This window comes from Subtercola boreus, from assembly GCF_006716115.1.
GTDB classification, from domain to species: Bacteria; Actinomycetota; Actinomycetes; order Actinomycetales; family Microbacteriaceae; genus Subtercola; species Subtercola boreus.
In genome coordinates, this window is sequence record NZ_VFOO01000001.1 from 2283626 (window position 1) to 2398968 (window position 115343).

The 115343-nt window shown below is 68.7% G+C and carries 93 protein-coding genes and 1 pseudogene (2 of these 94 running past the window's edge); 43 read left to right on the forward strand and 51 right to left on the reverse strand.

The window, feature by feature from the left end:
* Positions 1-1093 carry the 5' portion of a sensor histidine kinase gene (locus tag FB464_RS10670; protein WP_116413877.1) on the reverse strand. Its footprint begins 401 nt before the window's first position, so the window shows 1093 of its 1494 coding nt (coding positions 1-1093); its start codon is at positions 1091-1093; the stop codon falls past the left edge of the window.
* A 232-nt stretch (positions 1094-1325) separates the two neighbouring features.
* Between FB464_RS10670 and FB464_RS10675 the strand changes: the two genes are divergently transcribed.
* Entirely contained in the window at positions 1326-1772 is a 447-nt protein-coding gene (locus tag FB464_RS10675; RefSeq protein ID WP_246093018.1) for an Rv3235 family protein, read from the forward strand.
* A gap of 682 nt (positions 1773-2454) precedes the next feature.
* Here the strand turns inward: FB464_RS10675 and secA are convergent.
* The 7 genes from secA to FB464_RS10715 all read right to left on the reverse strand — a co-directional run bounded on the left by secA (position 2455) and on the right by FB464_RS10715 (position 15775).
* Positions 2455-5313, reverse strand: coding sequence for a preprotein translocase subunit SecA (gene secA, locus FB464_RS10685; protein WP_116413875.1), 2859 nt, complete (start codon positions 5311-5313; stop codon positions 2455-2457).
* Positions 5314-5454: 141 nt separating this feature from the next.
* On the reverse strand, positions 5455-6186 hold the full coding sequence (gene hpf / locus FB464_RS10690) for a ribosome hibernation-promoting factor, HPF/YfiA family (RefSeq protein ID WP_116413874.1): 732 nt from the start codon (positions 6184-6186) through the stop codon (positions 5455-5457).
* Between the two features lie 104 nt (positions 6187-6290).
* Positions 6291-7085: a ComF family protein gene (locus tag FB464_RS10695; protein ID WP_116413873.1), complete on the reverse strand. Its 795-nt coding sequence runs from the start codon at positions 7083-7085 to the stop codon at positions 6291-6293.
* Between the two features lie 108 nt (positions 7086-7193).
* Complete coding sequence (locus tag FB464_RS10700; RefSeq protein ID WP_116413872.1) at positions 7194-8870, reverse strand: LpqB family beta-propeller domain-containing protein; 1677 nt, start codon at positions 8868-8870, stop codon at positions 7194-7196.
* A complete protein-coding gene (mtrB, locus tag FB464_RS10705; RefSeq protein ID WP_246093019.1) occupies positions 8867-10516 on the reverse strand; it encodes an MtrAB system histidine kinase MtrB in 1650 nt (549 codons plus the stop codon). The genes FB464_RS10700 and mtrB overlap by 4 nt, the downstream gene beginning before the upstream one ends.
* A 16-nt stretch (positions 10517-10532) precedes the next feature.
* Positions 10533-11219 (reverse strand): MtrAB system response regulator MtrA, encoded by a 687-nt coding sequence (gene mtrA / locus FB464_RS10710; protein ID WP_116413871.1) that lies wholly within the window; start codon positions 11217-11219, stop codon positions 10533-10535.
* A 92-nt stretch (positions 11220-11311) separates the two neighbouring features.
* Positions 11312-15775: a beta strand repeat-containing protein gene (locus FB464_RS10715; RefSeq protein WP_116413870.1), complete on the reverse strand. Its 4464-nt coding sequence runs from the start codon at positions 15773-15775 to the stop codon at positions 11312-11314.
* A 333-nt stretch (positions 15776-16108) separates the two neighbouring features.
* Here FB464_RS10715 and FB464_RS10720 point away from each other — a divergent pair, with 333 nt between their 5' ends.
* From FB464_RS10720 to FB464_RS10740, 5 genes are all read left to right on the forward strand, one after another.
* Positions 16109-17329 (forward strand): hypothetical protein, encoded by a 1221-nt coding sequence (locus FB464_RS10720; RefSeq protein WP_116413869.1) that lies wholly within the window; start codon positions 16109-16111, stop codon positions 17327-17329.
* Positions 17330-17344: 15 nt separating this feature from the next.
* Positions 17345-18013, forward strand: coding sequence for a DUF4129 domain-containing protein (locus FB464_RS10725; protein WP_246093020.1), 669 nt, complete (start codon positions 17345-17347; stop codon positions 18011-18013).
* Positions 18010-19422 (forward strand): DUF4350 domain-containing protein, encoded by a 1413-nt coding sequence (locus tag FB464_RS10730; RefSeq protein WP_116413868.1) that lies wholly within the window; start codon positions 18010-18012, stop codon positions 19420-19422. The genes FB464_RS10725 and FB464_RS10730 overlap by 4 nt, the downstream gene beginning before the upstream one ends.
* Positions 19419-20459, forward strand: coding sequence for an AAA family ATPase (locus FB464_RS10735; RefSeq protein ID WP_211327303.1), 1041 nt, complete (start codon positions 19419-19421; stop codon positions 20457-20459). Before FB464_RS10730 ends, FB464_RS10735 begins: the two co-directional genes overlap by 4 nt.
* A gap of 61 nt (positions 20460-20520) precedes the next feature.
* Positions 20521-21828 (forward strand): DUF58 domain-containing protein, encoded by a 1308-nt coding sequence (locus FB464_RS10740; protein ID WP_116413867.1) that lies wholly within the window; start codon positions 20521-20523, stop codon positions 21826-21828.
* Positions 21829-21847: 19 nt separating this feature from the next.
* Here the strand turns inward: FB464_RS10740 and FB464_RS10745 are convergent, their stop codons facing one another.
* The gene (locus FB464_RS10745; RefSeq protein ID WP_116413866.1) at positions 21848-22843 is read right to left on the reverse strand and encodes a stage II sporulation protein M; all 996 of its coding nucleotides are present in this window, start codon (positions 22841-22843) and stop codon (positions 21848-21850) included.
* Positions 22844-22860: 17 nt separating this feature from the next.
* Here FB464_RS10745 and FB464_RS10750 point away from each other — a divergent pair, with 17 nt between their 5' ends.
* Positions 22861-23724 carry an RDD family protein gene (locus FB464_RS10750; protein ID WP_116413865.1) on the forward strand — a complete coding sequence of 288 codons (864 nt, stop codon included), beginning with the start codon at positions 22861-22863 and terminating at the stop codon, positions 23722-23724.
* Positions 23725-23950: 226 nt separating this feature from the next.
* Positions 23951-25348 (forward strand): NHL repeat-containing protein, encoded by a 1398-nt coding sequence (locus FB464_RS10755; RefSeq protein WP_142206669.1) that lies wholly within the window; start codon positions 23951-23953, stop codon positions 25346-25348.
* A 203-nt stretch (positions 25349-25551) separates the two neighbouring features.
* Here FB464_RS10755 and ahcY read toward each other — a convergent pair whose 3' ends face one another.
* Both ahcY and FB464_RS10765 read right to left on the reverse strand, forming a co-directional pair.
* Complete coding sequence (gene ahcY / locus FB464_RS10760) at positions 25552-27075, reverse strand: adenosylhomocysteinase (protein WP_116413863.1); 1524 nt, start codon at positions 27073-27075, stop codon at positions 25552-25554.
* A gap of 117 nt (positions 27076-27192) precedes the next feature.
* Positions 27193-27405 carry a DUF3499 family protein gene (locus FB464_RS10765; protein WP_116413862.1) on the reverse strand — a complete coding sequence of 71 codons (213 nt, stop codon included), beginning with the start codon at positions 27403-27405 and terminating at the stop codon, positions 27193-27195.
* A 61-nt stretch (positions 27406-27466) separates the two neighbouring features.
* Between FB464_RS10765 and FB464_RS10770 the strand changes: the two genes are divergently transcribed.
* On the forward strand, positions 27467-27907 hold the full coding sequence (locus FB464_RS10770; RefSeq protein ID WP_116413861.1) for a metallopeptidase family protein: 441 nt from the start codon (positions 27467-27469) through the stop codon (positions 27905-27907).
* A gap of 41 nt (positions 27908-27948) precedes the next feature.
* Here the strand turns inward: FB464_RS10770 and FB464_RS10775 are convergent, their stop codons facing one another.
* From FB464_RS10775 to FB464_RS19820, 3 genes are all read right to left on the reverse strand, one after another.
* Complete coding sequence (locus FB464_RS10775; RefSeq protein WP_116413860.1) at positions 27949-29364, reverse strand: DUF5719 family protein; 1416 nt, start codon at positions 29362-29364, stop codon at positions 27949-27951.
* A 7-nt stretch (positions 29365-29371) separates the two neighbouring features.
* Positions 29372-32413 (reverse strand): glycosyltransferase family 2 protein, encoded by a 3042-nt coding sequence (locus tag FB464_RS10780; RefSeq protein ID WP_116413859.1) that lies wholly within the window; start codon positions 32411-32413, stop codon positions 29372-29374.
* A gap of 125 nt (positions 32414-32538) precedes the next feature.
* Positions 32539-32874 (reverse strand): WhiB family transcriptional regulator, encoded by a 336-nt coding sequence (locus FB464_RS19820; RefSeq protein WP_281279803.1) that lies wholly within the window; start codon positions 32872-32874, stop codon positions 32539-32541.
* A gap of 298 nt (positions 32875-33172) precedes the next feature.
* Here FB464_RS19820 and FB464_RS10790 point away from each other — a divergent pair, with 298 nt between their 5' ends.
* Positions 33173-34147, forward strand: coding sequence for a GlxA family transcriptional regulator (locus FB464_RS10790; protein WP_116413857.1), 975 nt, complete (start codon positions 33173-33175; stop codon positions 34145-34147).
* Between the two features lie 28 nt (positions 34148-34175).
* Here FB464_RS10790 and manA read toward each other — a convergent pair whose 3' ends face one another.
* Positions 34176-35435, reverse strand: a complete 1260-nt coding sequence (gene manA, locus FB464_RS10795; protein ID WP_116413856.1) for a mannose-6-phosphate isomerase, class I — start codon at positions 35433-35435, stop codon at positions 34176-34178.
* A gap of 197 nt (positions 35436-35632) precedes the next feature.
* On the opposite strand from manA, the gene FB464_RS10800 reads away from it, so the two are divergent.
* The 3 genes from FB464_RS10800 to FB464_RS10810 all read left to right on the forward strand — a co-directional run bounded on the left by FB464_RS10800 (position 35633) and on the right by FB464_RS10810 (position 39318).
* Entirely contained in the window at positions 35633-36817 is a 1185-nt protein-coding gene (locus FB464_RS10800; RefSeq protein WP_116416455.1) for an acyl-CoA dehydrogenase family protein, read from the forward strand.
* A gap of 78 nt (positions 36818-36895) precedes the next feature.
* Complete coding sequence (locus tag FB464_RS10805; protein WP_116413855.1) at positions 36896-38281, forward strand: O-antigen ligase family protein; 1386 nt, start codon at positions 36896-36898, stop codon at positions 38279-38281.
* 68 nt (positions 38282-38349) lie between these two features.
* Positions 38350-39318 carry an FkbM family methyltransferase gene (locus FB464_RS10810; RefSeq protein WP_170151863.1) on the forward strand — a complete coding sequence of 323 codons (969 nt, stop codon included), beginning with the start codon at positions 38350-38352 and terminating at the stop codon, positions 39316-39318.
* Between the two features lie 79 nt (positions 39319-39397).
* Here FB464_RS10810 and FB464_RS10815 read toward each other — a convergent pair.
* The 8 genes and pseudogenes from FB464_RS10815 to FB464_RS10850 form a co-directional block, all read right to left on the reverse strand.
* Positions 39398-40141, reverse strand: a pseudogene (locus FB464_RS10815) (ABC transporter ATP-binding protein); the annotation flags it as partial.
* Complete coding sequence (locus FB464_RS10820; RefSeq protein WP_116413852.1) at positions 40141-41085, reverse strand: ABC transporter permease; 945 nt, start codon at positions 41083-41085, stop codon at positions 40141-40143. The gene FB464_RS10820 and the pseudogene FB464_RS10815, both read right to left, overlap by 1 nt.
* 67 nt (positions 41086-41152) lie before the next feature.
* Positions 41153-42634 (reverse strand): glycosyltransferase, encoded by a 1482-nt coding sequence (locus tag FB464_RS10825; RefSeq protein ID WP_116413851.1) that lies wholly within the window; start codon positions 42632-42634, stop codon positions 41153-41155.
* Entirely contained in the window at positions 42631-44184 is a 1554-nt protein-coding gene (locus FB464_RS10830) for a glycosyltransferase (protein ID WP_116413850.1), read from the reverse strand. The genes FB464_RS10825 and FB464_RS10830 overlap by 4 nt, the downstream gene beginning before the upstream one ends.
* Positions 44181-44450, reverse strand: coding sequence for a hypothetical protein (locus tag FB464_RS10835; RefSeq protein WP_116413849.1), 270 nt, complete (start codon positions 44448-44450; stop codon positions 44181-44183). The genes FB464_RS10830 and FB464_RS10835 overlap by 4 nt, the downstream gene beginning before the upstream one ends.
* 62 nt (positions 44451-44512) lie before the next feature.
* Complete coding sequence (locus FB464_RS10840; protein ID WP_246093021.1) at positions 44513-45103, reverse strand: GtrA family protein; 591 nt, start codon at positions 45101-45103, stop codon at positions 44513-44515.
* Between the two features lie 10 nt (positions 45104-45113).
* Positions 45114-46880 (reverse strand): DUF4012 domain-containing protein, encoded by a 1767-nt coding sequence (locus FB464_RS10845; protein ID WP_116413848.1) that lies wholly within the window; start codon positions 46878-46880, stop codon positions 45114-45116.
* Between the two features lie 185 nt (positions 46881-47065).
* On the reverse strand, positions 47066-48988 hold the full coding sequence (locus FB464_RS10850) for a glycosyltransferase (protein WP_142206670.1): 1923 nt from the start codon (positions 48986-48988) through the stop codon (positions 47066-47068).
* A 75-nt stretch (positions 48989-49063) separates the two neighbouring features.
* Between FB464_RS10850 and FB464_RS10855 the strand changes: the two genes are divergently transcribed.
* Genes FB464_RS10855 through FB464_RS10885 form a run of 7 tightly spaced genes read left to right on the forward strand, consistent with a single transcriptional unit; the run spans position 49064 to position 57908 of the window.
* Positions 49064-50050 (forward strand): GDP-mannose 4,6-dehydratase, encoded by a 987-nt coding sequence (locus FB464_RS10855; RefSeq protein ID WP_116413846.1) that lies wholly within the window; start codon positions 49064-49066, stop codon positions 50048-50050.
* 6 nt (positions 50051-50056) lie between these two features.
* Positions 50057-51025, forward strand: coding sequence for a GDP-mannose 4,6-dehydratase (locus FB464_RS10860; RefSeq protein ID WP_116413845.1), 969 nt, complete (start codon positions 50057-50059; stop codon positions 51023-51025).
* A 59-nt stretch (positions 51026-51084) separates the two neighbouring features.
* The gene (locus FB464_RS10865; protein ID WP_116413844.1) at positions 51085-52278 is read left to right on the forward strand and encodes a glycosyltransferase family 4 protein; all 1194 of its coding nucleotides are present in this window, start codon (positions 51085-51087) and stop codon (positions 52276-52278) included.
* Entirely contained in the window at positions 52279-53136 is an 858-nt protein-coding gene (locus FB464_RS10870) for a glycosyltransferase family 2 protein (RefSeq protein WP_211327301.1), read from the forward strand.
* Positions 53133-54650, forward strand: coding sequence for a hypothetical protein (locus tag FB464_RS10875; RefSeq protein WP_116413843.1), 1518 nt, complete (start codon positions 53133-53135; stop codon positions 54648-54650). Before FB464_RS10870 ends, FB464_RS10875 begins: the two co-directional genes overlap by 4 nt.
* A gap of 25 nt (positions 54651-54675) precedes the next feature.
* Positions 54676-56451: a glycosyltransferase gene (locus FB464_RS10880; RefSeq protein ID WP_170151862.1), complete on the forward strand. Its 1776-nt coding sequence runs from the start codon at positions 54676-54678 to the stop codon at positions 56449-56451.
* Positions 56448-57908, forward strand: coding sequence for a glycosyltransferase family 4 protein (locus tag FB464_RS10885; RefSeq protein ID WP_116413841.1), 1461 nt, complete (start codon positions 56448-56450; stop codon positions 57906-57908). The genes FB464_RS10880 and FB464_RS10885 overlap by 4 nt, the downstream gene beginning before the upstream one ends.
* A gap of 28 nt (positions 57909-57936) precedes the next feature.
* Here FB464_RS10885 and FB464_RS10890 read toward each other — a convergent pair whose 3' ends face one another.
* The 3 genes from FB464_RS10890 to FB464_RS10905 form a co-directional block, all read right to left on the reverse strand.
* Positions 57937-60081 (reverse strand): carbohydrate binding domain-containing protein, encoded by a 2145-nt coding sequence (locus FB464_RS10890; protein WP_116413840.1) that lies wholly within the window; start codon positions 60079-60081, stop codon positions 57937-57939.
* Positions 60078-60692: a hypothetical protein gene (locus FB464_RS19825; RefSeq protein ID WP_170151861.1), complete on the reverse strand. Its 615-nt coding sequence runs from the start codon at positions 60690-60692 to the stop codon at positions 60078-60080. The genes FB464_RS10890 and FB464_RS19825 overlap by 4 nt, the downstream gene beginning before the upstream one ends.
* A 96-nt stretch (positions 60693-60788) precedes the next feature.
* Positions 60789-62639, reverse strand: coding sequence for a hypothetical protein (locus FB464_RS10905; RefSeq protein ID WP_116413837.1), 1851 nt, complete (start codon positions 62637-62639; stop codon positions 60789-60791).
* Between the two features lie 163 nt (positions 62640-62802).
* Here FB464_RS10905 and FB464_RS10910 point away from each other — a divergent pair, with 163 nt between their 5' ends.
* A complete protein-coding gene (locus tag FB464_RS10910; protein WP_116413836.1) occupies positions 62803-63741 on the forward strand; it encodes an NAD-dependent epimerase/dehydratase family protein in 939 nt (312 codons plus the stop codon).
* A gap of 49 nt (positions 63742-63790) precedes the next feature.
* Positions 63791-64513: a glycosyltransferase family 2 protein gene (locus tag FB464_RS10915; RefSeq protein WP_116413835.1), complete on the forward strand. Its 723-nt coding sequence runs from the start codon at positions 63791-63793 to the stop codon at positions 64511-64513.
* A 26-nt stretch (positions 64514-64539) separates the two neighbouring features.
* Here FB464_RS10915 and rfbA read toward each other — a convergent pair whose 3' ends face one another.
* Positions 64540-65403, reverse strand: a complete 864-nt coding sequence (gene rfbA / locus FB464_RS10920) for a glucose-1-phosphate thymidylyltransferase RfbA (protein ID WP_116413834.1) — start codon at positions 65401-65403, stop codon at positions 64540-64542.
* 1 nt (position 65404) lies between these two features.
* On the reverse strand, positions 65405-66028 hold the full coding sequence (locus FB464_RS10925) for a dTDP-4-dehydrorhamnose 3,5-epimerase family protein (protein ID WP_116413833.1): 624 nt from the start codon (positions 66026-66028) through the stop codon (positions 65405-65407).
* Positions 66029-66067: 39 nt separating this feature from the next.
* On the opposite strand from FB464_RS10925, the gene rfbB reads away from it, so the two are divergent.
* The 3 genes from rfbB (at position 66068) to FB464_RS10940 (ending at position 69220) form a co-directional block, all read left to right on the forward strand.
* Positions 66068-67057: a dTDP-glucose 4,6-dehydratase gene (rfbB, locus tag FB464_RS10930; protein WP_116413832.1), complete on the forward strand. Its 990-nt coding sequence runs from the start codon at positions 66068-66070 to the stop codon at positions 67055-67057.
* 107 nt (positions 67058-67164) lie between these two features.
* A complete protein-coding gene (gene rfbD / locus FB464_RS10935; RefSeq protein ID WP_246093184.1) occupies positions 67165-68106 on the forward strand; it encodes a dTDP-4-dehydrorhamnose reductase in 942 nt (313 codons plus the stop codon).
* Positions 68081-69220: a glycosyltransferase family 4 protein gene (locus tag FB464_RS10940; RefSeq protein ID WP_116413831.1), complete on the forward strand. Its 1140-nt coding sequence runs from the start codon at positions 68081-68083 to the stop codon at positions 69218-69220. The genes rfbD and FB464_RS10940 overlap by 26 nt, the downstream gene beginning before the upstream one ends.
* A 120-nt stretch (positions 69221-69340) precedes the next feature.
* Here FB464_RS10940 and phoA read toward each other — a convergent pair whose 3' ends face one another.
* The 3 genes from phoA to FB464_RS10955 form a co-directional block, all read right to left on the reverse strand.
* A complete protein-coding gene (gene phoA / locus FB464_RS10945) occupies positions 69341-71257 on the reverse strand; it encodes an alkaline phosphatase (protein ID WP_116413830.1) in 1917 nt (638 codons plus the stop codon).
* 169 nt (positions 71258-71426) lie between these two features.
* On the reverse strand, positions 71427-71939 hold the full coding sequence (purE, locus tag FB464_RS10950) for a 5-(carboxyamino)imidazole ribonucleotide mutase (RefSeq protein ID WP_116413829.1): 513 nt from the start codon (positions 71937-71939) through the stop codon (positions 71427-71429).
* 22 nt (positions 71940-71961) lie between these two features.
* Positions 71962-73533: an acyl-CoA carboxylase subunit beta gene (locus tag FB464_RS10955; RefSeq protein ID WP_116413828.1), complete on the reverse strand. Its 1572-nt coding sequence runs from the start codon at positions 73531-73533 to the stop codon at positions 71962-71964.
* A gap of 76 nt (positions 73534-73609) precedes the next feature.
* Here FB464_RS10955 and FB464_RS10960 point away from each other — a divergent pair, with 76 nt between their 5' ends.
* Both FB464_RS10960 and FB464_RS19830 read left to right on the forward strand, forming a co-directional pair.
* Entirely contained in the window at positions 73610-74524 is a 915-nt protein-coding gene (locus FB464_RS10960) for a biotin--[acetyl-CoA-carboxylase] ligase (RefSeq protein ID WP_116413827.1), read from the forward strand.
* Between the two features lie 5 nt (positions 74525-74529).
* Positions 74530-75159, forward strand: coding sequence for a PH domain-containing protein (locus FB464_RS19830; RefSeq protein ID WP_170151860.1), 630 nt, complete (start codon positions 74530-74532; stop codon positions 75157-75159).
* A gap of 68 nt (positions 75160-75227) precedes the next feature.
* Here FB464_RS19830 and FB464_RS10970 read toward each other — a convergent pair whose 3' ends face one another.
* A complete protein-coding gene (locus FB464_RS10970) occupies positions 75228-75740 on the reverse strand; it encodes a GtrA family protein (RefSeq protein ID WP_170151859.1) in 513 nt (170 codons plus the stop codon).
* 163 nt (positions 75741-75903) lie between these two features.
* Between FB464_RS10970 and FB464_RS10975 the strand changes: the two genes are divergently transcribed.
* Positions 75904-77064, forward strand: coding sequence for a 5-(carboxyamino)imidazole ribonucleotide synthase (locus FB464_RS10975; protein ID WP_246093022.1), 1161 nt, complete (start codon positions 75904-75906; stop codon positions 77062-77064).
* The gene (locus FB464_RS10980; RefSeq protein WP_246093023.1) at positions 77061-77306 is read left to right on the forward strand and encodes an acyl-CoA carboxylase subunit epsilon; all 246 of its coding nucleotides are present in this window, start codon (positions 77061-77063) and stop codon (positions 77304-77306) included. Before FB464_RS10975 ends, FB464_RS10980 begins: the two co-directional genes overlap by 4 nt.
* Positions 77307-77629: 323 nt before the next feature.
* Here FB464_RS10980 and FB464_RS10985 read toward each other — a convergent pair whose 3' ends face one another.
* The 4 genes from FB464_RS10985 to FB464_RS11000 all read right to left on the reverse strand — a co-directional run bounded on the left by FB464_RS10985 (position 77630) and on the right by FB464_RS11000 (position 81914).
* A complete protein-coding gene (locus FB464_RS10985; protein ID WP_246093024.1) occupies positions 77630-78658 on the reverse strand; it encodes a hypothetical protein in 1029 nt (342 codons plus the stop codon).
* On the reverse strand, positions 78640-79803 hold the full coding sequence (locus tag FB464_RS10990; protein WP_116413824.1) for a sensor histidine kinase: 1164 nt from the start codon (positions 79801-79803) through the stop codon (positions 78640-78642). The genes FB464_RS10985 and FB464_RS10990 overlap by 19 nt, the downstream gene beginning before the upstream one ends.
* 61 nt (positions 79804-79864) lie before the next feature.
* On the reverse strand, positions 79865-80536 hold the full coding sequence (locus FB464_RS10995) for a response regulator transcription factor (RefSeq protein ID WP_116413823.1): 672 nt from the start codon (positions 80534-80536) through the stop codon (positions 79865-79867).
* 112 nt (positions 80537-80648) lie between these two features.
* Complete coding sequence (locus FB464_RS11000) at positions 80649-81914, reverse strand: class I SAM-dependent RNA methyltransferase (RefSeq protein ID WP_116413822.1); 1266 nt, start codon at positions 81912-81914, stop codon at positions 80649-80651.
* Positions 81915-82040: 126 nt separating this feature from the next.
* On the opposite strand from FB464_RS11000, the gene FB464_RS11005 reads away from it, so the two are divergent.
* The 3 genes from FB464_RS11005 (at position 82041) to FB464_RS11015 (ending at position 88833) form a co-directional block, all read left to right on the forward strand.
* Positions 82041-82763 (forward strand): Maf family protein, encoded by a 723-nt coding sequence (locus tag FB464_RS11005; RefSeq protein WP_116413821.1) that lies wholly within the window; start codon positions 82041-82043, stop codon positions 82761-82763.
* Positions 82764-82842: 79 nt separating this feature from the next.
* Complete coding sequence (locus tag FB464_RS11010) at positions 82843-84633, forward strand: acetyl/propionyl/methylcrotonyl-CoA carboxylase subunit alpha (RefSeq protein WP_116413820.1); 1791 nt, start codon at positions 82843-82845, stop codon at positions 84631-84633.
* 408 nt (positions 84634-85041) lie between these two features.
* Positions 85042-88833, forward strand: coding sequence for a DEAD/DEAH box helicase (locus FB464_RS11015; protein WP_246093025.1), 3792 nt, complete (start codon positions 85042-85044; stop codon positions 88831-88833).
* Positions 88834-88887: 54 nt separating this feature from the next.
* Here FB464_RS11015 and FB464_RS11020 read toward each other — a convergent pair whose 3' ends face one another.
* Entirely contained in the window at positions 88888-90204 is a 1317-nt protein-coding gene (locus FB464_RS11020) for a putative Ig domain-containing protein (protein WP_170151858.1), read from the reverse strand.
* Between the two features lie 93 nt (positions 90205-90297).
* Positions 90298-91731, reverse strand: a complete 1434-nt coding sequence (locus FB464_RS11025) for an NAD(P)H-quinone dehydrogenase (RefSeq protein ID WP_116413818.1) — start codon at positions 91729-91731, stop codon at positions 90298-90300.
* A 95-nt stretch (positions 91732-91826) separates the two neighbouring features.
* Here FB464_RS11025 and FB464_RS11030 point away from each other — a divergent pair, with 95 nt between their 5' ends.
* The 3 genes from FB464_RS11030 to FB464_RS11040 are packed head-to-tail and all read left to right on the forward strand — an operon-like array spanning position 91827 to position 95190.
* The gene (locus tag FB464_RS11030) at positions 91827-92663 is read left to right on the forward strand and encodes a purine-nucleoside phosphorylase (RefSeq protein ID WP_116413817.1); all 837 of its coding nucleotides are present in this window, start codon (positions 91827-91829) and stop codon (positions 92661-92663) included.
* Positions 92660-94390 carry a phospho-sugar mutase gene (locus tag FB464_RS11035; protein WP_116413816.1) on the forward strand — a complete coding sequence of 577 codons (1731 nt, stop codon included), beginning with the start codon at positions 92660-92662 and terminating at the stop codon, positions 94388-94390. The genes FB464_RS11030 and FB464_RS11035 overlap by 4 nt, the downstream gene beginning before the upstream one ends.
* A complete protein-coding gene (locus FB464_RS11040) occupies positions 94387-95190 on the forward strand; it encodes an IclR family transcriptional regulator (RefSeq protein ID WP_116413815.1) in 804 nt (267 codons plus the stop codon). Before FB464_RS11035 ends, FB464_RS11040 begins: the two co-directional genes overlap by 4 nt.
* Before the next feature lie 87 nt (positions 95191-95277).
* Here FB464_RS11040 and FB464_RS11045 read toward each other — a convergent pair whose 3' ends face one another.
* The 5 genes from FB464_RS11045 to FB464_RS11065 form a co-directional block, all read right to left on the reverse strand.
* On the reverse strand, positions 95278-95550 hold the full coding sequence (locus FB464_RS11045) for a PTS sugar transporter subunit IIB (protein WP_116413814.1): 273 nt from the start codon (positions 95548-95550) through the stop codon (positions 95278-95280).
* 11 nt (positions 95551-95561) lie between these two features.
* Positions 95562-96026: a PTS sugar transporter subunit IIA gene (locus tag FB464_RS11050; RefSeq protein ID WP_116413813.1), complete on the reverse strand. Its 465-nt coding sequence runs from the start codon at positions 96024-96026 to the stop codon at positions 95562-95564.
* Between the two features lie 5 nt (positions 96027-96031).
* Positions 96032-97153 carry an adenosine deaminase gene (locus FB464_RS11055; protein WP_116413812.1) on the reverse strand — a complete coding sequence of 374 codons (1122 nt, stop codon included), beginning with the start codon at positions 97151-97153 and terminating at the stop codon, positions 96032-96034.
* A 109-nt stretch (positions 97154-97262) separates the two neighbouring features.
* Entirely contained in the window at positions 97263-97991 is a 729-nt protein-coding gene (locus tag FB464_RS11060) for an IclR family transcriptional regulator (RefSeq protein WP_116413811.1), read from the reverse strand.
* 8 nt (positions 97992-97999) lie between these two features.
* Complete coding sequence (locus tag FB464_RS11065) at positions 98000-99211, reverse strand: adenosylhomocysteinase (protein ID WP_116416447.1); 1212 nt, start codon at positions 99209-99211, stop codon at positions 98000-98002.
* Positions 99212-99287: 76 nt separating this feature from the next.
* Here FB464_RS11065 and uriH point away from each other — a divergent pair, with 76 nt between their 5' ends.
* Both uriH and FB464_RS11075 read left to right on the forward strand, forming a co-directional pair.
* Positions 99288-100235, forward strand: a complete 948-nt coding sequence (gene uriH, locus FB464_RS11070; protein WP_116413810.1) for a uridine-preferring nucleoside hydrolase UriH — start codon at positions 99288-99290, stop codon at positions 100233-100235.
* A 42-nt stretch (positions 100236-100277) separates the two neighbouring features.
* Positions 100278-100754 carry a hypothetical protein gene (locus FB464_RS11075; protein ID WP_142206673.1) on the forward strand — a complete coding sequence of 159 codons (477 nt, stop codon included), beginning with the start codon at positions 100278-100280 and terminating at the stop codon, positions 100752-100754.
* 28 nt (positions 100755-100782) lie between these two features.
* On the opposite strand, the gene FB464_RS11080 is transcribed toward FB464_RS11075, so the two are convergent.
* The 8 genes from FB464_RS11080 to FB464_RS11115 all read right to left on the reverse strand — a co-directional run bounded on the left by FB464_RS11080 (position 100783) and on the right by FB464_RS11115 (position 110516).
* Positions 100783-102081: a thymidine phosphorylase gene (locus FB464_RS11080; protein WP_116413808.1), complete on the reverse strand. Its 1299-nt coding sequence runs from the start codon at positions 102079-102081 to the stop codon at positions 100783-100785.
* A gap of 198 nt (positions 102082-102279) precedes the next feature.
* Positions 102280-102702 (reverse strand): cytidine deaminase, encoded by a 423-nt coding sequence (locus FB464_RS11085; protein ID WP_116413807.1) that lies wholly within the window; start codon positions 102700-102702, stop codon positions 102280-102282.
* Positions 102703-102712: 10 nt separating this feature from the next.
* Complete coding sequence (locus FB464_RS11090) at positions 102713-104059, reverse strand: ABC transporter permease (RefSeq protein WP_116413806.1); 1347 nt, start codon at positions 104057-104059, stop codon at positions 102713-102715.
* Positions 104056-105357, reverse strand: a complete 1302-nt coding sequence (locus FB464_RS11095; protein ID WP_246093026.1) for an ABC transporter permease — start codon at positions 105355-105357, stop codon at positions 104056-104058. Before FB464_RS11095 ends, FB464_RS11090 begins: the two co-directional genes overlap by 4 nt.
* The gene (locus FB464_RS11100; protein WP_116413805.1) at positions 105354-106901 is read right to left on the reverse strand and encodes an ABC transporter ATP-binding protein; all 1548 of its coding nucleotides are present in this window, start codon (positions 106899-106901) and stop codon (positions 105354-105356) included. Before FB464_RS11100 ends, FB464_RS11095 begins: the two co-directional genes overlap by 4 nt.
* A gap of 96 nt (positions 106902-106997) precedes the next feature.
* Entirely contained in the window at positions 106998-108110 is a 1113-nt protein-coding gene (locus FB464_RS11105; protein WP_116413804.1) for a BMP family lipoprotein, read from the reverse strand.
* Between the two features lie 208 nt (positions 108111-108318).
* Positions 108319-109398, reverse strand: a complete 1080-nt coding sequence (locus tag FB464_RS11110; protein ID WP_116413803.1) for a BMP family lipoprotein — start codon at positions 109396-109398, stop codon at positions 108319-108321.
* Positions 109395-110516 carry a mannose-1-phosphate guanylyltransferase gene (locus tag FB464_RS11115; protein WP_116413802.1) on the reverse strand — a complete coding sequence of 374 codons (1122 nt, stop codon included), beginning with the start codon at positions 110514-110516 and terminating at the stop codon, positions 109395-109397. The genes FB464_RS11110 and FB464_RS11115 overlap by 4 nt, the downstream gene beginning before the upstream one ends.
* Positions 110517-110604: 88 nt before the next feature.
* On the opposite strand from FB464_RS11115, the gene FB464_RS11120 reads away from it, so the two are divergent.
* The 6 genes from FB464_RS11120 to FB464_RS11145 all read left to right on the forward strand — a co-directional run.
* Entirely contained in the window at positions 110605-111759 is a 1155-nt protein-coding gene (locus FB464_RS11120; RefSeq protein ID WP_116413801.1) for a glycosyltransferase family 4 protein, read from the forward strand.
* A gap of 101 nt (positions 111760-111860) precedes the next feature.
* Positions 111861-112286, forward strand: a complete 426-nt coding sequence (sdhC, locus tag FB464_RS11125) for a succinate dehydrogenase, cytochrome b556 subunit (protein ID WP_281279764.1) — start codon at positions 111861-111863, stop codon at positions 112284-112286.
* Entirely contained in the window at positions 112286-112735 is a 450-nt protein-coding gene (locus FB464_RS11130; protein WP_116413800.1) for a succinate dehydrogenase hydrophobic membrane anchor subunit, read from the forward strand. Before sdhC ends, FB464_RS11130 begins: the two co-directional genes overlap by 1 nt.
* 21 nt (positions 112736-112756) lie before the next feature.
* Positions 112757-114556: a succinate dehydrogenase flavoprotein subunit gene (gene sdhA, locus FB464_RS11135; RefSeq protein WP_116413799.1), complete on the forward strand. Its 1800-nt coding sequence runs from the start codon at positions 112757-112759 to the stop codon at positions 114554-114556.
* 2 nt (positions 114557-114558) lie between these two features.
* A complete protein-coding gene (locus FB464_RS11140; RefSeq protein ID WP_116413798.1) occupies positions 114559-115317 on the forward strand; it encodes a succinate dehydrogenase iron-sulfur subunit in 759 nt (252 codons plus the stop codon).
* Between the two features lie 23 nt (positions 115318-115340).
* Positions 115341-115343, forward strand: the start of a protein-coding gene (locus FB464_RS11145; RefSeq protein ID WP_116413797.1) for a YihY/virulence factor BrkB family protein. Its footprint extends 1191 nt past the window's final position; only the first 3 of its 1194 coding nucleotides appear in the window; its start codon is at positions 115341-115343; its stop codon lies beyond the right edge, outside the window.

The window sequence follows — 115343 nt, forward strand, 5'->3', positions numbered from 1 at the left end:
ACACCACGTCGAAGTCGACCTTCTGGCTGAGACCCTCGGAGAGCGTGTCGTGCACCACAGCGATGGCGGCAACCCGGCGCATGGCCTGGGACAGAGCATCCTTCGCGTCATCGGAATGGGTGCGGCGGGCCTGGATGCGGAGCAGCGACGCCACGGTCTGGAGGTTGTTCTTCACCCGGTGGTGGATCTCGCGGATCGTCGCGTCCTTGGTGATCAGTTCGCGCTCGTCATGGCGCAGCTCTGAGACGTCGCGGCAGAGCACGATGGCGCCGAATCGCTGCCCACGGGTGCGGAGCGGGATCGCCCTGAGCGACACCGTCACGCCCTTCGCATCGATGTCGGTGCGCCAGGGCGCCCGCCCGGTGACCACCAGCGGGAGGGACTCATCGACGACCAGCGTTCCGTTCAGGAGCTGTGTCGTCACCTCGGCCAGCGACTGGCCCTCGAGCTCTTCGCTGAACCCCATCCGGTTGAAAGCCGACAGTCCGTTCGGGCTCGCGAACGTCACGATGCCGTCGGCGTCGAGCCGGATGAGGCCGTCGGGGGCCCGGGGTGCGCCGCGCCGCGGACCCGTCGGTGCGCCGAGGTCGGGGAAGTCACCCGCCGCGATCATCGCGAACAAATCGTTGGCGCACTCGTTGAAGGTGAGCTCCTGGCGGCTCGGGGTGCGCGCCTCGCTGAGGTTCGTGTGGCGGGTGACCACGGCGATCGGGTGGTCGGTGGTCTTCATGTCGGTCTGCGAGAGGCGGCGGAGCACCGGTACGGCCCGCACGCGGGTCGGGGTCTCCTCGTACCAGTCCGGCGCGGCAGTGTCGACGATCTGGGCGCTCTCGAACGCGTCGGTGACCTGCTTCCGCCACTCGGCCTTGACCGCCTGGCCCACGAAATCGCGGTAGAAGAGGGTGGCCGAGCTGGATGGCCGGGCGTGCGCCACCGCGACGAAGCTGCCGTCCTTCGACGGAACCCACAGCACGATGTCGGCGAAGGCCAGGTCGGCGAGAAGCTGCCAGTCTCCGACGAGGAGATGGAGCCACTCGACGTCGGCTTCGGTGGAATTGCCCTGCGCGAGGACGAGATCGCTCAATGTTGACACGTGCCTAGCCTACGGCTCCCCGGCTGAGCGTCCTGCAGGCACCAATCTTCTCCCCCACAGGCGGGCCCGCCGACGCTTTCTTTCCACAGAGCAAGGGCCGCTCTGGACACCTGTCAGTTCCCCTGCTTTCATGACAACACCCGAACCTGATGAATATTCAGTCGCCGCGGCTTCCCCCAGCACACCCAGCTGTCGTGGGCCGATCGGCCAGATCCCACCGGAGCCTCACACCATGATCCTGTTCCCCTCCGTCGTCGACATCGCCGACCACGACCAGCCGTCACTCGACGCACCGCGCAACGAACCGCACGGCGTGGAGCCCCGCGTGAGTGAGCCACACGACACGGAACCGCAGGGCATCCTCGAGAGCCTGACTCTCAGCGTCCTGGAGGTGCTGGCCGGGGTACGAGACCTCGACCAGATGGCGCGGTGGGTGTCCGAAGACGTCTACCGCCACCTGATGCAGCGCGTTGTGCTGTCGGCGCGTGCCCGCCAGGTGAAGGGTGAACGTTTCATCCGGCCCACGTTTACCATCGGCAGGACGGTGCACAGCGAACCGGCCCCCGGAATCATCGAGGGTGTCGTGATCGTGCACGGCAAGGCACGCACCCGGGCCGTGGCGCTTCGCCTCGAACGGCTCGAGTCGCGGTGGCGCGCGAGCGCGATCAACGTGCTCTGACCGGCTTGGGCGCCCCGCGCCCCGCGCCCGGGCGCCTGCCCCGTAGCCGAGCCGCGGCAAGGTCCGGTCCCCGGCTCGACGGCAGCGCCGCCGCCGGCCCGTGGCCGAGCCGCGCCCCGGGCCCCGTAGACGAGCCGCGGCAGGGTCCGGTCGCCGGCTCGACGGCAGCGCCGCCGCCGGTCCGCGGCCGAGCGGCCCCCCACGGATCACCGGATCGGCGGCCTCAACCCGATCCTCGGCCGATAGCTCGACGGATACGACCAGGGTCGCCCGTTCGTCGAACCCACGGCACAAACACCTGCGCGGCGTTCCGCTGGCCACTTGCCGTTGGCGCCAGACGGAGCTGGCACCCGACGACGGCTCCGCTGGCGGCGGGCGGGCGATTGGGGGCGGGCTGCTGGCGATTGGCGGCGGTCTGCCGGCGGTGGGCGGCGGGCGACCGGCTGCTGGCGGCGAGCGATGGGCGGCGGGCTGCTGGCGGTGGGCTGCACGCTGCGGGCAGGCCGCGGGCGACCTCGGGTCCGCGTACGCCTGAAGCCCCGAGCTCGCGGAGCGCCGAGCTAGCAGAGGGCCGGGCGCCCGGAACGACGGAACCCCGCCGGCGCGGATGACGCGGGCGGGGTTCCGGGTGGGCGACGCGGTTGCGTCGGCCGGGGTTCCGGCTGAGCGGCGCGGGTTGCCGTTACTTCTTCTTGCCCTGGCCGCGGCGTTCGGCGCGGTTCGCCGCGGGCGGACCCCCGACGGGGGTCTTCTGGCCGAACGCACCGGTCGTGGTGGGCTGGCTGCGCGGAGCCTGGCCGCGCTGCGGGTTCTTGCCGGCCGCCGGCGCGGTCGGCGCCCCGCCGGGTGTGAGGGGGTTGGCTTCCGCCTCCTCACGCTGCGCACGCGCAGTTGCGGCCTGTTCGAGCTGGCCGCGCTGGTTTCGCACCTCGACTCCGCCAGAGTCGCTCGGAGCGGTGAAGCTCAGCTGTTCGACAGCGGCGTTGCCGCTCTCGAGGCCCTTCGCCTGCACGGTGGGAGCATCGACGGACCCTGCGGGAGTGTTCACCTCGACCTCGAGGTTGAAGAGGAACCCGACGGCCTCCTCCCGGATCTGGCCCATCATCTGCTGGAAGAGGGCGAAGCCCTCCCGCTGGTACTCGACCAGCGGGTCGCGCTGAGCCATTGCCCGCAGGCCGATGCCGTCTTTCAGGTAGTCCATCTCGTAGAGGTGGTCACGCCAGCGACGGTCGATGACGGTGAGCACCACGCGGCGTTCGAGTTCGCGCATAGCCGCCTCACCGAGTGTCGCCTCGCGGGCCTGGTAGGCGATCTGGGCGTCGGAGAGGATCTCCCGGGCCACGAACTCGCGGCTGATCTTGCCTTTGCTGCCCGCCTCCGCGACGACCTCGTCGATCGAGATCGACACCGGGTAGAGGGTCTTCAGTTCGGTCCACATGGCGTCGAAGTCCCAGTCGTCGCCGTTGCCCTCGCCCGCGTGGGTCTCGAGCACGTCTTCGACCACGTCTTTGAGGAACTTCTGCGCACGTTCGTGCAGGTCGTCACCCTCGAGGATGTGTCGGCGGTCGCCGTAGATGGCTTCGCGCTGGCGGTTCAGCACGTCGTCGTACTTCAGCACGTTCTTGCGGATCTCGGCGTTCCGGCCCTCGACCTGCGACTGCGCGCTCCGGATGGCGCGAGACACGACCTTCGACTCGATCGCCAGGTCGTCGGGCACATTGCCGCGGCCCATCAGGCTCTCAGCGGCACCAGCGTTGAACAGGCGCATGAGGTCGTCGGTCAGGGAGAGGTAGAACCGGCTCTCGCCCGGGTCGCCCTGGCGGCCGCTCCGGCCACGGAGCTGGTTGTCGATGCGGCGGGACTCGTGCCGCTCGGTGCCGAGAACGTAGAGACCGCCGGCCTCGACGACCTTCTCGGCCTCCTCCTCGACGCCCGACTTGACCTCGGCGAACACGTCGTCCCAGGCGGCTTCGTACTCGTCGGGGGTGTCGACCGGGCTGAGGCCGCGGGAGTTCATCTCGGCCACGGCCAGGAACTCGGTGTTGCCGCCGAGCATGATGTCGGTGCCGCGCCCCGCCATGTTGGTCGCGACGGTGACGGCGCCGAGGCGACCGGCCTGTGCGATGATCGCAGCCTCGCGAGCGTGGTTCTTCGCGTTCAGAACCTCGTGGCGCACGCCCTTCTTGGCGAGCAGGCGCGAGAGGTACTCGCTCTTCTCGACGCTCGTCGTTCCGACCAGCACGGGCTGGCCGGTGGCGTGGCGCTCGACGATGTCCTCGACGACCTGCTCGAACTTGGACTGCTCGTTCTTGTAGACGAGGTCGGACTGGTCTTTCCGCTGCATCGGCCGGTTCGTCGGGATGGCGACCACGCCGAGCTTGTAGGTGCTCATGAACTCGGCAGCCTCGGTCTCGGCCGTACCCGTCATGCCGGCGAGCTTGTCGTAGAGCCGGAAGTAGTTCTGCAGCGTCACCGTGGCGAGCGTCTGGTTCTCGGCCTTGACGACCACGCCCTCCTTGGCCTCGATCGCCTGGTGGATGCCTTCGTTGTAGCGACGGCCGGCCAGGATGCGGCCGGTGTGCTCGTCGACGATCAGCACCTCGCCGTTCATCACGACGTAGTCCTTGTCCTTCTTGAACAACGCCGAGGCCTTCAACGAGTTGTTGAGGAAGGAGATCAGCGGGGTGTTCGCGGACTCGTAGAGGTTGTCGATGCCGAGGTAGTCCTCGACCTTCTCGATACCGGGCTCGAGGATGCCCACGGTGCGCTTCTTCTCGTCGACCTCGTAGTCGTCGCCGGACGAGAGACGGGTCGCGATGGAGGCGAACTCGGTGAACCAGCGGTTGGCTTCGCCGGAAGCCGGACCGGAGATGATCAGTGGCGTGCGCGCCTCATCGATCAGGATGCTGTCGACCTCGTCGACGATCGCGAAGTTGTGGCCGCGCTGCACCATGTCGCCCGCCTGCCAGGCCATGTTGTCGCGCAGGTAGTCGAAGCCGAACTCGTTGTTGGTTCCGTAGGTGATGTCGGCGGCGTACTGCTCGCGTCGCTCGGGCGGGGTCTGCCCGGAGAGGATCACCCCGGTGGTCATGCCGAGCGCGCGGAACACGCGGCCCATCAGCTCGCTCTGGTAGTTGGCGAGGTAGTCGTTCACCGTGACGATGTGCACGCCCTTGCCTGCGATCGCGTTCAGGTAGGCCGGGAGCGTGGCGACGAGGGTCTTGCCCTCACCGGTCTTCATCTCGGCGATGTTGCCGAGGTGGAGGGCTGCCCCGCCCATCAGCTGCACGTCGAAGTGACGGAGCCCGAGGGTGCGCCTCGAAGCCTCCCGCACGGCGGCGAAGGCTTCGGGCAGCAGGTGGTCGAGGCTCTCGCCGTCTTCGAAACGCTCCCGGAGCCTCGGCGTCTCGTCTTTCAGCTCCTCATCGGTGAGGTGTGTGAAGTCCTCTTCGAGGGCGTTGATCGCTTTCGCATAGTTCTCGAGGCGTCGAAGCACCCGGCCCTCGCCGACCCGGAGGACCTTTTCCAAAACTGAAGCCACGTTGAATCTCCTACCGAACCAGCCATGATCCAGCCGGTAATCATAGCAATACTAGTTGTCGTACCTGAGGGTCTGTATAACGAACGCTGGGGGCGCAGCGCCGCAGCGCCACACCCCCGGAGTTCTTCGTCTCTTCCGAGTCTACGAGAGAACCCTCTCCGCCTCGCGGGCATCCGCGACGAGCGGCGACGCGCTGTCGTCGAGCCCGATCACTCCGTAGTCCCAGCCCTTCCGGCGGTAGACCACGCTCGGGCGGTTGGTCTCCGAGTCGATGAACAGGTAGAAGTCGTGCCCGACGAGTTCCATCAGGTAGAGCGCATCGTCGACCGTCATCGGGGCTGCCGCGAAGACCTTCTTGCGGATGACCACCGGCGACCAGGCTTCGTCCGCTCCGTCGGCACCCTCTGCTTCCGGCGCGGATGTCGTGTGGTCTCCCCCGGACTCCGGAACCGTCTGCACCGCACCGGTGCTGACCTGGGCGAGAACGTCGGCCTCGGCGGGTTTCAGGTCGGTGAGGTTGAAGTCGGTGATCGACGCCTCCCTGAGGGAGACCGGACGATGTTGCCCGCGGTGCACCTTCTTGCGGTCCTTCGCTCGGCGGATTCGTTCGAGGAGCTTGGCGATGGCGAGGTCGAAGGCCACGTACTTGTCGCTTCCCGCGCTCTCCGCACGCACGATCGGGCCCGGTCCGATGAGGGTCAGTTCCACGCGGTCGTCTCCGCCGGAGGTGTTCGCCGAGCTGTGGCGGCAGACCTTGATCTCGAGGGCGAGTGCGCGATCGGCGAGGTGGGCGACTTTGTCGGCCTTCTCTGTCGCGTAGCTCCGGAACCGGTCGGTGATCCCTAGGTTGCGGCCCGTGATGTTGATCTCCATGGCAATCTCCTGGTCTCAAAAAGACGCGCCGCCCTGGGACCAAAGCGAGTTCTTCCGCGCCTTTTCCCCCACCGTAGTCGCGTCGGACACCCCGTGTCATCCGTTCACCGCAACTGCCCCGCTCGTTCACCCGCAGGTCGCACGGCGGATGCCCCGTGGTGCTTCGGCGTGTGGGCGAGGGTTGCCGCGCCCCACACCGTGGCTCCGGCGGATTCCAGCGCCCTGCGGCATTCCAGGAGCGTCGAACCGGTCGTGACGACGTCATCGATGAGGAGGAAGTTCCGCCCGTCGAGGGCGCCTGTGAGCTTGCTCCGAACTGTGAGGGATCCGCTGAGGTTGACCCGTCGCGCGTCGACGCCCAGCCCGGCCTGGTCGGCGGTGGGCCGCGCCACCCGCAGCGTCTGGGAGAGCCTCAGCCCGCTCCGCGCACGGGTGGCCAGCAGCACGACCGGGTGGTAGCCGCGTCGCCGGAAGGCGACGCGGGACGACGGCGCGACGGTGAGTTCGAGGCCTGTGCCCGGAGGAAGGGATCCGAGCAGGGCACTCCGGGCATCCAGAACCGCCGGCTCGAGCACGCGGGCCAGCGACCGTGTCACATCGGTTCGCCCCGACTCCTTGAAGGCGGAGAGTGCTGTGCTGACGATGCCTCCATAGGGAACGCTCGCCCAGACCCGGAGCGGCCGCTCACCCGGCACCTCGATCACGAGAGCCTCAGTGCGGGAGCCGTCCGCGGCCGGTGGCCCCATGGCCTCACAGCACACCGGGCAGACCGGGTGGTCGCGCGCTCCGCAGCCGACGCACTCGGTCGGCAGCAGCACAGCGAGCGCGCCGCCCAGCGCGGCTACGAGGGCGAGCCGGGCAGCGGCGGCCAGTGACAGAAAGGATGTGGGAAAGGTCATGCCCGCAACTCTCGTCGCCGGCAGAGCCCGCAGGGGATGGTGACCACGATCTGTGCACAGGATGCCTCTCCCCCGGGATGTGGAGGAGAAGACCGCGCCGATCCCGGCTCAGGTCTGGGTCGCCAGCAGCGACACCGCCTTGGCCGTCGTCTGCCAGCCGCTTCCGCGCTGCTGCTGCAGCTCTCCCGTGGAGGTGAGCAGCCAGAGCCCGCTCACATCGTTCGAACCGGAGAGCGAAGCGGCCTTCACCGGGATGCCGAGTGTTGAGCTCATGCCGCCGATCTCCTGCAGCACCACCCGGTCGTCTCCGCCCGCCGTCACCGTCAGCGAGGCCACACTCGACGCGTCGACCCAGGTGGCGTCGAGCGGTGTACCCGAACCCGACGCCAGCGTCACCGGGTCACCCAGCCGCTCCGGCGCACCGGCCGAGTTGCGGATGACCGCCGCGACCATGAGCCGCGGAAGACCGTCGGTCACGGTGAACGCCAGAACCCGGGTGCCGTCCCGCGAGACATCCAGTGACACGATGCTCGACGCACCATCCCAGTCGACGGCCACCGGATGCACGGTGCCGTCGCTCCCGTAGGCCTGGACAGCATTGGGGGCACTCACCGGCACGGTCCAGACATACCCGGACGGGTCAAGCGTAGGTGCCAGCAGCCCCTCGCGACTGTCGACCAGAACCCCCGGATTGTCGCCCGACTGCACGGCGTAGACCCCGGTTGCCGTGCCGACTGCGAGCACGTTCGCCGACGACGTCACCGAGAGCGGCGCGAGGGCCTGCACCTTGTCGCTCAGGCCCGCGAGAGGGACAAGCGCGCTGCTGGTCAGGTAGCCGAAGGCGCCCGCCTGAAGGACGAGCGGTTTCGGGTCGACCCGGGGAGCGAAGATCGGGCTCGCCGCGGCCGGAATCGTGAGCGGGCTCTGGTTGACCGTGATCGCGACGGCCGCGACCGACGCCACGGAGCCGAGCGAGGTGTCGAGCTGCGCCTGCATCCGCTGCTGGGCCTCGGGGGTCTGGGTGAGAACCTGGTTCGAGAGGTCGACGTTGGCCTTACCAGAGGAGACCACGACCGACGACGTCTCCGTGCCGTCCGGGAAGGCGGTGACCACCGCGCCCTGGCCGAGCCACGGTGCCGGCCCCGCGAGGAGCGCCTTCACCACGCGCGTGCCGGTCGTCTCGTCTTTGGGGAACCACCGCACATCCGGAACGAGGTACGTGTACGTCGGGTCGTAGAAGTAGAGGGAGTGCGAGCTGAAGACCTGGCTGAACCGGCTCTGTTCCAGGATGATGCCGGGATCGGCCATGTTGATGCGCCACTGCCCGTCCTCCTGGGTGAACTGGAACGGGATCGTCACGGACGACGTCGAGGTGTTCTCGACGTACTCACCCGTACCGTCGACCTCCGCCTGGGGCGTCACGCTGACGCTCATGGCGGTGTCCGTCTCGCCGGGGTTGAAGGCGAGTTGTCCCGCATCGATCAGAACGCCGGCGTTCGGATCCCACTGCTTCTGGAAGCCCTTCGAGAGGAAACTCCTTGCAACCGCATAGTCGTTCTGCGGGCTCGCCGCAGCCTGGAGGAAGCCGTTCAGGATCTGCGTCTGGTTCGCGTCGGGAACGGGACCCGGCGGCAGCAGGATCACGTCGATGTCCTCGGGCGCTGAGCTCGCCGGCTGGGCGTGCACGCCACCGCTGTCGGGGATGCCCGTGCAGCCCGCCAGCGTGAGAACGGCGGCCACGGCCACAGCCAGCACAGCGGTGGCCCGGAGGCGAGCCGCCCTCACGAGAGTTCCCCGATGGCCTGGCCCGCGTCATCCGGCGGCAGGGGCAGCGGCGATGTGCCCGCGGTGTGGCCGTGGATGCGCGGCAGCGTCAGACGGAAGCAGCTGCCGGCACTGCTCGCCGACCACACCTCGAGCGCGCCCCGGTGGAGGGTCGCGTCTTCGAGCGAGATCGCGAGGCCGAGGCCGGTGCCACCGATGGTGCGCTTCCGCGACGGATCCGCGCGCCAGAAGCGTTCGAACACGCGGTCGGCCTCCTCCGGGCTCATGCCGATGCCGTAGTCGCGCACCGCGACGGCGATGGACGAGATGTTGCTGTCGACCGAGACCACGATGGGCCGCCCTTCGCCGTGTTCGATCGCGTTGCCGAGCAGGTTGGTGAGGATGCGGCGGATCCGGCTCACGTCGAGCTCGACCTCGACGTAGCCGCCGGGCGCGAACACCCGGATCTCGGACCCGGCGCTGGCGGCGAGCGGCTGCATCTGGTCGACCGCGTCCTCGGTCAGCCGCACGAGGTTGGTGGACTCGACGTTCAGGTCGGCGGAACCGGCGTCGAACCGGCTGATCTCGAGCAGGTCGCCGAGCAGCATTTCGAAGCGCACCGTCTGGGTGTGCAGCAGTTCTGCCGTGCGGCCGATCGCGGGTTCGAACGTGTCGCGCTGGTCGTAGAGCATGTCTCCGGCCAGCCGGATCGTCGTGAGCGGCGTGCGGAGTTCGTGCGAGACATCCGAGACGAAACGCTGCTGCAGCTGGGAGAGTTCGGCGAGCTGGGTGATCTGGCCCTGCATACTGTCGGCCATTCCGTTGAACGAGCGGGCGAGGGTCGCGAGGATGTCGTCGCCCTTCTCCGGGATGCGCACCTCCAGCCGGCCCGCGGCGAGCTGCTCACTCGTCTCGGCCGTGATCCGGATCGGCTCGATCACCAGCCGCACGATCACCCAGGCGACCACAGCGATGAGGAGGGTCAGGAGGAGGCCGGCGATCCAGAGCGTCTGCTGCACGAAGCCCAGCGTCTGGTTGGCGTCTGCGAGGTTGTAGCCGAGGTAGAGCTGGTACTCGCCGGCGCTCGGGATGGTGAGGGGCGTTCCGACGATCAGGCCGGGATCCGTGCCCCCGGTGCTGTTCGGCAGCGACACCGACTGCCAGTACTGGTTCTGGCTGCCGGCGCCTGCGGTGACCTCGCCCTTCAGCGCGTCGGAGATGAGGCCCTTCGCGTTCAGCGCAGGGCTCGCGAAGGGCAGGAACGACGTGGTGCCCTGGTCGTTGCCGGGAGCGGTCAGGATGGCGATCAGCCGGGACGACGACGACGACGTGATCTTCGACTGGGCCGAGTTGAGCAGCGTGCTCACCGACGTCTCCGAGGTCGAGTCGGAGGCGTCGAAGATCGTCTGCGCGGCCTGCGCGGCCTGATTCGAGTCGGCCAGCACCTGGTTCAGGCGCGAGTGGAAGAGGTCGTTGCCGATACTGACCGAGGTGTAGATGCCCGCCCCGAGGAGGGCGATCGTGGTCAGGGCGATGGTGATGACGATGGTGCGGAACTGCAACGACTGGCGCCAGGCACCCCGCAACTGCCGGGGCCAGGCGCGCCACTCCCTGGCGAGGAAGGGCCCGATGCGGCTCCGGCCCAGCCGGGCATCCGCACTCGTCACGCCACGCGCTCCACTCTCAGATGACGGCGCCGGCCCGGTAGCCGACACCCCGAACGGTCATGACGATGCGCGGGTTGTCGGGGTCTTCTTCGACCTTCGCCCGCAGGCGCTGCACATGCACGTTCACGAGCCGCGTGTCGGCCTTGTAGTGGTAGCCCCAGACCTGTTCGAGCAGCATCTCCCGCGTGAAGACCTGCTGGGGCTTCGACGACAGGGCGTGCAGCAGGTCGAATTCGAGGGGGGTGAGGTTGATGCGGCCGGCTCCACGTCGCACCTCGTGCCCCTCGATGTCGAGTTCGAGGTCGCCGATGCGGAGGAGCCCGCTGGAGGGCGCGGTGGCGGGCGTCTGCCTCAGCCGGGTGCGGATGCGCGCCACCAGCTCCTTCGGATTGAACGGCTTCACGATGTAGTCGTCGGCGCCCGATTCGAGGCCCTTCACCACGTCCATCGTGTCGGACTTCGCGGTCAGCATGATGATCGGGGTACCGGACTCGGCACGGATCTGCGCGCACACCTCGATGCCGTCGAGCCCCGGGAGCATGAGGTCGAGCAGCACCAGTTCGGGCTTCGCCTCCTGGAAGGCGGCGAGCGCCTCGGAGCCGTCGGCGCAGAAGATCGGGTCGAAACCCTCGGCCCGCAGAACGATGCCGATCATCTCGGCGAGAGCGGGATCGTCATCGACCACCAGTATGCGAGCATCCATAGCACCCAGAGTACTGGAGCGTGCCCGGAGGGGGCTGCGAGCAGGCAGTCCCCTCCGGGCATCCGGTGTCATTCCCGGCCGGCCACGGCGGGCTAAGGGATGACCGTGGCGGTCGGTGCCGAGGTCTTCGTCACACTCTGGTATCCCGACTTGCTGCCCGTCACCGTGACGCTGATCGCATGGCCCGAATCGTTCGTGGTCAGCGAGCGGGTGGAGGCGGTGGAACCGGCGATCGCGACACCGTCGCGGAGCCACTGGTAGGTGAACGTGACGGGCGAGGGGCCCCAGATTCCCGTCTTCGCCGTCAGGGTCGAGCCCACCTTCGCCGTCCCGGCGACCGACGGGGTGCCGGAGGTGACCGGCGCCGCGGCCACGGCCGGGGTGACCGCCGATGTCGATGCCACGGAGGTGTACCCCAGCTTCGTTCCGGTGACGGTGACCTTGATGGTCTTGCCGAGCTGCGCCTGGGTCAGCACGAACGTCGACCCTGTCGCACCGGTGATGTTCGCACCGGATGCCTTCCACTGGTAGGCGAACGTCACGGGTGCCGGACCCCAGCCGCTGAGGTCCACCGACAGCGTCTGTCCGACGGTGGACGTGCCGACGATCACCGGGGTGGTGCTGGTGATCGTGCCGGCGACGACCTTCCCGGTCGCGGCACTGGTCTGGCTGGAAGACGCGTAGCCGGTCTTCGAGCCGATGACCGTCACTGTGATGCTCTTACCCACGAGGGAACCATCGACGATATAGGTCGACTGCGTCGCACCGGAGATCGTCGCGCCGTTCGCGCTCCAGACATACGCGAGGCTCACGGGGCTGGGGCCCCAGGTTCCCGGCGTTGCGGTGAGCGTCTCACCCGTGCGGGCGGTTCCGGCGACGGTGGGCGTCGCCGTCGTGAGCGTGCCCGGGGCGGCCACCGTACCGGCCGAGGTCGCCGAGACAGTGGCGTAACCGGACTTGGATCCGGTGACACGCACGGAGATCGTCTTCCCGGCATCTAACGTGCTGATGGTTCGGGTCACGGCAGTCGCGCCGCTGATCACCGCCCCGTCCCGCAGCCACTGGTAGGTGAAAGTGACGGGGGCGGGACTCCAGGTTCCGGGGACCGCTGTGACCACGGAGCCGACCTTCACCGTGCCGGTGATTGTCGGAGTGCCCGGGGTGAGCTGGGCCGGCGCCACGGCGGCCGTTGCCGCGCTCGTCGTCGTGGCCGAGGAGTAACCATCCTTGGTGCCCGTCACCGAGACGGTCAGGGTGGCACCGATGTCGGCGCTGACCGGGGCGTAGGTCGACGCGGTCGCGCCCGGAATGGCGGCGCCCGCCTTCGACCACTGGTAAGCCAGCGTGACGGGCGCAGGCCCCCAGGTGCCGGCCGAGGCGGTGAGGGTCGAACCGACACCCGCCGTTCCCGAGATGGTCGGGGTGACCGTCGAGAGGGTTCCATAGCCGACGGCCGCGGAGACCGCTGACGTCTGGGAGGCGCTGGCGTAGCCGGGCTTCGCACCGGTGACACTGACCTTGATCGTCTTCCCGCGTTCAGCAGGGCTCAGCACGAGCGTCGATCCCGTAGCGCCGGTGATGTTCGCGCCCGAGGCCTTCCACTGGTAGCTGAAGGTGACAGGAGCCGGTCCCCAGGCACCCGCGTCGACCGACAGGGTCTGCCCGACGGCGAACGTGCCGCTGATCGTGGGTACCGCGGTGGTCAGGATCCCGGGTGCTGCCGCAGCCGTGGGCGCACTCAGCGTCGTAGCGGTCGTGTAGCCCGCCTTCGTTCCGGTCACGCTGACCGTGATGGTCTTGTTCACGTACGCGGGGGCGATCACGTAGGTCGATGCCGTCGCACCCGGGATGGCCGCTCCGGCCGCGCTCCAGGCGTAGGTGAAGTCGACCGGCGCGGGGCTCCAGGTACCGGGAGCGGCCGTGAGGGTCTGGCCCACCTGCACCGTTCCCGAGATGGTCGGCGTCGCCGTGCCGAGGATGCCCGGGGCCACGCTCACGCCGGCCGAAGTCGTCGTGGCGGTGGTGTAGCCGGTCTTGGTGCCCGTCACCGCGACGGTGACCGTCTTGCCGAGGTCAGCCACCGTCAGCGTGTAGGTCGTGCCTGTCGCTCCCGCGATGGCTGTGCCGTTGGCGAGCCACTGGTAGGCGAGGTTCACCGGCGCGGGCCCCCACGCGGCGGCGGTCGCCGTCAGGGTGCTGTCCACCCGGGCGGTGCCGGAGATCGTGGGAGTGGTCGTGGTGAGGTCGCCCAGGGCGACGGCGGCCGTCGGAGTCGACGACTTCGTGATCGTCTTGAAGCCCGTCAGGGACGCGGTCACCTTCACGGTGAGGGTCTGTCCGGCGTCGGCCGGTACGACGAGGTAGGTCGCGGAGGTCGCTCCGGTGATCGACGTGCTGCCGCGGTACCACTGGATCTTCTTCGTGGGCGTGCCCGGGCCGAAGGTGCCGGTGGTGGCGGTGAGGGTGTTGCCGACCTTCGCCGTGCCCGAGATGGTCGGGGTCGGCGCCGGCGTGAGGGCGTGGTCGTTGTCGACTGTGCTCAGCAGGCCGTTGATGCCCGCGGCCGTCGCGGCGCTCCCGACGACGACGGGGTTGGAGTAGCCAACCGTCGGCTTGTCGTTGTACCACTCGCCGAAATAGGTGCCGTCGCCCTGGAAGTAGACGGTGTAGCTGCCGACCGGCACGTTCTCGATGGCGAAGTTGCCCGCTTCATCGGTGTAGGCATAGGTGTAGAGACTCGCTCCCCCGGGTGTGTAGACGTCGACCTCGTGCGAGGTCAGCGGGGCGTTGCCGGCAGCCGAACTGGCGATCTTTCCCGTGATCCTGCCGACGGAGACGACGAGGGTCGCGTTCGCGGTCTTTGTTCCCGCCGAGGTGACGACCACCGGCGTCGCCGACGCAGACGTCGTCTTGTTGCTGTAGTACTGCTCGAAGTGGGTCGCATCGCCGTAGAACCGGATCGTGTACGTGCCGACCGCGATGTCGCTGAACGAATAGTTCCCGGCCCCGTCGGTGTACGTGTACGCGACCAGCGAACCACCGTCGGCCGAGAGCAGGTCCACCTCGGTGCCCGATGTCACGGGATACGCAGCCGACGAACTCGACACCGTGCCGGAGACCACACCGACAGAGACCACCAGGGCCGCATTCGCGGTCGTGCCCCCTGCGGTCGTGACGACCACCGGCGTCGCCGACGCAGACGTCGTCTTGTTGCTGTAGTACTGCTCGAAGTGGGTCGCATCGCCGTAGAACCGGATCGTGTACGTGCCGACCGCGATGTCGCTGAACGAATAGTTCCCGGCCCCGTCGGTGTACGTGTACGCGACCAGCGAACCACCGTCGGCCGAGAGCAGGTCCACCTCGGTGCCCGATGTGACGGGGTAGTCCCCTGAAGCACTGCTCACCGTGCCGGAGACCGTACCGACGGAGGTCTGGAGCACGGCGTTGATTCCTGTGCTCGCCGCTCCGGACGAGACGGTGGCCAGGTCTGCACCGGCTTGGTCGGGCGACGCGTTGTACCACTGGTCGAAATGCGTGCTGTCGCCGAAGAAGTGCAGCTGGTACTGGCCGACCGGAACGTTCGCGAAGCTGTAGTTGCCGTTGAGGTCTGTGGTCGTGTAGGTGACAAGCGAACCGCCGTCGGCCGAGAGGAGGTCGACCTCGGTACCCGAGTCGACCGGGTAGGCGGTCGACGAGCTGGAGACCGTGCCCGAGATCGAACCCACAGAGGCCACCAGGGCCGCGTTCACGTTGGCAGTCGTCGCCGCGCTCGTGACGACGACCGGATCTGCGCCGGCGGCATCCGCAGAGCCGAGGTAGTACTGCTCGAAGTGGGTCCCATCGCCGTAGAAGCGGATCTGGTAGGAACCGATCGGCACGTCTGTGAAGGAGTAGTTGCCGTTCAGATCGGTGGTGGTGTATGTGATGTAGGACGCGCCGTCGCCGGAGAGCAGATCCACTTCGAGCGACGAGTCGACGGGGTAGGCCGCCGTCGCACTCGTGACCTTGCCGGAGATGTTGCCGACCGATTTGGTGAGCAGCACACTCGCGGTCGTCGTGCCGCCGGCCGTCACCGTCACGGTGTTGCCGGTGGCCGCCGACGTCTTGTTGTTGAACCACTGGCCGAAGTGCGTGCCGTCGCCGTTGAACTGCAGCTTGTAGGTGCCGGGGGCGAGTCCGGTGAAGCTGTAGTTGCCGACGGAGTTCGTGGTGGCGTAGGTGAGGTACGAGGCTCCGTCGCCCGAGTACAGGTCCACCTCGATGTTCTGGAGGTTCGGGTGGGTGGCGCCGCCCTCCGAGCCCTTCACGTTGCCGCTGAGGGTTCCGGTGGTCGCGGCGAGCCTGACGTCGTCGAACACGGGAGCTGCGGCGGGCGCGGCAGCGACGGGGCCTCCGGATGCTCGTTCCGCGGCATGGGCGAGAGGGGAGCCGCCCAGCAGCACGAAGAAGGCCACTGCGGCGCCGAGGAGTGCGACCAGAAGCCACCTGGGCCTGCGGGCCGGGCGACCGCCCGCCACGGAGTCGTTCGCTGTCAGGTCTCTGGTGCTCTCTGTCATGGTGTCCCCCTCAGGACCGGCAGTGCTCGCGCGCCTCTGCGCGTCAGATGGTCGAAAGCTAGCAGTTCGCTGAGAATCTGCACATGCCCTTTTCGGGGGGTTCTGTGCACGCTTGTCGCGTCAGGGCACAGTGCGGTTCCCTCGCGGGTAACCGACCCCACCAGCGAGTGTCGGCGGGGTGTGCGAGCATGGTGTCGTGGAGGTGCCGGAAGGCATCGCGGGGTGGGGCACGTCGCACAGAGAACACGTCACAGTACGTATGTATGTCGCATCGCATATGTCGAAGTGGGCCACTCGCTCGAGTCGGTCGACACGGAATGTAAGGAAGCACCGGTGACCGACAACCACGACCGGCAGGGGGCCGGGGTTCCCCCCGTGGAGTCCGTGCAGCCGCCACGGGCGTTCACGCCGCCGCAGTACGGCCAGTACGCGCCGCAGCCGGGGTACGGTGCGAATCCCACGCAGCCGGGGTACGGTGCGAATCCGACGCAGCCGGGGCCCGGGCAGTGGGCGCCGCCGCCGAAGCCCGGGCTCGTGCCGCTCCGGCCGCTCGGCTTCGGAACCCTCCTCGGCGCGCCGTTCCAGGTGCTGCGCCGGAACCCCCGCGCCACGCTCGGCAGCGCCCTGATCATCCAGTTCGTGATCGGTGTGGTCACCGCGCTCATCGTCGGCGGTGCCGTGCTGCTCGCCGTCACGCGGATCGACTCGGCTTCGCAGGAGGACTACGACTCGATCCAGGCCGGCTCGACCGCGATCGTGCTGCTGAGCACCCTCATCCCGCTGGCGGTCGCCCTCGTCACGAGCGCACTGCTGCAGAGCATCCTCGTCATCGAGGTCTCCCGCGAGATCCTCGGCGAGAAACGGCGGATGGGCGAACTCTGGCGTGCTGCCGGCCGGCGCATCTGGCCCCTGGCGCTCTGGACGCTGCTGCAGGTCGTGGTGGCGGTTCTCGTGCTCGCGGCCGTGGTCGGCGTGATCGTGCTGCTGACCCTCCTCGGCACGGTCGGGGCCGTACTGGCGGTGGTGTTCGGCATCGTCGCCTTCCTCGGGATCGCCGTGCTGGCCGCCTGGCTCACCACGAAACTGTCGCTCGTCCCCTGCGTGATCGTGCTCGAGCGGGCCGGCGTGCGGGCGGCGATCGCCCGCTCGTGGCGACTCACCGACCGCTTCTTCTGGCGTACGCTCGGCACGGAATGGCTGGTCGGCGCCATCGTCTCCGTCGCATCCCAGGTGGTGGTGCAGCCGATCAGCCTGATCTTCGGGCTCGGTGTCGGCGTGCTCGCGCCGAACGGCACCGACGAGAGCGGCACCGGCTCCGGGCTCCCCGCCGACCTGCTGCTCATCGGCGGGCTGTACCTCGTCATCGGGATCATCCAGCTGGTGTTCGGCGCGATCAGTTCGGTCGTGCAGGCAGCGACCGTCTCGGTGATCTACGTCGACCTCCGCATCCGCAAGGAGGGTCTCGACCTCGAGCTCATCCGCTTCGTCGAAGCCCGGGAGAGCGGCCGGCTGGCACCCGATGAAGATCCGTTCCGGGTCGCCGGGCGGGTCTGAGGGCAGGGCGTCACCGTGTCCGTCTCCTTCGCCGCGTGGGTGCACTCTGCCGTGCCGGTCGATCCCTCGGCGCCGGATGCCCGCCAGCTCCTCCAGGAGGAACTCGGCAAACCGGAGTACCAGGCCGCGAAGCCCACCTGGCTCGATCTGGCAGCGTCGGCGGTCGAACGCTGGCTGAACAGCCTGGTGCTGCCATCGGGTGGAGACGCCAGCGGGCTCCTTCCCCTGATCGCGGTGATCGTACTGGTCACCCTCATCATCGTTCTGTTCATCGTCTTCGGGCGTCCCCGGCGCAACCGCTCTGCTCCCGTGCAGCTGGGTTCCCTGTTCGGTTCGGATGACCGGCGGAGCTCCGCCGAACTCCGGGCGTCAGCTGCGGACGCCGCACGCTCCGGCGACTTCCGTACGGCGATCGAGGAACTGTACCGGTCGATCGCCCGGCGTCAGGCGGAGCGCACGGTCATCCGCGTCGACCCGGGAACCACCGCCCAGGATGTCGCGTGGCGCGCAGCCGAGTCGTACCCGAGCGAGGCCGGTGGGCTGGCGTCGGCGGCGCGGGTGTTCGACGAGGTGCGGTACCTGGGAGCATCCGGAACCCATGCGTCGTACGAAGAGCTCGCGGGGCTCGAGGCACGCCTGCGCGACGCCGCGCCGGTGCGGCGCGAGCGGATCGGGGCACGGTGACGGGCCGGGCGGGCGCGGTGGTCGCTCCGGGAGGGAAGGCAGCGGGCCTCGGCGGCTCGACAGGCGCGGCCGGCGGGAGCACGCCGCCCGGGCGGAGGACCGCAGCGGGCGCGGAGGCCGCGACGCCGACGATGCGCGTGTTCTTCCGGCGGTGGTCGTTCTGGCTGGGGGCCGGGGTGTTCGTCGTGATCGCGAGCCTGGTGCTGCTGCTGGTGCGCGGCGTCTCGGGAACAGAGGCAGGCTCCGACCTGTCGACGACGAGCGCCGCGCCCACGGGAGCGAAGGCGATCGCGGAGGTGCTGCGGCAGCAGGGGGTCACCGTGTCGACGGCCGACAGCCTCGACGGGGCCCTACGAGCTGTGGCCGACATCCGTGGGAGCGGCGGGGCCGGTTCTGGCGGCAGCAGCGACCCGACCGTGCTCATCTACGACCCGAGCGGGTACCTGCCGATCGATCGCCGGGCCGACCTTCTGGCGCTCGGCAACCGGATCGTGCTCGTACAGCCCGACATCTTCACACTCGACGCCCTCGCGCCCGGCGTCTCGGTCACGGGTGTGGTCGGGGCGAGCGACGTCGTGGAGGCGGGCTGCGGGCTGGCCGTCGCCGAACGGGCCGGCACGATCTCGACCTCGGGGAGCGGCTACCGGCTGGACGCCGACGGCACTGACACTGACGCCGGCGGCGGCACCGGCACCGGCACCGGCACCGAATGCTTCCCGGTGGGCGACGGCGGCTTCTCACTCGTGCAGCAGAACGCCGGCGGATCTGTCGTGACGGTGCTGGGAGCATCCGGAATCCTGACGAACGAACACGCCCTCGAAGCCGGCAACGCGAGCCTCGCGCTCGGGCTGCTCGGGTCTGTCGACCAGCTGGTCTGGTACCTGCCGTCCGCGGCCGACCTCACCGCGACGGGGCCGCCGAGCCTCGCCGCCCTGACGCCCGGCTGGGTCACGCCGCTCGTGGTACTGCTGGTGGCCGTCTTCCTCGCCGCCGCGCTCTGGCGGGGCCGCCGGCTCGGGCCGGTCGTGGTCGAGAACCTGCCGGTGATCGTGCGCGGCTCCGAGACCGTCACCGGGCGGGCCCGGCTCTACACGCGCTCGAACGCGCGAAGCAGGGCACTGGATGCTCTGCGGATCGGCACCGTCACGAGACTGTGCGGACTGCTCGGCCTCCCCCGCACGGCCGCGCTGCCCGAGATCATCGCAGCCGTCGCGGCGAGCACGGCGTCGCCGCCTGCGGAACTGGCCGAGGTGCTGGTGAACCGTCTCCCGCGGTCGGACAGCGAACTGCTCGCCCTCTCCCACCAGCTGTCGGTGATCGAACGGCGCGTGCAGGTCGCCGTCGGGCGCGCGCCCGCCACCCCCACACCCTCTTCCCCGTCCGTCCGTCCCACAGAAAGCCGGTCATGAGCGACATGCCCCAGCCATCCCAGACAGCAGGGCCGAACCAGGCAGCGCCCGACCTACCGCTCTCGGGCCCGGAGCCCCGGGCATCCGACGACGAGCTCCGGCAGGCGCTCTCCCGGGTGCGCACCGAGGTCGGGAAAGCCGTCGTCGGGCAGGACGGCGCGGTCACCGGTCTGCTGATCGCTCTGCTCGCGCGCGGCCACGTGCTGCTCGAGGGCGTTCCCGGGGTCGCGAAGACGCTGCTCGTGCGATCCCTCGCCGCCGCGCTCAGCCTCGACACCAAGCGGGTGCAGTTCACGCCCGACCTGATGCCGGGCGACGTGACGGGCTCGCTCGTGTACGACGCGCGGTCGGGCGAATTCCAGTTCCGGGACGGGCCGGTGTTCACGAACATCCTGCTCGCCGATGAGATCAACCGCACGCCGCCGAAGACGCAGTCCGCCCTGCTGGAGGCGATGGAGGAGCGCCAGGTCAGCGTCGACGGACTCTCGCGGCCGCTGCCCGACCCGTTCCTGGTCGCGGCCACGATGAACCCGATCGAATACGAGGGCACGTACATGCTGCCCGAGGCTCAGCTCGACCGGTTCCTGCTGAAGCTGACCCTCGACATCCCCGAGCGCGACATCGAGATCCAGGTGCTGGCGCGCCATGCCGCCGGCTTCAACCCGCGGGACCTCGTCGCAGCCGGCGTCACTCCCGTGCTCGGGGCGGCGCAACTTCACCAGGCGCAGGCCGCGGCGGGCCGGGTCGGCGCCTCCCCCGACGTGATCGCCTACGCTGTGGACCTCGCACGCGCCACCCGGCAGAGTCCCTCGGTCAAGCTCGGCGTGAGCCCGCGCGGGAGCACGGCGCTGCTCGCCTCCGCGAAGGCGTGGGCGTGGCTGAACGGGTTCGCCTCGATCACGCCCGACCACGTGCAGGCGATGGTGCTGCCGGTGCTGAGGCACCGCATCCAACTGCGGCCGGAAGCGGAACTCGAGGGCGTCTCGGTCGACACGATCCTCCGCGGCGTGCTCTCGCAGGTGCAGGTGCCGATCTGATGAGGGATTCCCGCGCTCTGGATGCCCGGAGCCGCACCTGCATTCGCCGAGGGCAGCGGTAGTGGCCGTCTCGGGGCGGTTCGTTCTGCTGGTCGCGATCGGCGCGGTGCCGATCGTGCTGCTCGGGCAGGCCTACGGCCTCGCGTTCGAAGCGCTCGGCGGGTGGCTGCTGCTCGCGGTTGTGCTCGGCGTCGTCGACCTGGTGCTCGCGGGGTCGCCACGGCGCATCGGTGTCGAACGCGACCTGCCGCTCCGGGTCCGTCTCGGCCAGCCCGCGCAGAGCGACCTCTACCTGACGAACGACGGTCGGCGGATGCTCCGCGGAACGGTGCGCGACGCCTGGCAGCCCTCAGCCGGAGCCGTGTCGACACGCTTCGCGGTGCGGATTCCCGCCGGGGAACGCCGGCTCGTGAGCGCCGAGCTCCGCCCGTTCCGCCGAGGTGAGCGCCGGGTGGAGCAGGTGGGCATCCGTTCCTTCGGACCGCTCGGGCTCTGGGCGCGGCAGGCGAGCATCGTGGCACCCGGGCGCATCCGCGTGCTGCCGCCGTTCCATTCGCGCCGACACCTGCCCTCGCGTCTCGCCCGGCTGCGGGAACTCGACGGACGCACGAGCGTGATGGTGCGCGGGCAGGGAACAGAGTTCGACTCGCTGCGGGAGTACGTTCGGGGCGACGACGTGCGCTCCATCGACTGGCGGGCGACGGCGCGGCGCGACGGGCTGGTCGTGCGCACGTGGCGGCCCGAGCGCGACCGGCGAGTGGTGATCGTGATCGACTCCGGGCGTACGAGCGCGGCGAGGATCGACGACGAACCACGCCTCGACACGGCGTTCGAGGCGGCACTGCTGCTGGCCGCGCTGGCGAGCCGGGCCGGCGACCGCGTCGACGTGATCGCCTGGGATCGCCGCGTGCGGGCCCGCGTTCAGGGTGCGACGGGGCCCGACCTGCTCTCCCGGATGGTCGACGTGCTCGCGCCTGTCGACCCGGAACTGCTCGAGACCGACTGGTCGGCCGTACCCGCCCGGGTGCGCGAGATCACGAACCAGCGCGCGCTGGTCGTGCTGCTGACGTCCCTCGAGACGCCCGGTTCCTCCCGGGGCCTCCTCGCCGTGCTGCCGCAGCTGACCCAGCGGCACACCGTGCTGGTCGCGTCGGTCACCGATCGTTCCACCTTCGACCTCGTCGGCCAGCGCGCCGACCTCGAGCAGATCTACGCGGCGGCGGCCGCCGAGCGGGCACTGCTGGATGTCGCGCGGGTCTCGGCCGCGGCCCGCCAGCAGGGCGCGGAGGTCGTCACAGGCTCGCCCGCCGACCTGCCGCCTGCGGTCGCGGACCGGTACCTCGCGCTGAAGGCGGCCGGCCGGCTCTGACCCAGGGAGCCGACGCGGGTCAGGTCGCGACGAGGCGCTGGGCTCCCCGGTCGAACTCTTCGAGGTCACCGGTCTCGCCCGCGCGGTGGGCCCGCCCGCCGACCCACAGCATGTAGAAGAGGAACGCCCCGAGCGCCACCGCCCCGATGGCCAGCTTCACCGGCCAGGGCAGCGGCGACGGCGTGACGAAGCCCTCGATGATTCCGGAGATGAGCAACACGAAGACGAGCCCCACCGCGACGGTGAACAGCGCGCGGCCGTCCTCTGCGAGAGCCTGGGCGCGGGTGCGGGCGCCCGGCGCGATCCAGGCCCAGAAGATGCGGAGGCCCGCGGCAGCGGCCACGAAGATCGCCGTCAGTTCGAGCATCCCGTGCGGCAGGATGAACTGGAAGAACACGTCTGCATGCCCGAAGTGGAAGAGCACTGCCGCGTTCACCCCGAGATTCAGGGCATTCTGCAGCAACAGGTAGGGAACGTACACACCGACGATGCCGAATGCCACGCACTGGGCCGCGAGCCAGGCGTTGTTCGTCCACACCTGGCCCGTGAACGAGGCGGACGGGTTCTCGGAGTAGTAGCCGACGAAGTCCTGCTCGGCGATCTTCTGCAGGTCGGCGTCGCTGCCGAAGTTCGCGAGCACGCGCGGGTCGTTCAGCGCCCAGATCGCGTAGAGCGAGCTGACGACGACGGTCACGAGGGCGACGGTGAGCACGATCCAGCGCAGCCGGTAGAGCGCCGCGGGCAGCTGCCAGGCGAAGAACGCCGGCACCTGCCGGAGCGCGTTGCCGCTCGATGCGGTGAACCGGAGGCGCGCCCGCGAGAGTGCCACCGAGAGGCGGTCGCCCGCGACCGTGGATCCGGCCGCCGTCTTCAGCGCGGAGAGGTCGGTCGCACCGGACTGGTACCGCTCGATCAACTCGTCGGCGTCGGAGCCCGAGAACGTGCGGCGTCGACCGAGGTCATCGAGGCGATCCCAGTCGGCTCGATGGGCGGCAGTGTAGGCGTCGAGGTCCATCTGCTTAGATGATAGCCATGGCAGCGCCGAACCTCGCCCCCGTGCAGCGGGCGAACTCGCTCGAATACGATGACGAACTGCTCGTCACCGGCGAGGCCGTCGCGCTCGATGTGCGTCCGGCGAGCTTCATCCTGCGGGCGGCGGGCACCATGATCGACGTGCTGTTGTCGGTACTCCTGATCGTGCTGACCGGCGTGCTGACCAGCATCTGGCAGTCGGCGACGGGTGCGGATGATGCGATCTCCCAGGCGATCATCCTGTCGAGCGTGGTCTTCGCTGTCGTGGTGGTGCCGACTGTCGTCGAGACGCTCAGCCGCGGCCGTTCCCTCGGCAAACTGGTGATCGGTGCGCGGGTGGTGCGGGACGACGGCGGATCCACGTCCCTCCGGCACGCCCTCATCCGCTCGCTGACCGGCGTACTGGAGATCTACGGCACGTTCGGCGGGCTCGCCATCCTGGTGTCGCTGCTGAACCCGCGCGCCAAGCGGCTCGGCGACCTGCTGGCCGGCACCTACAGCCAGCACGAGCGGGTGCCGCAGCTGGTGTCGCACGCCCAGCCGCTGCCGCCGGGGCTCACCGCGTGGGCCGCCGTCGCAGATGTCGCACGGATGCCCGATCGGCTCTCTCGGCGCATCGCGCAGTACCTCGCGGAGGCGCCGCGCATGGTTCCGGATGCCCGAGCTCGCCACGCGGCGCAGCTCGCCGCCGAGGCGGCCCCGTTCGTGTCGCCCCTCCCACCGGTGCCGCCCGAGGTGCTGCTGCTCGGGATCGCGGCGCTGCGGCGGGAGCGCGAAGCGCGGGGTCTCGCGCTGGAGGCGTCGCGACTCGCGCGGCTCGCGCCGGCCCTGACGGGCCTGCCGCACGGGTTCCCCGAGCGCTGAACCCCGATTTATTGATGCGACATTTGCTCAACAACTGTCACTTGCGTTATGGTGACACATGCTCACCTCACCGAAGAAGAACGCCGCTACACTGAAGGCCGGACTGGTCCTGTGCGCATTGGCACTGACGGCCGTCCTCCCCTCGAACTCCGCACTCGCGGCAACCACCGCTGTCATCGTTGGCGGCATACCGGTCAGTGTCGCTGTAAACCCGAGCAATCACCGCGTGATCGTAGCGGACAGCCTCCTGACGCTCGTCACGATCTTCGATGGGTCTGAAGCGGCACCCACGCGCATGTCTCTCAACGTCGGAGCGTTCCCCTCCGGAGTGGCCGTCGATCCGGGAACGCAACTGGCGTTCGTCACCCTTCCTGCGAAGGACCAGGTTGCCGTCGTCGACCTCGGGGCCACGACCCCGGTACTCCTGCGCACCATCTCAGTCGGCGCGGCACCCAACTCGGTGGCCGTCGACCCGATCCTGCACACGGTGTATGTGGCGAACAATGGGTCGTCGAGCGTCTCGAAGTTCGTCGGCGACGACATGACGCCCACTGTCTCCACGATCGGCGTCGGTTCGAAGCCCGAAGGCATCGCCGTCGACACGACAAACCACACGGTGTTCGTCGCCAGCCAGAGCACGAGCACCATCGCACGGTTCAGCGGGAGCGATGCGACACCGACCGTCACAACGATCACCGGCGCCACGAATGCCGGCGCTCTTGCTGTCGACAGTGCGAGGGGACAGGCCTACGTCGTAGACGGTGCGGACGACAGGGTCTTCCGTTTCAGCACACTGTCCCTCTCACCGACGCTCACGCCGATCAGCGTGACAGGAACGCCCGCCGGAGTTCTTGTCGATGCTGAATCGGGTCAGCTCTATGTCACGACGCGAAGCACGAACAGTCTTGTTCATTTCGATGCAACCGCGACCGCGACCGGCACACCGACGATGACAACGGAGGCGGTCGGGGGGAACCCGAGTGTCATAGCCATCGACACTTCGCTGGCCAGCCGCACGGTCTACGTCAACAACCGCGGGGGCAGCTCGGTGAGCCGCCTGGACGGAGCGCTCCCCGTCGCCCCTGTCCTGACCTCAGGTGCACCACCCGCCGCAACTGTCGGCACGCCATACAACTTCGTGTTCACTGCGACGGGACGTCCGGCCCCGGTCTTCACGTCATCACTTCCGGTAGGTGGAGACTTCTCAGTCCGCGACGACGGGACCCTGTCGGGAACCCCGACTACGGCTGGCCCGGTCACCTTCGGGCTCACGGTCCTCAACGGCGTGGCACCAATCGTGCTCACCATGGTCACCATTCAGGTGAATGCCGCCCCGACCCCAACGCCTACACCAACACCGACACCGACGACTGGTCCGACCTCGACTCCGACACCGACAGGCACGGGCGGAGCGGGAGCCGGCGGATCGGGCTCTGGCGAGTCAGGCACGGGCGGGGGCGGAATCGGAAACGGAGCAGGTGGTGGCCCGTCGAACGGCGGAGGGCTGGCGCACACCGGGCAGTCGATCGACGCGTCGGCACCGATCGGAGTCGCCGGGCTTGTGCTGGTCGCTGCGGGCGCAGCACTCGCTATGAATCTCCGCGGGAAGGCCAAGCGCCGCTGAACAGCCTCGCCCACCCCGAAGCCTGAAACAGAGAAGAGGACGTGGGCCCCGGTGAGTGCAATTCGCACTCTTCGGGGCCCACGTCCTCGTTCACGTCAGGCCGGAAAGGCCGGTTCCGCAGGACGTAGCTGCCGCGCGATCAGTAGCGGTAGTGGTCGACTTTGTAGGCGCGACGCGCAAGCGTCGCGTGACCCGCCGCGCGATCAGTAGCGGTAGTGGTCGACCTTGTAGGGGCCATCGACGGGCACGCCGATGTAGGCGGCCTGAGAGGGGGTCAGCACGGTGAGCTCCACGCCGAGGGCGTCGAGGTGGAGGCGGGCGACCTTCTCGTCAAGGATCTTCGGCAGCACGTACACGCCGACGGGGTAGTTCTCCGGCGAACCGAACAGCTCGATCTGCGCGAGCACCTGGTTCGTGAACGAGTTGCTCATCACGAAGCTGGGGTGACCAGTGGCGTTGCCGAGGTTCATCAGGCGACCCTCGGAGAGAACGAGCACCGAGCGACCGTTCGGCAGGCGCCACTCGTGCACCTGCGGCTTGATCTCGACCTTCTCCGCACCGGCGACACGCTCGAGCCCGGCGATGTCGATCTCGTCGTCGAAGTGTCCGACGTTCGAGACGATGGCGAGGTTCTTCATGCCGAGGATGTGGTCGACCGTGATCACGTGCTGGTTGCCGGTGGTGGTGACGAAGATGTCGACGGTGTCGAGCACCGACTCGATGCGGGCGACCTGGAAACCGTCCATCGCGGCCTGGAGGGCGTTGATAGGGTCGATCTCGCTGACGATCACGCGGGCGCCCTGGCCTTTGAGCGCTTCGGCAGAACCCTTGCCGACGTCGCCGTAGCCGACGACGAAGACGACCTTGCCGCCGATCAGGACGTCGGTGGCACGGTTGAGGCCGTCGGGCAGCGAGTGCCGGATGCCGTACTTGTTGTCGAACTTCGACTTCGTGACCGAGTCGTTGACGTTGATGGCCGGGAATCGCAATTCGCCGGCGGCCGCGAGCTCGTAGAGGCGGTGCACGCCGGTGGTGGTCTCCTCTGTGACGCCGCGGATGTCGGCCGCGATGGTGGTCCACCGGTCGCCCGACGAAGCCAGCGAGCGACGCAGCAGGTCGAGCACGACCGTGTATTCGTACGTGTCGGTCGGCAGAGCATCCGGAACCGCACCGGCCAACTCGAACTCACGGCCTTTGTGCACCAGCATCGTGGCGTCACCACCGTCGTCGAGGATCATGTTCGGGCCGGTGAAGGTGTCGCCGGCGGCGGCGGCCTCGGCGCTCCAGTCGAAGGCCTGGTTGGTGCACCACCAGTACTCTTCGAGGGTCTCACCCTTCCAGGCGAACACGGGCACGCCGGCGGGAGCGGCGGGTGTTCCCGTGCGGCCGACGACGATCGCGGCGGCCGCTTCGTCCTGCGTCGAGAAGATGTTGCAGCTCACCCAGCGCACCTGGGCACCGAGGTCGACAAGCGTCTCGATGAGAACGGCGGTCTGCACGGTCATGTGGAGCGAGCCCATGATGCGGGCACCCGCGAGCGGCTGAGAGTCGGCGAACTCCGAGCGGAGGGCCATCAGCCCGGGCATCTCGTTCTCGGCGAGGCGGATCTGGTGGCGGCCGGCCTCGGCGAGTGACAGGTCGCGCACCTTGAACGGGAGCGCGGTGACTGCCGGGGAGGCAGCGGCAGGCGAGGCAGCGGCGGGCGCAACAGTGGGAGCAGAAGTCATGCCCCCATTATCGCCTGCAACCCTGTGCGCCGCCCGATCTGCGCAGGGCTTGCGCATTGGATGTCGCAAGGTCACGCCCGAGGTTCTACTGCGCCGCCCGCAGGGCGGGTCCTATATTCAGTACTCGTTGCCCACGGACACGTACCGCACGACCTGCCAGCCGCGTGGCGCGGACATGGATCGCGTGTGCCGCACGCACAGGTCGTAGCTGCCCGGCTCGTGTTCGAGGCTGAGCGGACCGAGCACGGCCATCGAGTCGGCGTAGACGTAGGTCAGCGTCGAGACGGGCTCGCTCTCGCAGGCCACCCGAGAGCAGGTTCTGGTGTTCATCCCTGCCAGAGTAAGCCGCAAGCCGCCACGGGCGTGGGGTGCCGCGCCGTAAGCTGGTGTCATGCCACGTTCACGGCGCTCCGGTTCAGCGAAGACCTCCACGGCCCGATTCCGCAATCGTCACGGCCGTACCCTCCGCTCGTCGGTGACCGGGCCGCACCTTCCTCCGCTCCGCACGCGCATCGACCTGTTCGAGATGACGGTCGCGTCGACGGCCGACTACCTGAAGGGGGTCTGGCCCGAGGAGCTGGCAGATGTGAGGTTCGAGATCGGAGCGATCCCGCTCGGGATGCCGGCCGAGGGCGCACCCGTGGCACGCTGGAGTGTGATCGGGCGGCGCATCATCCTCTTCCGCCTGCCGATCCAGCGCATGTCGAAGCTGCACCGTGACGACGAACTGCACAAGCGGATGGTGATCGAGAGCTGCGTCTTCCGGGCCGTCGCCGAACTGCTTGGGAAAGACCCGTGGGACCTGGCACCCGACAGGTTCCGGCACTTCTAGGCACGCACCGGGCTAGCACCGGCGCGACCGCACCGAGCGGGTCAGCCCCCGGGGTACACCGTGATCGGTGACGCCAGCGGGCTCGCCGGACTGACCGCGTAGGCCGAGATCACCCCGTCGCCGAGGTACCCGACGGCCGCCCCGAGCGGAGCGCTGGTCGTCACCGTGTAGAGAGTCGATGTCGTGAGCGGGATGCTCGAGGCCGAGTTGCCGGCCACCGTCGCAGTCACCGGGGTGCCGTTCGCGGGTGTGAGGGTGACCGCCGCATCCGAATCGCCGGAGTTCGAGAGCATCAGCAGCGGATTCGGCCCGACCGTCGTGGCGAACAGGAACGTCCCGCTGAGGGCGGGGCTGGCCTGGTACCAGGCGAAGTCGGTTCCGCCGCTCACGACCGAGGAACGCGACCCGACGACGACGGGCTGGTCGGAGGTCACGGTGAGGCTGTAGCTGTCGTCGGGCAGCGACGGGAACGGGAAGTCGGTCACGACCCCCGCGAGCGCACTGTAGCTCGCCGAGACGTCGGGCACCCCGAGCGTCTCGCTCTTGAACGTCACGGAGACAGCCGCTCCGGCGGCACCGGGCACGAACACCCGGAGCGCGGCAGGCAGGTCGCTCGACGCCGGGTCGGCGGCGCGTTCGGCGATCGCGCTGGTGCTGACGATCTGCATTCCGGCGATGGTGTGGGTCGTGGCCGGGGCCTCTGTCGGGCCCGCGACATCCACTCCTCCCGGGTCGAGGCTCCGCACGATGCTCTGCTGGAGCGTCGCATAGACCTGCCCGCCGGTGGCGGTGACGTGGATGACCGGCGAGACCGCATCGGGCGCGAGGCCGGCGAGCGTGAGCGACTTCTGCGTGTTCGCGGGCACGACGATGCCGCTCGCCCCGGGTGCGGGCACCGGCCCCGCCTCACTGAAGATCGCGAGGCTGACGGTGGCGGAGACATCCGTGGGGTTGCTGAGCACGATGACGCTCGAGCGACCGGTGGTCGTGGATCCGGCCGCCAGCCAGCTGTCGGCGGTCGGCTCGGCGCAGGCCGAGGTGGCGAGGCCGATCAGGTCGCCCCCGTCGAACGACTGCTCGGACTGGCTTCCGGCGATCAGGATCCCGGCTGCGCCGGACGCGGTGAGCCTCAGCGGCTTCGCGTCACTGCCGGGCGAATCGGGTACCGCGAGGTCGGTTGTCGTCACGTCGGTGCCGTCGGGGCTGCTCCCGGCCACGATGGAGAACGCGCCGCCCACGGACTGCAGGCTCGACGAACCACCACCCGTGTCGGTGGGGACGGTGACGAAGGGTCCGGGGCAGACCCGGGTCTGGTCGGATGCCACGGGGGTCACGGTCACGCTCGGCACGCCGGTGTTCACCGAAGGCCACGGCACGGTCGCTGCAGCCGTCACCGCGGCGATTCCGGCCGCGAGCACGACCACGCTGGTGGCGATCCGGAGGCTGGTGCGGGCCACAGAAGCTCTACTCGCCACGGTTCACCTCCGGGGTCGTCGGGGAAGAGGACGAGGAGGAGGAGGAAGCGGAAGCGGAGGACGAGGATGCCACGAGGTCGCCCGAGCCCTCCGGGTCTTCGGCGAGTTCGCCCTCGGCCTGCTCACGTTCGAGCTGTTCCCGCTCCGCCTGCTCCCGTTCGAGCCGCGCGAGTTCCTCCTCGTCGATGAAGACGGGTTCGGGCACGTCGTCGACGGCCGTGACCGCACGCGGTCCGTGCGCCTCGAGGCGACCGGCGGGCAGGGCGAGCAGCAGCACCAGTCCGAAGACGATCGCCTGCACGATCAGGATGAGGAGGCCGGTCGATGTTCCGGTGTTCGTGGGTTCCGGGGCGGGAAGGGCCGAGAAGCCGGGGGTACCGGTGATCTGCCAGAGTTCGCCGGCGAACGTCTGGCCGATCGGGGTGAGCGAGGCGTTGGCGTCGAAGGAGCTCGCGGCCCGTGCGACGACGGCGGAGGCATCCGCCGTGCCGGCCCCGGTCGCCGGCGAGAGCACAATGAACTCCACGCCCAGGCGGGCGAGTTCGACACTCGCGTCGGTTCCGCTCCGGGAGGCGAGGTTGCCGACGAGGTCGGCGAGCTGCGATTCGGTGTCGCTCAGCCCTGTTCGCGTGGCGTCGAGCGTCGACTGGGAGTCGAGCGTCGCACCGGTGCCGTGCACGACGGCCGCGGCGAGGGCACCGGAGGCCAGCGGCGTGAGCACGAGCGTGCCGACGCGCGGGTTGCCCGCTGCCTCGGCGGTGACGAAGGCGGGCAGCGCGTCGCCGGACGACGCGCGCACCGTGCTGGTGCCGAGCAGCATCGACGTGGCGAGCGGCACCGCCAGCACGGCGATGGCAAGCGTCGCGAGCACCGCCGGGATGCTCGCGAGCCGGGTGAAGGTCGAGAGCCCGGCGACGGCGGCACCGACGATCCCGAGCCAGGCGAGGCTCTGTCCGGGAGCGGGCCAGACCGAGACGGCATCCGGCCCGGTCGAAGCGACCGTGACGAGCGTGCAGCCGAAGGCGGTCGCGAATCCGACGACAGCGATCGCGACTCCAGCGGCCGCGCGGCCCGGCCGGGGAAGGAACAGCGCGGCGAGAGCAATCAGCGCGAGCGGTAGCACGAGGATGGCCGCCACGAGTTCGACCGTCGGGGCATCGATGCCCACGGCGGATCCGATGTCCGACCAGCCACCGACACCGGACTCCGGCAGTCCGATCAGCAGGTCGAGAAGACTCACGGAACCGTGCGCCGCGGGCGTGCCGGGGTCGGCGAAGAACGCGAAGGGTGTGCCACGCAGGAACTGCTCGGCGGCGAGCGGCAGGGCCAGCACGAGGGCAGGGATCGGGATGCCGATGTAACGCGCCACCGCACGCCGCGAGAACAGCACGGCTCCGAGCCAGATCACGAGCAGGGCAGGCCAGAGCGAGGGCGCGGCGGCGACGGTGGCCGCGAACAGCAGCGACGCGATGGCCGAAGCCGACCACGAACGGGCGGCCGAGAGGGCCGCGAGGATGAGCCACGGCAGCAGGAGGTGGGCCAGAATCGCGCCGAGGGCCCCTGCGTCGAGCGAGGCAAGAAAGGGCGGGGCGATGGTCCAGAGGATCGCCGCGAAGACGCGGAGGCCGGCCCGCGTGGTGAGCTTGGCCGCACAGAACCACGCCGCGAGCGCGGCGAGCGGCAGGGCGAGGAGGTAGAGCACGACCAGGCCGATCGACGGCGACCAGAAGGTGATCGAGCCGAAGATCGACAGCAGGTAGGTGAGAGGGTCGGATGCCCCCACGAAGCCGAGGCCGAGATCACGCCAGCCGTAACCGACGTTCGCCCAGAGCCCGCCCGGGCTGCCCGAGAGCGGCAGGAACGATCCACCGACGATCGCCTGCGCGCGGAACAGCGGGAAGAAGAGAACTGCGCTGGCCACCGCGGCCACCACCACGATCGCGGCACCCCCGCCGGAGAAGAACTGCAGTTCCTCGTGCGCACCGCGGGCACCGCGGGCCCGGGAGAGGGCGAGTTCGCGGAGCAGGGCGTTGCGGCGGCGTACTTCGGCGCCAGGCACACGGAGCGGGGTGATGGCCTTCCAGCCGACCTTCTTCGTGGTGCGGATGCGCTTCCGCGCCTCGCCGACCCGGCCGCTGAACGCCGTGCGGAACGCCGCGGCGAACTCTCCTGCGACAGCACCGGGCTGCTTGCGGAGGACCTGGAAGAACGTTCGGACGACCGCGAGCGGTACGAGGCTGAGCCAGTGGAAGAGCACGGCGAAAGCCGGCGCGTAGACGAGGCGCCGGTGCAGCTGCGCCGCGCGTCGGACGGACTGGCGGCGACGCCGCTCACCGCCCTTTGCCGAGGCGCCCGGACCGCTGTACCCGTCCCCGCTCGTGGACACGCGCGCATCGGGCACGGCGATGACGCGGTGGCCGGCGAGCCGCACACGGATGGAGAAGTCGAGCGCGTTGTCGGCGGTCGGCAGGGCGGGGTCGAAGCCGCCGAGCTCGTTCCAGACGGTGTGGCGCACGAGGAGCCCCCCTGCACCGACCCCGAGCACGTCGCTCATGCGGTCATGCTGGGCCTGGTCGAGTTCCCGTTCGACGAGCTGCACGCTGGCACCGAAACGGGTCACGGACTCGCCGAAACCGGCGATGAACGAGGGGTTCTCCCACTCCATCTGCTTGGGGCCCGCCGCGGCGACGGAAGGATTGACCTCGACGGCCGCAAGAAGAGCGGCCAGGGCATCCGGTGCGGGAGCACTGTCGTGCGCGAGCAACCACAGCCATTCGTCTTCGGACTGGGGTGGGCTGACGACGCCCAGTGCATGGGAGACAGCGGTGCCGAACGGGAGCCGGGAGGAGGCCGACAGGAAGCCGTTCGGCTGCATCGCGGTGAGCTGGGCCGCCGAGTCGTCGCTCGAGGCGACATCGACGACCACGAGCGAATCGGGCTGCCGAGTCTGGCCTCTCAGCGCATCAAGGGTGCGCGGAAGCCGGTCGGCCCCGTTGTGGGCGACGAGAATGGCAGTGACTCGGGCTTGCATCCCTTAGACACTAGGTTCGGGGAGGGGTCTTGCCGGTCGCCCGTTCGGCGCGCCACGAAAATGACATTCGAGCCTGTACAGGCCCTGCTGGTTGGCTGTGAGCGACGATCGAGCAGCGCTGGCGCTCAGCCGGCCTGCTTGCGGAGCTTCCGACGTTCACGTTCGGAGAGCCCGCCCCAGATGCCGAACCGCTCGTCGTTCTGGAGGGCGTACTCGAGGCACTGCGACTTGACTTCGCAGGTCTGGCAGATGCGCTTCGCGTCGCGCGTCGATCCGCCCTTCTCGGGAAAGAACGCCTCGGGGTCGGTCTGCGCGCAGAGCGAGTCGGTCTGCCAGGCGAGAGGATTGTCGTCGACCTGTCGCACGCCTGGCACGCCGAGCAGAACCGGGTCGACGAACCAGTCGTCGGGGACACCGCTCGCTCGCTTGAGCGAACTGAACTGCGAACCTGCGGGCTGCAAACCTGACGACTGCACCCCTGACGACTGCACCCCTGCTGACTGCTCTGAGCGGAACTCTGCTTGCGACATATCACGCTCTCCTTTCTGACAGACCCCGACCTGCCGAGTCTTGCCGAAAAACCCCTAGCCATAATTACACCGGTGTAGTTCGCCCACGTCAAGTCGCAGATCGTAAACCCTCAACTCCGCATTAAAGGTTCGGCGCGCCCAGCGTGTCTGACCCCACTTCGGGCGACAACGATCACCGCGGGAGGGGGCGCAGTGGCACGAATCGCACGCCTGTCGATAAGCTGCCGTCATGCTCCGGAAGATCGTGCTCCTCGCCCTCCCCCACGTCGCCCCCTTCGAGTTCGGGGTGGTCTGCGAAGTGTTCGGCATCGACAGGAGCGAGATGGGTGGCCCGGCCTTCGACTTCCACATCGCGACGGCCGAGCCCGGACCGGTGCCGACGAGCCTCGGCTACGACATGGTCATCACCGAAGGGTTGGACTGCTGCGCCGACGCCGACCTGATCGCGGTCGCGGCCCACGCGATCGGCGAACCGGTGCACCCCGAGGTCGTCCGGGTGCTGCGGGAGGCGGAGGCGCGAGGAGCGTGGATCCTCAGCGTCTGCAGCGGCGCGTTCGTGCTGGCGGAGGCGGGCATCCTCGAGGGCAGGCGTGCGACGACACACTGGATGCACGCCGAACGCCTCGCGCGGGAGAACCCCGGCACGGCCGTCGACCCCGATGTGTTGTTCGTCGAGGACCGCCGCGTCATCACCGGCGCCGGCACCGCCGCGGGCATCGACGCCTGCCTCCACCTCGTCCGCACCGAACTCGGTGCCGCCAGCGCCAATGTCGTGGCCAGGCGGATGGTCGTTCCCCCGCAGCGCTCCGGGGGCCAGTCGCAGTACATCGCCGCACCGGTCCCGCCCGTGCGGAGCGACTCGTTCGCTGCGGTCACCGAGTGGATGATCGACCACCTCGACGAGGAGCTGCCGGTGGAGGAGCTCGCGAGGCGCGCCCTGATGTCGCCGCGCACGTTCGCCCGCCGGTTCCGCGCCGACCTCGGGACGACACCCGCGGCGTGGCTCAACCGGCAGCGCCTGCTGCGCGCGCAACTGCTGCTCGAGGAGTCCGACCTGGGCCTGGACCGGGTCGCCGCCGAGACGGGTTTCGGCTCGGCGGCCGTCATGCGGCACCACTTCGTGAAGGTGCTGCAGACGACGCCGGCCGCCTACCGGCGCACCTTCGGGCAACTGGGGCAGCAGCTCGCAGAGCAGTCCGCCTGAGCCGGCCGGCGATGAGTGGGGGGTGGCGCTAGGCGCGGGCGCCCGGGGCGGCGAGGAACAGCTCGCCCGAGCCGGTGAACGTGAGCTCGCCCTCGTCGGGCGTCACGAAGAACGCCGACCCCCGGGCGACGTCGACGCTGCCGCCGGCCGAGGAGACCGTGACGCTCCCGGCTGTCGCGATCACGATGGCCGGGCCGAGCGGCAGGTACCGCGAGGGGGTGGTGGCCGCATCCGGAGCCACGGCCCCCGCACCCTCCACTGCACCCTCCCCCACGACGACCCGCACCAGCACGAAGTCGGTGACGTCGGGCTGGAACTCCTCGATACCGGGGGCTGGATGCCCGGGCACGAGGTAGGGCACGGGCAGCGACTCGAACTGCAGCACGCTGAGCAGCTCGGGCACGTCGATGTACTTCGGCGTCAACCCACCGCGCAACACATTGTCGGAGGCTGCCATCAGCTCGACGCCCAGCCCCTTCAGGTAGGCGTGGATGTTGCCGGCCGGCAGGAAGAGCGCCTCGCCACGCGCCAGCGTCACCCGGTTCAGCAGCAGCGAGAGCACCACGCCCGGGTCGCCCGGGTATTCCGCGGCGAGGTCGCGCACCGTCGCGATCGCGGGGCCGAACGCCTCGCTCGTGAGACCCTCGGCGAGCGCCGTCACGTGCAGGGTCAGCGCCTCGACCTGCTCGCTGCCCGAGAGCAGCCACTCCACGCTCGACTCGAGCGCGTCGGCCGTCTCGCCGCCGAGGTGCGCCTCGAGGGCCGCCAGCAGTTCGGGTTCGGGAAGGGCGAGCCGGGCATCCGCTGCCTGCAGCTCGGCGACGATCGCGCGGATCTCGGCCAGCGAACGAAAGCCGCAGAGCGCCTCGAAGGTGTCGCTGAGCGCGTAGATGACCTCCGGCTTGTGCAGCGGGTCTTTGTAGTTGCGGTTCGGCGCATCGATCGGCAGTCCGGCCGCGTTCTCGCGGGCGAAGCCCTCCTTCGCCCTGCCGAGTGTCGGGTGGGCCTGCAGCGACAGCGGGCCGCCCGCCGCGAGGATCTTCAGGAGGTAGGGAAGCTGTCCGTGGGCTCCGGATGCTCCGCCCGGGTCGCGGGAGATCCACTCGGCCAGGTCTGTGGCGCCGCCCGTCAGCTCGGGGTCGTCGATCACGCTCGGTGAGGAGGGATGCGCCCCGAGCCACAGCTCGGCCTCAGGCCGACCCGTGGGCGCCGTTCCGAGGAGGTCGCTGATCGCCCTCGCCGAGCCCCAGGCATAGTCGCGGGGGGTGTTGGAGATGGGGACGAACATGGCGTGACCTCACGATCGGACCCCTGGCGGGGCACTGGGCGGCTTATGAGCGTTCTACAACAGGTCGAAGCCGTGTGGGAACCCTCTTGGACCAAACTACCAACCGGGTGTGAACCCACGGGTCAGCGACGTAGGCTGGCGGCTGATTTCACGGTGAAGTGGACTCTGCACGTCGAACACGAATGGATGATCACACGATGACTTTCGAGCCTCTGGCCAGCGACTTCTTCGGCTACTCCGATTCCCTCAGCACGGAGGAGAAGGAGCGCCTTGCGGCCCTCCGCGAGTACCTCGAGGCCGAGGTGAAGCCGATCGTGAACGACCTGTGGGAGAAGGCCGAGTTCCCCCACCAGGTGATCAAGCGCCTCGCCGAGCTCGGGCTGTACGAGTTCGCCTGGAAGGAGACGAAGACCTTCGAGAACTCGGCCGTCTTCCGCGGGTTCGTCGCGCTGGAGCTGGCGCGCATCGATGCCTCGGTCGCCACCCACGTCGGCGTGCACAACGGCCTGGCCATGGGATCGATCAGCGTCGCGGGCTCCGAGGAGCAGAAGGCGGAGTGGCTGCCGAAGATGGCGAAGGGTGACATTGTCGGCGCGTTCGGCCTGACCGAGCCCGACTCCGGTTCCGACTCCGCGCAGGGGCTCCGCACGGTGGCGACGCGCGACGAGGCCACGGGCGACTGGATCCTGAACGGCTCGAAGCGCTGGATCGGCAACGCCACCTTCAGCGACATCACCATCATCTGGGCGAAGTCGGCCGAAGACGGCCAGGTGAAGGGCTTCATCGTGAAGACCGACACCCCCGGCTACACGGCGACGAAGATCGAGGGCAAGCAGTCGCTCCGCATCGTGCAGAACGCCGATATCACGCTCGAGAACGTGCGGGTGCCCGAGTCTCTCCGGCTGCAGAACGGCAACAGCTTCCGCGACACGGCCGCGGTGCTGCGACTCACCCGCGCGGAGGTGGCCTGGGCCGCGGTCGGCAACTCGATCGGCGCCTACGACGCGGCGGTGCGCTACACGAAGCAGCGCGTGCAGTTCGGCAAGCCGATCGGATCGCACCAGCTCGTGCAGGACCTGCTCGTGAAGAGCCTCGGCAACATCACCGCCAGCCTCGGCATGGTGGTGCAGGTGTCGAAGATGCTGGATGCGGGCACCCAGCGCGACGAGCACTCGGCACTCGCCAAGGCATATGCCACGTCGCGCATGCGCGAGACGGTGGCCTGGTGCCGCGAGGCCCTCGGCGGCAACGGCATCGTGCTCGAGTACGACGTGGCGCGCCACTTCGCCGACGCGGAGGCGCTCTACTCCTACGAGGGCACGCGCGAAATGAACACGCTGATCGTCGGCCGGAAGATCACGGGGTTCGCCGCGTTCGTGTGACGGCCTGATAACGATTGCCGCCCGGCACCCCCTTTCTCAGGGGTTTGCCGGGAGGCCGCTGGCTAACCTTGAGGCCTCATGACCTCGACGCCCCGAACCGACCCGCTCGGGATGTCGCGCGCCCACCGCGTGCCGGTGGTCGAAGAGCAGGCACCCTCGCCGGTCGGCCGCATCCGTCTCGCCGGCTTCGTGCTCTTCACCGCGCTGGGAGCGGATGCCTGGCAGAGCCTCCTCGGCTGGCCGGCGTTCATCGTGCTCGTGGTCGGCCTGTCGGTGGCCAGCGGTGTCGTGCTCGTGCGCACCACGCGGGGCCGCGGCGTGCCGTGGATGCGGTACTCGAAGCCGCTCGCCGCCTTCCTCGTGCTCTGCGCGGCGAGCATCGTCTGGTCGCAGTACACCTTCGCCACCGCGCTCGGCGCGACGGCACAGCTCGTGACGGCGGTCGCGGGTGTCTTCATCGCCGTCACGCTCTCCTGGCTCGAGATCCTCCGGGCGCTCGGCACCGCTCTCCGCTGGCTGCTCGGGCTGTCGCTCGTCTTCGAGCTGTTCACCGCGATCTTCGTGCGCGGCGACCTGCGGGCCCTCTGGCTGTTCTCCGGCGGCCGTGGCGTGCCCGACGACTACCAGTGGAGCACCTCCTCCCTCTTCGTGGGCGGCCCCATCCAGGGCATCGTCGGCAACCGCAACCTGCTCGCCTTTCTGGTGCTGCTCGCCCTCATCGTCTTCGCCATCGAATGGGTCGAGAAGACGAGGCGCCCGGTCTCCTCCGCCGTCTGGATCGGGGTCGCCCTGCTCGAGCACGGGCTGACCCGGTCGGCGACTGTGCTGATGGCGACCATCGTGGTGGCCTTCGTGCTCGTGGTCGCGCTGCTCATCCGCCGGGTGCCGGTCGAGAGACGGCTGGTCGTCTATCCGTTCGGCATCGCGGGAGTCGTGATCCTCGCCATCGTCAGCATCCGGCTCGCCGACGACTTCTTCCCGCTGCTCGGCCGGAGCGACAACCTGACCGGCCGGCTGGCCATCTGGGACACCGTCGTCGACCTCGCCTGGCAGCACCCGTGGGGCGGGTGGGGCTGGATCAGCTACTGGGCGCCGTGGGTGGAGCCGTTCAAGAACCTCGTCGTGCAGGACGGCACGGTCTACCTCCAGGCACACAATGCGTGGATCGACATCTTCCTGCAGCTCGGCGTGGTCGGCCTCTTCGTCTTCGGCTGCCTGATCGCCGCGACCATGGTGCGCTCCTGGTGGATGGCGGTTGACCCTCCCTCACCGATCGTCGGCGTGCCGACGCCCTTCCAGGCCATCTCGCTGCTGCCACTGCTGTTGCTGACGGCCCTCGTCATCCAGAGCCTCACCGAGAGCCGGCTGCTCATCGAGGGCAACTTCCTGCTGCTGGTGCTGCTGGCCACGAAGGTCAAGCTGGATCCGCTGCCTCTCGGGCCTCCGCCGCGCGCGCTCCGCTGACACGCAGGCCGAACCTATAGGGTCGGATGGCGACGTTCAGTGTTGCCCGCCGTCGGAAAGGACCCCCCGTGCCAGATCTCAACGTGTCTTTCGCCCAGAACGGCGAGGACATCGTGCTGTGGAGGGCCTTGGGGCACATCGAGGGGGGTGTGTACCTGGATGTCGGAGCCAACGACCCCACCGACGACTCCGTCTCGCGGAAATTCTACGACGCCGGCTGGTCGGGGATCGCGGTCGAGCCGAACCCGGTCTACGCGGCAGCCTTCCGGGAGGAGCGGCCCCGCGACGCGGTGTTCGAGGCGGTCGCCAGCGACAGCGCCGACGAGACGATGAGCCTGCACCTCATCGAGGGGACCGGCCTCTCCACTCTGATCGACGGCATCAGTGCCGAACATGAGCAGTCCGGTTTCGCGGTGCGGGACATCGTGGTACCGGTCATCTCGCTGAACGAGGCGATCGAACAGGCCGGGCTCGCCGGGCGCGACCTGCACTTCCTGAGCATCGACACCGAGGGCGCCGAGGCGCAGGTTCTCGCCTCTCTCGATTTCACCCGCTTCCGGCCGTGGGTGCTGGTGATCGAGGCGACCGCGCCGATGAGCACCAAGCGCGTGCACGAGGGCTGGAGCGGCATCGTCGAGCAGGCCGGCTACGAGTTCTGCTTCTTCGACGGACTGTCGCGCTTCTACGTGGCCGGGGAACGCGCGGCCGAGCTGAAGGCCGACCTCGAGTACCCGGCCGGCATCCTCGACGCGTACACGCCGATCCGCCAGCTCGATCTGCAGGAGACCCTCGCCGCGACGCGCGCGGAGCTGGCCGCCACGGCTGAGCGGTTGCACAGTGAGGCGACGCGAGCGGCGGAGGTCGCTCTGCGGCTCGCTACAGTCGAGCAGGAGTCCGCCACGGTCCAGGCGGAACTCGACCGGAGCCGCCAGCATGAGGCGGAGCTCGGCCAGCTGGTCGCAGACCTGCAGAGGACGCTCTCCTGGCGCATCACCGCGCCGCTCCGGAAGGTTCGGACACTCCGCAGCGGCCGCTGACCGGCAGACCGGCCGCTCAGCGGGTCAGAGGGCCCGGCAGCCCAGCCGACCGGCAGCCCAGCCGACCGGCAGCTCAGTGGTCGAACGACTCCCGCAGGGCGTGGATGCCCTCCGCTGCGGCCCCGTCGAACACCACGTTGCCGTGCGAGAGCACGACGACCCGGTCGCAGAGTTCCTCCACCTGCCCGGCGGAGTGGCTCACGAGGATGATCGTGCGTCCCTCCGTCTGGAACTCCTTGATCTTGTTCATGCACTTCTCCTGGAACGGCTCGTCGCCGACCGCCAGCACCTCGTCGACGAGCAGGATGTCCGGGTCGACGTGCACCGCGATCGCGAAGGCGAGCCGCACGTACATCCCGGAGGAGTAGAACTTCACCTGGGTGTCGATGAACTCCTCGATCTCGCTGAAGTCGACGATCGACTGGAAGTACTCGTCGGTCTGCTTGCGGCTGAGGCCGAGGATCGCGCTGTTCAGGTAGACGTTCTCCCGACCGGTCAGGTCGGGGTGGAAGCCCGCTCCGAGCTCCAGCAGGGCTGCGAGGCGACCGCGTCGCTCGACGGTCCCGGTGTTCGGCTGGATGATTCCCCCGAGCACCTTCAACAGCGTGCTCTTACCCGATCCGTTCGCCCCGACCAGGCCGATGGTCGTGCCGGCCGTGATGTCGAAAGACACGTCACGGAGCGCCCAGAAGTCGTCTTTGTGCTTCTGCGAGCGCCCGAAGTTGACGATCCGCTCCTTGAGCGACTTCTCCTTGCGGATGACGAACCGCTTCGACACGTTGGTGGCGCGCACGACGGTGGGGGAATTGGCGATGAGTGCCATCAGATCTCCTGGGCGAAGTTGCCCTGCAGGCGCGCGAAGATGCGCTGGGCGATGACGAGGACGATGAGGCCGATGACGGCGGCGGCGATCAGGCGGAAGTCCATGTACGACGGCCAGTCGACCGGCGGGATCGTTCGGTCGTCGATGACGCGGGTCTCACTGCCCGCCTTCCAGATGCCGCGCTGGAACGCGAGGATGCCGAGCGAGATCGGGTTCAGCAGGTACACCTCGAGCAGCCAGGTGTGGCTCTTGACGCTCGTGACGACCAGGGTCCACGAGTAGACGATCGGCGACGCCCAGAACAGCAGCAGCATCACGACCTCCACCAGGTACTGGATGTCGCGGAGGTACACGTTCAGCGCCGAGAGCAGGATGGCGAAGGCCATCCCCCAGATCAGCACGATCACGAAGGCCGCCGGAATGTAGAGCAGGTTCAGCGAGATCGGCACCTGGCCGAGCACGATCACGGCGAGGATCAGCACGACCATCTGCACGAGGAAGTTGAAGATCGCAGAGCCCGTGGCTGCGAGCGGGAAGATCTCCCGCGGCAGGTAGACCTTCTTGATGAGCCCGCCGTTGTTGACGATCGAGGAGGTACCGGAGGCGATGATCTCGCTGTACAGGCCCCAGAGCGTGAGCCCGCTGAAGACGAAGATCGCGAAGTCCGGAACACCGCGGGAGGCTCCCAGCACGGTTCCGATGAACACGTAGTAGATCAGGAGCTGCACGAGCGGCTTGATCAGTGTCCAGAGGAAGCCCAGTGCCGAGTCCTTGTACCGGCCCTTCAGCTCGCGCCGGATCAGGAGGTCGAGCAGTTCCCGGTGGGAGAAGATCTCCTTGACGGCAACGAAGAAGCCGCCGACATTAGTGGGAGACGCGCTCACCGTGCTCTCGAAAGGAAGCTCGGCCAGCCGAGCGGCTCTCGCCTCAGCAACGGTCGCCATACATCTCCTCAAATACAGGGGACACCTTGCATCCCACCGGTAGATACTACGCGGTCAGTGCTGGACGTCAGCCGTTCTGCGGCGCGACCGTCAGAGCAGTCGGTTCGCCGAAGTACGACCAGAGTTCGTCGGCGTACTCCGCCCAGCCGCGGAGCGGAAGCTCCCGGGCTTCGGCGGCCAGCCGCGCGTGCAGCGCATCGTCGACGAGGCCGGCGCGGATTCCGCGGAGCACGTCGTCGTCGTCACGAGGATCGACGAAGATCGCTCCTCCCCCGCCGGCGATCTCCTTCATGCTGCCGAACCCGGAGGTGACGACCGGCGTGCCGGCCGAGAGGGACTCCCCGACCGGTAGCCCGAAGCCCTCGTTGAGGGAGGGGAAGACGGTGAGGCGGGCGAGGCGGTAGGCGCTCCAGAGCAGCGGATCCGAGATCGCCGAGATCGCCCGGACCGGGCGCCCGGCCTCCTGGAGCCTGGCCAGCTCGGCTTTGAACTCGTCGCCGTGCCAGCCGTTCCCGCCGATGAAGACCAGTTGGAAGCCGACATCCTCCTGCCAGAGCCTCTCGGCGGCGTAGAGCACGGCGAGGTGGTTCTTCCGCGGTTCGTGGCTGCCGACGACCACGACCAGCGGAGCGTCGCCGCGGAGCAGCTCAGCGCGCGCGAGCGCGAAGTCGTCGGCCGCGACATCCTCGGCCACACTCGGCAGCAGCAGCGAATCGATCACGGGGCCCCGGAGGCCCGCCCCGCTCAGCATGCGGCGCCAGCCCCGGTACTCGATCGCCGCGGCCTCCGAGATGGTCGAGAGGCGGTCGAAGTGCGCGATGGCGGCGAGGTTCTTCGCGAACGCGGCGGACATGCCGTCGCCGACGGTCTCCGACGAGGTCAGGGGCACGCAGTCGAAGCCGATCGCGCGGGTCGCATTGCCCGAGAACTCGGCGAGGCACGAGATGCGGGAGGTGCGATCGTTCTCGATGGCGAGTTCCGGCAGGATGTACGTGCTCTCGAACGGGATGGTCAGCACCCGGTTCCGCACGTGCGGGATGTTCGGAACGGAGCCGTACAGCGCGTTCTGCCGCTCCGGCGCCGACAGCGTGCGGAGCCCGAGGAAGCGTGCGTCCCAGCCGACCAGTTCGATGTCGTGCCGGGCCGACCATTCCACAATCGTCTGTCGCACGACGCGCTGGATGCCCGTGGCGAGCCCGGTGCGTGCCGTGTGGTGCACGTCGACCAGCACCTTCTGCCGGGCGATCCGAACCGTCACGTTGCGGTTCGGCGCGAAGGGTCGGCTGGCGCGGGCCACGACCGCGTCGAGGGCCTTCCGCACGCCGTCGAGGCGCGCCGCTCGGCGGAACTCCTCGAAGGCGGGCGCCTCGGGGAACTCGGCGAGCACCGTCGCCTGGGCGAGCCAGAGCCGGTCGGTGGCGGTGCCGAGCAACGGGGCAATCGCATCGAGCGACTGCGCGACCGTCACCTTCTCCCCCGAGGGCGGCGCGGGCACGCCCAGCACGTCGGAGAGGGCGCGGAGCCGATCGAGGAGGGCGGATGTACTCATGGGGTTCTCTCCAGGGGCTCAGCGAGTTCATGCCAGAGTTCACCGGCGTAGTCGTCCCAGCTGCGGGGCACCCGGGCACGGGCTTCGGCGGCCAGTCGTTCGCGCTCTGCCGGATCGTCGAGCAGGCCCCTCAGGGCCCGGATGATCGCCCCGTCGTCGCGCGGGTCGACCGTGAGGCAGCCACCGCCGTCCGCGATCTGCTGCGTACTGCCGAAGTCCGAGGTGATGGAGGGCACCCCCATCGCGAGCGACTCCGCGACCGGCAGTCCGTAACCCTCGTGGGTCGACGGGAACAGTGTGACGTACGCGTCGCGGTACGACGCCGCCAGCACGTCGTCGCCGACGCCGCGGAGCACTTCGATCGGATACCCCGCCTTCGCCAGGCGGGAAGACTCAGCGTCGATGATGCGGCGGTAGTCCGGGCGGGCGCCGCCGATCATCCGGAGCCGGAAGCGTGCACCCTCCCGCCAGAGCGTCTCGGCGGCGAAGAGCACGGCGAGCAGGTTCTTCCGCGGCTCCTGGTTGCCGACGATGAGCACCAGGGGCGGCTCGGTGGAGCTCACTGCGACAGACTCCGTCGGAGCGGTGGCCGGGCCCTCCACCGCGAGGGTCACGCAGCCGACGTGCGGCCCGGTCACGCCCTGGGCAGAGACCGCGGCCACGTACCCGCTGAACTCGGCGGCGGCGGACGCGCTGATAGCCGCGATGCGTGTCGCATTCTTCACGATCGTGAGGTACTTCGCGAACTTCTCCGACTCCTGGTCGGCGATCAGGTCGGCACTCGCGATCGGAATGGTGTCGTAGCCGATCATCGCCACCCGGTTGCCGGAGAACTGGGCGAGCGCGGTGAGCTGGGTCCAGAGGCCCTGGTGGGCGACCTCGGGCAGGATCACGGTCGTGCCGAAGGGCACGATCAGGCGAGGGCGGGACGGGGTTTCGGGGCGGGCCTTCCGAGAGGGCGCCGCGCGCTTCTCGGCCTTGTAGGCGTTCCAGTCCACGACCCGGCGGCGCTCGAGGGCCGACAGCTCCCGGAACGCGTTGTCCCCGCTGCTCCAGCAGGCCAACCGCACGTCGTGCACACCGTTCCAGCGCGACATCGTCTCCCTGACGACCCGCTGGATGCCCGTGTTGTGGTCGAAGCGGGCGCAGAAGTCGACGTCGGCGACGGCCGACACGGTCTCGATGCTCAGGTCGGAGTCGAGGGAGTCGAGCCGTTTGCCCGAGCGGTGCACCGCGTCGAGCAGCGCGGCCAGGGCGAGCTGCGGCGGGTTGACCCCGAGGGCCCGGCGCGCCCGCAGCACGAGGTCGACCTCGGGGAACGAGGCCGTCAGCCCGACGAGGAGAAGCCAGAGGTGGTCGTCCCGGCGGGTGAGCTGCACCTGGCGCACCAGCGCGTCGGCGAGCACTCCCGAACCGCGGGCCCGCAGCGCCTCGATCGCGTCGTCGTCGGCCAGCAGGATGCGCCCGACGCTCACCAGCCGACTCCCGAGCGCGAGGCGCAGTCCCTCGGGTGCCCGCTCGGGGACGACGACGGGGAAGTCGTCGGTCACCGGTGCGAACTCCCGCCGCCACCGGCCGGCCGGCGCTTCAGCTGGACGCTCCGCACAGCGCGGAGCGGGCTTGTGACCTTCCAGGAGAGGGTCTGCTGCAGCGACGCCACGGCAACCGACTCGTACTGTTCGACGGAGAGCCAGCGGTCCAGTGCCCGGTTCCGGACGGTGTCGAGCTCAGCCTGGAGCCGGTCGCGTTCGCCCTCGAGCTCTGAGATGCGGGTCGCCTGGTCGTCGGCGCGGTTGTCGGCGATTTCTTCTGGCACCGCACAATCATAGGCCGCGGGCCGCAGTACTTCTTCGAACGCGGCGACTTCTCAGAACGCGGCTACTTCTTCGAACAGGTGTCGGTGGCAGCCTGGGAGTCGTCTTCGAAGATCGCCGCGGCTCCTGCCTCGGCCTGCGCCTCGGCACCGACGACCGTGCCGGAGCGGTGGTGCCCGAAGACCCAGTACCGGTAGAGCGCGAACCGGAAGAGGGTAGCCAGGCCCGTGCCGATGAACTGGCCGGAGATGTTGTCGGCCAGCAGCGAGGTGAAGCCGAGCACATAGTGCGAGACCCAGAGGCAGAGCAGGTTGATCAGCAGGCCCGACACCGCGACGACAGCGAACTCGAAGAGCTCCCGGATGTAGTTCTTGCGGCGGTGCTCCCGGAACGTCCAGTAGCGGTTGCCGAACCAGGTGACGATGGTCGCGACGGCCACGGCCGCCACCTTGGCGCCGATCGGGCCGGAGAGCAGGTGCGCCTCGCCGAGGCCGCCGACACGGAGCCAGTTGAAGATCGCGAAGTCGACGACGAAGCCGATGCCGCCGACGACACCGAACTTCAGCGCGTAGCGCAGCAGCTTGTCCCAGAAGGCGTGTGCCAGTCGCATGATGCCGCCCTGCGGAGCCTTCTGGGGAGAGGAGGACTCGGTCATTCTGGACATGTTACTTGCACCCGGGCGCATCGATGGCAGTGGCGGTCGTGTTGATCATCGGCGTCACCTGGAGGGCCGGAGGGCCGTAGGTACCGGCAGCGCCCGTGTAGGTGAAGGTGACCGTGTTGGTCTCGCCGGGGGCGAGGTCGACGACCGCGCGCCCGACCGGCCGGCCGAGATCCTCCGAGGAGGTGCGAGGAGAGCCTCCGACACTCGAGTCGCCGACCTGGGTGCCCGTGATCGTGGATCCGATGGGACCGTAGCCGTAGACCTCGGTGCTGAACTTCCGGCCCTTGAAGTTGACGCCCACGACGAAGGGTGCCAGCGTGTCGGCCTCCTCCTCGGTGATGGTCGAGTGCAGGGAGATGGTCTGGGTGAAGGTGGGATTGTTCGGATTCGAGCAGACGTCGGTCTGCAGGTTCACGCTGGTCTCGAGCCAGTAGTCGGTCTTCGACACCGAGACGTCTCGGAAGAAGGTGCCGGTGAGCGTCGATTTCGTGTTGTCGGTGGGCATCACTCCCGACAGCTTCGTGCCCTCCAGCAGCTTCGTCTCGTCGGCATTGGCGCTCCAGGCCATCAGGTCGCCGGAGTCGATGGCCTTGTTGACGGACTTGAGGAGCGCATCCGGTGCCGCAGACGTCGTCGTGACGCCCTTGAAGATCGAGGTCGCGGCATCCTTGAAGAAGGCATCCGTGCTCGCCTGGATCTGGCTCGGTTCGTAGCGCAGGTAGATGTCGTGCAACAGCAGCGAGACCGCGTTCTCCGCAGTGACCTGCTCCTTGGAGCCTTCGAGGGTCACTGGGCCCGTCGCCTGGAGCATGTCGGAGAGGGCGATGGGGTCGATCGACACCACACCGTCGACCGTTCCGCCCTTGTACTTCTCCCACCAGCCCTTGATCAGCGTGCCCGCCGTCGGGAAGTCGGGGCGGCTGGTGGACCAGTTGAGCGTCTGGTTGATGCCCTGGCCGTAGATGCCCAGCAGGTTCGCGTCGACGTCCATCACCGGCCCCTTGGTGGTCGGGAAGTCCTGGCTCGACGCCTGGTCCGTGATCGCGAACGCGCCGTTGTCGACGGTGAGCATCGAGAGGGAGGCCGGGCCGCCGCCGAGGCCCGTCGTCTCCGCGTTGTTCAGGAACGCGAGCACGTAGTGCCGGGGGCCGTTCATCCCGAGCATGCCCTCGACGGTGCCGAGCGTTCCCCGCACCGTGACGATCTGTTTCTGGGCCTTGCCGAGCGCTGACGTCAACGTCGTCTTGGCCGAGGAGATCTGGCCGATCGTGTCCGTCGTGTCGATCGACGCGAGGCTCGCGCTCGTGGCCGTGATCGCCGTGTCTGCGTTCTGCAGGGCGGTGTCGCCGTTCCGCAGCAGGTCGACGTTGAACTTCCCGTCGACGGGCTTCAGCGCGTCGGGCGTCAGGGTCTTGCCGAAGTCGACGATCGGCAGCAGGGCCTCCGTCGACAACTGGTCGAGCGAGTCGGTGAGCTGGCGCACAGCGGTGAGGTTCGGACCGAGCGTCGGCAGGTTCTCGGCCAGCTTGAACAGCGGGTCGTTGGTGTGCTCGCGGGCATCACTGACATCGGCGGCGAAGGAGTCCGCCGAGGCGGTCAGTGACGAGACATCCAGAGTCATCAGGTCGACGGAGGTGAGCTCGGTCTGCAGCGTGGCGACGGTGCCCTGGGCGCGCTCGAGGGCGTCCTTGGCCTGCACGGCCTGGTAGGCGACCCAGCCGCCGATGCAGGCGAGCGCGACGATCAGGCTGATCAGCACGATGAGCACGATGGCGACGACACGGCGACGCGTCGACCACCGCTTGCGGCGGCGACTGCGGCGCTCACCGTGGACGGAGGGCGTGGCAGAGGCGTTGATCGGGTACTCCTGGGTGTCTGTGCGGCAGGCGCAGGGTGTCCGTGCGACAGGCGCAGGGCGGCGGATGCATCACTGTAGCAAGCCGAACCGGAGAATCAGCCTCGAACGAGTTGCCGTTTCACGACTTTCCATGCCGCCTGGGAAGCCGGGCCGACCCCCATCTCGCGAGACCGCGCCACGAAGAACCGTGCCAGCGCGCCGACCTTCAGCACCTTGCGCGGGATCGAGCGTTCCCGCGCGCCGGCGGCGTTGATGTCGGCGCGGGCCGCACCGAACCAGCTCGCCAGCGCGAGTTGCGGCGCGGCGGCCGCGGCGCCTGCCAGACGTTCGGGTTCTGGATGCTGCGGGGCCTCCGTCGGGGCGGCGAGCAGCTCCTGCACCGGCTCGACGAGCTGGGTCCAGAGGTCGCCGGCGTAGTCGTCCCAGGTTCGGAACGCGCGTCCGAGCGCCTCCGCCTTCAGCCGGTCGTACAGTTCGTCGTCAGTGAGGAGCTGCTCCATCGCGTGCCGGATGGCCTCGTCGTCCCGGGCATCCACGGTCAGGCAGCCGCCGCCCTCGGCCATCTCCGCCAGGCTCCCGTGGTCGGAGGTGATCACCGGTACGCCGAGGGCCAGGGATTCGGCGACGGGCAGGCCGAATCCCTCGTGCAGCGAGGGGAAGACGGTGAAGCGCGCCTCGCGGTACGACTCCAGCAGAACGGTGTCGCTGGCACCCCGCAGCACCTCGATGCGGGCGCCGAGCCGCTGCACAGCTCTGATCTCCCGGTCGAACCGCGCAATGCCCGCCGCGGTACCACCGCCGATGAAACGCAGCCGGAACGGCACCCCATGCTCGGCGAGCCGGCCCGCGGCGAAGACGATCGGGCTGTGGTTCTTGCGGGGCTCCTGGCTGCCGACGACGAGGATGAGAGGCCCGTCGCCCCCGTCGCCGGGCGAGCGGGAGGGCTCCGTCACCTTCGCACTCGCCACGATGCCGCTCGCCACGATGCCGCTCGCGACGGCGCCCGGCGCGGCGGCGGTCGGCGGATTCATCGCGAGCGGAACGGCCACCACGCTCGGGCCGGGCACCCCCTGGGCCCTGACCGCGTCGACGAAGCCGCGGTACTCGGTCGCCGCCGACTCGCTCACCCCGGCGACCCGGCTGGAGTTCTTGACCACGGTGAGGAATCGCGCGAAGCGCTCGATCTCCCCGGCATCCTGGCTCTGGGCGCTGACGATGGGGATCGCGTCGTGGCCGACGACAGCCACGACGTTGCCCGACACTGCGGCGAGCGCGGCCAGCGGCGCGGCCGAGGCGACCTGGGCGACCTCGATCTCGACGACGACTGAGCGCACCGGAACCACCAGCACGTGGCGACGGGCCTCGTCGTCGTCGGTCTCCGCCGCCTGCAGCGCGACGCGCCCGGGCCCGTCGAGCGCTGAGTACCCGGCCCAGTCGATGACCCTGTCGACCTCGTGGCCGACGAGCCGCCGCATCCCGGTGCCGCGTTCGTTCCAGCAGACGAGGGTGAGCTCGTGCCCCGTGTTCCAGCGCGAGACGGTCTCCCGGAGCACCCGCTGCACACCGGTGTTGTGGTCGGATCGGCCGCTGAAGTCGGCGTCGATGACGACGGCCCCCTCCACCACCTCGATCACCGCGTCTGGAGTGGTGCTTCGCCGGATGACCGGGTCGAGGGCATCGAGCAGGGCCCGGAGCACGGCGAACGCGTCGTCACCGTCGGCGAGTTCGAGCGCACGGCGCGCGGCGGCGTGCTCGTCGAGCGTCGGGAAGGTCGCGGCGAAGCCGACGATCGCCAGCCAGACATCGGCGTCTGAGCGGGATGTGCGCACCGCGACCGCGACAGCCGCCGCGAGCTCACCCGCGGTGCGGGTCCAGGCTGCACCTGCGCCCACTCCGGTACCCGTGCTGGCACCGAGACCCAGGAGGGGTGCGATCTGGAGGAGGCGCGCAGCCAGCGACGCGGTCAGCGTACCGACCGGCACGGACGGCCTGTCAGCCTCGGGGTCTGGGTTCACCATGGAATACTAGTGGAAGAGTCCCGGCCGCTAGTATGGGCTGTTGCAGACGCCCCCCGAACAGACAAACGAGGAAATATGCCCCGCGCTCTCATCACCGGAATCACCGGCCAGGACGGCCTCTATCTGGGAGAACTGCTCCTGTCGAAGGGGTACGAAGTATTCGGCCTCATCCGTGGGCAGAACAACCCGAAGAGAGCTCTCGTCGAGGCCACCCTTCCCGGTGTCAAGATCCTGACCGGTGACCTCACCGACCTGTCGAGCCTGATCCGAGCACTCGAGGCAGCGAAGCCCGACGAGTTCTACAACCTCGGCGCCATCTCGTTCGTCGCGTACTCGTGGGAGAACGCGAGCCTCACCACGGAGGTCACCGCGAAGGGTGTGCTGAACGCCCTCGAGGCCGTGCGCCTCTACTCGGGCGACGAGCCCGCGAAGGTGCGCTTCTACCAGGCCTCCTCGAGCGAGATGTTCGGCAAGGTGCAGCAGGTCCCGCAGGATGAGGACACTCTGCTCTGGCCGCGGTCGCCGTACGGCGTCGCGAAGGTCTTCGGCCACTACATGACCATCAACTACCGCGAGTCGTACGGCATGCACGCCTCCTCCGGTGTGCTGTTCAACCACGAGTCGCCCCGTCGGGGACCGGAGTTCGTCACCCGCAAGGTGTCGCAGGCCGTCGCCCGCATCTCGCTGGGACTGCAGGAGAACATCGTGCTCGGCAACCTCGACGCCCGTCGCGACTGGGGTTTCGCCGGCGACTACGTCGAGGCCATGTGGCTGATGCTGCAGCAGGAGGAGGCCGACGACTACGTCATCTCCACCGGTGAGACGCACTCCATCAAGGAGCTCCTCGAGAAGGCGTTCGCCGTCGTCGGCATCACCGACTGGGAGAAGTACGTCGTTCAGAACCCCGAATTCATGCGTCCCGCCGAGGTCGACCTGCTCATCGGGTCGAGCGCGAAGGCAGAGTCGAAGCTCGGTTGGAAGCCCAGGGTCGGCTTCGAGGAGCTCGTCACGATGATGGTCGAGAACGACGTCGTCGAGCAAAAAGCCCTCGCCGGGCTGTAGGCCGCAGTGCCCGTCGCGCTCGTCACCGGAATCTCTGGGCAGGACGGCTCGTACCTCGCCGAGTCCCTTCTCGCCGACGGGTACGAGGTGCACGGCCTCGTGCGGAACAACACAGAAGAGAACCTGAGGGCGCTCGGCTCCCCCGCTGGCCTGACGCTCCACACGGTCGACCTGCAGGCTCCGGATGCCCTCGAATCCGTCGTGCGTGCCGTGAGGCCCGACGAGCTCTATTCGCTCGCCGCGGTCTCCTCCGTCGCCGCCTCGTGGAACGACCCGGTCATGACGGGCGCGGTCAACGGGCAGGTCGTCGTGCGCCTGCTCGACGCCGCCTTCCGCCTGCAGGAGGAGCACGGGCATCCGGTGCGCGTGCTGCACGCGTCGAGCGCCGAGATCTTCGGGCAGGCCGAACAGACCCCGCAGGTCGAGACCACCGCGATCCGGCCCTCCTCCCCCTACGGAGCGTCGAAGGCCTACGCACACCTCTCGGTCGGCGTCTTCCGCGGCCGGGGCCTGCACGCCTCGAACACGGTGCTCTACAACCACGAGTCGCCGCGCCGCCCGGAGACCTTCGTGACCCGCAAGATCACGGCAGGCGTCGCCCGCATCAGCAGAGGCCTCCAGGACGGCCTCGAACTCGGCAACCTCGACGCCCGGCGCGACTGGGGCTGGGCGCCCGACTACGTGCGCGCCATGCGACTCGCGGTCGCCGCTCCCGAAGCCGGTGACTTCATCGTCGCCACCGGTGTCTCGCACACCATCTCCGATTTCCTCAGTGCCGCCTTCGGGCACGTCGGCATCACCGACTGGGAACACTTCGTCACGGTGAACCCGGCATTCGTCCGCCCGGTCGACCCCGCCGAACAGCTCGGCGACTCCTCGAAGGCCCGGCGTGAACTCGGCTGGGAGCCGACGGTCGACTTCGAGGCGCTGGTCGCCCGCATGGTCGAGCACGACCTCGGACTGCTCGCACGATGACTGCCGAGGCGAGCACTGCTGGGTGCATCCGTGACCGCTGAGCACCTGCGTGTGCCTTCATGACCGCTCGGCACCTGCGGGTGCTCTTTGACGCGACGGCCATCCCGGCCGACCGGGGGGGCGTGGGCCGCTACGTCGAGAACGTGGTGACGGAGCTCGTGCGCTCCGGAGTGCCGCTCGCCGTCGTCTGCCAGCCGCGGGACCGGGCGTTCTTCGAGGCGGCGGGGGTGACGCGCGTCGTCGAGATCGCGGGGTGGGGCAGCCGCGCATCCGGTCGCCTGCTCTGGGAGCAGCTCGTGCTGCCGGGCCTTGCGAGGCGAACGGGTGCCGACGTCATCCACTCCCCGCACTACACGTTCCCGCTCGTCACCCGGCGCGCGCGGGTCGTCACCGTGCACGACCTCACCTTCTTCAGCGCGCCCGAGGTGCACGGCCGGCTGAAGCGGAAATTCTTCCGCACCTGGATCCGCGCCACGCGGCTCGCCCGCGTCACCGTGGTGACGCCCAGCCGGACGACGGCCGAGGAGTACACGCGTGTGACCGGCGCCGATCCCGCCCGGGTGTTCGCAGCCCCGCTCGGCTACGACAGCGCCGTGTTCCGCCCGCCGACGAACGACGAGGTCGAGGCCTTCCGGGCGTCGCAGGAGCCCCTCCCGGCCGGCTGGATCGCGTTCCTCGGCACGCTCGAACCGCGGAAGAACGTTCCCGCCCTGGTGCGCGGGTACGCCGCGGCGATGGCCGAGCGTGCACCCGGAGCCCGCCCCGCCCTCCTCCTCTCGGGCGGCGCGGGCTGGGACGACGCCGTCGAGGGAACCGTCGCCGAAGCGGTCGCGGGCGGCGCCGACGTGCGGATGCTCGGCTACCTGCCCCTCGAACAGCTCCGTTCGCTGCTCGGCGGTTCGCTCCTCACGGCGTACCCGAGCCTCGGCGAAGGGTTCGGCCTGCCCGTGCTCGAAGCGATGGCGTGCGGATCGGCTGTGCTCACCAGCCGCAGGTTGTCGCTTCCCGAGGTGGGCGGCGACGCGGTCAGCTACACCGAGGTGGACTCGGCTAGCATTGCCTCTGCCCTCGGCCGCCTGCTCGACACCCCCGCCGAACGGTCACGGCTCGGCCTGGCCGGGCGATCGCGGGCCACGCGGTTCACCTGGGCGGCCTGTGCCCTGCACCACGTGGAGGCGTACACCGCCGCCCGGGGGGGCTCCGCGGCCACAGACTCCGCAGCCCGAGGCCCCCGCCCGACGAAAGGATCCTGAGTGCCCAGCACGACGACACTGGTGGTGGTGAGCTACTTCTCCCGCCACGACGTGGTCGCCTGCCTCCGCTCCGTGCCGGGCGCGAGCATCCAGCCACCCGAGGTTCTCGTCGTGAACAATGCGGCGACGGATGACCTGCAGGGCGTTCTCGAACCGTTCCCGAACACGACCCTGCTGGAGCCCGGCGCGAACCTCGGTTACGGCGGAGCGATCAACTATGCCGCTGAACGGCTGGGCCCGTCGACCGAGTGGATCCTGGTCACCAACCCCGACGTGGAGTACAGCGAAGGGTCGATCGACGAACTGCTCGCCGTCGCGAACGCCGACGACCGGATCGGGGTCGTCGGCCCGCGCATCACCAACGACGACGGCTCCATCTACCCCTCGGCCCGGGCGCTGCCCTCTCTCACCGTGGGCGCGGGGCATGCGGTCCTCCACACGGTGTGGCCCGCGAACCCGTGGTCGAAGCGGTACCTGCAGGCCGACCGCTCGAAGACTCCCGGCTCGCTCCCGCTCGCCTCGGGCTGGCTCTCGGGTGCGTGCCTGCTCGTGCGGCGGAGCGCGTTCGAACAGATCGGCGGGTTCGACGACCGCTTCTTCATGTACTTCGAGGACGTCGACCTCTGCGAACGACTGGGTGATGCCGGCTGGAAGGTGCTCTACGTGCCGAGCGCAAGCGTGCACCACGCCGGCGGCACATCGACCCGCGGTCACTCCGCGGCCATGCTGCGCGCCCACCACCGGAGCGCCTACCTCTACCTCGCGAAGCGGTACCACCAGTGGTACTACTTTCCCGTCCGCGCCGCGATCCGTGTCGGCCTCGCCGTGCGCACCGCCACTAGCCTGAGATCATCATGACCGAGCAGCTTGTAGCGCCCGTGGGGGGCCAGAACGTCACAGGGATCAGGGGCCGCCTCAGCCGACTGGCCCTCATCGACCTGAGGATCTCGACCATCGCCTTCTGGGCGCTGCTGGCGATCGGGCTGGCGCTCCGCATCGTGCTGCTCTTCACGAACAGCTACGTGCTCGACTCCGACAACTCGGTCGTCTTCCTGCTCTCGAAGCACATCTCCGAGGGCGAGATCACCTGGTTCTTCTGGGGCCAGACGTACGGCGGAACGCTGCTCGAACTCGCCGCCGGAGGTGCGATGGTGGTCTTCGGACCGCACGTGCAGGTGCTGGGGATCGTCGGGGCACTGTTCTTCGCGGTCGCCACGGTGCTGCTCCGGCAGATCGCCTCCCTCGCCTTCGGGCGGCCGGTCGTCGGCAATGTGGCGGGTGTGCTCTTCTGGTTCTCCGGCTACTGGATGGCGCGGGTCGGGTTCAGTGAACCCGGCTTCTACGGTCCGAGCCTCATGCTCGGGCTGCTGGTGATCTGGCTCGCCCTCCGCGGCGACCGGAAGAAGAGCTACCTGCAGTGGGCCCTGATCGGGCTCGCGACCGGTCTCGCCCTCTGGCAGTCGCCGATGGGTGTCGCGATCGCGGCCCCGGCCGTGCTGGTCGCCGTCATCCGCCAGTTCTCGCCCACCCGGTACCTCGTCGGGGCTGCCGCGGCGGTGCTCGGCGCGCTGCCCTGGCTGATTGTGTTCTTCACCAGCGACACCGCGGTGAAGCCGCAGCGGGACACCCCCATCGGGCTGGTGAACTTCGCGACCTTCTTCACCCGGGTGCTGCCGGGTGCCTTCTCGCTGAGCGAGACCGGCCCCCGTTACGCCACGGCGTTCGTCGCCCTCGCGCTGCTTGCCCTGCTCGTGGTGCTGGCCGTCGTTCGACGGAGCTGGTGGCTCGGAACACTGCTGGTGTCGACCGGTGCTGTCGTGATCGTCGTGGTGCTCGGAACCGGTGCCGTACTCGACCAGGACTCCCTGCGTTACGCGATCTTCGTGCTGCCTGCCCTCGCCGTGGCGATTGCCTGGATCGCCACACTGCTCCCCTTCACCGGGCTCGTCGCCATGGCGCTCGCGGTCGGTCTCAGCATCGGCCAGACCTACACTCTCTTCCCCCAGCTCCGCCTGACCGACAGCCCCACCTACATCATCGGCGACATCGACGAGCTCGGCGACTACCTCGAAGAGCAGGGCATCACGGCCGCCTACGCCGACTACTGGGTCTCGTACGCCGTCACCGCCGAGACCGGGGAACGCGTCAAGGCCGCCACGATCTCCGGGCCCCGCCGCTACGCGCCCTACGAGACGGATGCCGCGAACGCTCCCGTCGCGACGGTGATCGTTCTGCTGGACAATGAGAACGACAAGGCGCTGAACGGCAACCCCGACATGCCCCCGTCGACCCGCACCGTCGTGGCCGACTACGCCATCTACACCTACCAGCAGCCCTTCGATGCTTTCAGCTATGGTTGGCAACTGTTCTGAACAGCCTGAACCGGAGTCGAGTCCCATGAGCAACACCACCCCATCGCAGGGGGAGAGCCCCGTGCCTCCGTCAGTGCAGTACCCCACCGTCGACCAGATCGACACCTGGTTCGGCGGGCTCCACGTCGGCGCGGGACGCGACGCCCCCTCGGCCGAGGAGCTCCAGGCGAGCCTCAGCTGGCGGATCACCCAGCCGATCCGGGCCGTGCGGCTGCGCGAACGCCTGGCCCTGGTGAAGGCCGGCAAGCTCCCGCTCACCGGCACCAGCCGGGCATCGTCGACCTCGCTCGCGGCCGCCCGCCAGGCCCTCGACCAGCGTCTCCGGCAGGTGGCACCCCACCTCCTCGCTCCCTCTCCTGAGAAACCCCTCACCGACCTCAGCCTGGAACAGCTGCTCGGAACCCTGACGGCGGCCGTGCACGCTCGCGGGCTCGAGAGCGAACTCTGGCTGCTGATGATCGCCGTCAGCGGATGCTTCCCCGACCAGGCCCAGCTGTTCGCGCTGCGGCGGGACCTGCGAGGCGTCTCGGCCCGCGATGCCACCGCGCGCATCCTGCACCACTGCGGGGTCTGGACGGCCCGGCACCACAGCCACCTCCGCACAATCTCGGTCGTCTCCGACAAGCCCGTGGTCTTCACCGACTTCACCGCCCGTTACGGCTTCAACTCGGGCATCCAGCGCGTCACGCGCCAGACGCTCTCCCGCTGGCCGGACACGGACGGTTACACCCTCTGCGCCCTGACCCTCGACGGAACCGGCCTCCGCACTCTCGACGAGGTCGAACGCTCCCGGGTGCTCGAGTGGGCCGGCGACGACGACAGCAAGCGCGCCGACGAGGAACACGATGACGACGACCGCGAAGCGGTGCTCGTCGTCCCGTGGAACACGACGTTCTTCCTCCCCGAAGTGATCGTCGGTCGCGGCACCACCACCGTGACCGCCCTCGCCCGGTTCACCGCGAACCGCACGATCGCGCTCGGCTATGACGCGATCCCCGTCTCCGGGGCGCACTACGTCAGCCGCGGCCTGACCCAGCTGTTCGTCACCTACCTCTCGATGCTGAAGTACTTCGACGAGGTCGTGGCCATCTCGCAGTCCACCCATGACGAGTTCGAGGGCTTCAGCCAGGCCCTCGAGACGCAGGGGCTGCCGGGCCAGCAGGTCAGCACGGTCTCTCTGCCGATCGAGCACATCCCGGCGGAACCTCTCGCCGCAAGCGACGAGGAACTTCTCGAAGCGGCTGAAGACGTGGTGCCGATGGTGCTCTCCGTCGGGAGCAACGAGCCCCGCAAGAACCAGCTCGCCGTGATCTACGCCAGCGAGGTGCTCTGGCGCCGCGGCGCGGAGTTCAGCCTCGTCGTGCTCGGCGGGCGCGGCGACAAGTACTTCACGGACATCGCGGACGCCGTCGCGGCACTCGCCGCGAACGGCAGGCGGATCCAGATCCGCCGTGACGTCGACGAAGCCGACCTGGCCCGCGCCTACGACGAGGCCCGCTTCAGCGTGTTCATCTCGATCCAGGAGGGCTACGGACTTCCTGTCGCGGAGTCCCTCGCCGTCGGCACGCCGGTGATCACCACGAGCTACGGCAGCACCGCGGAGATCGCCGCCGGCGGTGGATGCCTCGTGGTCGACCCGCGGAACGACGACGAGATCGTGGAGGCCATGGGCAGGCTGCTCGGCGACGACGATCTGCTGGCCCGCCTCGAGAACGAGATCGCCGAACGCGACGACACCACCTGGGACGACTACGCCGCCGCAATCTGGACGATCGTCCAGGCGAAGGAGAACAGCCGATGAGCGACCTCGACATCTGGTCCGAGACGGTCCGCCGCCTGATCGGCAGCCTCGGCGCCGACGCCTCGGCAGCAACGACCCCCGAGGAACTCTCCGAGCTGCTCGCGACGACCTTCGGCAGTGACCTTGCCGACGACCGCCTCTGGCTGGTCTGGGCCTGTCTCCGGGGCGAGCTCCCCGTGGAGGACGACCTCATCCTGTTCCGCCGGAACGTGGTGCTGAACGGTGCAGCGCAGGCGATCCGCGATCTCGGCGGGCGCGCTGACGCCAGCATCTTCGGGCTCACCGCCACGGTCGAGATCGTCGACTCGCCGATCCTCGTCGACGTGCACAACACGGCGAGCACAGGCACGATGTCGGGCATCCAGCGCGTCGTCAGGGAGACCACGGGCCGCTGGGCCGCCGAACACGAGCTCACCTTCGTCGCCTGGTCGGACAACCGGTTCGCCCTCCGCCGCCTGACCGCGAAGGAGGAGTCCCGGATGCGCGGGACGGAGTACGACGAGTCGGAGAAGGCCAAGGCGATGCCCGCCCGGCTGGTCATTCCGAACGGCGGGCTGATGATCATCCCGGAGCTCGCCGCCGACTCCGAACGGGCCGACCGTTTTCTCGCGATGGGGCGCTACGCGAGCACCCGGGTCGCCTACATCGGGTACGACTGCGTGCCGCTCACCTCGGGAGAGACGGCCGCAGGCGCGATGGCCGGGCACTTTCCCCTGTACCTCGACGCGGTCGCGTACGCCGACCGCGTCGCGGCGATCTCGGAGTCCACCGCCCACGAGTTCGACGCCTGGAAACTCATGCTGCCCGCCTCCGGGCGCACGGGACCGGATGTACGGGCCGTCTTCCTGGCCGGGGACTCCGACGAGCCCTCAGAAGCTGCGCTTGCCGAGACGCGCGAAGAGATCGAGCTCGCCCCGGGCGAACCGCTCGTGCTCGCCGTCGGCAGCCACGAACCCCGCAAGAACCACCTCTCCGTGCTGCAGGTCGCCCGCCTGCTGTGGGAGGAGGGCAAGAAGTTCCGGCTCGTGATGATCGGCAGCGGTTCGTGGAACAGCGACCCGTTCGACAACCTCGCCGCGTCCCTGCAGGACCAGGGGCATCCCCTGGTCGTGCTCTCCGGGGCATCCGACCGGCTGCTGGCTGCCAGCTACCGGCTCGCAGCGGTCTCGATCTTCACGTCCTTCCACGAGGGCTTCGGCCTGCCGATCGTGGAGTCCCTCCGCGCCGGCACCCCCGTCATCTCCTCGAACGTCGGCAGCATGCTCGAACTTTCGAAGCGGTACGGCGGCGTCATCACGGTCGACCCGCACTCCGACGAGCAGCTCGAGGATGCCCTCCGCTCGGCCCTCGACGATCCCGCCGTGCTCGCCGCCAAGCGGGCCGAACTGGCGACGAACGACTACCGCAGCTGGGACGACTACTCCCGCGAGGTCTGGGAGTACTTCGTCGGCGCCTGATCCGGTCCGGCCCCGGCCGGCACGCGGGTCAGAAGACCTGCGCGCCGTCGACGAACAGCGTCGTCCCCGTCGTTCGTTCGTAGATCTCGAACTTGAGCGACGTGTGGCCGTCGGCCTTCAGGGGGAGGCCGACGGCCACCTTCGTCCACTTCGCCCCGACCGTGAAGTCCTTCGAGGCCACCTCGGTGCTGCCGCCGAGCGCCCAGAGCGCGAGAGTGCCCGTGAACGTCGCGTTCGGGTCGGCGGAGCGAACCCAGACCTCCGCCGAATAGCTGTCCCCCACGATGAGTTCCCGCTGCACCGTCTGGGCGAGCGAACTGCCGGCCGTTCCCGTGTTGGTCGCGGCGAAGTACGAGCCGTTCTTAGCCGGGATCCCGGTCGCCGCAGAACTGTAGACGGCCTGGTTGATCTGCCCGTTGCCTGTGGTCCATTTGTCGAAGGAACCGCCCTCGAACGACCCGGCGGTGAGGATGTTGGCGCTCACGCTCCCGTCGTCGAGGAAGAGCGTGTTCCCGGTCGTGTTGAGATAGACCTCCGGCTTCAGCCTGTTCACTCCCGAGACGCTGATGTCGGTCGTGACGGTCACCTTCTTCCAGGCCGCTCCCGCCGTGAAGTCCAGTCCGTTCGACACGGGCGCACCCGAGCCGAGACCCCAGAGGGTGAGCCGGCCCGAGAAGGTCTGCGAGGGGAACGCGGACTTGACCCAGATGGAGAAGGAGTACCGGCTTCCGACAGCCGGCTTGGCTGCGAACTCCTGCGCGAGCGAACGGCCCGCCACGGGTGTGTTCGTGGCTCCGTACCAGGTGCCGCTCCGCGCTGTGGCGCCGTCGGAGTACGCGACGGCGTTCACGAAGCCATTGCCCGGTGCCCAGGCTCCGAGGCCTCCCTCGAAGCCTGGCGTCGAGACGAGGTTCTTCAGCGGCGGTGCCGCGCCGAACGACAGAGAGGCGTTGTCCATGAAGAGCGTGCCGTCGGTCTGCAGCATGTAGATCTCGAGGCGCACCGTCGAATGCGCACTGCTTCGGATCGGCAGCTTGACGGTCACGGGCGTCCACGTCGATCCGACGGTGAATGCGGTGCCCTTGCCCTCGGTCGAGCCACCGGTGCCCCAGAGGTTAAGGGAGCCCGAGAACGAGGCTCCGGATGCCGAACGGAACCACATCGTGGCGGTCACCTGGTCGCCCGTCTGAACGGGGTGCGCGACATCCTGGGCGATCGAACGACCCACGACCGACGTGTTCGAGGCGTAGTACCAGGAGCCGTCCTCGGCGGTCGACCTGTCGTTGTACGCAACGCGGTTGACGTCGCCGTTGCCGGGCTCCCAGCCCACAGAACCGCCCTCGAACGACGGGGTCTTCAGTGAGCCGGCCGACGAGGTGGGGTCACCGAACCAGGTGTTGAAGTAGACCCAGAAGTTGCGATTGCCGTAGGCCGAGCATCCGTCACCCTGCCCGCCGAGGTTCGCGAGTGCTGCGGCGTTCGGCTGGTAGGGGGTGTAGATGTAGAGATTCGCCGTCGCCTGGTTCTGGATGTAGACGGGGCTTGAGCCGCAGGAGGCGTTCGGGTTGTACAGGATGTTGTTGTAGCGGCCGGGCTGGTAGCTCCACGACGAGCTGTTCTTCGAGTAGCTCTGGAACTGGGCCGAGGCCGCATAGACCTGGTTGAAGAAGCCGTAGTAGGTCGAGTCGCAGGCCGCCGTGTCGGGGCAGCCGTAGCCGAGTGCCGAGCGGTACATGTACGAGGTCGGCGACGAGGTGTCGACGAGGCCCTGCTCCTTCTGCAGCATGACCAGCAGCACCTGCGGGTTGATCCCGCAGGCGACGCCCACGTCGACGATGATCTTCGCCGCCGTCTGGCCCGCACCACCGGTGTAGGTGGAGCAGTACTTCGTCGCCGCCCGGGTGGGCGTGGTCTGCGTGTAGTCCTTCAGGCACGGAAGCGCAGCGGTGCCCCGGCAGGAGGAGCCGTGTGACGTGAGGAAGGACTGCACCGCACCCTGGCCGATCGAGGATGAGTTGAAGAACGTCGCGTCGCTGATGATGTTGCCGGCGTCGAACGACGACCCGCTGAGGGCGTTCGCTGCCGGCGCCGTGCTGGCGCCGACGACGCCCAGCCCGGTGACGATCAGGGCGACGGCGAGGGCAGAAGCTGCGAGACGGTTCAGGATGCTCATGGGATCGTCACCGTGTTCGGGTTCGTGGCGCTGCCCGCCGAGGTCGAGGAGGCGTAGGCGACCACCACCGTCCACTCCCCCGCGGTGAAGTCCGAGGAGGAGAGCGAGTGGGTGCCGCAGTCGGTGCTGCCCGCCGACGGTGAGGCCGCGAAGGAGTCGGAGACGCTGACCGAGCCGAGGCTCGCCGTGATGGTGCAGGTGCCGTCGCCCTCGACGATCTGCGGAACGTTCGCGCTCACCGAGAGGGCACCCGCCTGGCTGTCCCAGTTCGCGGCGACGATGAACGGGGTGACCTGCCCGACAGGGGGCACCGGCGGCACGGTCGGGGCCGGGGTGGCCGTCGGAGTCGGCGTCGGCGCGGGCGTCGTCGTGGGCGCGGCGGTGGGGGTCGCCGGCCGGGTCGGGGCGACGGTGGGTGTGGCGCTGGGCGTCGGAGTCGGCGTTCCCGACGCGCTGGCCGACGGCGAAGCGACGGGGCTCGACGCGGGAGACGAGCCGACCAGCAGCCAGATCCCCCCGGCCAGCAGCAGGAGTACCACGACCACGGCCGCGACCACCCAGATCCACACGGTACGACGCTTGGGGTTCATCTCGGCGGGCCCTCCGGTCACAGCACCCCCGGACAGGGCACACACTCCTCAACTCCGAGCGAGCCTAGACGGTGCGGGGGCAACCGCCGGGTTACCTCCGCGGTGAGTTGGGAATCGTCACCGGCCCCACTCGAAGAGGAGGTACCGGCCACCGACACTGATGAGCGCCGGTGCGGAGGGATCCATTCCCACTGCTTCGACGAACGGCTCCCAGCCCCCGGGGCTGTCGCTGTAGGCGAAGGTGTCGACCATGATCGCGCAGGCACCCGACTCGAAGGTCGCCGAGGCGAACGCCCCTGGCATCGTCGAAGCGGCCTTCCAGTAGTCGCTGCTCGCCGTGCCGATCACTGCGCCGTAGCTCCAGCGCAGGGCATCCGCACCACGCGGCGAGACGACGGAGGGCAGGATCTCGTCGTAGTCCCCCATCAGGCCTATCGGGCCGGTCTCCGGGAAACCCTTCAGCGGCAACTGCACCACCCCGCAGCCGGGGCCGAGAGATCCGGCTGCGGCCGCGGTGAAGTCCCTCAGGGCCGCATCGGTCACCGGGGTCAACGGCACCGTCGGGGCGATGCGCGGCACCTGGTCGAACACGGCGACGACGCTGACGATCGCCAGAACGACCAGGAGCGAGCGGCGGCGGCTCGCCAGCCGCTCGATGACGATGGCCAGCACACCGAGCGCCAGCATGCTGACGACGATCGACATCCGGGACCAGGCCCGGATCTCGGGGCTCCCGAAGAACGAGAGAACGGTGCCGAGGCCGGCCGTGATGAAGAAGAGGAAGGCGCCGAGGAAAGCGGTGAGCAGAACCCCGATGCGGGCATCCTGAACCACCAGCGCGAGGCCCTTCGCACCCTCGGCAGGAGCACGCGATCCGAACAGCCGCAGAACGATGATCACGAAGCTCAGCACGATCGCGACCGAGGCGACGACGGCTGTCGCAGCCGTTTCCGCGTCCGGGATGAGGGTGCTCGCTGAGTGGTACTCCTCAGACAGGCTTGCGAGCGGAGGGATGCCGCTCTGCAGCGACGGCAGCAGCAGGTCGATCAGTTTGCCACCGTAGCCTTCCGAATCGGTGAACGACCGGGCACCGAAGTACTTCTCGTACCGGTCTCCGAAGTTCAGGGACAGGATCGCGAGTTGCAGGCCGACGAGCAGCACCAACGAGCCCGTGGCGATGCTCGGCCAGACGAGCGCACGCGCCCGCGCCCGCCAACCACCGCCACCGGCACCGGCACCGGCACCGAGCAGCGCCACCAGCACCGAGACGAACCAGACGCCGCCGACGAGCAGCACGCCGAACACGAAGTAGTACGACTGCGTCAGAGCGACCGCCGGCACGAGCACGACCAGGGGCACCACTCGCCGCCAGAACCGCATGCGGCGAGAGGATGCCCGGCCCACCCAGCCCGCGAACGGGTCGGTGCGCTCGCCCGCGACCATCAGCACCAGGATGCCGATCAACGGCACGGCCCAGTAGTTCGAGAGGAACGGATGCCCGTAGCCCAGTTGCACGAAGTGGTACGGAACCGTGGCGAACAGCACCCCGAACACTACCGCCGTCACGCGGCGGAGGCGCAGTGCGCGGAAGAACGCGTACGACGTGAAACCCACCGCCAGGAAGCTGCCGAGGTTGTAGAGGTTCAGCGCCCAGATGCCATCGGGCAACACGGCCCCGCTCGCCCAGACGGCCACGGCCGACCAGGGGTCGAACAGCGGCGCAAAGAACAGGTTCTGCGCCTTCGGGAAGCCCAGCTGGTCGTTCGGAAGGAAGGGGAACGTGTGCAGCGCACTCGTGAAGATGCCGTAGTGCAGCACCTGGTCGGCGCCGCCGATGCTCCAGCGCCGGCCGAGGTCAGCGACATCCACTCCCAGGGCGACGATGGCGATCGCCAGGGCGACGAGCCCGCTCACTGCCGCCCACAGCAGTTCTTCGGCGACAAACCTGCCGTTCGCGAAGCGGGTCATACTGTGGGGGTCATGCAGACATCATGAACAGAATCTAACTCACGTTCCGGCGCGTCCCGGCGCGAGGCGCGCGCACCAGGCCAGAGAGCTGCAGGATGGTAGTCTTTTACGCGCTTTGGCCTCGCACATGCGCGGGGAAATGAACAGGAAGACTATTGCACGTATGCCAAAAACCGCATTAGTGGCTGGAGGCGCCGGCTTCGTCGGCTCCCACCTGTGTGAACGGCTGCTTGCAGACGGCTACCGGGTTGTCGCCGTCGACAACTACATCACCGGCAACCGGTCGAACATCGAGCACCTCCTCGCCGACGAGAACTTCACTCTCCTGGAGATCGACGCCGAGACCGCCGAATCGATCGACGAGACGTTCGAGCTGGTTCTGCACTTCGCCAGCCCCGCCTCGCCTCCCCGCTACCTCGCCCATCCGATCGAGACGCTGCACGCCGGTTCGACCGTCACCGAGGCGCTGCTGAACGTCGCCCGCCGCGACGGTGCGCGCTTCATCGTCGCCTCGACCTCCGAGGTGTACGGGGACCCCCACGTGCATCCACAGGTCGAGGAGTACTGGGGCAACGTGAGCTCGACGGGCCCGCGGAGCGTCTACGACGAGGCCAAGCGCTATGCGGAGGCCATCACGTTCGCCTACCGCCGCTACTTCGAGACGAACACCGGCGTTGTGCGCCTCTTCAACACGTACGGCCCCCGCATGGACCTCGACGACGGCCGCGCCATCCCCGCGTTCGCCAAGGCGGCCCTGAAGAACCTGCCGATCCCGTTGCACGGCGACGGCAGCCAGACCCGTTCGCTCTGCTACATCGACGACCAGGTCGACGGCATCCTGCGCCTGGCCGCGAGCGACGAACCCGGGCCGATCAACATCGGGAACCCGCACGAGCAGACGCTGCTGGAGATCGCCGAGGCGGTCATCCGGCTCAGCGGCTCGACTTCCACCATCGAACTGCACCCGCGCCCGGTCGACGATCCCGAGCGCCGCCAGCCCGACATCACCAAAGCCACCGAACTGCTCGGCTGGACCCCGAAGGTCGACGTCGAGCAGGGCCTCGCCCAGACCATCGAGTGGTTCAGAACCCACTCCTCCTGACCCGTACCTCACCACCCTCCCCGCACCGCAGTGCGACGAAAGGCGATCCGTGAAACTCTCCGTGCTCATGCCTGTCTACAACGAACAGGCGACCCTCCAGAAAGTGCTCGACAAGGTGCTCGCCATCGAATGGCAGGACGAGGTCGACGTCGAGTTCGTCATCGTGAACGACGGCAGCGTCGACCAGACCGCAGCGATCCTCGACGGCATCACCGATGAGCGGGTCACCGTGTTCCACCAGCCCCGCAACCAGGGCAAGGGCGCCGCGATCCGCAAGGCCGCCTCCCTCGCCAGCGGCGACCACGTCATCATCTGCGACGCCGACGAGGAGTACAAGCCCTCCGAGATCCCCGGGCTCCTGCAGCCCATCCTCGACGGCGAAGCGAAGATCGTCTACGGCACCCGCACCTTCGGCAGCCACACCTCGTACTCGTACTGGTACGTCATCGGCAACCGCGGCGTGAACCTCTTCACCAACGTGATCTTCAACGCCTACGTCAGCGACGTCGAGACCTGCTACAAGCTCATGCCGACTGCGCTCTACCGGTCGCTGCACATCACGTCCAACGGGTTCGGCATGGAGGCCGAGATCACCGGCAAGCTCCTCGCCCGCGGCTACCGCCCCTACGAGGTCCCCATCTCGTACAAGGCCCGCACCCGCGCAGAGGGCAAGAAGATCACCGCGTGGGACGGCGTCGAGGCGCTCTGGATCCTGCTGAAGATCCGGCTCAAAGAGGGCTCGCGCCGGCAGCCGCCGGTCACCCTCCCCTGATCTTCCGGCGTGCCTGACGCGCTCTTCTAATCGCGGAGCAGGCTCTGCAGGTACACGCCGTAGCCGCTCTTCAGGAGCGGTTCGGCGAGGCGGGCGAGGTCGGCGTCGGTGATCCAGCCGGCATTCCACGCCACCTCCTCGATGCAACCGATCTTGTAGCCCTGCCGGTCTTCGACCACCCGCACGAACTCGGTGGCCTGCAGCATGGACTCGAAAGTGCCGGTGTCGAGCCATGCCGTGCCCCGGTCGAGCACCTGCACCCTCAGCGCGCCCGTGCTGAGGTAGTGCTCATTCACCGCCGTGATCTCGAGCTCCCCGCGGGCGCTCGGCCGGATCGAGCGCGCAACCTCGACGATCGAGTTGTCGTAGAAGTAGAGCCCCGGCACCGCGTAGCTCGATTTCGGATGCTCGGGCTTCTCCTCGATCGACACGGCAACGTTCTGCGCGTCGAACTCGACGACTCCGTACGCGCGGGGATTCGACACCTGGGCGGCGAAGATGAGGGCGCCGTCGACGTCGGTGTGCTCGCGCATCGACTCACCGAAACCCTGGCCGTGGAAGATGTTGTCACCGAGCACCAGCGCGACGCTCTCGTCACCGATGAACTGCTCGCCGATCAGGAACGCCTGCGCGAGCCCCTCCGGCCGCTCCTGCACGGCGTACTCGAGGGTGATGCCGAACTCGCTGCCGTCGCCGAGCAGCGCTCGGAACTGGTCCGAGTACTCCGGCGTCGTGATGATCAGGATCTCCCGGATGCCCGCCATCATCAGTGTCGAGAGGGGGTAGTAGATCATCGGCTTGTCGTAGATCGGCATGAGCTGCTTGCTGATGCCGCGGGTGATGGGCCAGAGCCGGGTGCCCGAACCGCCGGCGAGGATGATTCCGCGCATCTCAGGCGCCGCCTTTCTGTGCTGCCGTGTCGAGGGAGGCATAGTGCGCGCGCGCGTCGTCCCACGTGGTCAGGAGCCCGCCCGCCAGGGCCTCGGCGAGCGACGGAGCGCCCGTGTCCCGTGGCGACAGCAGCAGCTCGCCCGCCTCGGGTGGGAACGCCAGGGCGATGTCGGGGTCGAGCGGGTTGATGGCATGTTCGCGGTCCGCGTGGTACGTGTCCGTGACGAGATAGCTCACGGTCGCGTCCTCGGTCAGCGCCACGAAGGCGTGCCCGAGGCCTTCGGCAAGGTACATGGAACGGTGGTGCTCGGAATCGAGCAGCACCGCATCCCACCGCCCGAAGGCGGGCGAGCCGACCCTCAGGTCGATGACGTAGTCGAGCACGGCACCGTGCGTTGCCGTCACGAGCTTCGCCTGGCCGAGCGGCACGTCGGCGAAGTGGATGCCACGGACGACCCCTTTCCGCGACAAGGAGACGTTCGCCTGGCGGAGGGTGAGCGGATGCCCGATCGCCTGCTCGAGCAGATCGAACCGGTACCACTCGAAGAAGAGCCCACGGTCATCCGCGTGCTGCACGGGCGTGATCTCGTAGGAATCGGGGACGCTCAGCTCGCGAATCTGCACGAGGAAATTCTAGTAGTCGCGCTGCCCTAGACTTTGCCGATGAGGATTCTCGTTACCGGCGGTGCCGGATTCATCGGCTCGAACTTCGTCAGACGAGTGCTGGCCGACAGCTACCCCGGGCTCGAAGGCGCCGAAGTCGTCGTGCTCGACGCCCTCACCTACTCGGGCAACCTCGAGAACCTCGCACCGGTCAGCGATTCGGCCCGGTACAGCTTCGTGCACGGCGACATCCGCGACAGAGCCCTCCTCGACGAGCTCTTCCCGGGCATCGACGCCGTGGTGCACTTCGCAGCCGAGTCGCACGTCGACCGGTCCGTCGACGATGCCTCTATCTTCGTCGAGACCAATGTGCTCGGCACGCAGCAGCTGCTGGACGCCGGGCTCCGCAGTGGCCTGGCGCGCTTCGTGCACGTCTCCACCGATGAGGTGTACGGCACGATCGCCGATGGATCGTGGCGCGAGGACCACCTGCTCGAACCGAACTCTCCCTATTCCGCGTCGAAGGCCGGAAGCGACCTGCTTGTGCGCTCCTACCACCGCACGCACGGCATGAACGTGTCGATCACGCGCTGCTCGAACAACTACGGTCCCTACCACTTCCCTGAAAAGGTCATCCCGCTCTTCGTCACGAACCTCATCGACGGCGAACATGTTCCGCTCTACGGCTCCGGGGAGAACATCCGCGACTGGCTGCACGTCGACGACCACACCCGTGCCATCGCTCTTGTCCTCGTCGGCGGGCGTCCCGGCGAGATCTACAACATCGGCGGCGGCACGGAGCTGTCGAACGTCGAGCTGACGAACCTGCTGCTCGACGCCACCGGCACGGACTGGTCGTTCGTCGACCACGTCGAAGACCGCAAGGGCCACGACCTCCGGTACTCGGTGGACTGCTCGAAGATCTCCCGCGAGCTCGGCTACGAACCGCTGGTGCCGTTCGAGCAGGGACTCGGCGACGTGGTCTCCTGGTACCGCAACAACCGCGCCTGGTGGGAACCCTTGAAGGCACGCGCGGCGCTGGGGCGATGAGCGCTCCCGAGATGAGCGCTGCCGCGCCCGAGCCCGCCTCGGCCAGTGCGCCGGTACCGGTATCGGCACCGGCCGCGCCCCGATATCTCGTCACCGGAGCGAGCGGGATGCTCGGCCTCGACCTGCAGGCCGCGCTCGCCGCTCGCGGAGCCGACGTGACCGCGCTCGGCCGCACCGACCTCGATGTGACCGATGCCTCTGCCGTTCTCCGCGCGGTGGCCGGCCACGACGTGGTGTTCAACCTGGCCGCGTACACCAAGGTGGACGATGCGGAGAGCTTCGAAGACGAGGCCTACGACGTCAACGCGACAGGGGCAGGCAACGTCGCCGCCGCAGCCCGAGAGAGCGGAGCCACGCTCATCCACGTCTCCACCGACTACGTCTTCGACGGGTCGGCCACCTCGCCCTACCCCGAAGACGCGCCCTACAGCCCGCTCTCGGCGTACGGGCGCACCAAGGCGCAGGGTGAACGAAACGTGCTCCACGAGCATCCTTCGGGCGCCTATGTCGTACGCACGGCCTGGCTCTACGGCAAGCACGGCTCGAGCTTCCCGAAGACCATGCTGAAGCTGATCGCGGACCGGGACACCGTGAGTGTCGTCAACGACCAGCACGGCCAGCCGACGTGGACGGTGGATGTCGCGACCCAGCTTCTGCGGCTCGCCGACGCCGCACGGACCAGCGCCGCTGGCCTCCACTCCGCTGCCCTCCGCTCTGCGGGCCTCGGCTCCGCGGGCCTCGGCTCCGCGGGCCTCGGCGGGCCGCATGCCGCACCGGGCATATACCACGCCACGAACTCCGGCGAGACGACCTGGTTCGGGTTCACACAGGCTCTGTTCGGGGAACTCCAGATCGACCCTGATAGGGTTCAGCCGACAGACAGTTCGCAGTTTGTTCGCCCCGCCCCGCGGCCCGCGTATTCCGTACTCGGGCATGACGCGTGGTCCCGAGCGGGGATCGAGCCCCTGCGAAATTGGGGTGAGGCGCTGCACGCGGCAGCGATTTCGGGAGTTTTGGAGAAACATGGCAACGCTTCGGGTCGTCGTTGACCAGATCCTGAGCCCCGTTCCCGGCGGCATCGGCCGCTACACCGAAGAGCTCACCCGCGAACTCGTCACGACCGCCCCGAGGGACTGCTTTGTCGAAGCCATCGTGGCCGCGCATCCGCCCGCCTCGATCGACGACCTGAAGACCCGCCTGCCCGGCCTGGCCGGTGTCACCCGCACGTCGCTCGGCCGTCGGGAACTCTCCGCGGCCTGGCAGCACGGCCTGCTCACCGGGCAGAGCCGTGGGATGGTGCACGCGACGTCACTGCTCGCCCCGCTCACCAAGCACGACCAGCTTCACCAGCCCGGCGACCAGATCGCCGTCACCATCCACGACGTCGTGCCGTGGACGCACCCGCAGACCCTCACGCCACACGGCGTCGCCTGGCACAAGGCGATGGCGAGGCGGGCGCGCAAGTACGCCGACGCCGTGGTCGTGCCCACCCATGCCGTCGCCCAGGAACTCGCTCGCTACGTCAACTTCGGCGAGCGCGTGCGCGTCATCGGCGGAGCGGTGGGTTCGTCGCTGAAGGTGCCGGCCGACGCGGATGCCCGAGCTGCCGCCCTGGGCCTCCCCGACTCCTACGTACTCGCCGTCGGCACCCTCGAGCCGAGAAAGGGTCTCGCGACCCTGATCGCCGCGCTCGCCAGGCCCGATGCGCCCGACCTCCCCCTCGTGATCGCGGGGCCGAAGGGCTGGGGCGACCTCGACGTCGCCGCCGTCGCCGCCTCTGCGGGGCTGGCGGAGAACCGGCTGCACGTGCTGGGCTTCGTGAGCGACGAAGACCTGGCGCTCGTCATCTCCCGGGCCACGGTGTTCGTCTACCCGAGCATGGCCGAGGGCTTCGGCCTGCCGATCATCGAGGCACTGCACTTCGGCACCCCGGTCATCCACACCGACGTGCCGGCCCTGCTGGAGGTGGCGGACGACGCGAGCATCGTGGTGCCCCGCGAGGATGCCGCGGACCTCCCAGCGCGCCTCGCCGAGGCCATCACGCGGGTCGTGACCGACGACGCCCTCCGCGCGCGGCTCCGCATCGTGGGCCTCGACCGCGCCCGCGCCTACAGCTGGCGCGACTCGGCCGAGAAGGTCTGGCAGCTGCACGCCGACCTCTGACCCGCCCCGCGGCCTCCGGGCTCCGCGCCGGAGCGCGGCGGGCGCCCGTGCCGGCGGACGACGGAGGCCCGCCCCCGGTGGGGAGACGGGCCTCAGTCCTCAAGCGTTCAGTTCGAAGTCTCAGGCTCCGTGCTGGTGGCGTCGGCGGCGCATCATGAGCACGGCACCGACGGCGAGGAGTCCCGCGCCGAGCGTGAGCACCGGGATCACGGCGGCACCAGTGGTGGCGAGGTCGATGCCGCCGCCGGCACTCGTGCCCGAGCCACCCGATCCGGAACCACCCGCACCGGCACCCGGGTCAGCGGGGGCCGAGACGGAGGGGGTCGGTGTCGGCGTCACGATCGGCGCATCGGCGGCCACCGTCAGAGTCGCCGTGACGACCTTGCCGCTCTGGGCACCTTCGACCGACACCGTGTAGGTGCCTTCCTCGGCCGGTGCCGTGAGGTCGAACGAGGAGCCTCCGTCGATCACATCAGCCGTGCCGAGTGCGTCGTCGGCCAGCATTCCGGCAACTTGGCGGTCACCCGCGAAACCGGTCGCCGACGCGACGACCGACGCGCCCGGCTTCACGGTAGAGCCGGTGAGGGTGAGGGCAGCGTCTGCACTCAGTGCCTTCGTGTCGCGGTCCAGCTGGAGGGCGTTCGACATGGTGAAGAAGTTGTCCGTCTGGTCGGTGAGGCCCGTGACATTCGCGGCCCCGGGGCCGTAGGCCGCGATGCGCAGCTGGGTTCCGGTGTGCTGCTGCGAACCGCCGGCTGCGGCCGTGCCGTAGGAGATCTTCATCGTGGTGCCATCGGCGGTCAGAAGAGCCGTGCTCAGCGAGGTGGGCGGGGTCGAGTCGACGATCTGGCTGGTGTGGGCGTGGTCGGCCGTGACGATGACAAGCGTGTTTCCGTCCTTCTCGGCGAAAGCGAGGGCGGACTGAACTGCCTCGTCGAGATCGATGACCTCACCGATCTGGCCACAGGCGTTCGCCGCGTGGTCCTGTTTGTCGATGCTCGCGCCCTCGACCTGCAGGAAGAAGCCCTTGCTGCCGGTGGTGTCGAGCAGATTGATGCCCTTCTCGGTGAGCGACTTCAGCGAGAGATCGGTGGAGAGGCGTTCCGGGTTCGGCGTGCACGCGGTCGGCGCGAGGTCGGCGCCGCCGACCGTGGCGACCGTGGGGGCATACCGGGTCGGGAAGTTGCCGGGCGCGAACAGCCCGAGGACCGGCTCGTTCTGGTCAGCGACCGTCACCGCAGCGAGTTCAGCACCGGTCGTCGGCAGCTGGTAGCCGCGGCTCTCGGCCTGGGCGAGAAGGGTGTCACCCTCGTACTCGCCGGCCTTCGCGACCTGGTCGAAGCTGGCCGAGCCGCCACCGAGGGAGAGGTCGGGGCGGGTACCGATGATCTGTTCCGAGATGGAACCGAGCCCACCCTGGTCGAGAGCGTCAGCGCCGCACGTGGTGCTGTCAGGGCCGTAGCAGCTACGCGCGGCGACGTGGGCTGACTGCACGGCAGGCGTGGCATCCTGCAGCTCGGCGGTGCTGATGTTCCCAGTCTTCAGCCCGTTCGCCTTGGCGATCTCGAGCAGGGTCTGCTGCGGTGCGCCGTCGATGTCGACAGAGATGGCATTGTCGTAGGTCTTTGTTCCGGTGGCCCAGGCCGTGCCGGTGGCGGCGGAATCGGGCACGTAATCGGGTTTGCCCTTGCTCTCGCCGTCTTTGTAGAGCGAATAGGTGGTGTACTGGCCGGTCAGCGGCAGCGCGTCGATGCCCGGCAGCATTCCACCCGCCCCGTACTGGTAGTTGCGTGCGCTGGTGATCTCGGAATCGCCCATGCCGTCGCCGATCAGCAGGATGACATTCTTCGCGGGCGCGTCGACGATCGAGTCGCGGAGCATTTCGGTCTTGTCACCCGAGTTCCGAACGGCACCGCCGAAGTCATCGGGGGCGGCGAATGCTGCACTCGGCAGCAGCACCGCCGAGCCGGCAACAGCGGTGGCGGCCGCGATAACGAGAACGCGGCGTGCGCCCGTACCTCTTCTGTGATTCTTCATAGACTGAACCCTTCCGCGGGTGAATGTTGACAGCCGTTTTTCAGGCTCGTACCAGCAGAGCGGAGAGAGGTGAACGACGCACCAACAGGAGATGACCCGGCGATGACCACCCGCGACAGGGGTGCGGGCGCCCGGCACGGCCGCGCGTGTCGCGCACGGCGGGGTGACGCTAGAGGCGGGCCTGCAGCGAGTCGTTCTTCTGAGCGACTGACACGCTGAGGTTCTCGCGGTAGGTGGCGAGAGCGTCGGCGAGCACGGCAGCGGCCGCCGTGCTGCCGCTTGCGAGGATCTGCACGGCGAGCAGTGCAGCGTTCGTCGCACCGCCGATCGAGACGGTGGCGACGGGGATGCCCGCGGGCATCTGCACGATGGAGAGCAGGGAGTCCATGCCGTCCAGGCGCGCCAGCGGCACCGGCACGCCGATGACCGGCAGAGTCGTGACGGCCGCGAGCATGCCCGGCAGGTGCGCCGCACCCCCGGCGCCGGCGATGATGACGCTGAGGCCGCGCTCCCGCGCCGTACGACCGTACTCGATCATCTTCTCGGGCGTACGGTGCGCCGAGACGACCTGCACCTCGTGGGCCACACCGAAGTCCTTCAGTACCTCGACAGCGGCCTGCATCACCGAGAAGTCGGAGTCCGACCCCATCACCACACCGACCGCAGGCTGCTCAGTACTCATGCCTTCAGCCTAGCGGCGACCCCTACAGGGGGATGTTGCCGTGCTTCTTCGCCGGCAGCGACGCCCGCTTCGTGCGAAGCGCCCGAAGACCCTTGACGATCGCGACCCGCGTGGCCGCCGGCTCGATCACGCCGTCGAGCTCGCCGCGCTCCGCCGCGAGGAACGGCGACGCCACGTTGTAGGTGTACTCGTTCGCGAGCTTCGTGCGCACCGCCGCGACATCCTCGCCCGCCTCCTCGGCACGCTTGATCTCGCCGCGGTACAGGATGTTCACCGCACCCTGCCCGCCCATGACGGCGATCTCAGCGGTGGGCCAGGCGAGGTTGAGGTCGGCGCCGAGCTGCTTCGAGCCCATCACGATGTACGCTCCGCCGTACGCCTTCCGCACGATGACGGTGATCAGCGGGACGGTCGCCTCGGCGTACGCGTAGAGGAGCTTCGCGCCGCGGCGGATGACGCCGGTCCACTCCTGGTCGGTTCCGGGGAGGTACCCGGGCACATCCACCAGCGTCACGATCGGGATCGAGAACGCGTCGCAGAAGCGCACGAACCGTGCTGCCTTCTCGCCCGCCTCGATGTTCAGCGTGCCGGCCATCGCGTTGGGCTGGTTCGCGATGATGCCGACCGAGCGGCCCTCGACCCGGGCGAACCCGATCAAGATGTTCGGAGCGTACAGCGGCTGCACCTCGAGGAAGTCGGCATTGTCGACGACGTGCTCGATGATCGTGTGCATGTCGTAGGGCTGGTTCGGGCTGTCCGGGATGATCGTGTTCAGCTTGTGGTCGGCATCCGTGATCTCGAGCTCGGGTGCGAACTCGTACGTGGGCAGCTCGGCCAGGTTGTTGTCGGGCAGGAAGCCGAGCAGGGTGCGCACATAGTCGAGTGCGTCATCCTCGTCGCTCGCGAGGTAGTGCGAGACGCCCGAGATGGTGTTGTGCGTGAGTGCGCCGCCGAGCTCCTCCATGCCGACATCCTCGCCGGTGACGGTCTTGATCACGTCGGGGCCGGTGACGAACATCTGGCTGGTCTTGTCGACCATGATCACGAAGTCGGTGAGTGCGGGCGAATACACCGCACCGCCCGCGGCCGGGCCCATGACGATCGAGATCTGAGGGATGACGCCCGAGGCCTGCGTGTTGCGGCGGAAGATCTCGCCGTACTTCCCGAGGGCCACGACACCCTCCTGGATGCGCGCACCGCCCGAGTCGAGCATCCCGATGATCGGCACGCCGGTCTTCAACGCGAGGTCCATCACCTTGATGATCTTCTCGCCGGCGACCTCGCCGAGCGACCCGCCGAAGATGGTGAAGTCCTGCGCATAGACGGCGACCTGGCGGCCGTGGATCGTGCCGGTGCCGGTGACGACGGCGTCACCGTAGGGGCGGTTCCTGTCCATGCCGAACGCGTGGGTGCGGTGCCTGACGAACTCGTCGAGCTCGACGAACGAGCCGTGGTCGAGAAGCTGTTCGATGCGCTCCCGGGCGGTCTTCTTGCCCTTCGCGTGCTGCTTCGCAATCGCGGCCTCACCCGACTGCGTCACGGCCTCGTGGTAGCGGTTCTTGAGATCGACCAGTTTGCCGGCAGTGGTGTACATGTCGGGCCCTGAAGTTGTTTCATCACTCACGGGAGTTCACTCTACCGGCCACAGCTTTGGCCTCTATGGTCGGAGTATGGATGCCCCACTGAGCCGCTCGCTGGTCCCCCGTCTCGACTGGCTGGCCGAGGCGGGCTCGACGAACTCGGTGCTCGTCGCCGGTGCAGCCGGAGCGGATGCCGCGGGCTGGCCCGATCTCTCGGTGGTCGTCACCGACAACCAGACCCAGGGCCGCGGGCGGCTCGGCCGCGTGTGGTCGGCTCCGGCCGGCACGTCGCTCGCCATCTCCGTACTGCTCCGGCCGGCGCTGGCCGGTGGCGGTTCGCTGCCGCCGTCATCGCTCGGCTGGATCCCGCTGATCGGCGGCGCCGCGATGGCGCAGGCCGTCAATCTGGTGCTCGCGGGCGCCGGGGCGCGCGCGGTCGCGGGGGCCGGAGTGGTCGACGGCCCGCGCGCGGTCGTGAAGTGGCCGAACGACGTGCTCATCGACGGCCGGAAGGTGTGCGGAGTGCTCTCCGAGCTGCTGCCCGGGGCGGCGGGCGTGGTGGTGGGCGCGGGAGTCAATCTCTTCCTCACCGAGGAGCAGCTGCCGGTGCCGACAGCGACCTCCGTGGCCCTCGCCCTCGCGGGCGCCGGCGCGGTTGCCGGTGCCGGTGCGGGTGCGGGTGCGGGTGCGGGCAGCAGCACCGGCGCCGACACTCCCGCCTTCACGGCCGACGACCTGCTCTCCGCGTACCTCGCGGAGCTGATCCGCCTGTACCGGGCGTTCATCGCAGCCGGCGGAGACGCCGTGGAGAGCGGGATCGCGGCCGTCGTCGCCTCGCGCTGCGGCACCCTCGGCCAGCCCGTGCGGGTGGAACTGCCCGGCAGCGTGTTCGTGACCGGCCTCGCCACGGCGCTCGACCCCGACGGACGCCTCATCGTGCGACGGGACGACGGATCCGGCGACCTCGTCGTCTCGGCCGGCGACGTGACCCATCTGAGGTACTGACAGTCGTGCGCCGGAAGGAACGACTCCGCACCGGGACGGATGCGCGGCCCGGGCAGCCGGGCTGGCCTCTGCAGGATGGATGGGCTGCGCACGGCGGCTCGACCGGACACGACGACCCGGCTGGGCACGACGGCGCGCACGGATCGGCCGGGTTCACCGCGGTGCTCCGGCCGGAACTCCCTCCCGAGCGGGTGGTCGTGCGGGTCCGGACGCACGGCAGGGCCCTGTTCTGGCCGTCGGTCGCCCTCATCGCGGTGGCCGGTGCCAGCGGGTACTTCCTCGGCCGCTTCCCGGAGGAGTGGCAGAACCTCCTTGCCCTCGGCGCAGCGTGCGTGCTGGCCGTGCTGTTCTGGCTGCTGCCGACGCTCCGCTGGCTCACGGGACGGTTCATTGTGACCACCCGCCGCGTGATCAGCGTGCAGGGGCTGGTGGCACGCGAACGCCGGGAGGTCTCCCTGGTGCGCGGTTTCGACGTCACCCTGCGGCGGCGGGGACTCCAGGCGGTGTTCCGCTCGGGGGATGTCACGATCCACTCGGGCTCCGAGCATCCGCTGGTCGGGCGTGACCTGCCCGACGCGGGACTCATCGTGGCGGTGCTCGCCGAACTCGGCGACGACGCCCACGGCCGAGGCTGACGACCCGACTCTGCTCTGACGACTCAGAGGCCGAAGGCTCAGCTGCTGACGACTCGGCGGCTGAAGGCTCAGCTGCTGACGAGCGACTTCTCCCGCTCGGCCGCGACCGCCGCGAGGTTCTGCATGCCGTCGCTCCGCTGCTCGCCGTAGACCCAGTAGCGGTAGAGCACGAACCGGAACGCGGTACCGAGCACGAGGCCGACCACGTTCGCAGCGATGTTGGTGGCCAGCACGCTGGTGAGGCCGAGTATGTGGTGGGTGAACCAGATGCAGGCCTCGGCGATGACCAGGCCGCCGATGGAGACGAGGGCGTACTCGACGAGTTCGAGCCCCACGTTCTTGCGGCGGTTCTCGCGGAAGGTCCAGTAGCGGTTGCCGATCCAGTTGAAGACGATCGCCACCGAGGTGCTGACGAGCTTCGCACCGATGGCGGTGGCGAAGAAGTGCCCCGTGCCGAAGGCCCCGAGGAACAGGAGGTTGAAGATACCGACGTCGATGAGGAAGCCGGCGAAACCGACGACACCGAATTTGACTGCGTAGGTGAGGAAGCCGCTCCACGCGCGCTCAGCCAGTCGTTTCAACCCGTTCAACCGTGTGCTTTCCCGCGGTGCCCTGTCAGGAGTGCGAACGGCCCGCTGTCTGTAGAAGATTGTCTCTTGCTAACGACTATAGGTGATGCTTTGTCGGAAACCCCGGAGTCTGTGCTCCCTCCCGCCACGTGCACAGCATCAGTACAGTAGATGGGTGACTGTGCGCGTAGGAGTGATCGGTGGGGGCCAGCTGGCCCGGATGATGATCCCGGCGGCGGTGAACCTCGGCCTCGAACTCGATGTTCTGGCGGAAATCGAGGGCTCCTCCGCCCGATTGGCTGCCACGGAGGTGGGCGACTACCGCGATGCGGAGACGGTGCTGCGGTTCGCTGAGACCGTCGACGTGGTCACCTTCGACCACGAACACGTTCCTGAGCAGATTCTCAGACAGCTCGTGGCGGCGGGCCATTCTGTGCAGCCGGGACCGGATGCCCTGCGCTTCGCGCAGGACAAACTCCAGATGCGGCGGCGGCTCGGCGAGCTGGGAGTGCCGATGCCCGACTGGGCCGAGGTGCAGAACGAAGACGAACTCGCGGCGTTCATCGCGGACCACGGCGGCGAGGCCGTCATCAAGACCGCGCGCGGCGGGTACGACGGCAAGGGTGTTCGCCTCGTGCGCGACGCTGCCGAGGCGGCCGACTGGTTCACCGCGCTCAGCGAAGACGGCCGCGGCGGGTCCCTGCTCGCTGAGGAGCGCGTCGACTTCCGCCGCGAACTGGCCCAACTCGTTGCCCGCCGCCCCTCCGGCCAGACCGCACTCTGGCCGGTCGTCGAGACCGTGCAGCGGCGCGGGGTCTGCAGCGAGGTCTTCGCCCCGGCACCGGGCACCAGTGCGCGTGTGGCCGAGCTCGCGGCATCCATCGCCACCCTCATCGCCACCGAACTCGGTGTCACCGGCGTGCTCGCCGTCGAGCTGTTCGAGACGTCGGATGACCGGCTGCTGGTCAACGAACTCGCAATGCGCCCCCACAACAGCGGTCACTGGTCGATCGACGGCTCGGTCACGAGCCAGTTCGAGCAGCACCTCCGCGCGGTGCTCGACCTGCCGCTCGGCGACACGGGTGTGCGCGCGCCGGTCACCGTGATGGTGAACGTGCTCGGCGGGCCGGCGACCGGCACCCTCGCCGACACCTACCCGCACGTCTTCGCCGACCAGCCGTCGGCGAAGATCCACAACTACGGCAAGGAGCCACGGCCCGGCCGGAAGATCGGGCACGTCACGGTGACCGGCGACGACCTCGACACCGTGGTGTTCCAGGCGCGGGCGGCTGCGGCGCTGCTCGGCGCCGACCTCAGCGACGGGTCGGGATCGTGAGCGGCGCCGAGGTCCAGCAGGGACCGGCTCCGGAGGCCACCGGCCAGCCGCCCATCGTCGTGACGACGGGAAACGCCACTCCGGCCGAGATCGCCGCCATCACGGCCGTCATCAGCGGCCTGCTCGCCGAGGAGGGCGAGGCGCGCCGCGAGGAGGAGCCGGCCGGCACCACGGCATGGCAGCGCAGCCAGCGATCGTTCCGCGGGCAGCTCGATCCGGGTCCCGGTCGCTGGAACGGCTGAGCCGGAGCGTGTCCCCACACGTGTCCCCCACGCGTGTCCCCCAAAGTGCCGACTATGCAGAGGCCTGGCCTCACGGCATTATCAGAAGTGCTTGGTGTCTCTCTTACGAGTTTCACCGCCAGTCACACGCTGTCTAGGGTAAGTAGGCGAGTGACTGGGGGCGAGCCGTTGCGGTATTCGGGTTACGGCAACGGTTCGGAATCTGCTGGGGGTTGGCGTAAGCCGGCCCCCAGTATTCTCCGCAGGCACCGGGGGGTGCCCGGTGGAATGGTGGGACGTCGCAGCGTCCCGACCATACCCACCCCGCTTGTCGACAACACCGCTCACTTCGGGATCTCGAGCCATTCCGACACTTCGTCGTCGTCGCCGTCGCTGCCGAGAACCGCTGCGACCGGGTCGCCGCCGACCCGCAACCCGACGACAGTGACCGCGGCCGTGCTGCTGTCCACGCCGGTCCGCACGATGAGCCGGTCGGCCTGCGACCGTGAGATCTGGGTGGCGAGCCGCAGGTGGATGCGGTCTCGTGCCCGGTCGGAGAGATCCTCGAGCCCCCCGTCGTCGAGAAGCGTGACCTCGATGCCCCGGCGCCTGGCCGCGAGCACTTCCGTGCGCACATCTTCGTTCAGAAGGTACCGCCCCCGGATCTCATCACGGATGGCCCCTTCGAGGTGCAGGCACTCCCGCCGGTCTTCGGCGCTGATCTCCCCGCCGAGGTCGACGACGTGGTGGAGCATGGGGCCCGCAACCCTGTTCATGTTGTCGAGCCGGTAGCGGCCCTCCGTCAGCTGGGCCTCCTGGGTCGCGTGCCAGGCCGCGGCATCGAGCTCGGCACGGGCGAACAGGGTCGTGTCACGGGATGCCCGGCCGAGCCCATGCGTGAGGGCGTGAGCCACTCCCACCCACACCGCGCTGCCGATCCATCCCGTCGTCGTCAGCCGCAACGGGTCCGACCAGGCCAGCATCATGATGCCGAGCACCACGATCCCGATCCAGCCGAAGAGCGGCCGCCGGCGCACGGTGACGATGGTCATCAGCGTGCCGACGGCCGCCACCGACCAGGTCGCGTACCCGTTCGTCACGTGTCCGTCGAGCTGCGAGAGCACCAGGGCCGTGACGGCGACACCGGCGACGACGCAGAGGGAGGCCATCCAGAGCGGCATCGTGGTGGGGCTGGTCGGCCAGAGACTGATCGTGGTGACGGCGGCGTAGAGCACCATGGCCACCACCACCGGCCAGGGCGATGCGGGGGTCTCGATCGAGTAGATCGCCAGCACCAGGTGGTAGGCGGAGAAGAGCGCAGCGAGCGCGAGCACAATGGTGCGGGCATTGGTGATCACCGGAACGGCCCCCATTCCAGCACGATGGATGTTCCGCCGCCCGGAACCGAGAGCACCTTCACCCGGCCGCCGACGGCCTGGACCCGCTCCCGGATGGAGACCCGCAGCCCGAGGCGAGCCGCGGGCACGCTCGAGTCGTCGAAACCGCGACCCGTGTCGGAGATCTGCACTGTGAGCCCGGACGACGGATCGCTGTCGACGATGACAGTGCGGATGACGTTGTCGGTGTCGTCGCCGGCGTGCTGCAGGCTGTTGATCAGGGCCTGCTGGGCCGCGGTGAAGACCGCCTCGGCGACGGCGCCCGGGAGGAGTGTGTCGTCCAGCCGGGCGGAGCGGAAGGCGATCCGGGGGCTGAGCAGTTGGGCCGCGTCGGCCAGGCGTTCCGAGAGCCGGGCGACCGGGACATCCACCGCGACGTCGAAGGCATACGGGGCCTCCTGCAGCGTCTCGAGCGCGGCCGTCGCCATCTGGACGACAGCGCGACGCTCGGTGGGGGTGTCGGCCCGGGCGGCCGCGATCAGGGTACTGAGCACGGTGTCGTGCACCAGCGCGTCGACCTTTGCGCGCTCCACTTCTGCCGCGTGGTTGCGGGCGGCGCGGGTGTACTGCTCCATGGCTGTGCCCTGCGCGGCATCCACCCGGTCGGCCGCTGCCCGGATCGCCGTGATCACCGCCAACGCGAACGCGCCGAGCAGCAGCACGTAGAATCCGTCGAGCAGTGCGAGGACGACGGGCGCGGATCCACCTGCCGGCTGGGTGCGGATGAACACGTACACCGCGGTGATGTCGACCACGTAGAGGGCGGCCCAGCGCGGGGAGAACGCGATTGCGGCGAAGATCATCGAGATCGTGATGAGGTACCAGAGCCAGGGCTGGTCGGCCACCTCGCTGGCCCCGCGGAGCAGCCCGGCCGGCCAGAGCGCCAGCGCGATGGTGTAGACGACTGTGAAGACGCCCATCACGATGTGTGTCGGCTGGGTTCCGCCCCGGTTCAGCGCCGCCATGACGGAGACGACCAGCATCAGCCCGAAGAGCACGACGGCGATGGCGATGGCGAACGGGACGTTCAGGTACTGGGAGGAGACACCCACCGCGGGAAGGGTCTGCACTGCGAAGACGAGTGCGAAGATCGCAGCGGCCCGGGCGAGGATGGTCTCCACCCGCGCGCGGCTGATCGCGCTGCGGAGACGCGCCAGGGAAGGCTGGGGCGGAGGGCCCTGCCTAACGACCGACATTGCTCACGTCGTCGATGGCGAGGATTCCATCTTCGACCGCACGCCTCAGCAGGTCGACCTTCGTCGGGGCGGGTCGGCCCACTTCGACGTATTTCGCACGCACGCGGTCGAGGTACTCCCGCGCCGTCGACGGTGCGATGCCGAGCTGGGCGGCGACCGCCTTCAGGGGCAGACCGGAGGCGTACAGGTGCAGCACGTGCTGCTCCCGCGGGCCGAGCTGGGCCTTCGCGAACTCCTGGTCGGCGTCGATCGCGCTCGCCCATTCGAGGTTGTTGAGCACGTCGCCTCGGGCGACGCTCGCGATGGCGGCCATCACGACCGCCATCGCGCTCGTCTTCGGGATCACCCCTGCAGCCCCGGCGGCCAGCGCCTCCCGGATGCTTGCGGCGCGGTCGGCGATGCTGTGCACCAGCACGGCGGCACCGGCCGCCCTCGCCCGCAGCACGTTGTCGGTGATCCGGGAACCGTCGCCGAGGCTCAGGTCCATCACGATCACGCCCACACGCCGGCCGGCAAGAGCCAGCAGCAGGGCATCCATCGTCGCACCGGTGCCGACCACCTCGTAGCCCGCCTCGATGCACGCGGCTCGGATGCCGAGCAGCACCGACTCGTGATCGTCGACGATCCCCACGAGAACGGGAGCCTGCTGTTCGCTCATTGCGCCACTCCCTCTGTCGCCACTCTGCTGCACCACGCGGTCTGGCCACTGCCCTGTCGCGTGTTCTGCAATGGTAGAGGAGCCGGGTGCCGGAATCCCCCGCCGCGACCACTCATGACGCGGGCGTGAGCACGGCGAGGGCCTCGACGTGGTGCGTGTGCGGGAAGAGATCGAAGGCCCGGAGACTCCGCAGTTCGTAGCCTCCGGCGGTGAGCTGCCCCAGGTCGCGGGAGAATGCCACCGGGTCGCAGGCGACGTAGACGAGCTGTGCCGGGCGGAACTCGAGCAGGCTCGCGACGACCTGCTTGCCCGCTCCGGCCCTCGGCGGGTCGAGGATCACGGAGGCCCGGCTGAAGCCCCCGCGCTCCTCGGCCGTGGCGTTCTTCAACCGGTTCGTGAGGTAGCGGTCGACCCGGGCGGTGACCGCGGTCGCCGCTTTGAGGTCGCGCAGGTTGAACTCGGCGTTCCCGGTTGCACGGCGGTCGCTCTCGACCGTCTCGATCCGCGTCGCCGGGCCGAACCGGGTGGCCATCGCCGCGGCGAGCAGCCCCACCCCGCCGTAGAGGTCGAGGTTCGGAGCGTCGGCGTCGAACTCGCCCTCGAGCAGCTGGTCGCGCACGCCCGTGGAGAGCGTCGCCGCAGCGCCGTGGTGCACCTGCCAGAAACCGAGCTCCTCGAGACGGAACTCGCGCTCACCCACCCGCTCGGTGATCGGGGTCCCTGCCCCCGCGGTGCGGCCCTCGGCCCGAACGACGACCCGCGCACCGCGACGGCCGTCGCTGATCACGTCGACCCGTTCGGCACCGGAGAGCCGTTCATCCAGCGGCGAGGCGTACTCGACCGCGGCCGTCGCAAGCGGAAGCGTGTCGACGGCGACGACCCGGTGCGAGCGCGCTGCGTACGGTCCGACGATGCCGTCGTCGTCGACGTGCAGGCTCACCCTCGTGCGCCAACCGAGGCCGTTCGCCGCGTCGTCTCCCTCGACCGCCTCGACCTCGACCCCGCGGGCCGGATGGTCTTCGGGCAGCTTGCCGAAACGGCCCAGCGAATCGACGAGCACCTGCCGTTTCAGTTCCCGCTGCCAGGGCAGCTCGATGTGGCCGAATTCGGCCCCGCCGGCGCGTCTCGCCGGGTCGCGTTCGAGCGCCGCGTCTGCCCAGATGTGCGGCCGGCGGTGCGGGGAGGGTTCGAGCACCTCGACGGTCTCTGCACGCCAGAAGGAGGAGTGGTCGTCGGCCGAGATGCGCGCACGCACCCTCTCGCCGGGGAGGCTGTCGGCGACGAAGACGACCCGGCCGTCGAGCCGGGCGACGGAGACTCCGCCGTGGGCGACGTTGGTCACGTCGAGGTCGACTTCGGCACTGTGTTCTGTGGTCATGCACCTAGCGTCACACAGATGACGCCCCGGGGCCGGGCGGTGCGGCATCCTGTGCAGAAGTCACCGGCCGATCGCCCTGTGGACGAGAGGATGCACACCCCGTCGACCGGTCGCTAGGCTCGTGCCATGCGGCTCTACCTCGCCTCGACCTCGCCCGCCCGGCTCGCGCTCCTCCGCCAGATCGGCGTCGAACCGATCATTCTGCCGTCGCACGTCGACGAAGAAGCGGCCGTCGTGGCCGCGGAGATCGCGGCGGAACGCTCCCTCACCGCTCCCGAACTCGTCGGACTGCTCGCGCGGCTCAAGGCGGAGGCCGTCATCGGCAGCACCCCCGGCGGCGAACCGATCGACGGCTTCATCCTGGGCGGTGACTCCGCCTTCGAGCTCGACGGCGTCATCTACGGCAAACCCCACCTGCCCGGGATCGCGCGCGAGCGCTGGCAGCGACAGCGGGGGCGTTCCGGCGTGCTGCACAGCGGGCACTGGATGATCGACCACCGCCTGGCCCGCGATCCGTCACCCGTGCCCGACCCGTCGGCCGCCACCGGCCCCGCCGCGCCCGGCCCGGTTCCCGCCGCTCCCGGCCACGGCGCGGTCACCAACGCCACCGTCGAGTTCGAAGGCGACATCACCGACGCCGAGATCGACGCCTACATCGCCTCAGGCGAACCGCTCGAAGTCGCCGGGGCGTTCACCATCGACGGGCTCGCCGCCCCGTTCATCCGCAGCGTCACGGGTGCTCCCTCGACGGTGATCGGGATGTCGCTGCCGACCGTGCGCACCCTGCTCGCGCACTTCGGAGTCAGCATCACCGAGCTCTGGACGCCCCCAGCGGCTGGCTCGTTGTAGGTGTTCGCGCCGTGCGCCACGAGTTTTTTGTAGGCACGTGCCAAAGGGTCTGATCGGCAGACGAATAGGCTAAGGGATTATGTCCCGAATTACGAAAGTCCTCATTGCCAACCGCGGCGAGATCGCGGTGCGCGTGATCCGGGCAGCGAAAGACAGCGGAATCGGCTCCGTCGCCGTCTATGCCGACCAGGACAGAGACGCCCTGCACGTGCAGCTCGCCGACGAGGCGTATGCCCTCGGTGGCACCACCAGCGCTGAAACCTACCTCGTCATCGACAAGATCCTCTCGGTCGCCAAGCGGTCCGGCGCTGACGCCGTGCACCCGGGGTACGGCTTCCTCGCAGAGAACGCCTCCTTCGCCCAGGCCGTCCTTGACGCCGGGCTGGTCTGGATCGGCCCCTCCCCCTCAGCCATCGAGCTGCTGGGCGACAAGGTCTCGGCACGGCACATCGCCGAGCGCGTCGGCGCACCGCTCGCCCCGGGAACGCTCGATCCGGTCTCGGGAGCCGACGAGGTGCTCGAGTTCGTCGCCCAGCACGGCCTGCCGGTCGCCATCAAGGCGGCCTTCGGCGGCGGCGGTCGCGGCCTGAAGGTCGCACGCACCGTGGAGGAGATCCCCGAGCTCTTCGAATCCGCGACCCGCGAGGCGATCACCGCCTTCGGGCGCGGCGAGTGCTTCGTCGAGAAGTACCTCGACCGCCCCCGCCACGTCGAGACCCAGTGTCTCGCCGACGCGCACGGCAACGTCGTCGTCGTGTCGACCCGCGACTGCTCGCTGCAGCGTCGGCACCAGAAGCTCGTCGAGGAGGCGCCCGCGCCGTTCCTCAGCGAGGCGCAGGTCACGGAGCTGTACCGCGCCTCGAAGGCCATCCTGAAAGAGGTCGGCTACGTGGGAGCGGGAACGTGCGAGTTCCTCGTGGCGCTCGACGGAACCATCTCGTTCCTCGAAGTGAACACACGACTGCAGGTCGAGCACCCGGTCTCCGAGGAGATCACCGGTATCGACCTCGTGCGGGAGCAGTTCCGGCTCGCCGCGGGCGGAGTGCTCGGCTACGACGACCCGGCTCCCCGTGGGCACTCCTTCGAGTTCCGCATCAACGGCGAGGACGCCGGCCGCGGATTCCTGCCGAGCCCCGGCCCGGTGCACGTCTTCAAGGCGCCCGGTGGCCCGGGCATCCGTGTCGACAGCGGCGTGCAGGCGGGGGATGCCATCTCCGGCTCGTTCGACTCGCTGCTCGCGAAACTGATCGTCACCGGCGCCACCCGCGAAGAGGCTCTCGAGCGCGCCCGTCGCGCCCTCGACGAGTTCGAGGTCGCTGGCCTGCCGACGGTGCTCCCGTTCCACCGTGCCATCGTGCGTGACCCGGCCTTCGCACCCTCCGCTGGTGAACCCTTCGGCATCTACACCCTGTGGATCGAGACCGAGTTCGACAACACGATCGAGCCGTGGAGCGGGTCACTGGATGCCGCCACCCCTGCCCCCGCCCTCAACACGGTCGTGGTCGAAGTCGACGGCAAGCGCATCGAGGTCGTGCTGCCCGAACGCCTGATCGCCGCGGCCTCGGGTGGCCCACGCGGCGCGGGCCAGACCCTCGGAGCAGCGCCACGACGGAGCGCGGGCTCGTCCGTCAGCGGCAGCTCCACCGGCAACGCGGTGAAGGCCCCGATGCAGGCGACGATCGTGAAGATCGCCGTCGCCGAGGGCGACAAGGTCGTCAAGGGCGACCTCATCCTCGTGCTCGAGGCGATGAAGATGGAGCAGCCCATCCAGGCGCACAAAGACGGCATCGTCACGTCGATCGACGCGGCCGTCGGCGCGACCGTCTCGTCGGGCCACCGCCTGCTCGAGATCACCGACAGCGCAGCGTAGCCCGACGCACCCCCGCGCGGAGTAGCCCGAGGCACCCGCGCGCAGCGGCGCCCGAGACACCCGCGTACAGCGGAGCCCGAGGAACCCGCGCGCAGCGGAGCCCGAGGAACCCGCGCGCAGCTTAGCCCGAGGCACCCGCGCGCAGCGTAGCCCGAGGCACCCGCGCGCTGCGTAGCCCGAGGCACCGACAGTGCGGCGGAGCCCGACGCACCCCCGAACGGCGTAGCCCGAGACACCCGCGCACAGGACGGACGGACGAGCCTCAGCCGGGATGCCTCCCTCTGCGGGGGCGTCCCGGCTGAGGTTCGTCGGTTTGGGCACATCGCCTGCCGATGTCGCTGAGACAGGGCGCACACCGGGGGAAGCGGGCCGGGGGGCGGCGTCGGCGGGCCGTGAGAACATGGGGGCATGCCGTCTTCCGCCTTTCCGCTGGTCGACGCCGCCGACATCGTGCGACTCGTCGGCCGGGGAGCATACGACCGGGGCCGGGCCTACGCGCGCGGCGAATCCGTGCTCGGGCTGCGGTGGAAACCGGATGCCCGTGCGGGCGCCGAACCCGGGGAGAACGGGGCAGCGCCAGAGCCGGTCGACGAATCGCCCACGGGCAGCGGCGGGGCCCTGGCAGCCGAGGTCGTGGGGACAGGACCCCTCCCGTACCTCTGCCGCGTGCGACTCACCCGCATGGCGAACGGATACTGGCTGCCGCTCAGCTCCACGTGCTCCTGCCCCGTGCAGTCCAACTGCAAACACGTCGCCGCGACCCTGTTGAGCAGCAACCAGGCACACCTCCGCGACCTCGGCCACGCAGAGGGCGGGGCGCTGGCGGCACCCCGAGCCCACCTGCCCGCCGATGTCGGCGAGGGCGGAGCCCGGCGACTGCGCGCGCTGGACGGCGAGGAGGGCGGGTCGGCTCCGGACGTCGCCCCGACCCCGGCCCCGGCCCCGAAACCCTCGCCCGAGCCGACCGCGGGGCCGCTCGACGTCGAGAGTCACGCCGACGCCGCGATGGCGTGGGACCGGGGGACGGAATGGTATCCGAGCCTGGCTCCCGCGGTCATCCGCAGACCGGAGGTCGACGACGGGGACTGGCGCGCGATCGTCGGGGGTGCCGCGGGCGCGGCGAACGGGGCGGGGGCCGGTGCTGCCGCGACATCCAGAACCGGATCGGCGGGCCGCACACGGGGCGGCCCGCCGAGACCGCCCACCCGGATGGGCCTGCAGTTCGAGGTGCGCGAATTCGTTCCGCGCACGCGGGAGCAGTGGCGGGGGCCAGCGTCCCGCCCGGCGCAGGTGGCGAAGTCGCGCGATGACACGATCGGTCAACCGCCACGCCGGCTGGGGGTGCGGCCTGTCATCCGCTCAGAATCCGGCGGCTACATCAAGGCGAACGTCACCTGGTCATCGTTCACCCACCAGGTGAACCGGCTGAACCTCGAACCGGAGCACCTGCGCTGGTTCGCCCAGTTCGCCGCGGTGCACCGGGCGACCCGCGAGCTCTACACCGGGCACGAAACCGACTGGCTCTACCTCGACGAGTTCACGAGTCCCCTGCTCTGGCACCTGCTCGATGAGGGCAGGGCGCTCGGCATCCCGCTGCTCGGAACGAAGAAGAGCGCGGTCGTCACCCGCGGTTCCGAGGGAGCGGTGCGGCTCGACGCCACCCGGGCGCCGTCGGGGGCACTGCAGCTGGCGGCGGTCGCCGTCATCGACGGGACGGCAGCGCCGCGGCAGTCTGTCGGCGCGATCGGTGCGCACGGCGTCTACACGTACGAACTCGCGCCGGTGCCCCGCGTGAGCATCGCCCCGGTGGCGGCCGGCCTCAGCGAGCAGGCGCTGGCGTTGCTCGAGCGAAACACCGACATCGTGGTTCCGGGCGACGAGGTCGGGGAGTTCATCGACGAATTCCTGCCGCGGCTGCGACGCGCGATCGATGTGGGCAGCCCCGACGAATCCGTGGCGCTGCCGGAGGTGATGCCGCCGGTGCTCGTGCTGGCGGCACGGTTCCGCGCGAAGAGCGTGCTGTCGCTCGACTGGAGCTGGGAGTATGCGGTGGGGCCCCGCGCGCTCCGGGTGCCGTTGTATGCCGCTGCGGGCATGGGTTCGCGCGACGGCGTCGAGGGCGGCGAGGGCGACGCAGAAGACGACGGCGGCGTGCTGCGCGACCCTGTGACCGAGCGGGAGACGCTCACCCGGGTCACGGAGGTGCTCGCGGAGGAGCCTGACGGAGCATCCATCGAAGCTCTCGACTCGCTCGGTGACCTGGATGCCGCGGCCCCCGAACCGCTGAATCCCAGCCTGGCCCTGCGGGGTTACGACGCGGCGATCTTCACCGACAAGACCCTGCCGCGCCTCGAAGGCCTGCCGGGAGTGCGAGTGGATGTCGCGGGCACGCGCCCCGACTACCGTGAGCTGACCGGCGAGCCGGAATTGACATTCACCACGGTCGAAAGCGACAAGCGGGACTGGTTCGACCTTGGAGTCGTCGTGAACGTCGGCGGCTACCAGGTGCCGTTCGGGCCGCTCTTCAAGGCGCTGGCGAAGAACCAGAAGAAGCTGCTGATGGTCGACAAGACCTACCTCACCCTCGATCATCCGGTGTTCGACCAGCTGCGGGAGCTGCTCGACGAAGCCAGCACGCTCGACGAGTGGGAGACCGGCGTGCGCATCAGCCGGTACCAGGCGAGCCTCTGGTCGGAGTTCGAGGAGCTCGCCGAAGACACCGTGCAGGCCGTCGCGTGGCGCGAGGCGGTCTCGGGGCTGAACGGGCTGAAGGGCGTACCGAAGCCGGAGGTGCCGCCGGGCGTCCACGCGAATCTCCGCCCGTACCAGGTCGAGGGCTACCAGTGGCTCGCGTTCCTCGAGCAGCAACGGCTCGGCGGCGTGCTCGCCGATGACATGGGGCTCGGTAAGACGCTCCAGACGCTGGCGATGCTCGCGCGCGCCCGCGCCGAGGCTCCGGATGCAGCACCCTTCCTCGTCGTCGCGCCGACCTCCGTCGTGTCGAACTGGCTGGCCGAGGCCGCACGCTTCACACCGGGCCTCGTGGTTCGGGGAATCACGTCGACCCAGGCGAAGAGCCGCCGGAGCGTGGCCGATGCCGCGGCTGGCGCTGACGTCATCGTGACGAGCTACGCTCTCTTCCGGCTCGACGCGGCTGCGTATCGTGCAGTCGAATGGTCGGGCCTGATCCTCGATGAGGCGCAGTTCGTCAAGAATCACACGTCGAAACTGCACGAATGCGCAAAGGAGCTCGACGCACCCTTCAAGCTGGCCATCACCGGAACACCGCTCGAGAACAACCTCATGGAGCTCTGGTCGCTCTTCGACATCGTTGCGCCCGGGCTCTTCCCGTCGGCCGGCCGGTTCACCGAGGAGTATGTGCGGCCCATCGAACGGATGCTCGACGACTCTCTGATGCCGAAGCTGCGGCGGCGCATCCGGCCGCTGATGATGCGGCGCACCAAGCAACTCGTCGCCCCTGAGTTGCCCGCGAAGCAGGAGCAGGTGCTGCAGATCGCCCTCGCCCCGGCGCACAGGCGCCTCTACGACGCGTTCTTCCAGAAGGAACGGCAGAAGCTGCTCGGGTTGGTCGACGATCTGGACAAGAATCGGTTCATCGTGTTCCGTTCGCTGACGCTGCTTCGGATGCTGAGCCTCGACGCCTCCCTGATCGACGAGAAGTACAGCTCGATCCCCTCCAGCAAGCTCGATGCGCTGCTCGAACAGCTCGGCGACGTGGTCGCTGAGGGGCACCGGGCGCTGATGTTCAGCCAGTTCACCTCGTTCCTCGGGGTCGCAGCGGCCCGACTGACCGACGCCGGCATCGCGTTCGAATACCTCGACGGCTCGACCCGCAACCGGGCCCAGGTCATCGACGGTTTCAAGTCGGGCAGCGCCCCCGTCTTCCTGATCAGCCTCAAGGCCGGCGGTTTTGGGCTGAACCTCACCGAGGCCGACTACGTGTTCCTGCTCGACCCGTGGTGGAATCCCGCCTCGGAGTCGCAGGCGATCGACCGCACCCACCGCATCGGCCAGACGAAGAGCGTCAACGTCTACCGGCTCGTCGCCCAGGACACGATCGAGGAGAAGGTGATGGCTCTCAAGGAGCAGAAGTCGAAGCTCTTCGATGCTGTCATGGACGACGACGCTGTCTTCAGCAGCGCCCTGACCGCCGCGGACATTCGCGGCCTGCTCGAGTAACCCGCGCCCCCGCACCCGCTCCGCCCCACCTCGCGCCCCCCCGCTCCGCGACGTCTAGAGGCCGCAGGCCTCGTGCCAGTACCAGCAGCCCGTGCTGCCGGGCGCGGGTTCCACGACGATGGTCACGCTCTGTGCCGTTGCCCCCGCGACGTTCGCGGCGATGAGATCGAAGGTGAAGGTTCCGGCGGTCGTCGGGGTACCGGCGAGTTCGCCTGTGTCGGCGTCGACAGCGAGTCCGGGCGGTGGGAATCCCACGGCGGAGAAGGTCAGCGGGTCGAGGCCGGTCACCGTCACCGTGGAGCTGTAGGAGTCTCCCACACGTGCCGTGCCCACTGGCGAGGTGGCGAAGGTCGGCCCCAACCCGAACCGGCTGACAGAACTCGACAGGGCATTGGCCGTATAGAGCTGGCCACTGTCGCCCACAACGGCGGCCTCGGGTGTCTCGGCACTCGACAGCTGGGCCACGACGGGCGTTAACCGTCCGTTCTGTTCGAACATGGCGACCGAAGCGGTACCGAGGTTCGTCACGAACACGTTGCCCTGGCGGTCTGCGGAGACGTTGTACGGGTACGAGTCCGGCGGCATCACCGTGACCGCGGTCACGTTCTTGCCGGCGGGTAGCCTCAGGTCGATGGCACTCACCGTGTTGTCGCCGGAATCAGCCGTGTAGATGAATCCCCGCTGGTTGTGCACGAGCGATATCGGCATGGACCCGCTGGCGAGCGTCGCGAAGGCGGCGGTGACCGTAGCTGTTCCACTTCCGTCGAACGCGATCTGCGAGATCGTGTCGTCGGCCGCGTTGGCCGTGTACACAGAGCCGGCCCAGTCTGTCGTGATGTCGACCGGGCCAGATCCGGATGCCAAGGCGTACCGAGCGACAACGTCGCCGGCCGGTGAGAGCTTGACGACAGCTTCGGGCGAGTGGGTGGCGACGAAGATGTTGCCGAACAGGTCGACCGTCACCGCCTGGGGAAGCTCACCAGCGAGTTCCGAGCCCAGGTGCGCCTCGAACGACGTGTCGATGTCGCCCGTCGTGTCGTCGACCCGCCAGACGGTGCTGGCCAGGTAACTCGACACGTAGAGGCTGCCATGGCCGTCTGTTGCGAACGAATTCGGCTGCGAGAACGACGGGAACTCGGCGTGGAACGACCCGTCGAAGGTTCCGTCGGGGTGGATCTTGCTGATCGATTCGTTTCCGGTGTTCAGCGTGAAGATGTCGCCGGACCCGCCGACGAGGATGTGCGACGGCTCCGACCCCGCCGCGAGCGCGGCGAACGGGTTGGTGATGTCGGGCGCAGCGTGGGCGGCCGGCATCCCCGCGCAGAGCAGGGCAGCGATGAGAGGGAGAACAGCGAGTGGTTTGAGCTTCATATTAAATGAGATTAGCTCAACCATGACCTGAGCGCACCCCTGTGGACAACCCCGGGCATCCAGAGCCGCTGTGAGCGAGAGGGCGAGCGACCCTTACAGCACGATGTGCATCGCTCGCGCCGCGTCCGTGATCGAGCCCGTGAGCGACGGGTAGACCGTGAACGCCCGCGACACCTGGTCGACCGTCAGCCGGTGCTCCACGGCGAGCGCGATCGAGAAGATCAGCTCCGAGGCCTTCGGCGCCACGATGACCCCGCCGATGACGGTGCCCGAACCGGTGCGCGCGAACAGCTTCACGAAACCGTCCTTGATGCCCATCATCTTGGCCCGGGGGTTCTCCGACAGCGGCAGCTTGTAGATGTCGCCCTGCGCGATGCCCTCCTCGATCTGCCGCTGCGTCCAGCCGACGGTCGCGATCTCGGGCTGCGTGAAGATGTTCGACGCGACGTTCCTGATCTCGGTCGGGTTCACCGCATCGCCCATCGCGTGGAACATCGCCGTGCGCCCCTGCATCGACGCCACGGACGCCAGCGGCAGGAAGGTGGTGCAGTCCCCCGCCGCGTAGATGCTCGGCACGCTCGTGCGGGCGACGCGGTTGACCCGGATGTGTCCACTCTCGGTGAGCTGCACGCCCGCCTCTTCGAGCCCGATGCCGGCGGTGTTGGGCACGGCACCGACGGCCATCAGGCAGTGCGAGCCCTCGACGGTGCGCCCGTCGGAGAGGGTCGCGATGACGCCGTTCTCGGTGCGCACCACGGAGTCGGCGCGGGACTTCGAGAGCACGGTCATCCCGTTCCGCCGGAAGACGTTCTCGATCACGGCAGCGGCATCGGCATCCTCACCCGGCAGCACCTGGTCGCGGCTCGAGATCAGCGTGACCTTGGAGCCGAGAGCGGTGTAGGCGGAGGCGAACTCGGCGCCCGTCACACCCGACCCGACCACGATCAGGTGCTCGGGGATCGACTGCAGGTTGTAGAGCTGCGTCCAGGTGAAGATGCGCTCCCCGTCGGGCATGGCGCTCGCGAGCAACCTCGGGTTGGCTCCGACCGAGATCACCGTGGTGTCGCCCTCGATGCGGTCGAAGTCGACTCCGTCGGGGCCGCCCGTCGACACGATCACGGCGTCGGGCCCGTCGAGCCGGCCCTCGCCCTGCACGATCTTCACGCCCGAGCGGATGAGCGTGGACTTCATGTCTTCGGACTGCTGCCGCGCCAGCCCCAGCAGGCGCTTGTTGACCGCGGCGATGTTCACGGCGACGTCGGGGCGGATCGGCCGGCCCGTGTCGTTGCGGCTGAAGAACTGCACGCCGAGGTCGGCCGCGTCGCCGATCGCATTCGCCGCTTCGGCCGTCGCGATCAGGGTCTTCGAGGGAACGACGTCGGTGAGCACGGCGGATCCGCCGACCCCGACCCGTTCGATCAGGGTGACCTCGCCACCCAGCTGGGCTCCCGCGATGGCCGCTTCGTACCCGCCCGGCCCACCGCCAAGAACGGTGATTCTCTGCTTGCGCTCGAATTCATAGGCCATGCGTCTATTCTTCCCCAGCCGCCCATCCGCCGACAAACTCCACAGGTTCCGGTTTGGTCCCGGAAGATGACGATCGTGTTAACTACAGTAAAGGCATGTCTTCTGCAGCAGCCCTGAATCCTCTCGACCAGCCCGACTCGAGTCCCTTCGACATCGCCCGCGAGGCAGCCGACCAGATCGCCGAGCGGAGCGGCATCGAGAAGCACGACATCGCCCTCACCCTCGGGAGCGGCTGGGCGAAGGCCGCCGATCTGATCGGTGAGACGATCGCCACCATCCCGGCCACCGAGATCGTCGGCTTCAGCGCGCCCGCCGTGGTCGGCCACGTCGGGTCGCTCCGTTCGGTGCGCCTGCCGAGCGGCAAGCACGCGCTCGTGATCGGCGCGCGCACGCACTACTACGAGAGCCACGGGGTGCGCCGCGTCGTGCACAGCGTGCGAACGGCGGCCGCGGCGGGCGCGAAGGTGATGATCCTCACCAACGGGGCCGGCGGCATCCGCGAGAGCTGGAAGCCGGGCAGCCCGGTGCTCATCAGCGACCACATCAACCTGACCGCCGACTCGCCCCTCGAGGGCGCCACCTTCATCGACCTGACCGATCTCTACGCGAAGCGCCTGCGCGACATCGCCCGGTCGGTGGATGCCGAACTCGACGAGGGCGTCTACGTGCAGTTCCGCGGGCCGCACTACGAGACGCCGGCCGAGGTGCAGATGGCCAAGGCGATCGGCGGCCACATCGTGGGCATGTCGACCGCCCTCGAGGCCATCGCAGCCCGTGAGGCGGGCATGGAGGTGCTCGGCATGTCACTCATCACGAACCTGGCGGCGGGCATCCAGAAGACGCCGCTCTCGCACAAGGAGGTCATCGAGGCCGGCCAGCAGGCCGAGCCGGTGATCAGCGCCCTCCTCGCCCGCATCGTGGCGGCCCTGTGAGTGCGCGCGGCGAACTCGCCACCGCCGCCCACGCCTGGATCGCGCAGGATCCCGACGAGGAGACCCGAGCCGAACTGACCGCGCTCGTCGCGGCAGCGGAAGGCGGAGACGAGACCGCGGTCTCCGAACTCGCCGACCGTTTCGACGGCCGGCTCACCTTCGGCACCGCCGGCCTCCGCGGGGCGATCGCAGCGGGCCCGAAACGCATGAACCGGGTGCTCGTGGCCCAGGCCGCCCGCGGGCTCGCCGACTTCCTGCTCGAACGCGCCGCCCCGGGCGAGGTGCCGTCGGTGGTGGTGGGGTACGACGGGCGCAAGAACTCGCAGGTCTTCGCCACGGATTCGGCCGAGCTGCTCGCCGGCGCCGGCGTCCGCGCCATCCTGCTGCCCCGCCTTCTGCCGACCCCGTTGGTCGCCTTCGCCGTGCGACACCTCGGCGTGAGCGCCGGCGTGATGGTCACCGCGTCGCACAACCCGCCGAACGACAACGGCTACAAGGTGTACCTCGGCGGTGCCGACGAGGGATCGCAGATCATCTCCCCCGTCGACGAAGAGATCCAGGCGCACATCGTGCGGGTGGCCGCGGCCGGGCCCATCACAGCGCTGCCGCGCTCGACCGACTACGAGCTGGCACCGGAATCGGTCTTCGAGGCATACGTCACCGAGACGGCGGCGGTGTGCTGGCTCCCGGCCGCTGAGATCGGGGCACAGCCGCGCACCGTCTACACCGCGCTGCACGGTGTCGGCTGGGAGACGTTCTCCCGTGTGCTCGGCGCGGCGGGCTTCATCGAGCCCGACGTGGTGGCGTCGCAGATCCGGCCGGATGCCCGGTTCCCCACGGTCGCGTTCCCGAACCCCGAGGAGCCCGGCGCCCTCGACCTCGCGTACGCGGCCGCACGGTCGGGCGGGGCCCAGCTCATCATCGCCAACGACCCCGACGCCGACCGTCTGGCCATCGCCGTGCCCGACAAGAGCACGGAATCGGGTTTCCGCCGGCTGACCGGCAACGAGGTGGGAGCGCTGCTCGGCTGGCGTGCCGCCGAGGCCTACGCGACGTCGGGCGCGAACGCTCCGGCTGCCGTCGACGGAAGCAGGCCGCGCCCGACTCTCGCCTGCTCCGTCGTCTCCTCCCCCGCCCTCGCGGCTGTCGCGCGTGCCTACGGCCTGGGCTTTCGCGAGACCCTCACCGGCTTCAAGTGGGTGTCGCGCGTGCCCGGCCTGATCTTCGGGTACGAGGAGGCGCTCGGCTATCTCGTCAATCCGGCGACCGTGCGCGACAAAGACGGAATCTCCGCAGCAGTCGCCCTGCTCGCGCTGGCAAGCGATCTCGCAGTCGACGGGTTCACTCTGGATGACCAGCTCGACCGATTCAGCGAGAGGTTCGGCCACTTCGGTTCCGCCCAGATCTCGCTGCGGGTCACCGACCTCACGTTCATCCAGAGCGTCATGCAGAGACTACGCGCCGAACCGCCCCGGAACATCGGCGGCATCGACGTGGCCGGCATCGACGATCTGGCCGCAGGGTCGGCGGAGCTCCCGCCGAGCGACATCCTCCGCATCCGGCTGGTCGATGGATCCCGCATCATGGTGCGCCCGAGCGGAACGGAGCCGAAGCTCAAGGTCTACATCGACGTCTCGAGCGACTCCGGCAAGCTGGAGAAGCGCAAGAAGTCAGTGGCGCTCCGCCTCGGCGCCCTCGAAGCGGGGATGCGCGAGCTGGTGTCGTGACGAGTGACATTCCGGGGCCGAGCAGCGGCTTCGTGCAGTCGCTCGCCCGCGGGCTGAGCGTCATCCGCGTCTTCTCCCACGAGACCCCGCGCATGACCCTCAGCGACATCGCGCGCGCCACCGGCCTCACCCGGGCGACCACCCGGCGCTTCCTGATGACACTGATCGAACTCGGCTACGTGCGGAGCGACGGGCGCGACTTCGCGCTCACCGCCAAGGTGCTCGAACTCGGTTTCAGCTACCTCTCGGGGATCACCCTGCCGGAGGTCGCGCAGCCACACCTCGAGGAGCTCTCGCACACGATCGGGGAGGCCACCTCGGCGGCCATCCTCGACGGGCCGGACATCGTCTACGTGGTGCGGGTTCCGACGCACCGCATCATGACGGTCGGCATCAACCTCGGCACACGGCTGCCCGCCTACGCGACATCCATGGGCCGGGTGCTGCTCGCGGGTCTCGACCCGGACGCGCTCGACGACTACCTCCACCATGTGAAGCTCCAGGCCCTCACCGAACGCACGGTCGTCTCGGAGAGCGCGCTGATCCGGGAGCTCGACAGGGTGCGGGACGCCGGCTGGACCGTCGTCGACCAGGAACTCGAGCCGGGCCTCCGTTCGATCGCCGTCCCGCTCCGCGATGAGAGCGGCACCGTGGTCGCCGCGATCAACATCTCTACGGCTGCGTCGTCGGGTACGACCGATTCGGTTCGCGAGAAGTATTTGCCCGCGCTGCAGGCCGCAGCCACGGCGATCTCAGCCGACCTGGTGCTCGCCGAACGGGCGGAGCGGTTCGGCCGGTAGGAGAGCGCGAGCTCGCGGTCGCTCGGGCTCGCGGGCGCTCGGGAATGCGGTCGCTCGGGCTCGCGGACGCGCGGGCGCCCTGAGGCGTCAGCCCAGCGCAGCCTCGAGCTTTGCCGTCAGCTCGTCGACGTCGAAGTAGTTCTGCACCACGATCACGTCGGCGTTCGTCTTGCCGAGCCGGTCGACGAACTCCGGCGACGTCAGGATGACCTGCGCATCCGCCGCGGCGATCGCCACACTCGCCACATCTGTCGCGCTCACCTCAGCCTCGATGTCGAGCCGCGCCAGTGCTCGCTCCGCATTCACCTTGAGGATTCCCGACGTTCCCACGCCGGCCCCGCAGATCGCCACGATCTTCATGTCATTCTCCGTCAGTGTCTTTCCCGGAACGACGATACTCCCGGAACATCGAAGACCGCACGAACGTCGGCCACGCTGCGGGCCGCAGCGAGCCGGCCGATCGCCGACGAATCGTTGAACACATTCGCCAGTTCTGCGATGCCCGCGACGTGCTCGTCGGCCGTGATGACGGCCAGACCGAGCACAACCGACACCGGGTCGTTGTACGGATGCCCGAACACCACCGGTTCGGTGAGCGTCACCACCGACATCCCCGACGTCACCACATCGGGCCCCGGCCGGGCATGCGCAAGTGCCAGCCCGGGTGCGATGACGATGTAGGCACCGAACTCCTCGACCATGCCGACCATCCGCTGGCCGTACGGCGCCGCCGCGAACCCGGCCGCCTCCAGCCCCTCCCCGGCGAGCAGCACGGCACCCCGCCAGTCGGCCGCCGTACGGCCGAGCAGGATTCCCGCGTCAGAGAGGGCGAGCATCCGCTCTACGCTTCGTCGAAACCTTCGGAGATGACATCAGCCAGCTCCTCACGGTCTTCAAGCGGAAGGAACGTGGCGGCGGCAGCGTTCAACTGGAAGGTCTCGAGATCGGTGAGGTCGTAGTCGAAGACGTCGGAGAGCAGCGCGAGCTCACGGCTGATCGTGGTGTTGCTCATCAACCGGTTGTCGGTGTTCACTGTCACCTTGAAACCGAGCTGGTAGAGCAGGTCGAACGGATGATCGGAGAGATCGTCACCCCACTTCTCGATCGCTCCCGTCTGGAGGTTAGACGACGGCGAGAGCTCGAGCGCGATCTCCCGGTCTTTCACCCACTGTGAGAGGCCGCCGAGCGTCACGTAGGTGCTCTCGTCGTCCTGGCGCTCGATGGTGATGTCCTCGGCCAGGCGCACACCGTGCCCGAGCCGCAGGGCGCGACCGTCGAAGAGGGCGCCCCGGATGCTGTCGAGGCCATCGGCCTCGCCGGCATGCACGGTCACGGGGAAGTACTGCTGGGCGAGGTAGTCGAACGCCGCACGGTGGTTGCCCGCCGGGAAGCCGAGTTCGGCGCCGGCGATGTCGAAGCCCACGGCCCCGCGGTCGCGGTGGCGCACGGCGAGCTCGGCGATCTCCATGGCGCGATCGGCGTGCCGCATCGCGGTGATCAGCTGGCCGACACGGATGACGCGGCCCTCCGCACGCGCATCGTCGATGCCCTGCTCGATGCCGGCCTGCACGGCCTCCACGGTCTGGTCGAGCGTCAGGCCCGACGCGAGGTGCTGCTCGGGCGCCCAGCGCACCTCGCCGTAGACGACACCGTCGGCGGCCAGGTCCTGGACGAATTCGCGCGCGACGCGGCTGAGGCCCTCTCGGGTCTGCATGACCGCGATCGTCACATCGAACGTCTTGAGGTAGTCGACGAGCGAACCCGATCCGGCACTCGTCTCGAACCAGTCGGCCAGGTCATCCGGAGTCGACGCCGGAAGGTCGAAGCCGATCGCGTCGGAGAGCTCGACGATCGTTCCCGCACGGAGGCCGCCGTCGAGGTGGTCGTGCAGCGACACCTTCGGCAGGGAGCTGATGCTGATGTCGGTTCCGCTCAGGAAATACTCTTCGCCTCGGTCTGACATCTGGTTCCTCCGGTGTTCCTGGGGCTCAGCCCCGTCGCGGCCTCGGTGCGAGCGCCGAGCAGAACACAATCTATCGGAAGCCGCTGACGGCAGACACGAAATGCCGGGTTCAGGATCCGCCGCCGAGCAGATCGACCCCGATCTGCCGGGCGGCGACGGCGGCGCGTGAGCGCACGAAGTCGCTCGTGCGCTCACTGAAGCTCGTCGCGACGTAGGGCACGGTGAGTACCGCGAGCGCGCGTTCCCTGCTGAGCACCGGGAACACGATGTCGGTGACGCCGGGCTGCAGCGCGTCGGGATGCTCGAGGTAGCCGTTCGCCCGGATCTCCGCGAGGTCGGCGTGACCGGCCGCCGCGGAACCTTCGCCCGAGAACGCCAGCTGCACCCGCCCCGACGCCGTCGTCTCGACGGGGAACAGCGCGCCCACCCGCACCTGGAACCCGAAGTCGCCCGGGCTCACGACCTGCGTCACCACGCGCATCCGGCCGGCATCCAGCACGCTGAGGTTGCACGACGACCGCGTCTCCTCGGCCAGCCGCCGCATCGGGGGCTGCGCCGCAGCGATCAGCGACCGGAGCGGTTCCTGCCGGTGCGCGAGCTCGAACAGCATCGTCGAGAGCAGGTAGACGCCGGTGCCCGCGTCGCGGTAGAGGTAGCCCCGTCGCTCCAGCAGCGTGAGCACGCGGAAGATCTGGGTGGCGCTCCGGCCGATCGCCGCGGCGATCTGCGCCTGGCTGAGCCCGGTGTCGCTCGATGCCAGCAGCTCGAGAACGTCGAGCGCCTTGTCGAGCGCGGGCACGGCGTAGTCGGGGCCCGCGGTCGACGGTGAGCCGGTCATCCGCTCGCCTATGCCGACGCCGACATCGCGGTGAGCATGCGCCGCGCGATCGTGCGCTCGATGTCGTCGGGCACCGGCTGGGCACCGGCCGGCAACGAACCCGAGGCCGCAGCCAGGGCGATGCGTTCGAGCGAGAGCGTCTGCAGCAGGAATCCGAGGTCCATGGACTGGATCGAATTGCCCTTGGGTGAGCGACCCGCGAGGTTGAACATGCGGCCCTGGGCGAGGAGCACGAGATGGCGGCCGTCCGGCAGCTCGATCCGGTCGATCGCCTCATCGACGGCCCGGCTCGAGACGCTCGACGCGAGGAGGGCCGGCACGTCGATCTCCCACGGGAAGTGGCCGCAGTTCGCGAGGATGGCGCCGTCGTGCATCCGGTCGAAGACTTCCGCGCCCACCACACCGGGTCGGCCTGTCGCGGTGATGATCACGTCGGCCCACGGCGCGAGATCGACCGCGGTCGACACCCGGAACCCGTCGAGCGCCGCCTCGAACGCCTTCAGCTCGTCGATCTCGGCGACCGCCACCTTGCCGCCGAGCGAGCGGAGATAGTGGGCGACGCCTCGTCCGCACCAGCCGTAGCCGACGACGACGAACCGGGTGCCCGGCACCATCAGGTTCGTGATGCGCATGAAGCTCTCGGCCACCGACTGGCCGACCGCGTGCTTGTTCTCGCCGATCTGCTTCAGCAGGCTGTCGTTGATCACGATCACGGGGAACGGCACGAGACCTGCCAGTTCGGTGCGCAGCCGGTCCCCGCCGGAGGTCGTCTCCTCTGTGCCGCCCAGGATGCTCGCGGTGCCGCCGCGCGCCACGATCCCGGCCGCGAGGTCACCGCCGTTGTCGAGCAGGATGCTCGGCTGCGCGTCGAGCACGCGACCGACGTTCGCGTGGTGCGCGACGAGGTCGTCGTCCCGCCGGCCGAAGATCGTGAGGCGCCGACCGTCCACCTCGAGGTCGTTCAGGTAGGCGACGACATCGTCCTGGGTGGAGCCGTGATTGCCCGTACCGGCGATCTCCGCACCGCCGGCCGCGAGGGTCTCGACGAGCACGGCCGTCTTCGGCTCGACATGGAGCGACATGCCGATGCGGTGGCCCTCGAACGGACGAGTGCGCTCGAAGTCCTCCCGGGCCTGGGCGAGCAGGGGCATGCGGGAGCGGATCCACTCGACCCTGCGGGCTCCGGATGCGGCGTCGAGGTCGTTCTTCGTTTCGGTCATGCCGAGCATCCTTTCATATATGAAGACAAGTTTCATATATGATCGAGAGATTCTTCCTTCCGTCGAAAGGCCAGCCATGCCGCGCAAGATCATCCTCGACTGCGACCCCGGTCACGACGACGCCATCGCGATCCTGCTCGCGCATGGCAACCCCGACGTCGAACTGGTCGCCGTCACGACGGTGGTCGGCAACCAGACGCTCGAGAAGGTCACGCGGAACGCGCTCTCCGTGGCGCGCGTCGCAGGCATCACCGGCGTGCCGTTCGCGGCCGGCGCCGCGCGCCCGCTCGTGCGGAAGGTCGAGGTGGCCGAGAGCATCCACGGCGAATCCGGGCTCGACGGTCCGGTGCTGCCCGAGCCCACGATCACGCTCGACCCTCGGCACGCGATCGACCTCATCATCGACACGATCATGGCGCACGAGCCGGGCGAGATCACGCTCGTCGCGACCGCGGGCCTGACGAACATCGCGATGGCCGTGCGCAGGGAGCCCCGCATCGCCTCCCGCGTGCGCGAAATCGTGCTGATGGGCGGCGCCTACGCCGGCGGCAACTGGAGCGCGACGGCCGAGTTCAACATCATCATCGACCCCGAAGCCGCGCACATCGTATTCAACGAGTCGTGGCCGCTCACGATGGTCGGGCTCGACCTCACCCACCAGGCCCTCGCGACGCCAGCGGTCGCGGCATCGATTGCGGAGATCGACACAGCGCCTGCCCGCTTCGTCGGCGAACTGCTCGAATTCTTCGGCGAGACCTACCGCGAACACCAGGGCTTCGACTCGCCCCCCGTGCACGACCCCTGCGCCGTCGCCTACGTGATCGACCCCTCCGTCATGACCACCCGGCGCGTACCCCTCGACGTCGAACTCACCGGAACACTCACGCTCGGGATGACCGTGGCCGACTTCCGGGCGCCCGCTCCGGATGACTGCACCACCCAGGTCGCGGTCACCCTCGACCACGCGCGCTTCTGGGCCCTCGTCACCGACGCCCTCCGCCGCATCGGCGACCCCGCCCCGTAACCCTCCTCTCACCACTTCGTGAGTCGATGTCATGATTGTTCGATGCTCCATTTCACATTCCATGATCTCGAACCGTTGGAGGGACCTTCGGCGGGGCTGGGCCTCTGCGACCTCACCGTGTCAGGGAATCTCGGCTCCGCGAGTTCGCACGGCCTCCAACCGAACGCTTCAATGATGGTCGTCCCCTCGCTCGCCTCCCTCCTCTTCGCGGTAACGAGCATCCTGAGCCCCCGCGCAAAAACCGCTCACGCCGCGTTCGAGGCCACCGCTTCGCCCTTCACGCTGACTTTTCGGCGGAGCGCCAGAGGTGTCCGCGTTTCTGGGAGCGGCGGCGAGATCGACCAGGGCAGCGTCGAATCGTTCACCGCAGCCGTACACCGGGATGTGGTGGGATTCGCAACGCTGCTCATCGGCTCCCTGCCGCCCGACGAGGACGGAACCGCAGACCTCCACGAGGCCGTGACGGCGTTCACCCGAGCCGCGCCCGTGCCCCCGCCGATCCGCCCGGCACTCCCGTAGGCTTCACCTCCCACCGACCCCTCACCGGTCAGCGCGGGGCGATGCGCTCCGCCACGAGGGGGCCGCGGGCCACGTACTCGGCCGGGTCGCCGATGGCGTAGGCGCCGTCGAGCGCCTCGAGGGCCCGCTCGAAACGGGAAGGCTCGTCGGCGCTCAGCGTGAACAGGGGCTGCCCGGCCACAACGGTGTCGCCGGCCTTCGCGTGCAGGTCGATGCCCGCCGCGTGCTGCACCGGATCCTCGGCCCGTGCCCGCCCCGCACCGAGCCGCCAGGCCGCGATGCCGAACGGGAGGGCGAGCTGCTCGAGCAGCACACCCGACGACTGAGCCAGCACGGTGTGCGTCTCGCGGGCGACAGGCAACGCGGCATCCGGGTCCCCGCCCTGCGCGCGGATCACGGCCCGCCACGAGTCCATCGCCTGCCCCGAGGCGAGCGCTCCCGCGACATCCGCGTCGGGCTGCCCGGCGAGCGCGAGCATCTCGGAGGCGAGCGCGAGCGTCAGCTCGACCACATCCGCGGGCCCGCCGCCGGCCAGCACCTCGACCGACTCCCGCACCTCGTTCGCGTTTCCGATCGCGAGCCCGAGCGGCCGGTGCATGTCGGTCAGCAGCGCCGACGTGCGCACCCCGGCGTCGTTGCCGAGGTCGACCATCGTCTGCGCGAGCTCCCGCGACTTGGCGATGTCCTGCATGAACGCACCGGAGCCGAACTTCACGTCGAGCACCAGCGCGGCCGTGCCCTCGGCGATCTTCTTCGACATGATCGACGACGCGATCAGGGGAATCGCCTCGACCGTGCCGGTGATGTCCCGCAGGGCGTAGAGCTTCTTGTCGGCCGGCGCGAGTCCGCTGCCCGCCGCACAGATGACGCCGCCGACGTCGCGCAGCTGCTGGAACATCTCCTCGTTCGACAGCGACGCCCGCCAGCCGGGGATGCTCTCGAGCTTGTCGAGCGTTCCACCGGTGTGCCCGAGCCCGCGCCCGGAGAGCTGCGGCACCGCGACCCCGAACGAGGCCACGAGCGGCATCAGCGGCAGGGTGATCTTGTCGCCCACGCCCCCGGTCGAGTGCTTGTCGACGGTCGTCTTGCCGAGCCCCTCGAAGCTCATGGTCTCGCCGCTTGCGATCATCGCAAGCGTGAGATCGCGGATCTCCGGTCGACCCATGCCGTTCAGCAGGATCGCCATCGCCATGGCTGCCATCTGCGCATCTTCAACGTAGCCGCGGGTGTAGGCGTCGATCATCCAGTCGATCTGGGAGGTGGTCAGCGTGCCGCCGTCCCGCTTGGTGCGGATCAGGTCGACGACGTCGTGGGCTTCGATGCTCATGTGGTGCTCCCAGGTGGGGGGATGGTGGATGTTCGGGGTGGCCGACGCCGACGGGCGGACGTTCGGGGGGCGGACCCCGGCGGGTGGATGATCGGAGGGCGGCCGACCCCGGCGGGCGGGTGATCGGGGTGCCCGGTGCCGGTGGTTCGTGACCTCGCCGTCGCCGGTGCCGGTGGCTGCCCGGGGCGCCCCTCAGCCTCAGGCCCCGCTGGTCGCCTCGCTGTACTCGACAAGCGTGCGCGGCCCGAACGCGTCGGGCAGCACCTCGTCGATCGTGCGGATGCCCGACACGGTCTCGAGCAGCATGCCCTCTGCGCTGTGTTCGTAGAGCAGCTGGCGGCAGCGCCCGCACGGCATCAGCGCCCCGCCCTGGCCGTCGACGCAGGTGAACGCGACGAGCTTGCCGCCGCCCGTCATGTGCAGCGACGACACCAGCGCGCACTCGGCGCAGAGCGTCAGACCGTAGGAGGCGTTCTCGACGTTCGCGCCGGAGATGATCCGCCCGTCGTCGACGATCGCCGCGACGCCGACAGGGAAGTGCGAGTACGGAACGTAGGCGTGCGTGGCGGCTTCATTGGCAACCGCTCGCAGGGCATCCCAATCGACCTCGGGTGAAGACATGTCGGTGCTCCTAGGACTTTATGTACGGTTTGCCGGATGCTGCGGGCCCTCGCGAGCGCCCGACGAGACCGGCGACGGCGAAGATGGTCAGCACGTACGGCAGCATCAGCATGAACTCGCTGGGCACCGGGGAACCGATGATGCCGAGCACGTTCTGCAGGTTCGAGGCGAACCCGAACAGCAGGGCCGCGAGCGTCGCCCGGATCGGGTCCCACTGGCCGAAGATCACCGCCGCGAGGGCGATGTAGCCGGCGCCTGCCGTCATCTCCTTGTTGAACGCACCCACCGAACCGAGCGTGAAGTACGCACCACCGAGGCCCGCGATAGCGCCGGCGAGCAGCACGTTCCAGAACCGGGTGCGGCCGACGTTGATGCCGACGGTGTCGGCGGCCTGTGGATGCTCGCCCACCGCCCGCACGCGGAGACCCCACTTCGTGTGGAACAGCGCGAAGTACACCGCCGCGACGCCGATGTACATCAGATACACGACGATCGTCTGCCGGAACAGGGTCGGCCCGATCACCGGGATCTCGCTGAGCAGCGGGATGTTGATGCGGTCGAACCGCGGCGGCGAGTTCAGCAGCTCTGCATTCTTCGACAGCACCTGCGAGTAGAGGAAGTTCGTCAGCCCGATGACCAGCACGTTCAGCACGACGCCGACGATGACCTGGTCGACGAGGTACTTGATCGAGAACGCGGCGAGCACGAACGAGACGAGAGCACCCGCGACGCAGGCCACGACCAGGCCGAGCAGCGGCTGGCCGGTGATCGACGCGACGACGGCCGAGGCGAACGCACCGGCGAGGAGCTGGCCCTCGATCGCGACGTTCACGACACCGACGCGTTCGGAGATGACCCCGCCCATCGCGCCGAAGATCAGCGGCACCGAGAGCGAGACCGTGCCGACCAGGAGGCCGGGCACCGGAAGCGTCTGCCCGGCCGCGGCCCAGGCCAGGAAGCCGAACAGGAACACCACGCCGAAGACGCTTGTGAGCCAGAGCGGAACGTGGCGATCCGCCCGCACCCGCAGGTACGCCAGGATCGCGATGACCAGCAGCAGCACCGTCACGACGATGCCTGCGAGGCGCGTGGGCGTCTCGACGGCGGGCAGCTGGATCAGGTCGTTGTCGTTCGAGAGCCGGAACGTCGAGATGCCGTCACGACCGAGCACAACGAACAGCACCAGGGCGATGAGCGTGAAGATGCCGAATGCGATCGGCGCCTTCCACGATTTGACGATCGTGCGCTCGAGGCCGTTCGACGAGTCGGGGTGCACATGTTGGGTCGCCGACGAGACCGTCGATGGATCCGTGACCTCGACCGCGAGGTTGCTCGATCCTGTGATGGGTGAACTCATTTCGCTGCCACCGCCTTCGCGAGTGTGACGGGCTTCTTCTTGCGGGCGACACCCGGAGTCGGAAGGTGGAACACGGCCCGCACGAGCGGCGGGGCAGCGATGAACAGCACGATGAGCGACTGCACGACGAGCACGATGTCGACCGGGATGCCCTGGCCGGCCTGCATCGAGAATCCGCCGGCCTTGAAGGCGCCGAACAGGATGCCCGCCACGAAGATGCCCCACGGCCGTGAACGACCGAGCAGCGCCACCGTGATCGCGTCGAAGCCGATGCCCGCGTCGATGCCGGAGGAGAACCCGGTCGTGACCGTCCCGAGCACCTGGGCGACGCCGGCGAGGCCGATCAGCCCGCCCGAGATCAGCATCACGGTCACATAGGAGCGTTTCACGTCGATTCCGGCGACCCGCGCCGCGTTCGGGTTGACCCCGACCGCACGGAACTTGAAGCCGAGGCTCGAGCGTGAGAGCAGCCACCAGACGAAGACCGTCGCCGCGATCGAGACCAGGAGGCCCGCGTGCAGGTTGTAGCCCGGCCCGAGCAGGTCGGGGTACACGGCCGTCGGCAGCATCGCCGGCGTCTTCGGGTTGTTCGACCCCGGTGCCTGCAGCAGCCCCGGAGTGCGGAGCATGTACGACACGAGGTAGACCGCCACGTAGTTCAGCATGATCGTCACGATCACCTCATGCGCACCCGTGCGGGCCTTCAGCAGGCCGACGATGCCGCCCCAGAGCGCGCCGCCCGCGATTCCGGCAAGCACGGCGAGAATGAGGTGGATGCCGTACGGCAGCGGGAACGAATAGCCCACCCAGCCGGCAGCGGCCGCCGCGATGAGCATCTGCCCCTGGCCGCCGATGTTGAACATGCCCGCGCGGAACGCGAGGCCCACACCGAGGCCCGCGACGATCAGCGGCGTCGCGAACGTGAGGGTGTCGGTCAGCGGCTTGATGCCCTTGGCGAAGTCGAGCGCACCGAAGTTGTAGACCGACCCCTGGAAGAGTGCGCTGTACGCACCCGAAACGGACACCCAGACGGCATTGATCGTGTCGGCCGGGCGCGAGAAGAAGTACCCGGAGGCCGCCTGCACGTTCTCGTCGGTCAGGGCGATCAGGATGCCGCCGACGATGAGCGCCAGCACCACCGCGAGGATCGAGATGACGACACTGCCACCCGCGAGGTCCCGGAGGATCTGGTTCGACCGGGGCGGCGGGGCGACCGGCGAGGCCGGGCCGGAGCCCGAACCCCTGCCCGCACCTCCGGCTGGTGACTGCGGCGAGGCCGCCACGGCAGTGTCGCTCACAGAAGCGCTCCTTCGATCGTGTCGGTGTCGACGGTGGTGATCACATCGGGGACCTCGCCGGCCATCATGAGGCCGAGGACGTCCCGCGATGTGTTGCCGGGAACGATCCCGACGATGCTTCCGCGGTACATGACCGCGATCCGGTCGGCGAGCGCGACGACTTCGTCGAGTTCGGTCGACACCACGATCACGGGAACGCCCGAGTCGCGCGTCTCGACGATGCGCTTGTGCACGAACTCGATCGACCCGACGTCGATGCCGCGGGTCGGCTGGGCGGCCACGAACAGGCGGAGGTCCCGGCTCAGTTCCCGCGCGAGCACCACCTTCTGCTGGTTTCCGCCCGACAGGCGGCCGACCGGGGTCTGGATGCCCTGCGAGCGCACATCGAACTCGCGGGTCTTCTCTTCGGCGAACTGGTTCAGGTAGTTCAGCTGCAGCGTGCCGCGCTTCACGAACGGCGCCGTGTTCGACCGGTCGAGCATCAGGTTCTCGGCGATGGTGAACTCGCCGACGAGTCCGTCGTGGTTGCGGTCCTCGGGTACGAAGCCCACCCCCGCCTCCAGCACGCCGCTGACACTCATCCCCACGAGGGACTGCCCGTCGAGCGTGATCGAACCGAGCACCTTCTCCTGCAGGCCGATGATCGCTTCGGACAGTTCCGTCTGGCCGTTGCCCTGCACACCTGCAATGGCGAGCACTTCGCCGCGGTGCACCTCGAAACTGACGTTGTTGACCACAAGCTGGCCGACGGCATCCACCACCGAGAGGTTCTGCACGACCAGCGCGGCCTCCCCCGGGTTCGCGAGTTCCTTGTGCACCGTCAGCTCGACGGCGCGGCCGACCATCAGGGAGGCGAGCTCGGCGTTCGACGCGGTCGGTTCGGCCTCGCCGACGACCTTGCCGAGCCGGATGATCGTGATGCGGTCAGCGATCTCCCGCACCTCGCGGAGCTTGTGGGTGATGAAGACGATCGACGTTCCGGCGTCACGGAGCTGTCCCATGATCACCATCAGCTCGTCGGTCTCCTGCGGCGTCAGCACGGCGGTCGGCTCGTCGAACACCAGCACCTTCGCGTCGCGGCTGAGCGCCTTGATGATCTCGACCCGCTGCTGCACCCCCACGGGGAGGTCGTCGATGAGCGCGTCGGGGTCGAGGTCGAAGCCGAAGCGCGCGCTGATCTCCTTGACCCGAGCCCGGGCTGCGGCCAGGTCGAGCCGGCCACCCGCCTTGGTCTGCTCGTTGCCGAGCATCACGTTCTCTGCCACGGTGAACACCGGGATGAGCATGAAGTGCTGGTGCACCATGCCGATGCCCGAGCCCATCGCGTCACCGGGGCCTGCGAAGTGCTGCACTTCGTCATCGAGGAGGATCTCGCCCTCGTCGGCCTGGTAGAGACCGTAGAGCACGTTCATCAGCGTCGACTTGCCGGCCCCGTTCTCACCCAGGAGGGCGTGGATCTCGCCGGGCCGCACCACCAGATCGATGTGGTCGTTGGCGACGAGGGAACCGAAACGCTTCGTGATGCCACGCAGTTCGAGCTTCATTGTTTCAATCTACCTGTGGGTCGGACGGTTAAAAAGAGGGTGGGGAAACCGGACGAATCCGGCTCCCCCACACCTCGGCCAGCAACTGGCGGGGTACTACTTGGTGAGGTACGAGGTCACGGGGATGGAACCCGAGATGATGCTCGCCTTGATGGTGTCGAGTTCACCCTGGAGGCCCGAGTCGACCTTGCTGGAGAAGTCGTGGAACGGCGCGATGCCGACACCGTCGTTCGACAGGTCGCCGATGTAGGCGGTGGTGTCGAAGGTGTCACCGGTGGCCGACGCCTTGACGACGTCGCTCGTGGCCTGCTTGATGCCCTTCAGCACCGAGGTGAAGTAGAGGCTGTCGTAGGTGGGGAAGGTGTCGTACACGTCAGCGTCCGCACCCAGCAGCGCGACATCCTTACCGGAGTCGGAGATGGCCGCACCCGCGCTCTGGAAGATCGGGCCACCGACCGGCAGCAGAACGTCTGCACCCTGGTCGATGAAGTTCTGCGCTGTCGTCTTGGCGGTGTCGTTGGCTTCGAAGCCGCCGGTGAACGTCGCCGCGTCGGGGTTCTTGATGTCGTAACCGAGCACCTGCACCGACTTCGACTTCTGCGCGTTGTAGTACTCCACGCCCTGGGCGAAGCCGTCCATGAAGATGGTGACGGTCGGGAAGTTCATGCCGCCGTAGGTGGCGACCTTTCCGGCCTTGCTGTAGCTCGCCGACGCGTAGCCCGCGAGGAACGCAGCCTGCGCCGTGTTGAAGAGGATCGGCTTGATGTTCGGCGCGTCGGTCTTGCCGTCGAAGTCGTTGTCCGCGGCATCGTCGATGATCGCGAAGTCGACGGTCGGGTTCGCGAGCGCTGCAGTCACCGTGGCGGCCGAGAGGGCGAAGCCGACGGTGACGATCAGGGTGCAGTTCTGCGAGATCAGGCTGTCGATGTTCGGGGCGTAGTCGGTCTCCGCGGCGGACTGCACCTCGATCGGCTTCACGCCGACGGCTTCAGCGCCGTCCTTCAGGCCTTCGTCGCCCAGCTGGTTGAACGACTTGTCGTCGAAGCCACCGAGGTCGGAGACCATGCAGGGCTTGAAGTTCGCGGCGGCCGAAGCGGTCGGGGCGGACGACGACGACGTGGCCGGAGCCGACGCGCAGCCGGCAAGCAGGGCCGCGGTTGCGATGGTGGCCAGGCCACCGAAGACCAGACGGCGTTTGGTGTTGCTCAAGATGTCCTCCAAAAGGGCTGTCCCGGGACGGGACGCAGGTGCTGTGGGGATACACGTTACCCAAAGTCAGGTGCGGCGTCGCGCCCGCGGAGCGGTTTGCCGCGCAAGCGTTACAAAGACGTGGCGACCCGTTAATACTGTCGAAATGTTCACGCCGTGATCGTGCGTCCGGCGCAAGAATCGATCGCCGAGCCCGTGTGGACGGCCGTTACTGGGGCTGGCTGGGCGAGGACACAACAACCTTGCCCGAGACGATGTCGGCCTTCAGTGCCGTCACTTCGTCGGCCAGGCCCGCCGGAAGGCTCGACTCGAGGTCGTGGTACGGCGCCAGGTCGACCCCTCCGTTGGCCAGGGTGCCGACATACGCGGAACTGTCGAAGGTGCCCTTCGAGTCGTCTCCGACGATCTGTTCGACAGCGTCACCGGTCTTCTTCATGACGCTTGTGAGCAGAAGCGGCTTGTACTCTGCCGGCAGGGTGTCGTACCCGTCGTTGTCGACCCAGATGATCTTCGCCGTTCCCGCCTCCGAGGCGGCGGCCGCAGCACCCTCGCCGACCTGGCCGGCGACGGGCATGATCACGTCTGCGCCCTGGTCGATGAAGGCCTGCGTGACCGTCTTGCCCTTGTTGACGTCTTCGAAGTCGCCGGTGAAGACGCCGTCCTGGCTCGCTTTGTCCCAGCCGAGGGCGAGCACCGTCGTGCCGTGGGCTGCGTTGTAGGCCGCGACACCGTCGACGAAGCCGTCCATGAAGAGGGTGACGGGGGGCTGGTTGCCACCCCCGAAGGTCGCGACCTTGCCGGTCTTCGACACTCCGGCCGCGAGATAGCCCGCGAGATAGGAGGCCTGCGCGGTGTCGAACAGGATCGACTTCACGTTCGGTGCGGTGACCTGCTCGTCGACGATCGCGAAGTGGGTCGACGGATGCGACGCCGCCTGGGCGCTCGTCGCGTCGGCGAGTTCGTAGCCGACGGTGAGCACGAAACCGCACCCACTGTTCACGGCCTGCTCGACGTTCGGGGCCAGGTCGGTCTCATTCGTCGACACCAACACCTGGGCAGTGATGCCGAGGTCGGCCTCCGCCTTCTGCAGGCCCTCCCAGCTGGACTGGTTGAACGACCGGTCGTCGATGCCGCCCGAGTTCGTGACCATGCGGGCACAGTAGGCACTGGCCGACGAGGTCGACGGCGCGGGTGCCGGCGAGCATCCGGCCAGCACCAGGGCTGCGGACGCGGCGACGGCGAGAACGGAGACGGCGCGGGTTGACACGGCGCGGGTGGCCGACCTCACAGCACGTCTCCCGACCCCGAGAGGCGGAGTGCGTCGACGACCGCCTTCACCCGCTGCGCGTGGGCGCTCGTCGTCACCAGCAGGGCATCCGGGGTGTCGACCACCACGATGTCCTCCACGCCGATCAGGCTGATCACCCGGTTGCTGTTCGAGACGACGACGCCGCTCGACGAGTCGGAGAGGATGCGCGCGTTCTTGCCGAGAATGGCGAGTTCGCTCTTCCGGCCGCCCGAGTGCAGCTTCGCGATCGAGGCGAAGTCGCCCACGTCGTCCCAGCTGAAGGTGCCGGGCACGACGGCGAGCTTGCCCTCTTCGGCACTCGGCTCGGCGACGGTGTAGTCGATCGCGATCTTCTCCAGCTCGGGCCAGATGTGGTCGACGACCACACCGCGGCGGGGGGTGTCCCACGCCTCGGCGAGTTCCATCAGGCCCGCGAGCAGCTCGGGCTTCGAGCGGCCGATCTGCTCCAGCATCACATCGGCGCGCGCGATGAACATGCCCGCGTTCCAGAGGTATGTGCCCGTCTTCACGTAGCGCTCGGCCGTCTTCAGGTCGGGCTTCTCGACGAAGCTGTCCACGAACATGGCCCCCGGTGCCCCGGCGACGCCGAGCGGCTTTCCGGCGTGGATGTAACCGAACCCGATGGAGGGCTCCGTCGGCATGATGCCGATGGTGGTGATGTACCCCGCGTCCGCCGTGATCATGGCCTCCCGCACCACATCGCGGAACTGCTCCGGATGCCCGATCACATGGTCGGCCGCGAACGAGCCGATGATCGTGCCGGGCTCCCGGCGATTCAGGATGGCCGCGGCCAGCCCGATGGCCGCGGTCGACTCGCGGGGTTCGCTCTCGAGCACCACGTTGGCGTCGGCCAGCGCGGGGAGCTGGCGCTCCACGGCGGCCCGGTGTGCACGGCCGGTGACGACCATGATGCGCTGCTCGCCCGCGAGGGGCACCAGGCGGTCCCAGGTGTCGCGCAGCAGGCTCTGGCCCGAACCGCTCAGGTCGTGCAGGAACTTGGGAGCATCCGCCCGGGACAGCGGCCACAGCCGGGAACCGATCCCGCCGGCCGGGATCACGCTGTAGAAACGCTCGACCAGGTCCTTGTGTGCACTCATGCGCCCCACCTTACCTATAGCCGCATGTGCACTCCGCAGTCACTCCCCATTCACACGGGGGCCACTCTCGCTTCCTACCGTGGGAGCCATGAGAGTTGCAATCGTGACCGAAAGCTTCCTCCCCACCGTCAACGGCGTCACCAACAGCGTCTGCAAAGTTCTCGACCACCTCGCCCGCGAAGGCCACGATGCCATCGTGATCTGCCCCTCGGCGCATGCACCCTCCTCCTACCGCGGCTTCCCTGTGTTCGAAGTGCCGGCCGCGCGGTACCGCAGCTTTCCCGTCGGGCTCCCGAACCTGCTCGTGCAGCGACTGATCGCCGAGTTCGACCCCGACGTGGTGCATGCGGCCTCCCCCTTCTTCCTGGGTGCGCAGGCGATCGCTGCGGCCAACCGGCTCGGCATTCCCTCTGTCGCGATCTTCCAGACCGACATGGCCGGCTATGCGAAGCGCAACCATCTCGGGCCCGCGACGAAGCTCACCTGGCGGTTCGTGAAGTGGGTGCACGAGGGTGCGAGCCTCACCCTCGTTCCCTCGAGTGCGTCGATGGATGACCTGCAGAACATGGGCGTTCCGAGACTAAAGCGCTGGGCCCGTGGCGTCGACCTCGAGGCGTTCCACCCCAACAACCGGTCGCGGCCGGGCGCGCTCGCACTCCGGGAGCGGCTGCGGCCGAACGGCGACGAGGTCGTCGTGGGCTACGTCGGGCGGCTCGCGCCGGAGAAGCAGGTGGAACGTCTCGCTGCGCTCCGGGGTGTGCCGGGCATCCATCTCGCCGTCGTCGGCGACGGACCGAGCGAGGCCTCCATCGCCCGGGCGACCGACGGAATGCCCCTCACCTTCCTCGGGCGGCTCGGTGGAGAGTCCCTCTCCGAGGCCTATGCCGCGTTCGACATCTTTCTGCACACGGGCACAGAGGAGACCTTCGGCCAGACCCTGCAGGAGGCCCACGCGGGCGGCCTCCCTGTGGTCGCACCGCGTGCCGGAGGACCCATTGACCTGGTCGCCGACGGGGTGGACGGCTACCTCTACGACCCCGAAGACCCGTCGGAGCTCCACCAGCTCATCGAAGACCTGGTGGAGAGTGAGACCCTCCGGCTGCGGTTCGGCGAGGCGGGCCGCCGCGCGGTGCTCGGACGTACCTGGACGAACGTCTGCGGCGAGCTCGTCAAGCACTACGAATCGGTGATCGGCGTGCCTAGACTTGCAGTACCAACGCAGCGTCGGGTAAGGCTCTCCTAACAAGACATTTCACGATGCGAACATTATGCTGATACAGAATTCGTGGGTTCCAGAAGTGTTCCCGGAGCCACGAACCCATCCTTAACCAAAGGGGGTTGCTCGTGCCCAATGAAGCGGCATCGACGCTCACCACAGCCCGGAGTTCATCGAAACGGCCGGCAGGTACCCTGTACCGCGGCAACACGGGCATGTGGTCCTGGGTGCTGCACCGGATCACCGGTGTCGCCATCTACTTCTTCCTGCTCGTGCACGTGCTCGACACGGCGATGATCCGGGTCTCCCCCGGTGCCTACGACGCCGTCATGAGCACCTACAAGAACCCGATCATGGGGCTCGGCGAGACCGCGCTGGTGATCGCGATCATGTTCCACGCGTTCAACGGACTCCGCATCATCCTGATCGACTTCTGGAGCAAGGGCGCGAAGTACCAGCGCCTGCTGTTCTGGATCGTCATCGCGATCTGGGTCATCGGCACCGCCGGGTTCGCACCGATCCACCTCCACAACGTCTTCACAGAGGGGCAGTGATGTCTGCGATCATCGAGTCCCCCCGCCAGCCCCAGCAGCGCGCGAGCAAGGGCCGCGTCAACTGGGAGAAGTACGGCTGGATCTACATGCGCGCCTCGGGCGTGCTGCTGATCATCCTGATCTTCGGCCACCTCTTCGTGAACCTCGTGCAGGGCGATGGCATCAAGGCCATCGACTTCGCCTTCGTCGCCGGCAAGTACGCCACCCCGTTCTGGCAGATCTGGGACGTGCTGATGCTGTGGCTCGCCATGATCCACGGCTCGAACGGCATGCGCACGATCGTGAACGACTACGCGTCGAACCCGACCATCCGCCGCATCCTGCTCGGCGCGCTGTTCGTCGCAGCGGTCGTGCTCATCGTTCTCGGCACGCTCGTCGTCTTCACGTTCGACCCCTGCAGCACTCTGATCCCGGCAGACCAGGCTCTCTCCTTCTGCCCGGTCCCGTAACGATCCACCAGAAAGCACCCCGTGACTGATTACCCAGACGGCACCGTCGTTGACGGCGTCACCTACCACCAGCACGACGTCGTCATCGTCGGTGCGGGTGGTGCAGGAATGCGCGCGGCCATCGAGGCCGGCCCCAAGGCGAACACCGCTGTGATCTCGAAGCTGTACCCCACGCGGTCCCACACCGGTGCGGCGCAGGGCGGCATGGCCGCAGCACTCGCCAACGTCGAAGAGGACAACTGGGAGTGGCACACCTTCGACACCGTGAAGGGCGGCGACTACCTGGTCGACCAGGATGCCGCCGAGATCCTGGCGAAGGAGGCCATCGACGCGATCTACGACCTCGAGAACATGGGCCTGCCCTTCAACCGCACGCCCGAGGGCAAGATCGACCAGCGCCGGTTCGGTGGCCACACCCGTGACCACGGCAAGAGCCCGGTGCGCCGTGCCTGCTACGCCGCAGACCGCACCGGCCACATGATCCTCCAGACGCTCTACCAGAACTGCGTCAAGCACGGCATCACCTTCTTCAACGAGTACTACGTGCTCGACCTGGTCATGGTCGAGGTCGACGGCCAGCAGCGCCCCGCCGGCGTCGTCGCCTACGAGCTCGCCACCGGAGCGCTGCACGTGTTCCAGGGCAAGTCGATCGTCTTCGCGACCGGTGGCTTCGGCAAGATCTTCAAGACCACCTCGAACGCCCACACCCTGACCGGTGACGGCGTCGGCATCATCTGGCGGAAGGGCCTGCCGCTGGAGGACATGGAGTTCTACCAGTTCCACCCGACTGGTCTCGCCGGCCTCGGCATCCTGCTCTCAGAGGCCGCCCGCGGTGAGGGCGCGATCCTCCGCAACAGCGAGGGTGAGCGGTTCATGGAACGCTACGCTCCCACCATCAAGGACCTCGCCCCCCGCGACATCGTCGCGCGTTGCATGGCGACCGAGATCCGCGAGGGCCGGGGCGGTGGCCCCAACAAGGACTGGGTCTACCTCGACATCACCCACCTCGAGCCGGCGGTCATCGACGCCAAACTCCCCGACATCACCGAATTCGCCCGCACCTACCTGGGTGTCGAGCCGTACACCGAACCGGTGCCCGTGTTGCCGACGGCCCACTACGCCATGGGCGGCATCCCCACCAACGTCAAGGCCGAGGTGCTCTCCGACAACACCACCGTCGTACCGGGCCTCTACGCCGCCGGCGAATGCGCCTGCGTCTCGGTGCACGGCTCCAACCGTCTCGGCACCAACTCGCTGCTCGACATCAACGTCTTCGGCAAGCGCGCCGGCAACAATGCCGTCGAGTACGCCCTGACCGCTGAGTTCGTTCCGCTTCCGGATGACCCGGCCAAGGGCATCCGCGAACTGGTGCAGATGCTCCGCACGACGCAGGGCACCGAGCGCATGTCCGACATGCGGAAGGAACTGCAGGAGTCGATGGACCGGAACGCCCAGGTGTTCCGCACCGAGGATTCGCTGATCGAGGTCACGAAGGTGATCGCCGGTCTCCGCGAACGGTACAAGAACGTCATGGTGCAAGACAAGGGAAAGCGGTTCAACACCGACCTCCTCGAGGCGATCGAGCTCGGTTTCCTGCTCGACCTGGCCGAAGTCACGGTCTACTCCGCGCTCTACCGCAAGGAGAGCCGCGGCGGCCACTTCCGCGAGGACTACCCGCTGCGCGACGACGAGAACTACATGAAGCACACGATGGCCTACCTCACCGGCGACGCGCACTCCGCCGACGCCGGCGACCACATCCGACTGGACACCAAGCCGGTAGTGGTCACCCGCTACCAGCCCATGGAGAGGAAGTACTAAGAATGAGTACAGCAACTCTGGACTCCCCTCCGGCACCCGCCGAAGCGCCCATTCCGACCTTCACCGTCACCATGATGGTGCGCCGATTCAACCCCGAGGTCGACGAAGAGCCGCGCTGGCAGGACTTCGACGTCGAGCTCTACCCGACCGACCGGGTTCTGGATGCCCTGCACAAGATCAAGTGGGAGCAGGACGGTTCTCTGACCTTCCGTCGCTCCTGCGCGCACGGCGTCTGCGGATCGGATGCCATGCGCATCAACGGCCGCAACCGCCTCGCCTGCAAGACCCTGATGAAAGACCTCGACATCACGAAGCCCGTGTACGTCGAGGCCATCAAGGGCCTCCCGCTCGAGAAGGACCTCGTCGTCGACATGGAGCCGTTCTTCGCCTCCTACCGTGAAGTGCAGCCCTTCCTCCAGGCCTCGTCGAAGCCCGACAAGGAGCGCCTGCAGTCTGCCACCGAGCGTGCACGCTTCGACGACACCACCAAGTGCATCCTCTGCGCCGCGTGCACCTCGTCGTGCCCCGTGTTCTGGACCGACGGGCAGTACTTCGGCCCGGCCGCGATCGTGAACGCACACCGTTTCATCTTCGACTCCCGTGACGAGGCCTCCTCGGTGCGCCTCGACATCCTGAACGACAAAGAGGGCGTGTGGCGCTGCCGCACCACGTTCAACTGCTCCGAGGCGTGCCCCCGCGGCATCCAGGTGACGCAGGCGATTGCAGAAGTCAAGCAGGCAATCATGTTCGGCAAGCGCTGACCCGTTCGATCTAGGCTTGGCTCGTG

Coding starts and splice junctions, on each gene's coding strand:
- FB464_RS10675 (WP_246093018.1), top strand. CDS start 1,326: ATGATCCTGTTCCCCTCCGTCGTCGACATCGCCGACCACGACCAGCCG.
- hpf (WP_116413874.1), bottom strand. CDS start 6,186: ATGGAGATCAACATCACGGGCCGCAACCTAGGGATCACCGACCGGTTC.
- FB464_RS10695 (WP_116413873.1), bottom strand. CDS start 7,085: ATGACCTTTCCCACATCCTTTCTGTCACTGGCCGCCGCTGCCCGGCTC.
- mtrA (WP_116413871.1), bottom strand. CDS start 11,219: ATGGATGCTCGCATACTGGTGGTCGATGACGATCCCGCTCTCGCCGAG.
- FB464_RS10715 (WP_116413870.1), bottom strand. CDS start 15,775: ATGACAGAGAGCACCAGAGACCTGACAGCGAACGACTCCGTGGCGGGC.
- FB464_RS10735 (WP_211327303.1), top strand. CDS start 19,419: ATGAGCGACATGCCCCAGCCATCCCAGACAGCAGGGCCGAACCAGGCA.
- FB464_RS10745 (WP_116413866.1), bottom strand. CDS start 22,843: ATGGACCTCGACGCCTACACTGCCGCCCATCGAGCCGACTGGGATCGC.
- FB464_RS10750 (WP_116413865.1), top strand. CDS start 22,861: ATGGCAGCGCCGAACCTCGCCCCCGTGCAGCGGGCGAACTCGCTCGAA.
- ahcY (WP_116413863.1), bottom strand. CDS start 27,075: ATGACTTCTGCTCCCACTGTTGCGCCCGCCGCTGCCTCGCCTGCCGCT.
- FB464_RS10765 (WP_116413862.1), bottom strand. CDS start 27,405: ATGAACACCAGAACCTGCTCTCGGGTGGCCTGCGAGAGCGAGCCCGTC.
- FB464_RS10770 (WP_116413861.1), top strand. CDS start 27,467: ATGCCACGTTCACGGCGCTCCGGTTCAGCGAAGACCTCCACGGCCCGA.
- FB464_RS10780 (WP_116413859.1), bottom strand. CDS start 32,413: ATGCAAGCCCGAGTCACTGCCATTCTCGTCGCCCACAACGGGGCCGAC.
- FB464_RS10790 (WP_116413857.1), top strand. CDS start 33,173: ATGCTCCGGAAGATCGTGCTCCTCGCCCTCCCCCACGTCGCCCCCTTC.
- manA (WP_116413856.1), bottom strand. CDS start 35,435: ATGTTCGTCCCCATCTCCAACACCCCCCGCGACTATGCCTGGGGCTCG.
- FB464_RS10800 (WP_116416455.1), top strand. CDS start 35,633: ATGACTTTCGAGCCTCTGGCCAGCGACTTCTTCGGCTACTCCGATTCC.
- FB464_RS10805 (WP_116413855.1), top strand. CDS start 36,896: ATGACCTCGACGCCCCGAACCGACCCGCTCGGGATGTCGCGCGCCCAC.
- FB464_RS10820 (WP_116413852.1), bottom strand. CDS start 41,085: ATGGCGACCGTTGCTGAGGCGAGAGCCGCTCGGCTGGCCGAGCTTCCT.
- FB464_RS10825 (WP_116413851.1), bottom strand. CDS start 42,634: ATGAGTACATCCGCCCTCCTCGATCGGCTCCGCGCCCTCTCCGACGTG.
- FB464_RS10840 (WP_246093021.1), bottom strand. CDS start 45,103: ATGACCGAGTCCTCCTCTCCCCAGAAGGCTCCGCAGGGCGGCATCATG.
- FB464_RS10850 (WP_142206670.1), bottom strand. CDS start 48,988: ATGGTGAACCCAGACCCCGAGGCTGACAGGCCGTCCGTGCCGGTCGGT.
- FB464_RS10855 (WP_116413846.1), top strand. CDS start 49,064: ATGCCCCGCGCTCTCATCACCGGAATCACCGGCCAGGACGGCCTCTAT.
- FB464_RS10865 (WP_116413844.1), top strand. CDS start 51,085: ATGACCGCTCGGCACCTGCGGGTGCTCTTTGACGCGACGGCCATCCCG.
- FB464_RS10875 (WP_116413843.1), top strand. CDS start 53,133: ATGACCGAGCAGCTTGTAGCGCCCGTGGGGGGCCAGAACGTCACAGGG.
- FB464_RS10880 (WP_170151862.1), top strand. CDS start 54,676: ATGAGCAACACCACCCCATCGCAGGGGGAGAGCCCCGTGCCTCCGTCA.
- FB464_RS10885 (WP_116413841.1), top strand. CDS start 56,448: ATGAGCGACCTCGACATCTGGTCCGAGACGGTCCGCCGCCTGATCGGC.
- FB464_RS10890 (WP_116413840.1), bottom strand. CDS start 60,081: ATGAGCATCCTGAACCGTCTCGCAGCTTCTGCCCTCGCCGTCGCCCTG.
- FB464_RS10905 (WP_116413837.1), bottom strand. CDS start 62,639: ATGACCCGCTTCGCGAACGGCAGGTTTGTCGCCGAAGAACTGCTGTGG.
- FB464_RS10910 (WP_116413836.1), top strand. CDS start 62,803: ATGCCAAAAACCGCATTAGTGGCTGGAGGCGCCGGCTTCGTCGGCTCC.
- rfbA (WP_116413834.1), bottom strand. CDS start 65,403: ATGCGCGGAATCATCCTCGCCGGCGGTTCGGGCACCCGGCTCTGGCCC.
- rfbB (WP_116413832.1), top strand. CDS start 66,068: ATGAGGATTCTCGTTACCGGCGGTGCCGGATTCATCGGCTCGAACTTC.
- rfbD (WP_246093184.1), top strand. CDS start 67,165: ATGCTCGGCCTCGACCTGCAGGCCGCGCTCGCCGCTCGCGGAGCCGAC.
- FB464_RS10940 (WP_116413831.1), top strand. CDS start 68,081: ATGGCAACGCTTCGGGTCGTCGTTGACCAGATCCTGAGCCCCGTTCCC.
- phoA (WP_116413830.1), bottom strand. CDS start 71,257: ATGAAGAATCACAGAAGAGGTACGGGCGCACGCCGCGTTCTCGTTATC.
- purE (WP_116413829.1), bottom strand. CDS start 71,939: ATGAGTACTGAGCAGCCTGCGGTCGGTGTGGTGATGGGGTCGGACTCC.
- FB464_RS10955 (WP_116413828.1), bottom strand. CDS start 73,533: ATGTACACCACTGCCGGCAAACTGGTCGATCTCAAGAACCGCTACCAC.
- FB464_RS10960 (WP_116413827.1), top strand. CDS start 73,610: ATGGATGCCCCACTGAGCCGCTCGCTGGTCCCCCGTCTCGACTGGCTG.
- FB464_RS10985 (WP_246093024.1), bottom strand. CDS start 78,658: ATGGGGGCCGTTCCGGTGATCACCAATGCCCGCACCATTGTGCTCGCG.
- FB464_RS10995 (WP_116413823.1), bottom strand. CDS start 80,536: ATGAGCGAACAGCAGGCTCCCGTTCTCGTGGGGATCGTCGACGATCAC.
- FB464_RS11000 (WP_116413822.1), bottom strand. CDS start 81,914: ATGACCACAGAACACAGTGCCGAAGTCGACCTCGACGTGACCAACGTC.
- FB464_RS11005 (WP_116413821.1), top strand. CDS start 82,041: ATGCGGCTCTACCTCGCCTCGACCTCGCCCGCCCGGCTCGCGCTCCTC.
- FB464_RS11010 (WP_116413820.1), top strand. CDS start 82,843: ATGTCCCGAATTACGAAAGTCCTCATTGCCAACCGCGGCGAGATCGCG.
- FB464_RS11015 (WP_246093025.1), top strand. CDS start 85,042: ATGCCGTCTTCCGCCTTTCCGCTGGTCGACGCCGCCGACATCGTGCGA.
- FB464_RS11020 (WP_170151858.1), bottom strand. CDS start 90,204: ATGAAGCTCAAACCACTCGCTGTTCTCCCTCTCATCGCTGCCCTGCTC.
- FB464_RS11025 (WP_116413818.1), bottom strand. CDS start 91,731: ATGGCCTATGAATTCGAGCGCAAGCAGAGAATCACCGTTCTTGGCGGT.
- FB464_RS11030 (WP_116413817.1), top strand. CDS start 91,827: ATGTCTTCTGCAGCAGCCCTGAATCCTCTCGACCAGCCCGACTCGAGT.
- FB464_RS11045 (WP_116413814.1), bottom strand. CDS start 95,550: ATGAAGATCGTGGCGATCTGCGGGGCCGGCGTGGGAACGTCGGGAATC.
- FB464_RS11050 (WP_116413813.1), bottom strand. CDS start 96,026: ATGCTCGCCCTCTCTGACGCGGGAATCCTGCTCGGCCGTACGGCGGCC.
- FB464_RS11055 (WP_116413812.1), bottom strand. CDS start 97,153: ATGTCAGACCGAGGCGAAGAGTATTTCCTGAGCGGAACCGACATCAGC.
- FB464_RS11060 (WP_116413811.1), bottom strand. CDS start 97,991: ATGACCGGCTCACCGTCGACCGCGGGCCCCGACTACGCCGTGCCCGCG.
- FB464_RS11065 (WP_116416447.1), bottom strand. CDS start 99,211: ATGACCGAAACGAAGAACGACCTCGACGCCGCATCCGGAGCCCGCAGG.
- uriH (WP_116413810.1), top strand. CDS start 99,288: ATGCCGCGCAAGATCATCCTCGACTGCGACCCCGGTCACGACGACGCC.
- FB464_RS11075 (WP_142206673.1), top strand. CDS start 100,278: ATGCTCCATTTCACATTCCATGATCTCGAACCGTTGGAGGGACCTTCG.
- FB464_RS11080 (WP_116413808.1), bottom strand. CDS start 102,081: ATGAGCATCGAAGCCCACGACGTCGTCGACCTGATCCGCACCAAGCGG.
- FB464_RS11085 (WP_116413807.1), bottom strand. CDS start 102,702: ATGTCTTCACCCGAGGTCGATTGGGATGCCCTGCGAGCGGTTGCCAAT.
- FB464_RS11090 (WP_116413806.1), bottom strand. CDS start 104,059: ATGAGTTCACCCATCACAGGATCGAGCAACCTCGCGGTCGAGGTCACG.
- FB464_RS11100 (WP_116413805.1), bottom strand. CDS start 106,901: ATGAAGCTCGAACTGCGTGGCATCACGAAGCGTTTCGGTTCCCTCGTC.
- FB464_RS11115 (WP_116413802.1), bottom strand. CDS start 110,516: ATGAGTGCACACAAGGACCTGGTCGAGCGTTTCTACAGCGTGATCCCG.
- FB464_RS11120 (WP_116413801.1), top strand. CDS start 110,605: ATGAGAGTTGCAATCGTGACCGAAAGCTTCCTCCCCACCGTCAACGGC.
- FB464_RS11130 (WP_116413800.1), top strand. CDS start 112,286: ATGTCTGCGATCATCGAGTCCCCCCGCCAGCCCCAGCAGCGCGCGAGC.
- FB464_RS11140 (WP_116413798.1), top strand. CDS start 114,559: ATGAGTACAGCAACTCTGGACTCCCCTCCGGCACCCGCCGAAGCGCCC.